Annotated in this window: 106 protein-coding genes and 1 pseudogene (1 of these 107 running past the window's edge); 50 read left to right on the top strand and 57 right to left on the bottom strand. The window is 68.9% G+C overall.

The window, feature by feature from the left end; translation table 11 throughout:
- On the bottom strand, window positions 1-770 hold the 5' portion of the coding sequence (locus ACVK00_RS14845) for a 2-dehydropantoate 2-reductase (RefSeq protein WP_284897402.1). The gene continues 286 nt to the left of window position 1, outside the view; the window shows 770 of its 1056 coding nt (coding positions 1-770); its start codon is at window positions 768-770; its stop codon lies off the left edge, out of view.
- Window positions 763-1287 (bottom strand): Mpo1 family 2-hydroxy fatty acid dioxygenase, encoded by a 525-nt coding sequence (locus ACVK00_RS14840; protein WP_228905375.1) that lies wholly within the window; start codon window positions 1285-1287, stop codon window positions 763-765. Before ACVK00_RS14840 ends, ACVK00_RS14845 begins: the two co-directional genes overlap by 8 nt.
- An 81-nt stretch (window positions 1288-1368) precedes the next feature.
- Between ACVK00_RS14840 and ACVK00_RS14835 the strand changes: the two genes are divergently transcribed.
- On the top strand, window positions 1369-2076 hold the full coding sequence (locus tag ACVK00_RS14835) for a Crp/Fnr family transcriptional regulator (protein WP_284897404.1): 708 nt from the start codon (window positions 1369-1371) through the stop codon (window positions 2074-2076).
- A 105-nt stretch (window positions 2077-2181) separates the two neighbouring features.
- Complete coding sequence (gene chrA / locus ACVK00_RS14830; protein WP_284897775.1) at window positions 2182-3393, top strand: chromate efflux transporter; 1212 nt, start codon at window positions 2182-2184, stop codon at window positions 3391-3393.
- Between the two features lie 109 nt (window positions 3394-3502).
- On the opposite strand, the gene sodB is transcribed toward chrA, so the two are convergent.
- Window positions 3503-4081: a superoxide dismutase [Fe] gene (gene sodB, locus ACVK00_RS14825; protein ID WP_014896247.1), complete on the bottom strand. Its 579-nt coding sequence runs from the start codon at window positions 4079-4081 to the stop codon at window positions 3503-3505.
- 242 nt (window positions 4082-4323) lie between these two features.
- A complete protein-coding gene (gene xseA / locus ACVK00_RS14820; protein WP_228905381.1) occupies window positions 4324-5706 on the bottom strand; it encodes an exodeoxyribonuclease VII large subunit in 1383 nt (460 codons plus the stop codon).
- A gap of 450 nt (window positions 5707-6156) precedes the next feature.
- On the opposite strand from xseA, the gene lpxK reads away from it, so the two are divergent.
- The 5 genes from lpxK to ACVK00_RS14795 all read left to right on the top strand — a co-directional run bounded on the left by lpxK (window position 6157) and on the right by ACVK00_RS14795 (window position 10072).
- Window positions 6157-7185 (top strand): tetraacyldisaccharide 4'-kinase, encoded by a 1029-nt coding sequence (lpxK, locus tag ACVK00_RS14815; protein WP_284897410.1) that lies wholly within the window; start codon window positions 6157-6159, stop codon window positions 7183-7185.
- A complete protein-coding gene (locus ACVK00_RS14810; protein ID WP_006750935.1) occupies window positions 7166-7369 on the top strand; it encodes a Trm112 family protein in 204 nt (67 codons plus the stop codon). The genes lpxK and ACVK00_RS14810 overlap by 20 nt, the downstream gene beginning before the upstream one ends.
- 102 nt (window positions 7370-7471) lie before the next feature.
- Window positions 7472-8263, top strand: a complete 792-nt coding sequence (gene kdsB, locus ACVK00_RS14805) for a 3-deoxy-manno-octulosonate cytidylyltransferase (protein WP_284897429.1) — start codon at window positions 7472-7474, stop codon at window positions 8261-8263.
- A gap of 208 nt (window positions 8264-8471) precedes the next feature.
- Window positions 8472-9134: an adenylate kinase gene (gene adk / locus ACVK00_RS14800; protein ID WP_228905388.1), complete on the top strand. Its 663-nt coding sequence runs from the start codon at window positions 8472-8474 to the stop codon at window positions 9132-9134.
- Window positions 9135-9313: 179 nt separating this feature from the next.
- On the top strand, window positions 9314-10072 hold the full coding sequence (locus tag ACVK00_RS14795) for an SDR family NAD(P)-dependent oxidoreductase (protein ID WP_284897431.1): 759 nt from the start codon (window positions 9314-9316) through the stop codon (window positions 10070-10072).
- Window positions 10073-10149: 77 nt separating this feature from the next.
- Here ACVK00_RS14795 and ACVK00_RS14790 read toward each other — a convergent pair whose 3' ends face one another.
- On the bottom strand, window positions 10150-10992 hold the full coding sequence (locus ACVK00_RS14790) for a SirB1 family protein (protein WP_006750939.1): 843 nt from the start codon (window positions 10990-10992) through the stop codon (window positions 10150-10152).
- 8 nt (window positions 10993-11000) lie between these two features.
- Window positions 11001-12551 carry a murein biosynthesis integral membrane protein MurJ gene (murJ, locus tag ACVK00_RS14785; RefSeq protein ID WP_228905391.1) on the bottom strand — a complete coding sequence of 517 codons (1551 nt, stop codon included), beginning with the start codon at window positions 12549-12551 and terminating at the stop codon, window positions 11001-11003.
- 304 nt (window positions 12552-12855) lie between these two features.
- Between murJ and rpsT the strand changes: the two genes are divergently transcribed.
- Window positions 12856-13128: a 30S ribosomal protein S20 gene (gene rpsT / locus ACVK00_RS14780; protein ID WP_006482211.1), complete on the top strand. Its 273-nt coding sequence runs from the start codon at window positions 12856-12858 to the stop codon at window positions 13126-13128.
- 144 nt (window positions 13129-13272) lie between these two features.
- Here the strand turns inward: rpsT and ACVK00_RS14775 are convergent, their stop codons facing one another.
- Window positions 13273-13593, bottom strand: coding sequence for a DUF3579 domain-containing protein (locus ACVK00_RS14775; protein WP_006762342.1), 321 nt, complete (start codon window positions 13591-13593; stop codon window positions 13273-13275).
- A 411-nt stretch (window positions 13594-14004) separates the two neighbouring features.
- Here ACVK00_RS14775 and argF point away from each other — a divergent pair, with 411 nt between their 5' ends.
- Entirely contained in the window at window positions 14005-14934 is a 930-nt protein-coding gene (gene argF / locus ACVK00_RS14770) for an ornithine carbamoyltransferase (RefSeq protein WP_166721457.1), read from the top strand.
- A 120-nt stretch (window positions 14935-15054) separates the two neighbouring features.
- Here argF and murB read toward each other — a convergent pair whose 3' ends face one another.
- Complete coding sequence (gene murB, locus ACVK00_RS14765; protein WP_354122854.1) at window positions 15055-16104, bottom strand: UDP-N-acetylmuramate dehydrogenase; 1050 nt, start codon at window positions 16102-16104, stop codon at window positions 15055-15057.
- Between the two features lie 136 nt (window positions 16105-16240).
- On the opposite strand from murB, the gene ACVK00_RS14760 reads away from it, so the two are divergent.
- Window positions 16241-16726: a YajQ family cyclic di-GMP-binding protein gene (locus ACVK00_RS14760; RefSeq protein ID WP_012364548.1), complete on the top strand. Its 486-nt coding sequence runs from the start codon at window positions 16241-16243 to the stop codon at window positions 16724-16726.
- 84 nt (window positions 16727-16810) lie between these two features.
- On the opposite strand, the gene plsY is transcribed toward ACVK00_RS14760, so the two are convergent.
- Together plsY and ybaK are read right to left on the bottom strand one after the other, a co-directional pair.
- Complete coding sequence (gene plsY / locus ACVK00_RS14755; protein ID WP_175723344.1) at window positions 16811-17449, bottom strand: glycerol-3-phosphate 1-O-acyltransferase PlsY; 639 nt, start codon at window positions 17447-17449, stop codon at window positions 16811-16813.
- Window positions 17450-17631: 182 nt separating this feature from the next.
- Window positions 17632-18123, bottom strand: coding sequence for a Cys-tRNA(Pro) deacylase (gene ybaK / locus ACVK00_RS14750; protein WP_284897515.1), 492 nt, complete (start codon window positions 18121-18123; stop codon window positions 17632-17634).
- Between the two features lie 267 nt (window positions 18124-18390).
- Between ybaK and ACVK00_RS14745 the strand changes: the two genes are divergently transcribed.
- The gene (locus tag ACVK00_RS14745) at window positions 18391-19953 is read left to right on the top strand and encodes a class I adenylate-forming enzyme family protein (protein ID WP_284897517.1); all 1563 of its coding nucleotides are present in this window, start codon (window positions 18391-18393) and stop codon (window positions 19951-19953) included.
- A gap of 48 nt (window positions 19954-20001) precedes the next feature.
- On the opposite strand, the gene xerD is transcribed toward ACVK00_RS14745, so the two are convergent.
- From xerD to queG, 3 genes are all read right to left on the bottom strand, one after another.
- A complete protein-coding gene (gene xerD, locus ACVK00_RS14740; protein ID WP_228905409.1) occupies window positions 20002-20970 on the bottom strand; it encodes a site-specific tyrosine recombinase XerD in 969 nt (322 codons plus the stop codon).
- Entirely contained in the window at window positions 20967-21437 is a 471-nt protein-coding gene (locus ACVK00_RS14735; RefSeq protein ID WP_126228390.1) for a methylated-DNA--[protein]-cysteine S-methyltransferase, read from the bottom strand. Before ACVK00_RS14735 ends, xerD begins: the two co-directional genes overlap by 4 nt.
- Window positions 21438-21500: 63 nt before the next feature.
- Window positions 21501-22736, bottom strand: a complete 1236-nt coding sequence (queG, locus tag ACVK00_RS14730) for a tRNA epoxyqueuosine(34) reductase QueG (RefSeq protein ID WP_284897524.1) — start codon at window positions 22734-22736, stop codon at window positions 21501-21503.
- Window positions 22737-22753: 17 nt separating this feature from the next.
- On the opposite strand from queG, the gene ACVK00_RS14725 reads away from it, so the two are divergent.
- Window positions 22754-23305: a bifunctional tRNA (adenosine(37)-N6)-threonylcarbamoyltransferase complex ATPase subunit type 1 TsaE/phosphotransferase gene (locus tag ACVK00_RS14725; protein ID WP_012364555.1), complete on the top strand. Its 552-nt coding sequence runs from the start codon at window positions 22754-22756 to the stop codon at window positions 23303-23305.
- Window positions 23287-24816, top strand: a complete 1530-nt coding sequence (locus ACVK00_RS14720) for an N-acetylmuramoyl-L-alanine amidase (RefSeq protein WP_284897527.1) — start codon at window positions 23287-23289, stop codon at window positions 24814-24816. The genes ACVK00_RS14725 and ACVK00_RS14720 overlap by 19 nt, the downstream gene beginning before the upstream one ends.
- A 52-nt stretch (window positions 24817-24868) precedes the next feature.
- Here the strand turns inward: ACVK00_RS14720 and ACVK00_RS14715 are convergent, their stop codons facing one another.
- Complete coding sequence (locus ACVK00_RS14715; RefSeq protein WP_228907638.1) at window positions 24869-25747, bottom strand: EamA family transporter; 879 nt, start codon at window positions 25745-25747, stop codon at window positions 24869-24871.
- Between the two features lie 255 nt (window positions 25748-26002).
- Here ACVK00_RS14715 and ACVK00_RS14710 point away from each other — a divergent pair, with 255 nt between their 5' ends.
- Together ACVK00_RS14710 and trxA are read left to right on the top strand one after the other, a co-directional pair.
- Window positions 26003-26884 (top strand): pirin family protein, encoded by an 882-nt coding sequence (locus tag ACVK00_RS14710; protein WP_284897529.1) that lies wholly within the window; start codon window positions 26003-26005, stop codon window positions 26882-26884.
- 52 nt (window positions 26885-26936) lie between these two features.
- Entirely contained in the window at window positions 26937-27785 is an 849-nt protein-coding gene (trxA, locus tag ACVK00_RS14705) for a thioredoxin (protein WP_138847251.1), read from the top strand.
- A gap of 92 nt (window positions 27786-27877) precedes the next feature.
- Here trxA and tcdA read toward each other — a convergent pair whose 3' ends face one another.
- On the bottom strand, window positions 27878-28735 hold the full coding sequence (gene tcdA / locus ACVK00_RS14700; RefSeq protein ID WP_284897535.1) for a tRNA cyclic N6-threonylcarbamoyladenosine(37) synthase TcdA: 858 nt from the start codon (window positions 28733-28735) through the stop codon (window positions 27878-27880).
- Between the two features lie 127 nt (window positions 28736-28862).
- Between tcdA and pdxH the strand changes: the two genes are divergently transcribed.
- The 3 genes from pdxH to ACVK00_RS14685 all read left to right on the top strand — a co-directional run bounded on the left by pdxH (window position 28863) and on the right by ACVK00_RS14685 (window position 32207).
- Window positions 28863-29507: a pyridoxamine 5'-phosphate oxidase gene (pdxH, locus tag ACVK00_RS14695; protein WP_228905428.1), complete on the top strand. Its 645-nt coding sequence runs from the start codon at window positions 28863-28865 to the stop codon at window positions 29505-29507.
- A gap of 133 nt (window positions 29508-29640) precedes the next feature.
- On the top strand, window positions 29641-30861 hold the full coding sequence (locus tag ACVK00_RS14690; RefSeq protein WP_228905430.1) for an SAM-dependent methyltransferase: 1221 nt from the start codon (window positions 29641-29643) through the stop codon (window positions 30859-30861).
- 23 nt (window positions 30862-30884) lie between these two features.
- On the top strand, window positions 30885-32207 hold the full coding sequence (locus ACVK00_RS14685) for a DUF72 domain-containing protein (RefSeq protein WP_284897541.1): 1323 nt from the start codon (window positions 30885-30887) through the stop codon (window positions 32205-32207).
- 45 nt (window positions 32208-32252) lie between these two features.
- Here ACVK00_RS14685 and msrA read toward each other — a convergent pair whose 3' ends face one another.
- The gene (gene msrA, locus ACVK00_RS14680) at window positions 32253-32813 is read right to left on the bottom strand and encodes a peptide-methionine (S)-S-oxide reductase MsrA (RefSeq protein WP_284897543.1); all 561 of its coding nucleotides are present in this window, start codon (window positions 32811-32813) and stop codon (window positions 32253-32255) included.
- A 562-nt stretch (window positions 32814-33375) separates the two neighbouring features.
- On the opposite strand from msrA, the gene ACVK00_RS14675 reads away from it, so the two are divergent.
- The 3 genes from ACVK00_RS14675 (at window position 33376) to ACVK00_RS14665 (ending at window position 36228) form a co-directional block, all read left to right on the top strand.
- Window positions 33376-34782 (top strand): selenium-binding protein SBP56-related protein, encoded by a 1407-nt coding sequence (locus tag ACVK00_RS14675; protein WP_284897545.1) that lies wholly within the window; start codon window positions 33376-33378, stop codon window positions 34780-34782.
- A complete protein-coding gene (locus ACVK00_RS14670) occupies window positions 34779-35444 on the top strand; it encodes a hypothetical protein (RefSeq protein ID WP_284897548.1) in 666 nt (221 codons plus the stop codon). Before ACVK00_RS14675 ends, ACVK00_RS14670 begins: the two co-directional genes overlap by 4 nt.
- Window positions 35445-35718: 274 nt before the next feature.
- The gene (locus tag ACVK00_RS14665; RefSeq protein WP_228905450.1) at window positions 35719-36228 is read left to right on the top strand and encodes a flavin reductase family protein; all 510 of its coding nucleotides are present in this window, start codon (window positions 35719-35721) and stop codon (window positions 36226-36228) included.
- Here the strand turns inward: ACVK00_RS14665 and ACVK00_RS14660 are convergent.
- Window positions 36215-36715, bottom strand: a complete 501-nt coding sequence (locus ACVK00_RS14660) for an Lrp/AsnC family transcriptional regulator (protein ID WP_006477992.1) — start codon at window positions 36713-36715, stop codon at window positions 36215-36217. The two genes, ACVK00_RS14665 and ACVK00_RS14660, sit on opposite strands and share 14 nt — an antisense overlap.
- A gap of 130 nt (window positions 36716-36845) precedes the next feature.
- Here ACVK00_RS14660 and kynB point away from each other — a divergent pair, with 130 nt between their 5' ends.
- From kynB to kynA, 3 genes are all read left to right on the top strand, one after another.
- Entirely contained in the window at window positions 36846-37487 is a 642-nt protein-coding gene (kynB, locus tag ACVK00_RS14655; RefSeq protein ID WP_284897603.1) for an arylformamidase, read from the top strand.
- 25 nt (window positions 37488-37512) lie between these two features.
- Complete coding sequence (kynU, locus tag ACVK00_RS14650; protein WP_435521209.1) at window positions 37513-38766, top strand: kynureninase; 1254 nt, start codon at window positions 37513-37515, stop codon at window positions 38764-38766.
- 80 nt (window positions 38767-38846) lie between these two features.
- Window positions 38847-39773, top strand: a complete 927-nt coding sequence (kynA, locus tag ACVK00_RS14645) for a tryptophan 2,3-dioxygenase (RefSeq protein ID WP_284897780.1) — start codon at window positions 38847-38849, stop codon at window positions 39771-39773.
- Window positions 39774-39794: 21 nt separating this feature from the next.
- Here the strand turns inward: kynA and ACVK00_RS14640 are convergent, their stop codons facing one another.
- From ACVK00_RS14640 to mdlC, 4 genes are all read right to left on the bottom strand, one after another.
- Window positions 39795-41192 (bottom strand): MFS transporter, encoded by a 1398-nt coding sequence (locus tag ACVK00_RS14640; RefSeq protein ID WP_284897605.1) that lies wholly within the window; start codon window positions 41190-41192, stop codon window positions 39795-39797.
- A 262-nt stretch (window positions 41193-41454) separates the two neighbouring features.
- On the bottom strand, window positions 41455-42399 hold the full coding sequence (locus ACVK00_RS14635; RefSeq protein ID WP_284897608.1) for a ketopantoate reductase family protein: 945 nt from the start codon (window positions 42397-42399) through the stop codon (window positions 41455-41457).
- A gap of 13 nt (window positions 42400-42412) precedes the next feature.
- Complete coding sequence (locus ACVK00_RS14630) at window positions 42413-43864, bottom strand: aldehyde dehydrogenase (RefSeq protein WP_354122855.1); 1452 nt, start codon at window positions 43862-43864, stop codon at window positions 42413-42415.
- Between the two features lie 29 nt (window positions 43865-43893).
- Window positions 43894-45501 carry a benzoylformate decarboxylase gene (gene mdlC / locus ACVK00_RS14625; RefSeq protein WP_284897613.1) on the bottom strand — a complete coding sequence of 536 codons (1608 nt, stop codon included), beginning with the start codon at window positions 45499-45501 and terminating at the stop codon, window positions 43894-43896.
- 99 nt (window positions 45502-45600) lie between these two features.
- On the opposite strand from mdlC, the gene ACVK00_RS14620 reads away from it, so the two are divergent.
- The 4 genes from ACVK00_RS14620 (at window position 45601) to ACVK00_RS14605 (ending at window position 50785) form a co-directional block, all read left to right on the top strand.
- Window positions 45601-46521, top strand: a complete 921-nt coding sequence (locus ACVK00_RS14620; protein ID WP_284897617.1) for a LysR family transcriptional regulator — start codon at window positions 45601-45603, stop codon at window positions 46519-46521.
- A gap of 175 nt (window positions 46522-46696) precedes the next feature.
- Window positions 46697-48091: a D-arabinitol 4-dehydrogenase gene (gene dalD / locus ACVK00_RS14615; protein ID WP_175794150.1), complete on the top strand. Its 1395-nt coding sequence runs from the start codon at window positions 46697-46699 to the stop codon at window positions 48089-48091.
- 129 nt (window positions 48092-48220) lie between these two features.
- A complete protein-coding gene (gene xylB / locus ACVK00_RS14610; protein ID WP_228905480.1) occupies window positions 48221-49702 on the top strand; it encodes a xylulokinase in 1482 nt (493 codons plus the stop codon).
- Window positions 49703-49828: 126 nt separating this feature from the next.
- Entirely contained in the window at window positions 49829-50785 is a 957-nt protein-coding gene (locus tag ACVK00_RS14605) for a sugar-binding transcriptional regulator (protein ID WP_228905482.1), read from the top strand.
- A 22-nt stretch (window positions 50786-50807) separates the two neighbouring features.
- On the opposite strand, the gene ACVK00_RS14600 is transcribed toward ACVK00_RS14605, so the two are convergent.
- Entirely contained in the window at window positions 50808-52019 is a 1212-nt protein-coding gene (locus ACVK00_RS14600; protein ID WP_284897626.1) for an MFS transporter, read from the bottom strand.
- A 163-nt stretch (window positions 52020-52182) separates the two neighbouring features.
- Between ACVK00_RS14600 and ACVK00_RS14595 the strand changes: the two genes are divergently transcribed.
- Window positions 52183-53067, top strand: a complete 885-nt coding sequence (locus ACVK00_RS14595) for a LysR family transcriptional regulator (protein ID WP_284897629.1) — start codon at window positions 52183-52185, stop codon at window positions 53065-53067.
- Between the two features lie 19 nt (window positions 53068-53086).
- On the opposite strand, the gene ACVK00_RS14590 is transcribed toward ACVK00_RS14595, so the two are convergent.
- The 8 genes from ACVK00_RS14590 to ACVK00_RS14555 form a co-directional block, all read right to left on the bottom strand.
- Window positions 53087-54196, bottom strand: a complete 1110-nt coding sequence (locus tag ACVK00_RS14590; RefSeq protein ID WP_284897632.1) for an ABC transporter ATP-binding protein — start codon at window positions 54194-54196, stop codon at window positions 53087-53089.
- An 85-nt stretch (window positions 54197-54281) separates the two neighbouring features.
- Window positions 54282-55010 (bottom strand): HAD family hydrolase, encoded by a 729-nt coding sequence (locus ACVK00_RS14585; protein WP_284897634.1) that lies wholly within the window; start codon window positions 55008-55010, stop codon window positions 54282-54284.
- Window positions 55007-55858, bottom strand: coding sequence for a carbohydrate ABC transporter permease (locus ACVK00_RS14580; RefSeq protein WP_175665440.1), 852 nt, complete (start codon window positions 55856-55858; stop codon window positions 55007-55009). Before ACVK00_RS14580 ends, ACVK00_RS14585 begins: the two co-directional genes overlap by 4 nt.
- Window positions 55855-56802, bottom strand: coding sequence for a carbohydrate ABC transporter permease (locus tag ACVK00_RS14575; RefSeq protein ID WP_006759345.1), 948 nt, complete (start codon window positions 56800-56802; stop codon window positions 55855-55857). Before ACVK00_RS14575 ends, ACVK00_RS14580 begins: the two co-directional genes overlap by 4 nt.
- Window positions 56803-56904: 102 nt before the next feature.
- Window positions 56905-58230 (bottom strand): ABC transporter substrate-binding protein, encoded by a 1326-nt coding sequence (locus ACVK00_RS14570; RefSeq protein ID WP_354122856.1) that lies wholly within the window; start codon window positions 58228-58230, stop codon window positions 56905-56907.
- Window positions 58231-58340: 110 nt separating this feature from the next.
- Window positions 58341-59690 carry a D-tagatose-bisphosphate aldolase, class II, non-catalytic subunit gene (locus ACVK00_RS14565; protein ID WP_354122857.1) on the bottom strand — a complete coding sequence of 450 codons (1350 nt, stop codon included), beginning with the start codon at window positions 59688-59690 and terminating at the stop codon, window positions 58341-58343.
- Complete coding sequence (locus ACVK00_RS14560; RefSeq protein ID WP_284897782.1) at window positions 59678-60634, bottom strand: sugar kinase; 957 nt, start codon at window positions 60632-60634, stop codon at window positions 59678-59680. Before ACVK00_RS14560 ends, ACVK00_RS14565 begins: the two co-directional genes overlap by 13 nt.
- Before the next feature lie 72 nt (window positions 60635-60706).
- A complete protein-coding gene (locus ACVK00_RS14555; RefSeq protein ID WP_284897641.1) occupies window positions 60707-61483 on the bottom strand; it encodes an L-iditol 2-dehydrogenase in 777 nt (258 codons plus the stop codon).
- 327 nt (window positions 61484-61810) lie between these two features.
- On the opposite strand from ACVK00_RS14555, the gene ACVK00_RS14550 reads away from it, so the two are divergent.
- From ACVK00_RS14550 to ACVK00_RS14530, 5 genes are all read left to right on the top strand, one after another.
- Window positions 61811-62272: a Fur family transcriptional regulator gene (locus ACVK00_RS14550; RefSeq protein WP_011657790.1), complete on the top strand. Its 462-nt coding sequence runs from the start codon at window positions 61811-61813 to the stop codon at window positions 62270-62272.
- Between the two features lie 46 nt (window positions 62273-62318).
- Entirely contained in the window at window positions 62319-63233 is a 915-nt protein-coding gene (locus ACVK00_RS14545) for a metal ABC transporter solute-binding protein, Zn/Mn family (protein WP_228905491.1), read from the top strand.
- A gap of 13 nt (window positions 63234-63246) precedes the next feature.
- Entirely contained in the window at window positions 63247-64137 is an 891-nt protein-coding gene (locus ACVK00_RS14540) for an ABC transporter ATP-binding protein (protein ID WP_284897644.1), read from the top strand.
- Complete coding sequence (locus tag ACVK00_RS14535; protein ID WP_284897647.1) at window positions 64130-64915, top strand: metal ABC transporter permease; 786 nt, start codon at window positions 64130-64132, stop codon at window positions 64913-64915. The genes ACVK00_RS14540 and ACVK00_RS14535 overlap by 8 nt, the downstream gene beginning before the upstream one ends.
- Before the next feature lie 135 nt (window positions 64916-65050).
- Entirely contained in the window at window positions 65051-65509 is a 459-nt protein-coding gene (locus ACVK00_RS14530; RefSeq protein WP_284897649.1) for a DUF2778 domain-containing protein, read from the top strand.
- Window positions 65510-65814: 305 nt separating this feature from the next.
- Here the strand turns inward: ACVK00_RS14530 and fghA are convergent, their stop codons facing one another.
- The 3 genes from fghA to ACVK00_RS14515 are packed head-to-tail and all read right to left on the bottom strand — an operon-like array spanning window position 65815 to window position 68356.
- The gene (fghA, locus tag ACVK00_RS14525) at window positions 65815-66663 is read right to left on the bottom strand and encodes an S-formylglutathione hydrolase (RefSeq protein ID WP_228905497.1); all 849 of its coding nucleotides are present in this window, start codon (window positions 66661-66663) and stop codon (window positions 65815-65817) included.
- Between the two features lie 15 nt (window positions 66664-66678).
- Entirely contained in the window at window positions 66679-66894 is a 216-nt protein-coding gene (locus ACVK00_RS14520) for a hypothetical protein (RefSeq protein ID WP_354122859.1), read from the bottom strand.
- A 10-nt stretch (window positions 66895-66904) separates the two neighbouring features.
- Window positions 66905-68356 carry a xylulokinase gene (locus tag ACVK00_RS14515; protein ID WP_354122860.1) on the bottom strand — a complete coding sequence of 484 codons (1452 nt, stop codon included), beginning with the start codon at window positions 68354-68356 and terminating at the stop codon, window positions 66905-66907.
- Between the two features lie 448 nt (window positions 68357-68804).
- Here ACVK00_RS14515 and ACVK00_RS14510 point away from each other — a divergent pair, with 448 nt between their 5' ends.
- The gene (locus tag ACVK00_RS14510) at window positions 68805-70181 is read left to right on the top strand and encodes a nucleobase:cation symporter-2 family protein (RefSeq protein WP_212082497.1); all 1377 of its coding nucleotides are present in this window, start codon (window positions 68805-68807) and stop codon (window positions 70179-70181) included.
- A gap of 319 nt (window positions 70182-70500) precedes the next feature.
- Here ACVK00_RS14510 and ACVK00_RS14505 read toward each other — a convergent pair whose 3' ends face one another.
- Genes ACVK00_RS14505 through ACVK00_RS14495 form a run of 3 tightly spaced genes read right to left on the bottom strand, consistent with a single transcriptional unit; the run spans window position 70501 to window position 76526 of the window.
- Complete coding sequence (locus ACVK00_RS14505) at window positions 70501-72024, bottom strand: efflux transporter outer membrane subunit (RefSeq protein ID WP_284897658.1); 1524 nt, start codon at window positions 72022-72024, stop codon at window positions 70501-70503.
- Window positions 72024-75224, bottom strand: coding sequence for an efflux RND transporter permease subunit (locus tag ACVK00_RS14500; protein ID WP_228905512.1), 3201 nt, complete (start codon window positions 75222-75224; stop codon window positions 72024-72026). The genes ACVK00_RS14505 and ACVK00_RS14500 overlap by 1 nt, the downstream gene beginning before the upstream one ends.
- Before the next feature lie 15 nt (window positions 75225-75239).
- The gene (locus tag ACVK00_RS14495) at window positions 75240-76526 is read right to left on the bottom strand and encodes an efflux RND transporter periplasmic adaptor subunit (RefSeq protein ID WP_228905514.1); all 1287 of its coding nucleotides are present in this window, start codon (window positions 76524-76526) and stop codon (window positions 75240-75242) included.
- Between the two features lie 398 nt (window positions 76527-76924).
- On the opposite strand from ACVK00_RS14495, the gene ACVK00_RS14490 reads away from it, so the two are divergent.
- Entirely contained in the window at window positions 76925-77566 is a 642-nt protein-coding gene (locus ACVK00_RS14490) for a TetR family transcriptional regulator (protein WP_166725180.1), read from the top strand.
- A 120-nt stretch (window positions 77567-77686) separates the two neighbouring features.
- Here the strand turns inward: ACVK00_RS14490 and ACVK00_RS14485 are convergent, their stop codons facing one another.
- Complete coding sequence (locus ACVK00_RS14485; RefSeq protein ID WP_284897662.1) at window positions 77687-78340, bottom strand: cysteine hydrolase family protein; 654 nt, start codon at window positions 78338-78340, stop codon at window positions 77687-77689.
- A gap of 152 nt (window positions 78341-78492) precedes the next feature.
- Here ACVK00_RS14485 and ACVK00_RS14480 point away from each other — a divergent pair, with 152 nt between their 5' ends.
- Window positions 78493-79494: a helix-turn-helix domain-containing protein gene (locus ACVK00_RS14480; RefSeq protein WP_284897663.1), complete on the top strand. Its 1002-nt coding sequence runs from the start codon at window positions 78493-78495 to the stop codon at window positions 79492-79494.
- A 54-nt stretch (window positions 79495-79548) separates the two neighbouring features.
- Here the strand turns inward: ACVK00_RS14480 and ACVK00_RS14475 are convergent, their stop codons facing one another.
- The 6 genes from ACVK00_RS14475 to ACVK00_RS14450 form a co-directional block, all read right to left on the bottom strand.
- Window positions 79549-80256, bottom strand: coding sequence for a CoxG family protein (locus tag ACVK00_RS14475; protein WP_284897666.1), 708 nt, complete (start codon window positions 80254-80256; stop codon window positions 79549-79551).
- 29 nt (window positions 80257-80285) lie between these two features.
- The gene (locus ACVK00_RS14470; protein WP_228905521.1) at window positions 80286-80645 is read right to left on the bottom strand and encodes a DUF427 domain-containing protein; all 360 of its coding nucleotides are present in this window, start codon (window positions 80643-80645) and stop codon (window positions 80286-80288) included.
- A 136-nt stretch (window positions 80646-80781) separates the two neighbouring features.
- Window positions 80782-81219, bottom strand: coding sequence for a carboxypeptidase-like regulatory domain-containing protein (locus ACVK00_RS14465; protein ID WP_228905523.1), 438 nt, complete (start codon window positions 81217-81219; stop codon window positions 80782-80784).
- Between the two features lie 94 nt (window positions 81220-81313).
- On the bottom strand, window positions 81314-82798 hold the full coding sequence (locus ACVK00_RS14460; protein WP_166725175.1) for a DegQ family serine endoprotease: 1485 nt from the start codon (window positions 82796-82798) through the stop codon (window positions 81314-81316).
- Window positions 82799-82931: 133 nt separating this feature from the next.
- Entirely contained in the window at window positions 82932-84269 is a 1338-nt protein-coding gene (locus ACVK00_RS14455; RefSeq protein WP_284897669.1) for an ATP-binding protein, read from the bottom strand.
- A 3-nt stretch (window positions 84270-84272) separates the two neighbouring features.
- Window positions 84273-84935: a response regulator gene (locus ACVK00_RS14450; protein ID WP_228905527.1), complete on the bottom strand. Its 663-nt coding sequence runs from the start codon at window positions 84933-84935 to the stop codon at window positions 84273-84275.
- Window positions 84936-85116: 181 nt separating this feature from the next.
- Between ACVK00_RS14450 and dacB the strand changes: the two genes are divergently transcribed.
- The 3 genes from dacB (at window position 85117) to ACVK00_RS14435 (ending at window position 89038) form a co-directional block, all read left to right on the top strand.
- Window positions 85117-86649, top strand: a complete 1533-nt coding sequence (gene dacB / locus ACVK00_RS14445; protein ID WP_284897672.1) for a D-alanyl-D-alanine carboxypeptidase/D-alanyl-D-alanine endopeptidase — start codon at window positions 85117-85119, stop codon at window positions 86647-86649.
- A gap of 242 nt (window positions 86650-86891) precedes the next feature.
- Window positions 86892-87806, top strand: coding sequence for a sterol desaturase family protein (locus ACVK00_RS14440; RefSeq protein ID WP_175669933.1), 915 nt, complete (start codon window positions 86892-86894; stop codon window positions 87804-87806).
- 95 nt (window positions 87807-87901) lie between these two features.
- The gene (locus ACVK00_RS14435; RefSeq protein WP_284897675.1) at window positions 87902-89038 is read left to right on the top strand and encodes an SGNH/GDSL hydrolase family protein; all 1137 of its coding nucleotides are present in this window, start codon (window positions 87902-87904) and stop codon (window positions 89036-89038) included.
- A gap of 87 nt (window positions 89039-89125) precedes the next feature.
- Here the strand turns inward: ACVK00_RS14435 and ACVK00_RS14430 are convergent, their stop codons facing one another.
- The 6 genes from ACVK00_RS14430 to pyk form a co-directional block, all read right to left on the bottom strand.
- Window positions 89126-90154 (bottom strand): L-threonylcarbamoyladenylate synthase, encoded by a 1029-nt coding sequence (locus ACVK00_RS14430; RefSeq protein WP_228905539.1) that lies wholly within the window; start codon window positions 90152-90154, stop codon window positions 89126-89128.
- Window positions 90155-90165: 11 nt separating this feature from the next.
- Complete coding sequence (locus tag ACVK00_RS14425) at window positions 90166-91362, bottom strand: 5-(carboxyamino)imidazole ribonucleotide synthase (RefSeq protein ID WP_284897678.1); 1197 nt, start codon at window positions 91360-91362, stop codon at window positions 90166-90168.
- A gap of 88 nt (window positions 91363-91450) precedes the next feature.
- Window positions 91451-91972, bottom strand: coding sequence for a 5-(carboxyamino)imidazole ribonucleotide mutase (purE, locus tag ACVK00_RS14420; protein ID WP_006749978.1), 522 nt, complete (start codon window positions 91970-91972; stop codon window positions 91451-91453).
- Window positions 91973-91988: 16 nt separating this feature from the next.
- The gene (locus ACVK00_RS14415) at window positions 91989-92879 is read right to left on the bottom strand and encodes a phosphoribosylaminoimidazolesuccinocarboxamide synthase (RefSeq protein ID WP_006749977.1); all 891 of its coding nucleotides are present in this window, start codon (window positions 92877-92879) and stop codon (window positions 91989-91991) included.
- Window positions 92880-93100: 221 nt separating this feature from the next.
- Window positions 93101-94165, bottom strand: a complete 1065-nt coding sequence (fba, locus tag ACVK00_RS14410; protein WP_011657813.1) for a class II fructose-bisphosphate aldolase — start codon at window positions 94163-94165, stop codon at window positions 93101-93103.
- A gap of 361 nt (window positions 94166-94526) precedes the next feature.
- Window positions 94527-95963: a pyruvate kinase gene (pyk, locus tag ACVK00_RS14405; RefSeq protein WP_011657814.1), complete on the bottom strand. Its 1437-nt coding sequence runs from the start codon at window positions 95961-95963 to the stop codon at window positions 94527-94529.
- On the opposite strand from pyk, the gene ACVK00_RS14400 reads away from it, so the two are divergent.
- The gene (locus ACVK00_RS14400) at window positions 95962-96090 is read left to right on the top strand and encodes a hypothetical protein (RefSeq protein WP_256097633.1); all 129 of its coding nucleotides are present in this window, start codon (window positions 95962-95964) and stop codon (window positions 96088-96090) included. The two genes, pyk and ACVK00_RS14400, sit on opposite strands and share 2 nt — an antisense overlap.
- A gap of 157 nt (window positions 96091-96247) precedes the next feature.
- Here the strand turns inward: ACVK00_RS14400 and ACVK00_RS14395 are convergent, their stop codons facing one another.
- From ACVK00_RS14395 to ACVK00_RS14385, 3 genes are all read right to left on the bottom strand, one after another.
- Entirely contained in the window at window positions 96248-97444 is a 1197-nt protein-coding gene (locus tag ACVK00_RS14395) for a phosphoglycerate kinase (RefSeq protein WP_229050396.1), read from the bottom strand.
- A gap of 280 nt (window positions 97445-97724) precedes the next feature.
- Window positions 97725-98048: an AzlD domain-containing protein gene (locus tag ACVK00_RS14390; RefSeq protein ID WP_284897684.1), complete on the bottom strand. Its 324-nt coding sequence runs from the start codon at window positions 98046-98048 to the stop codon at window positions 97725-97727.
- Complete coding sequence (locus tag ACVK00_RS14385) at window positions 98045-98800, bottom strand: AzlC family ABC transporter permease (protein WP_175656354.1); 756 nt, start codon at window positions 98798-98800, stop codon at window positions 98045-98047. Before ACVK00_RS14385 ends, ACVK00_RS14390 begins: the two co-directional genes overlap by 4 nt.
- Window positions 98801-99008: 208 nt before the next feature.
- Here ACVK00_RS14385 and ACVK00_RS14380 point away from each other — a divergent pair, with 208 nt between their 5' ends.
- From ACVK00_RS14380 to ACVK00_RS14355, 6 genes are all read left to right on the top strand, one after another.
- A complete protein-coding gene (locus ACVK00_RS14380) occupies window positions 99009-99932 on the top strand; it encodes a branched-chain amino acid transaminase (protein WP_284897686.1) in 924 nt (307 codons plus the stop codon).
- Window positions 99933-99982: 50 nt separating this feature from the next.
- Window positions 99983-100177: a zinc-finger domain-containing protein gene (locus tag ACVK00_RS14375; protein ID WP_006749970.1), complete on the top strand. Its 195-nt coding sequence runs from the start codon at window positions 99983-99985 to the stop codon at window positions 100175-100177.
- A gap of 136 nt (window positions 100178-100313) precedes the next feature.
- Window positions 100314-101351 (top strand): lipopolysaccharide heptosyltransferase II, encoded by a 1038-nt coding sequence (waaF, locus tag ACVK00_RS14370; protein WP_105832452.1) that lies wholly within the window; start codon window positions 100314-100316, stop codon window positions 101349-101351.
- Between the two features lie 115 nt (window positions 101352-101466).
- On the top strand, window positions 101467-101913 hold the full coding sequence (locus ACVK00_RS14365; RefSeq protein WP_228905548.1) for a nuclear transport factor 2 family protein: 447 nt from the start codon (window positions 101467-101469) through the stop codon (window positions 101911-101913).
- 33 nt (window positions 101914-101946) lie between these two features.
- Complete coding sequence (locus ACVK00_RS14360) at window positions 101947-102984, top strand: hydrolase (protein WP_228905549.1); 1038 nt, start codon at window positions 101947-101949, stop codon at window positions 102982-102984.
- Window positions 102977-103582, top strand: a complete 606-nt coding sequence (locus ACVK00_RS14355; protein ID WP_228905551.1) for a DUF2946 family protein — start codon at window positions 102977-102979, stop codon at window positions 103580-103582. Before ACVK00_RS14360 ends, ACVK00_RS14355 begins: the two co-directional genes overlap by 8 nt.
- Window positions 103583-103612: 30 nt before the next feature.
- Here ACVK00_RS14355 and ACVK00_RS14350 read toward each other — a convergent pair whose 3' ends face one another.
- Window positions 103613-105307: a M48 family metalloprotease gene (locus ACVK00_RS14350; RefSeq protein WP_284897762.1), complete on the bottom strand. Its 1695-nt coding sequence runs from the start codon at window positions 105305-105307 to the stop codon at window positions 103613-103615.
- 240 nt (window positions 105308-105547) lie between these two features.
- Between ACVK00_RS14350 and moaC the strand changes: the two genes are divergently transcribed.
- From moaC to ACVK00_RS14335, 3 genes and pseudogenes are all read left to right on the top strand, one after another.
- Complete coding sequence (gene moaC / locus ACVK00_RS14345) at window positions 105548-106036, top strand: cyclic pyranopterin monophosphate synthase MoaC (protein ID WP_044844513.1); 489 nt, start codon at window positions 105548-105550, stop codon at window positions 106034-106036.
- A gap of 43 nt (window positions 106037-106079) precedes the next feature.
- Window positions 106080-106490, top strand: a pseudogene (locus tag ACVK00_RS14340) (type VI secretion system Vgr family protein); the annotation flags it as partial.
- Window positions 106491-106526: 36 nt separating this feature from the next.
- Window positions 106527-107732 carry a hypothetical protein gene (locus ACVK00_RS14335; RefSeq protein WP_435521230.1) on the top strand — a complete coding sequence of 402 codons (1206 nt, stop codon included), beginning with the start codon at window positions 106527-106529 and terminating at the stop codon, window positions 107730-107732.
- Between the two features lie 75 nt (window positions 107733-107807).
- Here ACVK00_RS14335 and ACVK00_RS14330 read toward each other — a convergent pair whose 3' ends face one another.
- The 4 genes from ACVK00_RS14330 to ACVK00_RS14315 form a co-directional block, all read right to left on the bottom strand.
- The gene (locus tag ACVK00_RS14330; RefSeq protein ID WP_105787010.1) at window positions 107808-108158 is read right to left on the bottom strand and encodes a TonB family protein; all 351 of its coding nucleotides are present in this window, start codon (window positions 108156-108158) and stop codon (window positions 107808-107810) included.
- 439 nt (window positions 108159-108597) lie between these two features.
- Window positions 108598-110376, bottom strand: coding sequence for a PglL family O-oligosaccharyltransferase (locus ACVK00_RS14325; protein WP_284897767.1), 1779 nt, complete (start codon window positions 110374-110376; stop codon window positions 108598-108600).
- A gap of 162 nt (window positions 110377-110538) precedes the next feature.
- Window positions 110539-111135, bottom strand: a complete 597-nt coding sequence (locus ACVK00_RS14320) for a pilin (RefSeq protein WP_284897769.1) — start codon at window positions 111133-111135, stop codon at window positions 110539-110541.
- A gap of 97 nt (window positions 111136-111232) precedes the next feature.
- Entirely contained in the window at window positions 111233-111937 is a 705-nt protein-coding gene (locus ACVK00_RS14315) for a TerC family protein (RefSeq protein ID WP_166723955.1), read from the bottom strand.
- Window positions 111938-112145: the final 208 nt, after the last annotated feature.

Here is a 112145-nt window from a genome sequence, read left to right as displayed (position 1 = left end):
GGATCGGGGAGTTCCAGCACCGCGGGAATCCATGCGGCCGGCAACGGCGTGAGCCGCGCGGGCCGGATCGCGGCGCGGGACAACACGTGCAGCGCTTCGCGCTGCGCCAGCGCAACGCAGCGCCGGTATGCGCGTTGCGAGAGTTCGTCGCGCAGCGGCAGGTTCGCGAGCGCATTGACCGCGTTGTTCAGGTTCAGCAGCAGCTTCGCCCATTGCACGGCGCGCATGTCGCGGTGCAGCGCGAGCGGCAGCCCGGCACGCGCGAACGCGCCGGTGAACGGCCGCAGCGCGGGCGACGCATCGGCCGCGAGCGCGCCGGTCGAACCCTGGTGAAACGCGCCGGGCCCGCGCTCGATCACGTTGAACGGCACCATGCCGGCCAGCACGGTCGCCTGCGGCAGCGCATCGCGCAACACGTCGGCGTTGGAGAGGCCATTCTGGAAACTGACGACGACCGTGCCGGGCCGCAGCACGTCGGAGAGCTGCGCCGCGGCGTCATGCGTCGCGGCCGACTTCACCGTGACGAGTACCAGCCGCGCGGTGGCCGCGGCGGCCGGATCGGTCGAGAACGCGACCTCGGCCGGCTCGAGCGTCGCGCGATAGCCGCGCGAGTCGGTCAAGGTCAGCCCGTTCGCCCGAATCGCGTCGCCAATTCGGGCTCGGCCGACGAGCGCCACCGGCGTACCGGCCGCCGCGAGCCGGCCGCCGAGATAGCAGCCGACCACGCCCGCGCCGAACACGCAGACGGGCGCGGCCGACGGGTCAGACATGCGAATGCGCGCCGCCGTGGACAGGCCCCGAGCGCCGCTCGACTTCGCGGCGCACGTCGCCGCGCAGGCCCGCGAAGAACGCGACTTCGGCGACGACGAACAGCGGCCCGACGATCAGGCCGACCAGGTCGTCGACGAACGCGGGCTTGCGCCCCTCGAACCAGTGCCCGACGAACTGCACGATCCAGCCGACCACGAACGCGCCGATGCCGATCCCGAGCCACTGCGCGGTGGGCAGCAACGCGAGCGTCTGCGCGGCCCACAGGCCGAGCGCGAACAGCGCGGTCATCACCACGCCGAAGCGCAGGTCGAGGCGCAGGTAGAACACCACGGACGCCACGGCGAGCAACAGCGCGGGCGATAGCGCGACGCCGGCCAGCGTGCCGAGCGCCGGCCGCGACAGCAGCACCTCGACCGCGAACACGATCATCGGAATACCGACCAGGTGCGTCGCGATGTTGCGCGCGTCGCGATGGTAGGCCGCATACTGGGAAAGGTGGTCCTCGAGGGTCTTCATGGTGTCTCCTGAACGATCATTGAGCGCTATGATGCGCGTCACGCCCGAGAACCTCTGTCAGCTACCCGACATCGCGTGCCCATGCCCTCGTCGCTCGCCCCCTACCTGCCGCAGATCGAAGCGCACCCGTGGTTCGCCGCGCTGCCACCCGCGTTGCGCGAAGATCTGCTCGCCCGCGCCGCGGTGCGGCGCCTGCCGGCCGGCCACGCGCTGTTCCGCCGCGGCGACCCGCCATGCGGGCTGTATGCGGTGCTGGCCGGCTCCCTCACCATAGGCGCGGTGGATCCGCAGGGCAAGGAAGCGCTGCTGATGGTCGCCGAACCCGTCACGTGGTTCGGCGAAATCGCGTTGTTCGACGGCCAGCCGCGCACCCACGATGCGATCGCGCTCGACGACACGCTGCTGCTGCACGTCCCGCAGGCCGCGCTGCTCGCGATTCTCGACACGACGCCCCAGTACTGGCGGCAGTTCGCGCTGCTGATGGCGCAAAAGCTTCGGCTGAGCTTCCTGACCGTCGAATCGATGAGCGTGATGCCGGCCGCGCAGCGGCTCGCCGCGCGGCTGCTGATGATTGCCGACGGCTACGGCGGGATCAGCGCCGGGCGCACGCACATCCGGCTGTCGCAGGAAAAGCTTGCGGCGATGCTGTCGCTGACGCGGCAGACCACCAACCAGCTGCTGAAGGCGCTGCAGGCCGACGGCGTCGTGCGGCTGCACGTCGGCGAGATCGAACTCGTCGACGTCGACGCGCTGCGCCGCGCGAGCGGACTGCCCGGCAGCACGGACTGACACCGCCGCGCAAGCGCAGCAATACCGCAAGCGCCGCAACCTCGCATTCCCGCCGTCATGGCATTGCGCTATCGTGGCGGCTCGCTCACCCTCCCCGATCCGCGCTTGAACACGTCGACCGTCACCGCCCCCTCCCGCCATGCCTGGCCCGTGTTCGTCGCGTTCCTGCGGCTCGGCCTCACGTCGTTCGGCGGCCCCGTCGCGCATCTCGGCTACTTCCGCGATACGTTCGTCACGCGGCGCGGCTGGCTGACCGAGCGCGCCTATGCGGATCTCGTCGGGCTGTGCCAGTTCCTGCCGGGGCCGGCGAGCAGCCAGGTCGGGATGGCGATCGGACTGTCGCGCGCGGGCTATGCAGGGATGTTCGCCGCGTGGCTCGGCTTCACGCTGCCGTCGGCGCTGCTGATGATGCTGTTCGCGCTCGGCGTGCGCGCGACGGGCATGCCGGTCGCCGCCGGCGCGCTGCACGGGCTGCGCATCGTGTCGGTCGCGGTGATCGCGCAGGCGGTGTGGGGCATGGCGCGCACGCTGTGCCCGGATGCGCGCCGCGTCACGCTGATGGCGATCGCGGCCTCCATCGCGCTGCTCGTGCCGGCCGCGTGGCTGCAGGTTGCCGTGATCGTCGCGGCGGGTATCGCCGGTCTCGTGCTGTTGCCGCAGCCCGAGCGCGGCGCGCACGATCCGTTGCCGCTGCATGTGTCGCACCGCGCGGGCGTGCTGTGGCTCGCGCTGTTCGCCGCGCTGATCGTCGTGTTGCCGTTCGCGGCCCGCGCGTTCCATTCGAACACGCTCGCCGTCGTCGACGCGTTCTTTCGCACCGGCGCGCTGGTGTTCGGCGGCGGGCACGTGGTGCTGCCGCTGCTGCAGGCCGCCGTCGTCGCGCCGAGCTGGGTCGGCGATTCGGCGTTCCTGGCCGGCTACGGTGTCGCGCAGGCCGTGCCGGGGCCGCTCTTCACATTCTCGGCCTTCCTCGGTGCGTCGCTGCGCGATGCGCCGAACGGCTGGCTCGGCGGGACGATCGCGCTCGTGTCGATCTTCGCGCCGTCGTTCCTGCTCGTGGCCGGCACCGCGCCGTTCTGGGAACGCCTGCGCCGCAGCACGCGCATGCAGGCCGCGCTTGCGGGCGTGAACGCGGCCGTCGTCGGGCTGCTGCTCGCCGCGCTCTATCACCCGGTATGGAGCGAGACGATCGCGTCGCCACGCGATTTCGCGGCCGCACTCGTCGCGTTCGTCGCGCTCGTGTTCTGGCGCGTGCCGCCGTGGGCGGTCGTGATCGCAAGCGCGGCGCTCGGGTGGTTGGCGGGGATGATCGCCTGAGCCGGCGAATGTCGGGTGTCGATTCACGTCCGACAAAAACAAAAAAGCCCTCGTCACGAGGGCTTTTTTTGGGTGCCGCGCGCCGCATAGGCGCGCAGGACACGTGGACTTACGCGAAGTTCTTCGCTGCGAAGTCCCAGTTCACGATGTTCCAGAACGCTTCGACGAACTTCGGACGTGCGTTGCGGTAGTCGATGTAGTACGCGTGTTCCCACACGTCGATCGTCAGCAGCGCCTTGTCGGCCGTCGTCAGCGGCGTTGCGGCGTTGCTCGTCGACACGATGTCGAGCGAACCGTCGGCCTTCTTCACGAGCCATGCCCAGCCCGAACCGAACGTGCCGACCGCTGCCTTCGAGAACGCTTCCTTGAACGCGTCGTACGAACCCCACTTCGCGTTGATCGCGTCGCCCAGCGCGCCCGACGGTGCGCCGCCGCCGTTCGGCGACAGGCTGTTCCAGAAGAACGTGTGGTTCCAGATTTGCGCGGCGTTGTTGAAGATGCCGCCCGACGACTTCTTCACGATCTCTTCCAGCGACAGGTTTTCGAATTCCGTGCCGGGGATCAGATTGTTCAGGTTCGTCACATAAGCCTGGTGATGCTTGCCGTAGTGGTACTCGATCGTCTCTTTCGAGATGGTCGGCGCGAGTGCGTCTTCAGCGTACGGGAGCGGCGGGAGCGTATGAGCCATGGCGATTCCTTCGTTGAGTATGTAGGGAGGCTGTGTTGGATGCTGCCGAGCGTCCGATTGTAGGCGAGTCCGAATATCCCCGCAAACTCACGGGCATTTATCCGCGGTATGCAGAAAATCGGCGTTGGCGCTTCATCCGGCACGACGAGACGACGATGCGCAGCATCCGTTCCCGCGCGCGGCGCAACCGGTCGATCCGGGACGCCGGGCGCGCGACCTCCGTTTCGCGTACGCCGCCCTCGTCAGATCGAATCGGTCAGCCGCGGCTGCACGTCGGCAAGCGACACGTCGGCCGAGCCTTCGGCGAGATGCACGGTCAGGCGGCGCTGCGGCTTCAGCGCGCTCGGCGCACGCACCGCACGGCCGGTCTGCGCGTCGATCAGCGCCGCGTAGCCGCGCTCGAGCGTGCGCTGCGGGCTCAGCACCTCGAGCCGCGCCGCGCAGGCCGAGACCCGCGCGGTGTCGCGCTCGTGACGGCGCTGCAACGCCACGGTGAGACGCTGCGACAGTCCTGCGAGCGCATGGCGCGCCTGCGTCGGATCGGGCCGCGCGCGCTGCCAGCGCAGTTGCGCGAGCGCGAAACGCGCACGCGCGTCGCGCACCGGCCGCGACGCCGCCGACGCGAGCCGCACCGCCAGTTGCTCGACGTGGGTGCGCTGCCGCTGCAGCCGTTCGGCCGGGCTGACGAGCCGGCGTGCGAGCCAGTCGAGCTGCTGCGCGCGCTGCTCGAGCCCGCGCTCCAGGCTGCGCGCGAGCGCGCGCTGCCGGTCGGCGACCTCGCGCAACAACAACGCGCGCTGCGGACTTGCGAGCTCGGCCGCGCCGGTCGGCGTCGGCGCGCGCAGGTCGGCCGCGAAGTCCGCGATCGTGAAATCGGTTTCGTGGCCGACGCCGCTGACGACCGGCAGTTCGCTCGCGGCGATCGCGCGCGCGAGCGCTTCATCGTTAAACGACCACAGATCCTCGATCGACCCGCCGCCGCGACACACCAGCAGCACGTCGACCTCACGCCGCGCGTTGGCGGCCTGCACGGCCGCGACGAGCTTCTCGGCCGAGCCCGCGCCCTGCACGGGCGCCGGATAGACGATCACCGGGATGTGCGGCGCGCGGCGCGCGAGCGTGGTCAGCACGTCACGCAGCGCGGCGGCCTGCAGCGACGTGACGATGCCGATCGCGCGCGGGTGCGCCGGCAGCGGCCGCTTGCGCTCGGGTGCGAACAAGCCTTCGGCCTCGAGCTGCGCCTTCAGCCGCAGGAACGCCTCGTACAGGCGCCCTTGCCCGGTGCGCCGCACGGCCTCGACATTGAGCTGCACTTCGCCGCGCGGCTCATACATTGTGACGACCGCGCGCACCTCGATCCGGTCGCCTTCGCGCGGCGTGAACTCCGCATACTGCGCGCGACCGCGAAACATCACGCAGCGCATCTGCGCCTGCTGGTCCTTGATCGAGAAATACCAGTGGCCGCTCGCGGCGCGCGTGAAATTCGAAACTTCGCCCGAAATCCACAGCAGCGGAAACGAGCGCTCGAGCATCGTCGAAATCGCGCGATTGAGCGCCGAAACGGGAATCACTTCGTCGCCGCCGCGGGTGGCGCCGGGAACGGAAAAAGGAGAGTCGGAAAGCATGGGCGATCGAATGAATGCTGGCGGCGACACGATAGTCCGACACGCGCCCGACGTCCAGCGCCGACCGCGCGCGCCGCGATGCGCGAAATGTGTCCACACTCTGGCAATCGTCCGCCAAAAACGCTGGAAAACCGCGGAAAAATCCAGACAATTGCTTGCAACACCTTGATTTTTATATATTTTTAAACCTTACGAACTCATTCTGGACCGATTCGATGTCCGCCCGGCGGGCGTTTGGCGCGAACAGGCGGGGAGTTCTTCACAGACTTATCCACAGTCCGCCCCGATCCGGCCCCGTCGGGTGCGTCGCCCGGCCGCGCTTGCCGCGCCCGCGTGCGGCGCGCTAGAGTGCCGCCTTCCGAAGACCTTGCGGCATGCGCCGCGCAACGGAGAATCCGTCTTGACGAATCCGTCCCACGCCGCGGCGCACGACACGCCGCGCCCGGCCCGATGAGCGCGCCCGGCGGCCCGCTCGCGCGGCTCGAAGCGCGCCTCACGCGCGAATGGCAGCGACGCGGCGCACTCGCCTGGGTGCTCACGCCGTTCGCGTGCGTGTTCGGCCTGTGCGCGGCGCTGCGCCGTACCGCCTACGCACAGGGCTGGAAACAACCGGTCGACGTCGGCGTGCCCGTCGTCGTGGTCGGCAACGTGACCGTCGGCGGCACCGGCAAGACGCCGACCGTGATCGCGCTCGTCGATGCGCTGCGCGCGGCCGGGTTCACGCCGGGCGTCGTGTCGCGCGGTTACGGCGCGAACGTGAAGGCGCCCACCGCGGTCACGCCCGCGTCGCGCGCGAGCGCGGCCGGCGACGAACCGCTGCTGATCGCGCGCCGCACCGATGCGCCCGTGTGGGTGTGTCCCGACCGCGTCGCGGCCGCCCAGGCGCTGCGCGCCGCGCACCCGGACGTCGACGTGATCGTCAGCGACGACGGTCTGCAGCACTACCGCCTCGCGCGCACGGTCGAACTCGTCGTGTTCGACCACCGGCTCGGCGGCAACGGTTTCCTGCTGCCGGCCGGCCCGCTGCGCGAGCCGCTGTCGCGCCACCGCGACGCGACGCTCGTCAACGATCCGTACAGCGGCGCGCTGCCGCCGTGGCCCGACACTTATGCGCTCGCACTGACGCCGGGCGCCGCGTGGCACCTCGACCAGCCGGCGCTGCGCCGCCCGCTGTCGCAGTTCGCGCACGAGCGCGTGCTCGCCGCGGCCGGCATCGGCGCGCCGGAACGCTTCTTCGCGACGCTGCGCGCGGCCGGCCTCGCGCCGGCGACGCGCGCGCTGCCCGACCATTACGCGTTCGCCGACAATCCGTTCGTCGACGACGCAGTCGACGCCATCCTGATCACCGAGAAGGATGCAGTAAAATTGGGCGCTTCCTGGCGCGACGCTCGGCTGTGGGTCGTCCCCGTCGAAGCCGCGCTCGATCCTCGCCTCATTGCCCTCGTTGTGGAGAAACTCCGTGGACGCTCGCCTGCTTGAAATCCTTGTGTGCCCTATCTGCAAAGGCCCGCTCCACTATGACCGCGCCGCGCAGGAGCTGATCTGCAACGCGGACAAGCTCGCCTACCCGATCCGCGACGGCATCCCCGTGATGCTCGTCGACGAAGCACGCCAGACCGTCGAAGGCACGCCGGTCGACCCCGCAGGCCCGGCCGGCAGCTGAACGCCGCCCTGCGGCACCGGCACGCGGCCGCGTGCCGAACCCTGCCGGGCGGCCTGCTTTCGACGCGTCGCCCACCCCAGCCCTTCTCACCGCCCAGCCCCGATGACTCATCAGCAGCCCTTCATCGCCGTCATTCCTGCCCGGCTCGCGTCGACGCGCCTGCCGAACAAGCCGCTCGCCGATCTCGGCGGCAAGCCGATGGTCGTCCGCGTCGCCGAGCGCGCGCGCGAAGCGGGCGCGCAGCAGGTGCTCATCGCGTCCGACGCGCAGAGCGTGCTCGACGCGGCACGCGATCACGGTTTCGAAGCGGTGCTGACGCGCGCCGACCATCCGTCCGGCACCGACCGGCTCGCGGAAGTCGCCGCGACGTTCGGATGGAGCGACGACACCGTCGTCGTCAACGTGCAGGGCGACGAACCGCTGATCGACCCGGTGCTCGTGCGCGACGTAGCGTCGCACCTCGCCGCGCATCCGGACTGCGCGATCGCGACCGCCGCGCACCCGATCCACGACGCGGCCGACGTGTTCAACCCGAACATCGTCAAGGTCGCGCTCGACGCGCGCAACGTCGCGATGTACTTCTCGCGCGCACCGATTCCGTGGAGCCGCGACGCCTATCTGCCGCACTGGCCCGACGTCGCAGCCATGCCTGCGCCGGCCTTTCCGGTCCATCGCCACATCGGCCTCTACGCGTATCGCACGCGCTTCCTGCGCACCTATCCGTCGCTCGCGCAGGCGCCGGTCGAGCAGGCGGAGCAGCTCGAACAGCTGCGCGCGATGTGGCACGGTGAGCGCATTGCCGTGCTGATTACCGAGCACGCGCCCGAAGCCGGCATCGACACGCCGGCCGATCTCGCACGCGTGCAGGCCCTTTTTCGTCCGGGTTCAAAATAACCCGTGGCATAATCAGGCGATTGTGCGAGCCGTCCGCGACCCGCGCGTTCTTGCTTGACCCCGCCACGGCCCGTCCCGGCAGCCGCGCGTCGCTTTTCGCTGACGCGCAGCATCAGACCGGTTCGCCGCGCGCCAGGCAAGCCCCGCGCACGCTGTCGCCGACACTTTTGCGTCTCGCCAGACGAATCTACATACTGGAGATATCACCATGCGTTTGATCCTGTTGGGCGCGCCCGGCGCGGGAAAGGGCACCCAGGCAAACTTCATCAAGGAAAAGTTCGGCATCCCGCAAATCTCGACGGGCGACATGCTGCGCGCGGCCGTCAAGGCCGGCTCGCCGCTCGGCGTCGAGGCGAAGGGCTACATGGACGCCGGCAAGCTCGTGCCGGACGCGCTGATCATCGGCCTCGTGAAGGAGCGCCTGAAAGACGCCGACTGCGCGAACGGCTACCTGTTCGACGGCTTCCCGCGCACGATCGCGCAGGCTGACGCGATGAAGGACGCCGGCGTCGCGATCGACTACGTGCTCGAAATCGACGTCCCGTTCTCGGAAATCGTCGAGCGCATGAGCGGCCGCCGCACGCATCCGGCATCGGGCCGCACGTACCACGTGAAGTTCAACCCGCCGAAGGTCGAGGGCAAGGACGACGTGACGGGCGAACCGCTGATCCAGCGCGACGACGACAAGGAAGAAACCGTCAAGAAGCGTCTCGAGGTGTACGAAGCGCAGACCAAGCCGCTGATCACGTACTACGGCGACTGGGCGAAGCGCGGCGAGGAAAACGGCCTGAAGGCCCCGCAATATCGCAAGATCTCGGGCCTCGGCAGCGTCGACGAAATCCGCGAGCGTGCGTTTGACGCACTGAAGTAAGCACCGCGTCGTGCACCCGCAAGCCGCCCTTTCCGGGCGGTTTTTTTTCGTCTGCTTGATCCGCTTCGGCTGACGGGGATTCGCACGATCGTGCCGGTCTCTCCGCCGCCTGGCGGCGCCCCGTACAATCGATCGGACGCAGGTGCCGACCGGCATCGGACCCAACCAAGGAGACAGTGATGGAGATTCGCGGCAACGTCTTTCTGATCACGGGCGGCGCATCGGGCCTCGGCGCCGGAACGGCCCGCATGCTCGCGCAGGCCGGCGGCAAGGTCGTGCTCGCCGACCTGAACGAGGCGGCCGGCACGGCGCTCGCGAACGAACTGGGCGGCACATTCGTGCGCTGCGACGTGTCGAGCGAGGCCGATGCGCAGGCGGCCGTCGATGCCGCGACGCGCGCGGGCACGCTGCGCGGCCTCGTGAACTGCGCGGGCATCGCGCCCGCCGCGAAAACCGTCGGCAAGGACGGCGCGCATCCGCTCGACGTGTTCGCGAAGACGATCAACGTGAACCTGATCGGCACCTTCAACATGATCCGGCTCGCGGCCGCCGCGATGGCCGCGACCACGCCGAACGACGGCGGCGAGCGCGGCGTGATCGTCAGCACCGCATCGGTCGCCGCCTACGACGGCCAGATCGGCCAGGCCGCGTACGCGGCGTCGAAGGCCGGCGTCGCGGGCATGACGCTGCCGATCGCACGCGACCTGGCGCGCCAAGGCATCCGCGTGATGACGATCGCGCCGGGGCTGTTCGAGACGCCGATGCTGCTCGGCATGCCGAAGGACGTGCAGGACGCGCTCGGCGCGATGGTCCCGTTCCCGCCGCGGCTCGGCAAACCGGACGAATACGCGATGCTGGTGCGCCAGATCGTCGAGAACCCAATGCTCAACGGCGAAGTGATCCGTCTCGACGGCGCGATCCGGATGCAGCCGAAGTAAGTGCAAACGACTGCAAACAAAAAACGCCCGCTATGCGGGCGTTTTTCGTTCGAGGCGCCCGGCGCCGCGCCAGCGGCTCAGTCCTCGTCGTCGCGCTGCATCCGCTGCCGCAATTCCGTCACCTGCGATTCGACGACGGTTGCATCGTCCGCATCGGGCCGCTCGCCGAGATACTGCTCGAGATCCTCGAGCGCGGGGCGCAGGTAGTCGAGCCGTGCATACGCGAAGCCGCGGTCGCGCACCTCGTCGAGGTGCTCCGGCAGCAGGATCACGAGCCGCTGCTGCACCGCGAGCAGCCGCTGCCAGCGTTCCGTCTGCAGATAGATCGTCTTCAGGTTGCGCAGCATCCGCGCGATGATCTCGCGGCTCGTGGCCGGCTGCAGCAACGCGCGCAACGCGCTGTCGACCGCGCCCGCCGCACGCGCGACGTACGGCTCGAGCATCTCGACCATCTCGGCTTCGGACAGCGAATGGCCATTGGTCGGATCGATGATCAGGTCGCCGTCCGGCAGCGTCACGCGCAGCAGGAAATGGCCGGGAAACGACACGCCGCGCGCCGGCACGCCGATCTGTTCGGCGAGCTCGAGATACAGCACCGACAGCGAGATCGGAATCCCGCGCCGCCGCTTCAGCACCGCGTTCAGGTGGCTGTTATCGGGGTCGTAGTAATCGTTGTGATTGCAGGCGAAGCCGAGTTCGCGAAAGAAGAATTCGTTGAGCGCGGCGACGCGGTCCTTCAGGTTCGCATCGTCGGCGAGCCGGCGGCGCAGCCGCGCGGCCAGCATGTCGAGTTCGGCCAGCGTGCCCTGCAGGTCGAGGTCGGGATAGGCGTCCTGTGCGAGCGACAGCGCGGTCTCCGTGACGGGCAGGCTGTCGTCGTCCGCCACGAGCGTGCTGAAGTAGTCGAGGACGCGGGTCATTGCGGTCGTCACTTGGCGCGCCTTCTGAAGTAAGCGTATTTGAAGCCCATCACCCACAACATACCGAAATATAGTGCAGCGAACAGCACGAGGCACGCGGCCATCAGCGCAATGCGATCGAGCGGCTGCGCGCGCATGCCGGTCCAGTCGAAGCTGATCGCGCACCAATGCATCAGGCCCGCGAGTACGAGCGTCGCGCCAATGAGCTGCACGAAGAAGCGCGGCCAGCCCGGCGACGGCTGGTAGATGCCGCGCTTGCGCAGCCCGAGGAACAGCAGCAGCGAGTTCAGGCACGCGCCGACGCCGATGCTCAGTGTGAGGCCCGCATGACCGATCAGCGGCACGAACACGTAGTTCGACAGCTGTGTGACGATCAGCACGCCGATCGCGATCTTCACCGGCGTCTTGATGTCCTGCTTCGCATAGAAGCCCGGCGCGAGGATCTTGATCAGGATGATGCCGACGAGGCCGATCCCGTAGGTCGCGAGCGCGCGGGCGACCATCGTGACGGTATGCGCGTCGAACTTGCCGTAGTTGAACAGCGTCGCGGTGAGCGGCGTCGCGAAGAAGAACAGCGCGAGCGCGCTCGGCGCCGCGAGCAGGAACGTGACGCGCAGCCCCCAGTCGAGCAGCGACGAATACTCGTTCGCATCGGCGTCGACGTGCGCCTTCGACAGGCTCGGCAGCAGGATCGTGCCGAGCGCGACGCCGAGCAGCGCCGTCGGGAACTCCATCAGGCGATCGGCGTAGTTGATCCACGACACCGCGCCCTGCCCGAGCCGCGACGCGATGTTGGTGTTGATGATCAGCGACAGCTGCGCGACCGACACCGCGAATGTCGCGGGCACCATCTTCGCGAGCACGCGCTTCACGCCCGGGTGTCGCAGCGCGCGCAGCGGGTTGATGCCGATCAGCGGCACCATGTCGATCTTCTTCAGCCCCGGCAGTTGCACGAGGAACTGCAGCACGCCGCCCACGATGACGGCCCACGCGAGCGCATACACCGGCACCTTCAGATGGGGCGCGACGAACACGGCCGCGGCGATGAACGCGACGTTGAGCAGCACCGGCGCGAACGCGGGCAGCGAGAAGCTCTTGTAGGTGTTGAGCACGCCGGACGCGAGCGTGGTCAGTGAGATGAACACGATGTACGGGAACATGATCCGCGTCATCGTGACCGCGAGCGGGAATGCCTGCCCGTCGGTATGCAGGCCGGAGGCGACCGCGAACACGACCCATGACGCGCCGGCGATCCCGAGGACCGACAGCACGGCAAGCGCCCACGCGAGGACGGTCGACATCGCGTCGACGAGCGCCTTGGTCGCATCGTGCCCCTGCTGGTTCTTGAACTCGGCCAGGATCGGCACGAACGCCTGCGAGAACGCGCCTTCGGCAGACAGGCGGCGCAGCAGGTTCGGAATACGGAAGGCGACGTAGAACGCGTCGGTGTATTGACTGGCGCCGAACGCACGGGCGATCAGCGTCTCGCGGGCCAGTCCGGTCACGCGCGACAGCAGCGTGAAGCCGCTGACCGTCAGCAGGGCTCGGAATAGATTCATGGGGCGCTTATTATACGGACGTTGCGTGTCCCGGCACGGACGGATGCCGAAAAGGACATGCGTCGCCGGCGCCCTCGCCTGGCGGGCGTTACGTTGAACTTGCCACGCGCTTGATTTTGTTGCTATAATTGCCGGTTTCTGAGCCTGTTACATGCACGGCACCTGTCGTTTTCATGTCTCGGCCTCGGTTAAACTCACCGTTTTTTATGCGCCCCTGGGCAATCGTTCTCAGGGGACGGATCGAAAAGCAGCGCTTGGCCGTCAGGCTCCAAGCTCTGGAAACAGGACAGGATAAGGAACCGTCATGGCTAACTCCGCACAAGCACGCAAGCGCGCCCGCCAAGCCGCGAAGGCAAATTCGCACAACTCGGCGCTGCGCTCGAAATTCCGTACCGCGATCAAGTCGGTTCGCAAGGCTGTTGAAGCCGGCGACCAGGCAAAGGCTGCCGAGCTGTTCAAGGCTGCCGTGAAGACGATCGACACGATCGCCGACAAGAAGATCGTTCACAAGAACAAGGCCGCTCGCAGCAAGAGCCGCCTCGCCGCGGCCGTCAAGGGCCTGCAGGCAGCAGCGTAAATCTGGCGCGCCCGCTTCGGCGGGCGTTCCTGTTTCCTGCGATCGCAAAAAAGCCCGCCTAGGCGGGCTTTTTTGCGTGTCGTCCGCGCATCGCGCCGGACGACCACCAGACGCGGGCGCGGCATGCGCCCCCGCCCGTCGATCTCACTTCTTCTCGTTGTAGTCCGGCAGCTCGCACGCCTCGGTGACGACGAGGTTGTTGTCCTTCGCGAAATTCAGCACGAAATCGAACGCCATCGGCTCGATGTCGCGCAGCCGGGAATCGAGGATCACGCATTTCAGGTCGCCGAGCATCGTCGGGCGCACGTACAGCGAATATTTCAGGCGCGCATTCGGCCCGCTCGCGCCGGGCCCGAAGCAGGCCATCACGCCGGCCAGACGCTCCGACCAGTCGCTCGGGCGAAACTTTTTCCCGTCTTTCGTAATGCCCTGGATGAAGAATTCGGTCGGAGGGGTTTCAGCCATGTGGTTACCCAAGTGACGGCCCGGCGATGTCCAGGCGACGGCGCCTGGATACGCGAACACAAAGCTGGAGTGGACGACACACGCGCTTCGATATCCCGAAAACAGGCCGTCGATGCGTGCCGCCGGCGCGCCGCACCGGATGTGTGCAGCGCATGGCTTGTGTCCGGCAGAGCGCGAAAAGCCTTGCCTGCCGGGCTGGAGAAAACTTTTGGATTATACCGCAGCGCGCCATCGCGCGTCGTCTCGCCGCCCTTGTTCCGGCGTTCTCCAGAGTGCGCGACGATGCCGCCCCGGTTTGTGCCGCGGCTCGTCAAAGCACAGAAAATCCTTTATGCTGCTTTGAAGTTATCCACACCCGACGGCGGCGGCGTCCGGCTCCGCAGCCGGCTCCAACCCGCCGTATTTCGTTTCATGACCGCCAAAACCATTCGTCACTACCTGCAGTTCAAGGATTTCTCGCTGGAAGACTACGAGTACGTGCTCGAACGCACGGGTATCCTGAAGCGCAAGTTCAAGAACTACGAGACCTATCATCCGCTGCACGACCGCACGCTCGCGATGATCTTCGAGAAGAGCTCGACGCGCACGCGGCTGTCGTTCGAAGCCGGTATCTTCCAGCTGGGCGGCCACGCGGTGTTCATGAGCACGCGCGACACGCAGCTCGGCCGCGGCGAGCCCGTCGAGGATTCCGCGCAGGTCATCTCGCGAATGGTCGACATCATCATGATCCGCACGTTCGAGCAGGATGTGATCACGCGCTTCGCGCAGAACTCCCGCGTGCCCGTGATCAACGGCCTGACCAACGATTACCACCCGTGCCAGGTGCTCGCCGACATCTTCACGTACTACGAGCACCGCGGCCCGATCGCCGGCAAGACGGTCGCGTGGGTCGGTGATGCGAACAACATGCTGTACACGTGGATCGAAGCCGCGCAGATCCTCGGCTTCAAGCTGCGCCTGTCGACGCCGCCGGGCTATGCGCTCGACATGAAGCTCGTGTCGCCGGACAGCGCGCCGTTCTACGAAGTGTTCGAGGATCCGAACGAAGCGTGCAAGGGTGCCGATCTCGTGACGACCGACGTATGGACGAGCATGGGTTTCGAAGCCGAGAACGAAGCGCGCAAGCAGGCGTTTGCCGACTGGTGCGTCGACGAGGAAATGATGGGCCACGCGAACGCGGACGCGCTCTTCATGCACTGCCTGCCCGCGCACCGCGGCGAGGAAGTGACGGCCGGCGTGATCGACGGCCCGCAGAGCGTCGTGTGGGACGAGGCGGAAAACCGCCTGCACGTGCAGAAGGCGCTGATGGAGTTCCTGCTGCTCGGCCGCCTCAAGCACTGAACGCAGCCCTCGCGCGCCACCGGAATCCGGCGGCATGCGAAAAAAAGCGCCGATCGATGATCGGCGCTTTTTTGTTTGCGCGGGCGAAAGCGCATGAAAGGTGCGGGTCGAACGCCCGCGTTACACGCACACCGGCTCGGGTTCGAGCTCGACGCCGAACTGCTTGCGCACGTCGTCCTGGATCGCCCGCGCCAGTGCGAGCACGTCGGCGCCCGTCGCGCCGCCGCGATTGACCAGCACGAGCGCCTGACGGTCGTGCACGGCCGCCGCGCCGAGCGTGCGCCCTTTCCAGCCGCAGCGGTCGATCAGCCAGCCGGCCGCGAGTTTCACCTGCCCGCCCGGCTGCGGATACGACACGACGTCCGGCACGCGCGCGCGCAGCGCATCGAACCGCGCGGCGTCGATCACCGGATTCTTGAAGAAACTGCCCGCGTTGCCGAGCTCGAGCGGATCGGGCAGCTTTGCGCGGCGGATCGCGACGACCGCGTCGAACACGTCGCGCGGCGTCGCCGCGCCGGGCGCGATGCCGCGCGCGTCGAGCTCGCGCGTGACATCCGCGTAGCCGAGCCGCGGCGTCCAGCGCTTGGGCAGCCGGAACGTCACAGCGACGATCGCGAAGCGGCCGCGCCCTTCCCGCTTGAAGAAGCTGTCGCGATAGCCGAACGCGCAGCGCGCGGCATCGAAGCGCTCGCTGCGCCCCGTCGCAAGTTCGACGGCGACCAGCGAGTCGAAATACGTCTTCATCTCGAGGCCGTACGCGCCGATGTTCTGGATCGGCGCGGCGCCGACGGTGCCCGGAATCAGCGCCAGATTCTCGAGGCCCGGCATGCCGTGCTCGAGCGTCCACGCGACGAATGCGTGCCAGGTCTCGCCGCCGCCGGCCTCGACGTACCACGCGTCGTCGTCCTCGCGCACGACGCGGCGCCCGGCGATCTCGTCGAGCAGCACGACGCCGTCGAAATCGCGCGTGAACACGACGTTGCTGCCGCCGCCCAGCACGAGTTGCGGCAGGTGCGCGACGCGCGAATCGCGATGCAGCGCCGCGAACTGCGCCGCATGCGTGATGCGGGCGGCAAAGCGCGCGGTCGCGTCGATGCCGAACGTATTGTGCGCGGCGAGCGGATGGTCGGGGAGCAGCGACAGGGCGGAATCGTCAGGTGGCATCGGCATTCGCGGTCACGTCCGCCGGGGCGGCATAAGGCCGGCCTTGGGCAAACGGAGGGGCATCGGTAAAATGGCAAACAGTCCGCAATTATAGCGAGTGCCCGCGCGCAAGCCGGGCGCTTGCATCTCAAGGGAGAATGCCATGCCATCGTTCGACGTCGTTTCCGAAGCGAACATGATCGAAGTGAAGAACGCCATCGAGCAGTCGAACAAGGAAATTTCGACGCGCTTCGACTTCAAGGGCTCCGACGCGCGTGTCGAGCAGAAGGAGCGCGAGCTGACGCTGTTCGCCGACGACGATTTCAAGCTCGGTCAGGTCAAGGACGTGCTGATCAACAAGCTCGCGAAGCGCAACGTCGACGTGCGCTTCCTCGACTACGGCAAGGTCGAGAAGATCGGCGGCGACAAGGTCAAGCAGATCGTCACCGTGAAGAAAGGCGTGACGGGCGACCTCGCGAAGAAGATCGTCAGGCTCGTGAAAGACAGCAAGATCAAGGTGCAGGCGAGCATCCAGGGCGACGCGGTACGCGTGACCGGCACGAAGCGCGACGACCTGCAGAGCGTGATCGCGATGCTGCGCAAGGACGTGACCGACACCCCGCTCGACTTCAACAACTTCCGCGACTGATCGACGCCGTCGACCGGTCACTCCGCGCCGCCGGGCCCCGCATGCGGGATGCCCCGGCGGGCGGCGACAGCAGCAACCCCTTCCTCAGAGCTTCCCGCCGTCCTGCGCGCCGCCGTCGGCCGCGGCCTTCTTCTTGTCGCCGATCCGGCTTTCCTGCCCCGCCAGCAGCTTCGAGATGTTGCCGCGGTGACGCCACACGAGCAGCACGCTCATCGCGAGCACGGCCCACGCGACCGGGTTGTGGCTCGTGCCGAACAGGAACACGTCGAACAGCGGTGCGAACACGGCCGCCACCAGCGCCGCGAGCGACGAATAGCGGAAGAAGAACGCGACGATCAGCCAGGTCAGCGCGGTCGCGAGCCCGAGCACCGGGTGCACCGCGAGCAGCACGCCGGCCGCGGTCGCGACGCCCTTGCCGCCCTGGAAGCGGAAGAACACCGGATACAGGTGGCCAAGGAACACGGCGATCGCGACCCACGCGACGGCGACGTCGGGCAGCCCGAAGTGCCGCGCGAGCCAGACGGCGAGCCAGCCCTTGAACGCGTCGCCGACGAGCGTCAGGATCGCGGCCTTCTTGTTGCCGCTGCGCAGCACGTTGGTCGCGCCGGGATTCTTCGACCCGTACGAACGGGGATCGGCCAGGCCCATCGCGGCGCTGACGACGACGGCGAACGACACCGAACCGATCAGGTAGGCAACAAGTGCGGCGAGCAGGATCTGCATGCGGAGAACTCTTCTTTCAACGTATCGGTGAAGGGGCGGCCGGGCGCGGCATGCCGGCCGGTTGCGGCAGGTGCCGTCGCGGCGAACCGCCGGCAGGCCATGGCGGCCGGCCGTGCGGGCCGACCGGCCGAAACGGCGCCCATTCTACCGAACGCGCACGGCCTGCCACGAAGGTGAAACCCTCAGTCGACGCTCGCGCACTGCACGGACATCGCGCCGAGCAGCGTCGTGAGCACCGCCGGCGCGAGGCTGACGAGATAGCCGCGGCGGCCGCCGTTCAGGTAGATCGTCGGCAATTCGAGGATGGTCGACTCGACGTACACGGGCATCGGCTTGCGCGTGCCGAACGGCGACGTGCCGCCCACCAGATAGCCGGAATGGCGGTTCGCGACGTCGGGCTTGCACGGCTCGACGCGCTTCGCGCCGATCTGCCGCGCGAGGTTCTTGGTCGACACCGTGCGGTCGCCGTGCATCAGCACGATCAGCGGCTTCGCATGCTCGTCCTCCATCACGAGCGTCTTCACGACGCTGTGTTCGTCGACGCCGAGCTGGCGCGCCGACTCGCCGGTGCCGCCGTGCTCGACGTAATCGTACGGATGCTCGCCGAATGCGACGCCGTGGCGACGCAGCAGCTGGGTCGCGGGTGTCTCGGACACGTGTCTGGATTTGCTCATGGCGGCATTTTAATGGCGAACGACCAGCGGGCGCGCGCGCCATCGCCCCTGCGCGTGCTCGCGGTGGGTTGCGGCGCGCCGACGGTATACTCGCGGCCCTTTTGTTCCGGACGGGCGCGCCGGTCGCCGCAGCGCGCCCGTCCATCATCATTGCGGACTTCGCGAAGTGCCATTGACCGAATGGCCGATTGTGGCGCGCCCGCCGTCATGGCACGATCGTTCGTAAAACTCGCCGCGCCACCGCCCGGCCCATCTTCTGGAGACGCCATGTCCTCGCCTGCACGCTCATCCGCGCCGCTCGACGTCGCGGCACTGCTCGCCGCGTTGCCCGGCCGCATCGCCGACGTGCCCGCCCGCTGGGCCGCGCACGCGCCCGCGCATCCGGCGCTGATCGAGGACGCGCGCCGCCTGTCGTACGGCGAGCTGGCGCAAGCCGTCGATGCTGCCGCCGAGCGGCTCGCGCGCCTGGGCGTGCGCGGCGGCGATCGCGTGATGATCGTCGCGGAAAACAGCGTCGCGCAGATCGTGCTGCTGTTCGCGGTCGCGCGCGTCGACGCATGGGCGCTCGTGTCGAACGCGCGGCTGTCGGCCAGCGAACTCGATGCGATCGCCGCGCACGCGCGCCCGAAGCTGATCGCGTTCGCAACGGAAGCGTCGCCCGACGCGCGCACGCACGCGGCGCGCCACGACGCGACGCCCGCCGACGCGCTGCCAGTCGACATCGGCGCGTGGTCGTACCGCGTCGACCCGAGCGCGCCCAGCGAACCGGTGGCGGCCGACGGCGCCGCCCAATGCGCGGCGCTGATCTACACGACCGGCACGACGGGCACGCCGAAAGGCGTGATGCTGTCGCATCGCAACCTGTTGTTCATCGCCGCGATGTCGAGCACGCTGCGCCGCGTGTCGCCCGACGACGTCGTCTATACGGTGCTGCCCGTGTCGCACGTGTACGGGCTCGCGTCGGTCTGCCTCGGCAGCCTGTACGCGGGCGCGACGCTGCGGCTCGCGCCGCGCTTCTCGCCGGAGGCCGTGCGCGTCGCGCTCGCCGACGAAGGCGTGACGATCTTCCAGGGCGTGCCCGCGATGCACGCGAAGCTGCTCGAGCACCTGCACACGCACGCACACGCATGGCGCGCGCCGCGGCTGCGCTTCGCGTATTCGGGCGGCTCGCCGCTCGACGCCGACCTGAAGGCGCGCGTCGAGCGCGTGTACGGCGTGCCGCTGCACAACGGCTACGGGATGACCGAGAGCAGCCCGACGATCACGCAGACGCCGCTCGACGCACCGCGTACCGACTGCTCGGTCGGCGTGCCGATCCCGGGCGTGGAAATGCGGATCGTCGCACCGGACGGCACCGACGTGCCGCAGGGCGAAGTGGGCGAAATCCGCGTGCGCGGGCCGAACGTGATGCTCGGCTACTACCGCAACGCGGATGCGACACGCGCGGCCGTGTCGCCCGACGGCTGGCTCGGCACCGGCGATCTCGCGCGCCAGGAAGCGGACGGCTCGGTGACGATCGCGGGCCGCAGCAAGGAGTTGATCATCCGCTCGGGCTTCAACGTGTATCCGGTCGAGGTCGAACAGGTGCTGAACGCGCACCCGGACGTCGTGCAGGCGGCCGTGGTGGGCCGCGCGGTCGAGGGCAACGAGGAAGTGCTCGCGTTCGTCGAGCTGGTGCCCGGCACGAGCGCGACCGAGGCCGCGCTGCAGGCGTGGTGCGCGCAACGGCTCGCGCCTTACAAGCGCCCTGCGCGGATTCGCGTGCTCGATGCGCTGCCGGCCGCTTCGACGGGCAAGGTGCTGAAGCACAAGCTGCGCGAACTCGCGTAACGCGCGGCGCCGGTCGCATGCCGCGCAGGGGCCGGCGCACGCACCGTGCTAGCCGCGCGGATGGTGCTGCGCGTGCAGCGTCTTGAGCCGCTCGCGCGCGACGTGCGTGTAGATCTGCGTGGTCGAGATATCGCTGTGGCCAAGCAGCAGCTGCACGACGCGCAGGTCGGCGCCGTGGTTCAGCAGGTGCGTCGCGAACGCGTGTCGCAGCGTATGCGGCGACAGGTGCGCGCGCACGTCGGCCTGCTGCGCGTGGCGCTTGATGATGTTCCAGAACTGCTGGCGCGTCATTCCGTCGCCGCGCGCGGTCACGAACAGCGCGTCGGCCGCGCGTGCGCCGAGCAGCGCCGGCCGCGCGTTGCGCAGGTAGCGCTCGATCCAGCCGTGCGCGACTTCGCCGAACGGCACGAGCCGTTCCTTCGAGCCCTTGCCCATCACGCGCACGACGCCCTCGTTGAGCCCGACCTCGACGGTCTTCAGCGTGACGAGTTCGCTCACGCGCAGCCCGCTCGCGTACATCAGCTCCAGCATCGTGCGATCGCGCAGGCCGAGCGGCGTGCCGACGTCGGGCGCACCGAGCAGCGCCTCGACCTGCGCCTCGGACAGCGTCGACGGAAACCGCGCGGCCTGCTTCGCCGACGTGATCCGCAGCGTCGGGTCCGCGCTCGCGTGATGCTCGCGCACGGCCCAGCCGTAATAGCGACGGAACACCGACAAGCGCCGGTTCGACGACGTCGCCTTGCCGTCGCTGCGCGCGGCGATGTAGCCGGTCAACATCGCTTCGTCGGCCGAGTCGAGCGGCGCGTCGTGCGTCGCGGCCAGCCATTGCGAAAACAGCACCAGATCGCGCCGGTACGCATCGAGCGTATTGCGCGCGAGCCCGTGCTCGAGCCACAGCGCATCGCAGAACACGTCGATCGACGCGCGGCTCGCGAGCAGCGCGGGCGATGCGGCCGCCGCGTCGCCGTCGGTGTCGGTGTCGGACGCGGAGTCGGGGGAAAGCAGCGATTCACTCATCGGTACGGCACGCCCTCATGCGCCAGCAGCCAGCGCTTTACTTTCTGGTAATAGCCATTGTCGTCGTGATTCGCGAAGCCGCCGAGGCCACCTGCCGCGACGACGCGATGGCACGGAATCACGAGCGGGAAATAGTTCGCGCCGCACGCCTGGCCGACCGCGCGCGGCGCGCTGCCGATCCGCTTCGCGACCTGCCCGTAGGTCAGCACGGTGCCCGGCGCAATGTCGCTGATCACGTTCCATACGCGATGCTGGAATGCGCTGCCGACGTCGGCGAGCGGCAGGTCGAAGCGCGCCGATGCACGCTCGAAATAGCGTTCGATCTGCTCGACCGCGCGCCGCGCGAGCGGCGAATCCGGCTCGACCGACTTGACCGACTCGGGCAGATAGACGATCTCGCGCACCACCGCGGCGTCGGTGCGGATGCCGACCTTGCCGAACGGTGCGTCGATGACAGCGTTGAACATGAGCTTCTCCTCCCCGATGAAACGCGCGCCGCCGCCGCGCGCCGACGATACTTTACGCCGCGTTCATGCGGCACGCAGCGCCCATTCGACATGCTCGCGCACGATCGGCGACGGATCGTCGGCCCGGGCGCGCAACGCGGCGACGATCGCGGCGCGCGCATCGGGCGCGAGCCGGTCGGCCGGCGCGCGCAATGCATTGCCGAGCCCGACCGCGAGATTGCGCAGCCAGCTTTCATGGCCGATGCGCCGGATCGCACTGCCCTGCATCCGCGTATCGAACGTGTCGGCATCCCAGCCGAACAGCTCGACGAGCGTCGCGCGGTCGAGCCCGTGCCGCACGTCGAAATCGGCGACGGGCGCGGCCTGCGCGAACTTGTTCCACGGACATACGAGCTGGCAGTCGTCGCAGCCGTACACGCGGTTGCCGATCATCGGCCTCAGCGGCTCCGGAATGCTGCCTTTCAGTTCGATCGTCAGGTACGAGATGCAGCGGCGCGCGTCGACGCGATACGGCTCGACGATCGCGCCGGTCGGGCATGCATCGATGCAGCGCGTGCAGCTGCCGCAGTGCGCGCCGGGCGTCTCGGGCGCGATGTCGGGCGCCGTTTGCGCGTCGGTCGGCAGCGGAACGTCGACGTAGATTTCGCCGAGGAAGAACAGCGAACCCGCGTCGCGCTGCAGCAACAGCGTGTGCTTGCCGCGCCAGCCGACACCGGCCTTCTGCGCGAGCTCGACCTCGAGCACCGGCGCAGAATCGGTGAACACGCGGTAGCCGAATGCGCCGATCTCGTGCTCGATGCGCTCCGCGAGCGTCTGCAGCCGGTTGCGCAGCACCTTGTGATAGTCGCGGCCGCGTGCGTAGATCGACACGACCGCCGCCTGCGGATCGTCCAGGCGCGCGCGCTCACGGGCGCGCCAGTCGTGCGGAACGAGTGCGCCGGAGGCTGCATCGGGCGCGTCGGCCGCGAGCGTTTGGGCCGGCAGATAGGCGAGCCGCGCGGAGATCACACGTCGCGTACCGGCCACAAGTTCGGCCGGCCGCGCGCGTTTCGTCCCGTGTTTCGCCATATAATCCATTTCGCCGTGGTACCCGGCTTCCAGCCAGGCGGCGAGGCCTGCTTCGGCATCCGAGAGATCGGTATCGCTGATGCCGATCGCCCCGAAACCCAATTCGCGCCCCCACGCCTTGATGCGAGTGGCGAGCGCAGTCAACGTCGCATCATCGAGCGCGCACGGCGCCACGCCTTCGGTACGAGTCGAAGGCCTGTCGGATGCGGCGAGTTCCGGTAAGCGGTTCATCGCACTATTTTACGAGAATGCCAGCCACGTCCCATACGCCTCATGCCGACACGCTGCCCGCCCCGCTCGCGGAGCGCGTGATCGCACTCGCCGACGAAGCGGCGACCGAGGCCTTCGGCGCCCGCTTCGCGCACGCGCTCGACGCGGCGCGCGGCGAACTCGCCCGCGCGCACGCGTTCGACGGGCTGCAGATCCAGCTGATCGGCGACCTCGGCGCGGGCAAGACGACCCTCGTGCGCGCGATCCTGCGCGGCCTCGGCCACCCGGGACGCGTGCGCAGCCCGACCTATACGCTCGTCGAGCCGTATGCATTCGCACGCGACGATGGGGAACTTGAGGTCTATCACTTCGATCTGTATCGATTCAACGATCCGGCCGAATGGTCCGACGCGGGCTTTCGCGAATATTTCAATTCCAGCGCGATCTGCCTCGTCGAATGGCCGCAACAGGCGGGCACCCTGCTCGGCGTGCCCGATCTGGTTTTCTCGCTCGACGTGGATGGCGACGGTCGCGCCCTCACCGTCCGGGCGTTCAGCGCTTCAGGAAAGGCATGTCTCGAAAGATGTTGATCAAACCGTTCCGCTCGATCGAATCGGCGGCCACCGCGACGCACAATTGGCGGCGCCGCCAGATCCTGTGCGCGGGCGCGTCGACGCTGGTGCTCGGTCTCGCCGCGCCGCGGCTCGCGCACGCGTCGTCGGTGCTCGGCGTGCGCGTGTGGCCCGCGCGCGATTACACGCGCGTCACGATCGAATCCGACCAGCCGCTGCAGAATAGCCAACAGCTGTTGCAGGGCCCCGACCGGCTCGTCGTCGACCTGAGCGGGCTCGATCTCGATCAGGCCCTGCGCGACCTCGTGTCGAAGATCGCGCCGAACGATCCGCAGATCCAGTCGGTGCGCGTCGGCCAGTATCAGCCGCACGTCGTGCGGATGGTGTTCGACCTGAAAGGCTCGGTGAAGCCGCAGGTGTTCACGCTGCCGCCGGTGGGCACCTACAAGTACCGGCTCGTGTTCGACCTGTATCCGGCCGTCGCGCCCGATCCGCTGTCCGACCTGATCGCGCAGACGGAACGCAAGGAACAGGCCCTCAACGACACCGCGCGCGCGCAGCAGATGCAGCCGCCGACCTCGCTCGCGGGCCCGGCCGCGCCGTCGGCGCCCGCCGCGGGCGACAACACCGACGCGTTCTTCCAGCGCTTCGCGCAGAACACGCCGGCCACGCCGCGCACGCCCCCGGCCGCCGCGACGCCTTCCACGCCCGCGAAGCCGGCCGTCAAGCCGCCGCCCGTCATCGCGCGCCGCGACGACAGCGACGACGACGGCGACACCTACAAGTTCACCGCACCGAAATCCGGCAAGGGCGGCACCATGCGCCTGCTGACGGTCGCGATCGATCCGGGCCACGGCGGCGAGGATCCGGGCGCGATCGGCGGCGGCGGCACGTACGAGAAGCATATCGCGCTCGACATCGCGAAGAAGCTGCGCGCGAAGATCGACGGCGCGCCGAACATGCGCGCGATGATGACGCGCGACGCCGACTTCTTCGTGCCGCTGAACGTGCGCGTGCAGAAGGCGCGCCGCGTCGGCGCCGACCTGTTCGTGTCGATCCACGCGGATGCGTTCACGACGCCGTCCGCGCGCGGCTCGTCGGTGTTCGCGCTGTCCGACCACGGCGCGACGAGCGCCGCGGCACGCTGGATGGCGAACAAGGAGAATTCGTCGGACCTGATCGGCGGCATCAACATCAAGACGCAGGACGCGGCCGTGAGCCGCGCGCTGTTCGACATGTCGACGACCGCGCAGATCCGTGATTCGCTGCGCTACGGCGGCTACGTGCTGAAGGAAGTCGGCGGCATCAACAAGCTGCACAAGGGCTCGGTCGAGCAGGCCGGATTCGCGGTGCTGAAGGCGCCCGACATTCCGTCGATCCTCGTCGAGACCGCGTTCATCAGCAACCCGGAAGAGGAGAGCCGGCTGAACGACGAGAGCTATCGCGACCAGATGGCCGACGCGATCTTCCGCGGCATCAAGCGTTACTTCGCCGCGAACCCACCGCTCGCGAAGAACCGGATGGCCTGACGCACGGCCGCCCGCTCTTCCCCACCGCCGGCACGCGCTGCGTGCCGGCCCGTCACGACGCCGCGAAGCGGCGCACCAGCTTCCCGCCGAATACGTTCACCGCGAGCCCGCCCATCACGAGCGCGGCGCCCGCCAGCTGCGCCCGCGTCAGGTGTTCGTCGAGCAGCAGCGCCGACGACGCGAGCCCGACGATCGGCACCAGCAGCGAGAACTGCGCGACCTGCGCGGCCGGATAGCGCGACATCAGGCGGCTCCACAAGCCGTAGCCGAGCAGCGTCGCGACGAACGCGAGATAGACGACCGCGAAGATCGACGCGCCGTTCAGTCCGGCCAGCGCGGCGCCGATCCGCTGCGGCCCCTCGAACCACAGCGACAGCAGGAAGAACGGCACGGGCGGCACGAGGCTCGCCCACACGACCAGCGACACGAGGTTCGCACGGCCAACCTTCTTCGTGACGATATTGCCGATCGCCCACATCGCGGCCGAGCAGATGGTCAGCAGGAAGCCGGCGAGCGTCATCGCGCGGCCGCCCTGCGCCGCGATCACGACGAGCCCGGCCGCGGCGATCGCGAGCCCGATCAGGTTCTGCATGCGCAGCCGCTCGCCGAGGAACAGCATCGCGAACACGAGCGTGAAGAACGCCTGCGACTGCAGCACGAGCGACGCGAGACCAGCCGGCATGCCGACGTACATGCCGGTGAACAGGAACACGAACTGACCGAGCTGGATCGTCGCGCCGTACAGGATCAGCATGCGCCACGGAATCTGCGGCCGGCGGACGAAAAACACCGCGGGCACGGCCGCGAGCGTGAAGCGCAGCGCGCCGAGCAGCATCGGCGGCATGCCGTGCAGCCCGACCTTGATCACGACGAAGTTCACGCCCCACGCCAGGATCACGACCAGCGCGAGCAGCAAGTCCTTCGGGGCCATCATCGGCGTCTCCTCGTTTCGAATGATTGTTCCGAAGCGGCTCAGTCTACCGGGTTCCGCCGCCCGGCCCGATACCCGCGCGGCGCGCATGGAATCGGCCGCGGGCACAGCCGCGCGTCGACAGGAAAGCCGCATCGCGCGTGCCCGCTGCGGCCGGTACCGTGGGCCAGCGCGTTCGCCATGCCCGGTGCGCGCGTCGCCGCCGCGCCGCCAGTACAATGACCGGCATCCCCGCCGTTCGCCACGAGGCCAGCCATGACCGAACCGATCAAAGCCTTGCTGAAGCCGCACATTCGCGACATCGGCAACCTGCAGGTGCGCCGCACACTGCCCGCACTCGCCGCACGCCTCGTCGGCCCGTTCATCTTCTTCGATCACATGGGGCCCGCGGCGCTGCCGGCCGGCACCGGGCTCGACGTGCGCCCGCACCCGCATATCGGGCTCGCCACCGTCACCTACCTGTTCGACGGCGCGATCCTGCACCGCGACAGCCTCGGCTCGCGGCAGGAGATCGTGCCGGGCGACGTGAACTGGATGACGGCCGGCCGCGGCATCGTCCACTCGGAGCGCACGCCCGACGCGCAACGCGCGAGCGGCCATACGGTGCACGGGATCCAGACCTGGGTCGCGCTGCCCGTCGCCCACGAGACCACCGAGCCGTCGTTCGAGCACCATGCGGCCGACACGCTGCCCAAGCGCCACGAAAACGGCGTGACGCTGACGGTGATCGCCGGCGACGCGTTCGGCCTGCGCTCGCCCGTCACGACGTTCTCGCGCACGCTGTACGTCGCCGCCGAATTCGCGGCCGGCAGCCGCCTCGAACTCGACGCGTCGCACGAGGAGCGTGCGGTCTACGTGGTCGACGGCGACCTGACGATCGACGGCACGCCGGTGCCGGCCGAGCAGATGGCCGTGCTCACGCCGGGCGCGACCGTCACGCTCGCGAGCGGCAACGGCACGCGCGCGATGTTGCTGGGCGGCGACAAGATCGACGGCGAGCGCTTCATCGAATGGAATTTCGTCGCCAGCAGCCGCGACGCGATCGAGCGCGCGAAAGCGGCGTGGACGAACCAGGAAATGGGCAAGGTGCCCGGCGAAACCGAGTGGATTCCGCTGCCCGAATCGAAGCCGCGTTGAAAAAGGCGCGCGCCGCCCCCATCCTGACGACATTCGACTGGAAGAGAACGACATGGACACCACGCTTGCCACTTTCGAGAAAGACGTCATCGAGGCGTCGCTGGACGCCCCCGTGCTGGTCGACTTCTGGGCGCCGTGGTGCGGCCCCTGCAAGACGCTCGGTCCGCTGCTCGAAAAGCTCGAAGCCGACTATCAGGGCCGCTGGAAGCTCGTGAAGGTGAACGTCGACGAGAACCAGGAGCTCGCCGCGCACTTCCAGACGCGCAGCATCCCGCACGTGATCGCGTTCGCCGACGGGCGCCCGGTCGACCAGTTCATCGGCGTGCTGCCGGAAGGCCAGTTGCGCGCGTTCCTCGACCGGCTGCTGCCGGCGCCCGAGGAAGCCGAACGCCGCGCCGCGCAATACGCGATCGCCGAGTCACGCTACGACGATGCGCTCACCCACCTCGAGGCAGCGCTCGCGCTGAACCCCGGTTTCGACGATGCACGGCTCGACCTGATCGAACTGCTGCTCGCGAACAACCAGGTCGATGCCGCGCGCACCGAGGCCGAGCGCCTGTCGCCGCAGACCGTGCAGGGCGCCGACCCGCGCTACCAGGCGATCAAGACCCGTTTCGATGCGCTCGACGCGACGGCCGACCTGCCGCCGACCGACGCGCTCGAAGCGCGTATCGCGGCGAACCCCGCCGATCTCGATGCACGCTTCGATCTCGCGCAGAGCCTGATCGCGCGACGCGCCTACGAAGGCGCGCTCGAGCAGCTGCTGGAAATCGTGTTGCGCGACCGCGCGTATGGCGACGACCTCGGCCGCCGCACGATGCTGTCGGTGTTCGAGCTGGCGGGCGACAGCCCCGAGCTCGTCGCCGCGTGGCGGCGCAAGCTGAGCATGGCGCTCAACTGACGAACGGCCGGCCGGGCCGCAATGGCCCGCAATGGGCCGGCCGTCGCGCCGCGGCATCGCAGCATGCTGCTGCGCGTCGAGCGATTTCCGGATCAGCCCGCGGCCCGCGCCGCGAGCGCGCGCAGCGCATGCGCGGCGGCCGCGAAACCGAAGCTCGCGGTCACGCACACGCTGGAACCGAATCCCGCACAGTTGAGCCCCGCGACATGCGCGGCCGCGGACGGCTCCGCGCCATCCTCGATGTCGCAAGCGGCCGCTTCCGGATAGATCAGCGGCTCGTCCGAATACACGGCGCTGACCTTGAAGCGCGCCTTCGGCCCGCGCGGAAAGCCGTGCTGCTTGCGCAACTGCGCGCGCACCTTCGACAGCAGCGGATCCTGGATCGTCAGCGCGAGATCGTCGATCCGGATGCGCGTCGGGTCGAGCTGCCCGCCCGCGCCGCCGACCGTGACGAGCGGCTGCCCTTTCGTGACGCACCACGCGATCAGCGCGACCTTCGTACGCACGCTGTCGATCGCGTCGATCACGTAGTCGAAGCCGCCGCCGAGCAGCGCGTCGAAGTTGTCGGGTTCCGCGAAATCCTCGATCCGGTTCACGCGGCACGCGGGATCGATCAGCGCGATCCGCTCGGCCATCGCATCGACCTTCGGCTTGCCGTAATTGCCGTCGAGCGCGTGGATCTGCCGGTTCGTGTTGCTTTCCGCGACGTTGTCGAGATCGATCAGCGTCAGCGTGCCGATCGCGCTGCGCGCGAGCGCCTCGGCCGTCCACGAACCGACGCCGCCGATGCCGATCACGGCGACATGCGCGCGCTGGAACGCGGCAAGCACGGGGGCGCCGTACAACCGCGCGATGCCGCCGAAACGGCGTTCGCGATCCACGTCAAGCTGGATTGTCGGGCTCGGGGTAAGATCAGAAGAACTGGGCGGGGCAGCGTCGGGGGCGGACATGGCAGCAAGGAAAACGTAAGCGTACAGCCCTCTATTTTGCCTGAACTCGCCGCCTACACGCGCCACTGTGCACGCACGATTCTCGCGCGTTCGCTATACTGGCCCCGGATTGAAGCGTTTGCATAACATGACAACTCTCGCCGATCTTCGCATCAACTATTCGCGTGCTTCGCTCGACGAAGCCGATGCCGCCCCCGACCCTTTCGCCCAGTTCGATCGCTGGTTCAAGGAGGCGCTCGCCGCCAAGCTTCCGGAGCCGAACACGATGACGCTCGCCACCGTCGGCGACAACGGCCGGCCGTCGGCCCGCATCGTGCTCATCAAGGGTGTCGACGAACGCGGGTTTGTCTTCTTTACCAATTACGAAAGCCGCAAGGGCCGCGATCTCGCCGCCCATCCGTACGCGGCGCTGCTGTTCTACTGGATCGAACTCGAGCGCCAGGTGCGCATCGAAGGCCGGATCGAGAAAACCAGCACTGACGAAAGCGACCGTTATTTCGCGTCACGCCCGCTCGGCTCGCGCATCGGTGCGTGGGCATCCGAGCAGAGCGCCGTGATCGACAGCCGCGCGACGCTCGAAGCGCGCGAGAAGGCTGTGGCCGAACGCTACGGCGAGAATCCGCCGCGCCCGCCGCAGTGGGGCGGCTATCGCGTCGTACCCGACGCGATCGAATTCTGGCAGGGCCGCCCGTCGCGGCTGCACGATCGCCTGCTCTACACGCGCGACGCCGCGGCGGCGCCAGGCTGGACCCTCTCGCGCCTGTCGCCGTAAGCAAGGCTGCGGCAGCGGCGCCGGCGCACGCCGGTCGTGTCTCGTGTTGCATCCGGGCGCCCGCCTCGCGAGGAGCGGGCGCCGGTCAAGATACTTGGCTGTATTCGATTCAACGAACAAACGGAGAATCCAAATGTTCTGGGAAAAGAAGCTGGCACAGTGGGCGGACGAAGTACGGGCGAAGGCGAACATACCGGCGCGCCTCGTGCTGTGGAACGGCGATCAACTCGATTTCGGCACCTTCAGCGCGCCGCAGGTCACGCTGAAGGTCAACAGCGCGTCCGCGTTGCCGCTCCTGCTCGAACCGAGCCTCGACAATCTCGGCGAGGCGTACGTGAAGGGCAAGATCGACATCGAGGGCAGGCTGTCGGACATCATCAACATCAGCTACTCGCTCGCGCGCAGCACGGTCACCAGCGCCAGCAAGCTCGCGCGCGTGAAGCGCTACTTCAATCATACGAAGAACACGGACAGGAAGGCGATCCAGTATCACTACGACGTCTCGAACGAGTTCTACCAGCTGTGGCTCGACGAGAACATGGTGTACTCGTGCGCGTACTTCGAGAACGGCGACGAGGATCTTGCCACCGCGCAGATCAAGAAGATCGACCACATCCTGACCAAGATCCAGCTCGAGCCCGGCCAGCGCTTGCTCGACATCGGCTGCGGCTGGGGCGCGCTCGTGCTGCGCGCCGCGCAGAAGTTCGGCGCGACCTGTCTGGGCGTGACGCTGTCGCAGAACCAGTTCGATCTCGCGACCGCACGTGTGAAGGCTGCCGGGCTCGAGGACAAGATCGAGATCCGCCTGCAGGACTACCGCGAGATCGACGGGCAGTTCGACCGCATCACGAGCGTCGGGATGTTCGAGCACGTCGGCCGCAAGAATCTGCCGCTCTATTTCTCGCGCGTGCATGACCTGCTGACCGACGACGGCATCGCGATGAACCACGGCATCACGTCGACCGACGCCGAAAGCGGCGAGACGGCGCTCGGCGGCGGCGAATTCATCGACCGCTACGTGTTTCCGGACGGCGAGCTGCCGCACATCAGCCTCGCGCTCGAAGCGGCGCAGCGCGGCGGGCTCGAGGCGATTGACGTCGAAAGCCTGCGGCGGCACTATGCGCGCACGCTCGAGATCTGGACCGAGAACTTCGAGGCGAAGGCGGACGAGGCGCGCGCGCTCGTCGACGACGAAAAATTCCGCATCTGGCGCGTGTACCTCGCCGGTTGCGCGTATGCATTCGAGCACGACGACGTGTCGATCTTCCAGATCGTGTGCCGCAAGGCCGGACGCAGCGCGAAAACGCTGCCGTGGTCGCGGCGCTATATGTACGAACACACGCTGCCGCGCTAGGCGGCACTTCACGCTGGGCACGCATGGGTGACGGCAGGACGCGGCGCAACACGCCGCCGCAACGACAGCAGCGCGACGAACCGGACGGGTCGCACGCCGACGGGCAGTTCGACCTGTTCGGCGCGCCGCCCGACGACGCACGCGCAGCGGCTGCGCCCTCGGACGACGACCCCTCTGCCGGCGCCGGCGATCGCGTGACGCCGGACGCGCACAACGCTGCGCAACCGGCAAAGTCGCCTGCGCGCGCGGGCCGTGCGTCGCCCCGCCCTTCCTCCGACCAGGAGCCGGAACCCTCCCCCGCCTCAGGCCTGCTGTGGGACGAACCGTCCCCGCCTGCCACGCCGCCGAAGAAGAGCCGGCGCCAGCGCGGCGTGCCGCCCGCACCGGTTTCCGCGGAAGTCGCCGAGGTGGCGGCCGCCTTGCCGCCGAATGTGCGGCTCGGCACGTCGTCGTGGTATTTCCCCGGCTGGGACGGCATCGTCTACGACGGCGATTTCGCGCAGACGAAGCTGTCGCGCGAGGGGCTCGAAGCGTACGGCGCGCATCCGCTGCTGAAGAGCGTGAGCCTCGACCGGTCGTTCTACGGCCCGCTGTCGGTGGCCGACTACCTGCGCTACGCCCAGCAGGTGCCGGACGACTTCCGCTTCGTCGTGAAGGCGCCGGCGTCCGTCACCGACGCGGTCGTGCGCGGCCGGCGCGGCGAGCCGTCGGGCCCGAACCCGACCTTTCTCGACGCGCAGCTCGCCACCCGGGAATTCGTGCAGCCGTGCATCGAAGGGCTCGGCAAGAAGGCCGGCGTGCTGGTGTTCCAGTTTTCGCCGATGCCCGATCAACTGCTCGTCGAACCGGCCGCGCTGATCGACCGGCTGTCGGCGTTCTTCGCGGCGCTGCCGCCGCTGCCGCCAGACGCCGACGGCACGCGCTACGCGATCGAGATTCGTGACGCGTGCCTGCTCACGCCGCGCTTCATCCGCGCGCTCGCGGCGCTCGGTGTGCGCTACTGCGTCGGCCTGCATGCGCGGATGCCCGACCCGCTGCGCCAGGCGGCCGCGCTCGCGCTGCTCGACGGCGACGCGCCGGGCCCGCTGATCGTGCGCTGGAGCCTGCATGGCGGATTCAAGTACGAACAGGCCAAGGCGAAGTACGAGCCGTTCGACAAGCTCGTCGACGAGGATCCGGCCACGCGCTCGGCGCTCGCCGAATTGGCCGCGCGCTACGCGCTGGCCGGACAGCCGGTGATCATCACGATCAACAACAAGGCGGAAGGCTCCGCGCCGCTGTCGTGCCTCGCGCTCGCGCGCGAGATCGCCGCCGCGTGCGCGCAGTGGCGCAGCGAGGCGGCGTAGGGTCGGCGGCCGTGTAGCGGCACCGCCTGCGGGCTTGTCGCCCGATTACGCGCCGCGCAGCGACTTCAGCCGGTGCGAGAACTTCTGGCGGAATTTCGCGAGCTTCGGCCCGATCACGACCGAGCAGTAGCCCTGCCCCGGATTGCGCGCGTAATAGTTCTGGTGATAGTCCTCGGCCGGCCAGTAGTTGTCGTTGAGCGGCACGACCTGCGTGACGATCGGCTGCCCGAACACCTGCTCGCGCTCCAGTTCGCGGATCACGTCCAGCGCGACGTCGCGCTGCTCATCCGAATGCGTGAACACGACCGAACGGTACTGCGTGCCGACGTCGTTGCCCTGCCGGTTCAGCTGGGTCGGATCGTGCGTCGCGAAGAAGATCTCGAGGATCTCGCGATAACCGATGCGCGCCGGGTCGAACGTCACGTTCACGACCTCCGCGTGACCGGTGTCGCCGTCGCACACGTCGCGATAGCCGGGATTGCGCATATGGCCGCCCGCATAGCCCGACTGGACGGCCGTCACGCCGTCGACATCGAGAAACACGGCCTCCGTGCACCAGAAGCACCCGCCGCCCACGGTCGCGGTTTCAAGCATCTCGTTCACCATGAAATCATCACCTCGTTGATGACGGCGACCGGCACGCAAGCGCGCGCCGGCGCCGCCGGTCCGTATCGCCGCTGCCCGGTTGCCCGGCGCGAAGCGGCACGCGTTCAAGTATCTCACTCGCGCGCGAATCAGGCAGAAACGCGCGCGTGCCGCGCACCACCCGCGGTGCGTTTCTCGACTACACTTAGGCACGCTTGCCCGCGACGGCACACCGTCCGGCTGCACGCAGCGTCCGATGCATGCCCGCCCCGATGCCAACATCATCCGCCGGAACATCGCTATGCACGCCCCGACAGAAATCGTCCGGATTGCAGCTCCGCCCGCCGGTGCCCCGCGCGCCGGCACTTCCATCGCACCATTGCGCCGCCATGCATCCGTTGCGCCGCATGCGCGGCGATCCAGTGCACCGCGTTTCCCCGCTGTCCCGATCTGATGCACCGCACCGCGCGTCCTGCCACGCGTGCGGCCGCCGGTGCATGCGCATCACGCAACTGTTCGACCCGCACGTCCGCAACGAACGGCCGTGCGCCCGTGATCTGATACAACCGAGAGAGGCACTACGATGAGCATGCGGCCTGACCCGACATTTCACGCTTCGCCGGAACTCGCGATGCAGGCGCCGGCGGAAGAGTTCGCCTATACATTGCTGCTGAGCCCCGATTTTTCCAGACCCGACGCGCTCGCCGTGATCGACGTGAAGCCCGACTCCTCGACCTACGGCAAGATCGTGCACACGGTGACGATGCCGAACACCGGCGACGAGTTTCACCACTTCGGCTGGAATGCGTGTTCGTCGTCGCTGTCGCCGCTGACCGGCCACGCGTTTCTCGAGCGCCGCTTCCTGATCATCCCCGGCCTGCGCTCGTCGCGGATCTACGTGATCGACACGAAGCCGCACCCGACGCAGGCGCGCATCCACAAGATCATCGAACCCGACGAGATCTTCGCGAAGACCGGCTATTCGCGGCCGCATACGGTCCACTGCGGCCCCGAGGGCATCTACGTGAGCACGCTCGGCGGCGCGGGCAAGGACGGCACCGACGGCGCGCCCGGCATCTTCATCATGGACTGCGAGACCTTCGACGTGCTCGGCCGCTGGGAAATCGACCGCGGCCCGCAGGACAAGCATTACGACTTCTGGTGGAACCTGCCGCGCGACTACATGGTGTCGAGCGAATGGGCGCTGCCGCCGCAGTTCGAGAACGGCATCGTGCCGGAAGACCTGCTCGCGAACCGTTACGGCCACCGGCTGCATTTCTGGGACCTGCGCGCGCGGCGCAACGTGCAGACGATCGATCTCGGCGCGCAGCACCAGATGGCGCTCGAAGTGCGGCCCGCGCACGATCCGGTGCGCGAATACGGGTTCGTCGGCGTCGTGGTCGATACGACCAACCTGGAAGGGTCGATCTGGACCTGGTGGCGCGAGGACGGCCAGTTCCATGTGAAGAAGACCGCGACGATTCCGCCCGAGCCGGCCGCGGCCGACGAGTTGCCGCCGCTGCTGCAAGGGTTCGGCGCGGTGCCGCCGCTCGTGACCGACATCGACCTGTCGCTCGACGACCGCTTCCTGTACGTGTCGTGCTGGGGCACGGGCGAAATGCGCCAGTACGACGTGTCGGATCCGCATCACCCGGTGCTCGCGGGGTCGGTGCGCATCGGCGGCATCGTGCGCCGCGCGCCGCACACGAACGGCCGCGCGTTCGCGGGCGGCCCGCAGATGGTCGAGATCAGCCGTGACGGCCGGCGCGTGTACTGGACCAACTCGCTCTACTCGACGTGGGACGACCAGTTCTATCCGGACGGCGTGCCGGCCGCGCAGGTGCTCGCGCATGTGGGGCCGGAGGGCGGCCTGACGCTCGCCGACGACTACTGGGTCGAGTTCCCCGACGGCTATCGCGCGCACCAGATCCGGCTCGAGGGCGGCGACTGCTCGACCGACTCGTTCTGCTATCCGTCGGTCAAGCGTTGAGCACCGGCCTCTCCGCGCCGCTCGCGCTGTGGGCGGCCGTGCTCGCGAGCGGCGTCTATCACGGACTCAATCCGGCGATGGGCTGGCCGCTCGCGGTATCGAACGCGCTGATGACGCGCCGCGGCGGCGCGCTGGTCGCGGCGCTCGGCTATCTCGCGCTCGGCCATGCGCTCGCTGTCTTCATGGTGATGCTGCCGTTCGGGCTGCTCGCCGCGTTGCTCGCGTGGCAGTCGGCGATCCGGATCGGCGCGAGCGCGCTCGTGATCGGCTTCGGCGCGGTGCTGCTGATCCGGCGTCGCCACCCGCGCGCGCTTGCGCGGATTGCGCCCGCGCGGCTCGGGCTGTGGTCGTTCGCGGTCGCGCTCGCGCACGGCGCGGGACTGATGCTGGTGCCGATCTATCTCGGGCTCTGCGGGCTCGACCGGGATGCCGGCCATCGCGCGGCGGCCGCGCTCGTCGACTCGCATCTCGGGATGGCCCTCGTCGTCGCGGCCGTGCACGCAGCCGCGATGATCGGCGCGGGCGGCGTGCTCGCGTGGCTCGTGTACCGCTATCTCGGGCTGAAGTTCGTCGCGCGGAGCTGGTTCAACCTCGACGCGGTGTGGGCGTCGAGCCTGATCCTGACGGGCGCGCTGTCGCTCGGGCTGGCGGCGGCGCGCTAGCGCCTGACGCACGGCGCGGCCGCGTGTAGCGCGCGGCAAAACGCGACAGAACGGCCGTTCCGCCTCGATCGCGGCGCCGCGCGACAGTGTTCGCTACCTCACGCTCACCCCGCAATGCGCCGTCCGCACGGGCCCGGCGGTCGCGATTCCGCTAAAATCTGAGCATGCGCACCCCTTCCCAACCGATCGCCCCGGCCTTGTCGCCTTTCGTCCGCCGCGCCCGTTGCATCCGCCGCGCGCCGCGCCCGTCCGTTTCGTTCCGGATGGCCGCCCGATGAACCATGCCAACCCGCCGGATTTCGATTCGGCCGCATTCCGCCAGGCGCTCGGCCAGTTCGCGACGGGCGTCACCGTCATCACGACGCAGGCGCCGTCCGGGCAGTTGATCGGCATCACCGCGAGCTCGTTCAACTCGGTGTCGCTCAATCCGCCGCTCGTGCTGTGGAGCCTCGCGCACAAATCGGCGTCGACGCCGGTGTTCCGCAGCAACAGCCATTACGTGGTGAATGTGCTCGCGGCATCGCAGATCGACCTGTGCAAGCGCTTCTCGACCTACAAGGGCGACCGCTTCGAAGGCATCGCGCACGTGGCCGGCAACTCGGGCATGCCGGTGCTCGACGGTGCGCTCGCGTGGTTCGAATGCCACAACCGCAGCCGCTACGACGAAGGCGATCACGTGATCTTCGTCGGCGAAGTGGAACGCTGCGGCGTGCGCGCGGTATCGGATACCACGCCGCCGCTCGTGTTCCACGGCGGCGGCTTCCACGGCCTCACACCGCTTTGATCGCCCCGGTGCGCGCCAATCCGACCGGCGCGCCCGCTTCGTCCTTCAGCGTCTGCAGCACGATGTTCGAACGGATGTCCATCACGCCCGGCGCCTTGTAGAGCCGGTTCAGCACGAAATCCGAATAGTGCTTGAGGTTGTGCGCGAGCACGCGCAGCAGATAGTGGCTCTCGCCCGTCACGACGAACGCGCCGACCACCTCCGGCCATTCGCGCAGCGCTTCCGCGAAGCGCTCGTGCCATTGATTCTCTTCGTTGCGCATCGACACCTGCACGAACGCCTCGAGCTCGAAGCCGAGCTTCTCGCGGCTCAGGCACGCGCGATAGTGTTCGATGACGCCCTGCTCCTCGAGCAGGCGCATCCGGCGCAGACAGGCCGACGGCGAAAGCGAGATGCGTTCGGCCAGGTCGAGATTGCTGATTCTGCCTTCCTCCTGCAGTACCGCCAGAATCCTGCAGTCGGTGGCATCGAGCGTGATCGCATGCATTTTTGGTCCCCCTTTTCCCTCTCATTCGAATTATCTGCCAATTCGGCGGATTGTCCATGTTTATTTCGCAAGCACTTTCTGCGAGCGTCCACCTATCATTCGAAGGATCGATTCACCGATTCGTCATGCCATGGACACACTCTGGGACATCTCGCCGCCCGTCAGCCCCGCCACCCCCGTGTGGCCGGGCGATACGCCCGTTTCCGTCGAACGCGTGTGGCGGATGGAGGCCGGCTCGCCGGTCAACGTCGCGCGGCTGACGCTGTCGCCGCATACGGGCGCGCACTGCGACGCGCCGCTCCACTATGACGCCGACGGCGCGCCGATCGGCGCGGTGCCGCTCCATACCTATCTCGGCCCGTGCCGCGTGATCCACTGCATCGGCGCAGCGCCGGTCGTGCGCGCGGCCGACATCGAGGCCGCGCTCGACGGCGTGCCGCCGCGCGTGCTGCTGCGCACCTATGCGCGCGCCAGCGTCGAGCAATGGGACAGCGGCTTCTGCGCGGTCGCGCCCGAGACCGTCGACCTGCTCGCCGCGCGCGGCGTGAAACTGATCGGCATCGACACGCCGTCGCTCGACCCGCAGGAATCCAAGACCATGGATGCGCATCATCGCGTGCGCGCACACCGGATGGCGATCCTCGAAGGGATCGTGCTCGACGACGTGCCGCCCGGCGACTACGAGCTGATCGCGCTGCCGCTGAAGTTCGCGACGCTCGACGCAAGCCCCGTGCGTGCGGTGCTGCGCGCGCTGCCCGGCCACGCCTCCTGATTACCCGACCCACTGACCCGACATCATGATCAAGACCCGTGAAGACGCGCTCATCCTCGACCGCGACGACCCGCTCGCCGCGCTGCGCGACCAGTTCGCGCTGCCCGACGGCGTGATCTATCTCGACGGCAACTCGCTCGGCGCACAGCCGCGCGCGTCGGCCGCCCGCGCACAACAGGTGATCGGCGCCGAATGGGGCGAAGGCCTGATCCGCAGCTGGAACACCGCCGGCTGGTTCGCGCTGCCGCGCCGCCTCGGCGACAAGCTCGCGACGCTGATCGGCGGCGCAGCGGGCGAGACCGTCGTGACCGACACCATCTCGATCAACCTGTTCAAGCTGCTGTCGGCGATGCTGCGTCACCAGGCCGAGCGCGCGCCGGAGCGCCGCGTGATCGTGTCGGAGCGCTCGAACTTCCCGACCGACCTGTACATCGCGCAAGGGCTGATCGAGCAGCTCGGCGGCGGCTACGAGCTGCGCCTGATCGACGATCCGGCCGACCTGCCCGACGCGCTCGGCGCGGACACGGCCGTCGCGATGATCACGCACGTGAACTACCGCACCGGCTACATGCACGACATGCCGGCCGTCACGCAGCTCGTGCACGACGCGGGCGCGCTGATGCTGTGGGATCTCGCGCACTCGGCCGGCGCGGTGCCGGTCGACCTGAACGGCGCGCACGCGGACGGCGCGGTCGGTTGCACGTACAAGTACCTGAACGGCGGCCCCGGTTCGCCGGCGTTCGTGTGGGTGCCGCAGCGCCATCACGCGCATTTCTCGCAGCCGCTGTCGGGCTGGTGGGGCCATCGCGCACCGTTCGCGATGCAGCCGGGCTTCGCGCCCGATCCGGGCATCGCGCGCTTCCTGTGCGGCACGCAGCCGATCGTGTCGATGTCGATGGTCGAATGCGGGCTCGACGTGTTCCTGCAGACCGACATGCACGCGATCCGCCGCAAGTCGCTCGCGCTCACCGATGCGTTCATCGCACTCGTCGAAGCACGCTGCGCGGGCCTGTCGCTGAAACTCGTCACGCCGCGCGCGCATCACCAGCGCGGCTCGCAGGCGAGCTTCGAGCATCCGCACGGCTACGAGGTGATGCAGGCGCTGATCGCGCGCGGCGTGATCGGCGACTACCGCGAGCCGTACGTGCTGCGCTTCGGCTTCACGCCGCTCTATACGCGCTTCGTCGACGTGTGGGATGCCGTCGAGACGCTGCGCGACATCCTGGCCACCGATGCGTGGAAGGCACCCGAGTTCGCCGAGCGCGGCGCGGTGACCTGATCGGCGTCGATCGGCGCGCGCAGGCCGCGCGCCGCGCCCCCCGTCATTCAAATCTGGAGAGAGTCGTGAATTCTGGTCATATGCAGCCACCCGGCGACAATGCGCCGGCGGGCTGCCCGTTCTCGGGCGCACGCGCGGCCCAACCCGCTCATGAAGCGTCGCACGTGCCCGGCGATGCGGCAGGCGAAGCCGGCTGGCACGACGCGCAGCTCGATTTCTCGAAGTCGATGAGCTACGGCGACTATCTGTCGCTGAATTCGATCCTCGACGCGCAGCATCCGCTGTCGCCCGATCACAACGAGATGCTGTTCATCATCCAGCATCAGACGAGCGAGCTGTGGATGAAGCTCGCGCTGTTCGAGCTGCGCGGTGCGCTCGACGCGGTGCGCGGCGACGCGCTGCCGCCCGCGTTCAAGATGCTCGCGCGCGTGTCGCGGATCCTCGAGCAGCTCGTGCAGGCGTGGAACGTGCTGTCGACGATGACGCCGTCCGAGTATTCGGCGATGCGGCCGTATCTCGGCCAGTCGTCGGGCTTCCAGTCGTACCAGTACCGGCAGCTCGAATTCCTGCTCGGCAACAAGAACGTGCAGATGCTGCAGCCGCATGCGCACCGGCCCGACATCCTCGAGCAGGTGCGCGCGACGCTCGAGGCGCCGTCGTTCTACGACGAGGTCGTGCGCCTGCTCGCGCGGCGCGGTTTCCCGATCGCGCCCGAGCGGCTCGAGCGCGACTGGACGCAGCCGATGCGTCACGACGAAACGGTCGAGGCCGCGTGGCTCGAGGTCTACCGTCACCCGCAGCAGCACTGGGAGCTGTACGAGATGGCCGAGGAACTCGTCGATCTCGAGGATGCGTTCCGCCAATGGCGCTTCCGTCACGTGACGACCGTCGAGCGCATCATCGGCTTCAAGCAGGGCACCGGCGGCACGAGCGGCGCGCCGTATCTGCGCAAGATGCTCGACGTCGTGCTGTTCCCCGAGCTCTGGCACGTGCGCACCACGCTGTAACGCATGGCACGCGCCCGCGCGTCACGACGACGTGCGGGCCAGCTCCTCTCCTTCGCGCGGCAACGCCCGTTCACGCGCGAACCGCGGAATGTGGCGCCGCATCGCGAGCAGTGCGACGCACACCACGCCCATCGCGGCGGCCAGCATCGCCAGGTACGCCGTCGCGCCGCCCGCGGTGATCACGATCGCGCCCGCGAACGCGCTGAGGATCGCGCCGAGCCGGCCGAATGCGAGCGCGCTCGCGGTGCCGGTCGCACGCACCGCCGTCGGATAGATGTACGCGCAGAGCGCATACATCGTCGACTGCACCGCGTTGACGAACAAACCGTGCAGGCCGAGCCCGATGATCAGCCAGCCCGTGTGGCGTCCCGCATCGATACCCATCAGCCATATCGCGCTCGCCACGCCGCCGATGCTGCACAGCGCGAGCGGCCAGCGCGAACCGGCATGCGTGATCGCCCATGCGCACAGCAGCGCGCCGATCACGCCGCCGAGGTTGTAGGCGGTCAACCCCGAGCCCGCGACCGACACGCTCAGCCCGCTCGCGGCCAGCATCGTCGGCAGCCAGCTGAATGCCGCATACACGGCGAGCAGGCACATGAAAAATGCGCACCACAGCGCGATCGTGTCGCGCGCCTGGTGGCCGGCGAACAATGCGCCGAACCCGCCGCGTGCGCCGGGTGCGCGCGCATCGCGCAGATCGGTGAACACGGTGCCCGGCGCGACCGGCCGCTGCATGCGCGCGAGCAGCGCGCCGAGTTCCGGCCAGCGCGCGGGGCGGCGCGCCAGATAGCGCGGCGATTCGGGCAGCGCGCGCACCAGCACGAAACCGAGCACGAGCGGCAGCGCGCCGCCGGCGAAGAACAGCCCGCGCCAGCCATAGCGCGGCAGCACCTCGTGCGCGAACAGTCCGGCCAGCATGCCGCCGAGCGGTACGCAGACGATCGTCGCCGTCACCATCATCGTGCGGCGCCGCGCGGGCGTGTATTCGGCCGTCATCGTCGTGGCGGTCGGCAGCGCGCCGCCGATCCCGAGCCCCGCGCAGAAGCGCAGCATCGCGATCGCCGCGACATCCGGCGCGAAGCCGATCGCGCAGGTCGCGACGCCGAACAGGAACACGCTGCCGATCACGGCCTGGCGGCGGCCGAAACGATCCGCGACGATCCCCGCGCACGCGCTGCCGATGCCCATGCCGATCAGCCCGGCGGCCACCGCCGGCGCGAATGCGCCGCGCGTGATTCCCCATTCGCGGATCAGCACCGGAATCGCGAAGCCGATCAACTGGCCGTCGAAGCCGTCGAGCACGATCGCGAGCGCGGCGAGCAGCACCACGCAACGCTGCATCGTCGTGAACGGCCCGTCGTCGAGCGTCGCGCCGATGTCGACCGACAGCGGCTGCACTCCGTCGTGCGTGCTCATGCGACCTCCCGGCTGCCGCGCATCGGCGGCAAGGTGCGCGAACGGCGCGCGGCAAGACAACGGTATTCGATGAGTTTCATGGCGTCTCCTGTTGCCCGGGCTGACGCTGGCGCGTGCCCGGATCTCGTGCTGCGCGGCCGGTCGACGTCAATGCATCGGCGCCGGCCCCGGCATCCTGTCCAACCCGTCCCGATCCGGCGGCATCGCCTCACGCGGCGCGCCCGTATCGTCGTGCGGCGCAAGCCGGCCGCCGGCCTGATGCTCAGTCGAGCTGCGCGTCGATCAGCCGGACCAGCGCGAGCAGCGTCTCGACGTGCGGCACCGCGACGCCCGTCTCGCGCGCGGCCGCGACGACCTGACCGTTGATCGCGCCGATCTCGGTGCGGCGGCCCGCGAGCACGTCCTGCAGCATCGATGGCCGGTGGCCGCGATGCTCGCGGATCGCGTGCTCGACATTGCGCGCGATTCGCTCGCCGTCCACGGCGACGCCTTTGGCGCGCGCGACGGCAGCCGTCTCCGCCGCGATCGCGAGCGCGAGCCGCGGCCCTTCGGGATCGCGGCCGAGCTGGTCGACCGTGCAGCCCGTCGCCGCGCACAGCGTGTTGAGCGCCGCATTGAACGCGACCTTCTCCCAGATCGCGGCCCAGACGTCCGCATCGAGCGAACACGCGAGCCCGGCGCGCGACAGCGCGTCGGCCACGGCCGCCGCGAACGGGCGCGGCGCGCCGTCCGCCGTCATCATGCGGATCGTGCCGGCACCGTGCGAGCGCACGTGCCCGGCGCCCGCGAAGTCGGCCGGCCACGTCGTGACGCCGACCAGAATGCGCTCGAGCGGCACGAACGTATTCAGCGCCTCGACGTTGCCGAGACCGTTCTGCAGCGTCAGTACGTATGTCCGCGGCGTCAGCAATGCGTGCACGCCTTCGAGTGCCGCGCACGTGTGCAGCGATTTCGTGAACACGATCAGCAAGTCGAACGGGGCGTCGGGCGCGTCGCCTGCCGCCGCATTCGCGGCTTCCGGCCGGACGGCCTGCAGCGTGCGGATGCGGCGTTCGCCGCGATCGTCGTCGATGCGCAGCCCGTCGCGACGGATCGCATCGAGATGCGCGTCGTTCACGTCGATCAGCGTCACGGCTTCGCCGTGCTCGGCCAGCCGCGCGCCGAACAGCGAGCCCATCGCGCCGGCACCCAGAATCGCAATCCTCATCGTCGGTCGCCTCTCAGAACGGATAGTGGCGCGGTGTGGTCTGCACGGTGATCCAGCGCAGGTCCGTGAACGCGGCGATGCCGGCCTTGCCGCCGAAATGCCCGAAGCCGCTGTCCTTCACGCCGCCGAACGGCATCTGCGCCTCGTCGTGCACGGTCGGACCGTTCACGTGGCAGATGCCCGATTCGATGCGCGCCGCGACGCGCATCGCGCGCGCGACGTCGCGGCTGAACACCGCCGACGACAGCCCGAACGCGTTGTCGTTCGCGCAGTCGATCGCGGCCGCCTCGCCGTCGACCCGCACGATGCCCTTCACCGGCCCGAACGACTCCTCCGCGTAGATCCGCATCGCGGGCGTCACGTGATCGAGCAGCGTCGCCGGGAACAGCGTGGTGTCGGACTTGCCGCCGCACAGCAGCGTCGCGCCGTGCGCGAGCGCATCGTCGATCAGCGTGTTGCAGCGCTCGACGGCCTTCATGTCGATCAGCGAGCCGAGCACGACGGGCCCGTGGCGCGGGTCGCCCAGCGGCAGCGACGCGGCCCGGGCGGCGAGCTTCGCGACGAACGCGTCGGCGATCGATGCGTCAACGATGATCCGCTCGGTCGACATGCAGATCTGCCCGGAATTCGCGAACGCGCCGAACGCGGCCGCCGCGACCGCCGCGTCGAGATCCGCATCGTCGAGCACGACGAACGGCGCCTTGCCGCCGAGCTCGAGCACCGACGGTTTCAGATGACGCGCGCACGCTTCGGCGATGATCCGCCCGACGCGCGTCGATCCGGTGAAATTCACGCGGCGCACGGCCGGATGCGCGATCAGTGCGTCGACGACGGCGCCCGCGTCCTCGGGCGCGTTCGTCACGAAGTTGACGACGCCCGGCGGCAGCCCGGCCTCCTGCAGCGCCTCGACGACCAGCCCGTGCGTGACCGGGCACAGTTCGGAGCCCTTGAGCACGATCGTGTTGCCGCACGCGAGCGGCAGCGCGAGCGCGCGCGTCGCAAGGATCACCGGCGCGTTCCACGGCGCGATGCCGAGCACGACGCCGGCCGGCTGCCGCACGCCCATCGCGAGCGAACCGGGCACGTCGGACGGGATCAGCTCGCCGCCGACCTGCGTGGTCAGCGACGCGGCCTCGACGAGCCCGCTCGCGGCAAGGTGCACGTTGAAGCCGGCCCACAGCGCCGACGCGCCGGTTTCGGCCGCCATCGCGGCGACGAACTGCTCGTGCTTCGCTTCGAGCGCGGCGGCCGCCTTCAGCAACAGCGCGCGGCGCGCGCCGGGGCCGAGCGCCGCCCATTCGGGAAACGCGCGCGCGGCCGCGTCGGCCGCCGCGCGCGCATCGTCGACCGTGCACGCCGGCGCGGCCGACGCGACTTCGCCGTCGAGCGGATTGCGGCGCACGAAGGTCGCGCCGCTGGACGAATGGCGGCGTTGACCGCCGATCAGCATCGATACGGTTTGCATGAATTCTCCGGAACGACACGCGCTGCGCGTCAGGCCACCTCGACGTCGACGACGACGGGCGTATCGGCCCGCAGCGCATCCGTCAGCGTGTCGCACAGGCGTGCGGCATCGGTGACGCGGATGCCGCGGCATCCCATCCCTTGCGCGAGCGCGACGAAATCCAGATCGGGCAGATCGGTGCCCTGCACCGGATCGTCGGGACCGAAACCGAACACGGGCGCGAAGTCCTGCAGCGCCGCGTAGCGGCGATTGTTCAGGATCACGAACGTGATCGGCAACTTCTGCTGCGCGGCGCTCCACAACGCCTGGACCGAATAGAGGCTCGACCCGTCGCCGATCAGCCCGATCACGCGCCGCCCCGGCTGCGCGAGCGCGACGCCGACCGCGGCCGGCATCCCGTAGCCGAGGCCGCCGCTGTCCATCGTGTAGAACGTGCCGCTGCGCGTGAACGGCAGGTGCGTCTGCATCACCGGCCGCGCGCTCGGCGCTTCCTCGACGACGATGTCGTGCGCGTCGCGCAGGTCGGCGAGCGTCTGCAGCGCGAACGCCACCGACATCCGCTCGCCGGCGGCCGGTGCTTCGGCGCGCGGGCGCGGCGGCCGCGGCGCGGGCATCGGCCGCTCGGGCGGCGCCGGCCGGGCCAGCAGGTCGCGCGCCGCGAGTCGCAGGTTGCCGACGACCGCGTCGCCCGACGGCGTCCATGCGGCGATGCCCGGATCGTCGACGAGCTGCACGAGCGTGGCGCCCGGCGGCACATGCGGGCCGAAGCCTTCGACGTGATAGGTGAACGCGGGCGCCCCGAACGCGAACACGAGGTCGTGCCCGTCGAGCCGCGCGACGATCTTCTCGCGGATCGCGGGCAGGAAGCCGGCGAACAGCGGATGGTCCTCGGGAAAGCTGCAGCGCCCCGACATCGGCGCGGCGTACACGCTTGCGCGGTGCCGCTCGGCAAGCCGCACCACGTCGTCCCACGCACCGGCCCGATCGACGGCCGCGCCGACCACCAGCGCGGGACGCCGCGCGGCATCGAGCGCGTCGCCGAGCCGGGCGAGCGCGTCGGGATCGGGCCGCACGACGCCGCTCACGTCGCGGCGCGGCAGCAGCTCGGCCGGCTGGTCCCAGTCGTCCACCGGGATCGACACGAACACCGGCCCGCGCGGCTCCTGCATCGCGATCCGGTAGGCGCGCGCGATCGCGGCCGGCACGTCCTGCGCACGCGCGGGCTCGATGCTCCACTTCACGTACGGCTTCGGCATCTCGGCGGCCTGCGTCGCGCCGAGGAACGGATCGAACGGCAGGATCGCGCGTGCCTGCTGGCCGGCGGTGACGATCAGCGGCGTGCGGTTCCTGAACGCGGTGAACAGGTTGCCCATCGCGTTGCCGACGCCGGCCGCCGAATGCAGATTGACCACCGCGGCATTGCCCGTGGCCTGCGCGTGACCGTCCGCCATCCCGACCACGACGGCCTCCTGCAGGCCGAGCACGTAGCGGAAATCGGCGGGGAAATCGCGGAACATCGGCAGCTCGGTCGAGCCGGGGTTGCCGAACACGCGATCGATGCCGAACTGGCGAAACAGGTCGATGACCGCGTCGCGGACGGTGATCGGGGCGGCGGATTGGGACGGGGTGCCGGACATGCTCGGGCGTCTCCTCGGTGGCTTGGCGGTTTCCACAGTATCGAAGCGCGAGTCATTCTCGGATACTGTATTTTCTGCGAAAAGCCATTACGATTCGGCATGACTTTCGATCTCCGGCAATTGCGTGCATTCACGACCATCGTCACGTGCGGCAGCCTGGGCCGCGCGGCCGACGCGCTGCACGTGACCCAGCCGGCGCTGAGCCGGATCCTGAAGCGGCTCGAGGATCAGGTCGGCGCGCCGCTGTTCGAGCGCCACTCGAAAGGCGTGCAGCTGACCGCGTTCGGCGAGGCACTACTGCCGCACGCGACGCTGCTGCAGCACGAGGCCGAGCACGCGCGCGAGGAGCTCGATGCGATGCGCGGGTTCGCGAAGGGCACGATCAAGGTCGGCACGGTGGGCAGCATCGCGAGCCTCGTGCTGCCGGTCGCGGTCGGCCGCGTGCTCGACCGCTGGCCGAACCTGCGCGTCGAGATTCTCGAAGGCGTGTGGGACCGGCTCGCGGACGGGCTGAACAAGCACGAGATCGACCTCGCGCTGTCCGCGCACGGGCCCGACACCGACGAGATCGTCGCGATTCCGGAGTGCCGCTGGGAGGATCGCAGCCATATCGTTGCGGCGCCGCACCATCCGCTGCGTGCGCTCGGACGCGCGCCGACGCTCGCCGACACGCTGCACGCGCGCTGGGCGATTCCGCCGCGCGGCACCGCGCCGTTCGACCACATGCGCGCGACCTTCGACGCGCACGGGCTCGCGCTGCCCGACATCGCGGTCGAGACGCGCTCGGTCACGACGCTGAAGAGTCTCGTCGCGCACGCGGGCTTCCTGAGCTGGATGGCCGAACCGATGTACGGCGCCGAACAGCGCGCCGGCACGATCGACACGCTACCGGTGCGCGAAGTGGTCGCGGTGCGCACGCTCACCGCGTTCCGCCGCCGCCACGGGATCCTGCCGGGGCCGGCCGGCAAGCTGCTCGACGAACTCGTCGCGCTCACCCGCAATGCACGCGACACACGCTGACGCCCGCCCTCCCGCCCCGCAGCGCACCATCGAAATGCCGTGTCGTCGCCTTGACTTTCGTTCGCCCGAATACGATCATTCGCTCACATGATGAGCAAATGATCGTATTCGACGGCGCGGCTCGCGGGTGCTGCCGCCAGGCCGGCCGGGATCCGATCGCGACAGGAGACACCGGATGACCGAATCGCCCTCCGCCCGCACGCCCGTGCTGCTGCACATCGGCGCAGGCTCGTTCCACCGCGCGCACCAGGCGTGGTATCTGCATCGCGTGAATGCGGCCGTGCCGGCCGGCGAGCGCTGGTCGCTGACCGTCGGCAACATCCGCGACGACATGCGCGCGACGATGGATGCGCTCGCCGCGCAGCACGGCGCGTACACGCTCGAAACCGTCACGCCGCAAGGCGAGCGCGCATACGAGACGATCCGCGCGATCTCGCGCGTGCTGCCGTGGTCGATCGACCTCGCCGCGCTGATCGACGCCGGCGCCGACCCGGCGTGCCGCATCGTGTCGTTCACCGTCACCGAAGGCGGCTACTACCTCGACGAACACAACCGGCTCGATATCGCGAACGCCGATCTCGCGGCCGACCTGCAGGGCGCGCGCACGACGTTGTACGGCGCGCTCGCGGCGCTGCTCGCCGAACGCGTGGCGCGCGGCGCGGGCCCGCTCACGCTGCAGAGCTGCGACAACCTGCGCAACAACGGCGCGCGCTTTCGCGCGGGCATGCGCGAATTCCTCGAACGGCGCGGCGAGGCCGGCCTGCTCGCGTGGTTCGATGCGAACGTCGCGACGCCGAGCGCGATGGTCGACCGCATCACGCCGCGCCCGACCGACGACGTGCGCGAACGCGTGCGCGCGGCCACCGGCGTCGACGACGCGTGCCCGGTGATGGGCGAATCGTTCATCCAGTGGGTGATCGAGGACCGCTTCGCGGCCGGCCGGCCGCGCTGGGAGCTGGCCGGCGCGGAACTGGTCGACGACGTGCACCCGTACGAGGAAGCAAAGATCCGCATCCTCAATGCGACGCACAGCTGCATCGCCTGGGCCGGCACGCTCGCGGGCTGCACGTACATCCACGAAGGCACGCACGACGCGGCGATCCGCCGCTTCGCGCACGACTACGTGACGCAGGACGTGATCCCGTGCCTCAGCCCGAGCCCGCTCGACCTCGAACGCTATCGCGACGTCGTGCTCGAACGCTTCGGCAACCCGTACGTGCTCGACACGAACCAGCGCGTCGCGGCCGACGGCTTCTCGAAGATTCCCGGCTTCATCGCGCCGACCCTCGTCGAATCGTTCGCGCGCGGCGCGGCGCCGGTCGCCACCGCGGTGCTGCCGGCGCTGTTCCTGCGCTTTCTCGAACGCTGGGCGCGCGGGCTGCTGCCGTATGAATACCAGGACGGCGTGATGGATGACGGCACCGCGCGGGCGATCGTGGAAGCCGACGACCCGGTCGTCGCGCTGTGCGCGAGCCGCGCGCTGTGGGGCTCGCTCGCCGGCAACGCCGCGCTGTTCGACGCGCTGCGCGCCGGGCTCGCACGTGTCGACGCCTGGCTCGCGCAGCGCTGATTCACGGCCCCTTGGCCCTCGCCCGGCGGCCGGCGCGCCAAGCGGCCGCGCATCCGGGCGAACCTGCGTTGGCATGCGCGCGTGCGTGCGGCTAAAGTAGCGGCTCCTCACTGACGGAACGGATCGCTCATGTATCTCGGCATCGACCTCGGCACCTCGGAAGTGAAGGTGCTGCTGCTGGCCCCGGACGGCACCGTGGTCGGCACCGCGGGCACGCCGTTCGGCGTGTCGCGGCCGCATCCGCGCTGGGCTGAACAGCATCCGGACGACTGGTGGCAAGGCACGCTCGCCGCGCTCGCGGCGCTGCGCGAACGGCACCCCCAGGCGTTCGCGCAGGTGCGCGGGATCGGCCTGTCGGGCCAGATGCACGGCGCCGTGCTGCTCGGCCGCGACGATCGCGTGCTGCGCCCCGCGATCCTGTGGAACGACATGCGCAGCGCCGACGAATGCGCGCTGCTCACCGAACGCGCGCCCGATCTGCACGCGCTGGCCGGCAACCTCGCGATGCCCGGCTTCACCGCGCCGAAACTGCTGTGGGTCGCGAAGCACGAACCCGACGTGTTCGCCGCGACCGCGTGCGTGTTGATGCCGAAGGACTACCTGCGCTTCCGGCTCACCGGCGCGAAGGTGTCCGACCCGTCCGACGCGGCCGGCACGCTGTGGCTCGACGTCGCGCGCCGCGACTGGTCCGACGCGCTGCTCGCCGCGTGCGACATGACGCGCGAGCAGATGCCGCGCATCGTCGAAGGCAACGCGCCGTCCGGCACGCTGCGTGCGGACGTCGCGCGCGAGCTCGGGCTGTCGGAGGCCGTCGTGGTGGCGGGCGGCGGCGGCGACAACGCGACGAGCGCGCTCGGCATCGGCGCGATCCACGCGGGCGACGGCTTCGTGTCGCTCGGCACGTCGGGCGTGCTGAGCGTGGTCGGCGACCGCTTCATGCCGAATCCCGCCTCGGCCGTGCATGCGTTCTGTCACGCGATTCCCGATCGCTGGCAGCTGATGAGCGTCGTGCTGTCGGCCGCGAGCTGCCTGCGCTGGGTCTGCAAGCTGACGGGCACCGACGAGCCGGCGCTGCTCGCCGAAATCGAGGCGCTCGACGCGGACGCGCTCGCCACGGCGCCGCTGTTCCTGCCCTACCTGTCCGGCGAACGCACGCCGCACAACGATCCGTATGCGCAGGGCGTGTTCTTCGGGATGACGCACGCGACCGAACGCGCGCATCTCGGCTACGCGGTGCTCGAAGGCGTGACGCTCGGCCTCGCGGACGGCCTCGACGCGCTGCACACGGCCGGCGTCGAAACCGACCGGCTGTCGCTGATCGGGGGCGGCGCGCGCAGCGCGTACTGGGCGCAGCTGATCGCCGATGCGCTGAACGTGCACACGCGCCAGCACGGCGGCGGCGAAACCGGTGCGGCGCTCGGTGCGGCGCGCCTGGGCTGGCTCGCCGTCGGCGGCGATCCGCAGGTGGTGCTGACCAAGCCGCCGGTGCGCGCCGAATACACGCCCGACGCCGCGCGCCATGCGCTGCTGCGCGAGCGCCTCGACGCATTCCGCGCGCTGTATCGCCACGTGCGCCCGCTTTACGAACCGTCGCGCGCGCGGCTCGCATAAGCGCCGCCGCGGCGACGCGCAGCGGCCGTCGGCTGTGCGCCCGGCATGCGTTACAGTGGATGCCGTCGGCGCCGCCTGACGGCCGGCCCGCGGGGGCGGCCCCCAGATCCAAACCGAACCGCTATCGTGTCCAAGTCCTCAGAAAAACTCGATCTCGCCACACGCGCCGCGTGGCTCTACTACGTCGCGGGCGACACGCAGAATGAAATCGCCGAGAAGCTGCAGGTGTCGCGCCCGGTCGCGCAGCGCCTCGTCGCGTTCGCGGTCGAGAAGAACCTGATCCGCGTGCGCGTCGATCACCAGCTCGCCGACTGTCTCGATCTCGGCGCGCAACTGTCGAAACGCTACGGGCTCGCGATGTGCGAAGTCGTGCCGGTCGATGCCGACGCGCCCGAAGCAATCGACCGCAAGCTCGCCGTCGCCGGCGCGCAGGTGATGGAGCGCTATCTGAACGAAACGCGGCCGATGGTGATCGCGATCAGCAGCGGCCGCACGCTGAAGGCGGCGGTCGCGCAGATCGCGCAGATCGAGCGGCCGCAGCACCGGCTCGTGTCGATGGTCGGCGCGATCGCGGCCGACGGCTCGTCGAACCGCTACGACGTCGCGCAGTACATCTCCGAGAAGACCGGCAGCAAGCACTTCCTGCTGCCCGCGCCGCTGTTCGCCGACAGCGACGCCGAGCGCGCGCAATGGTGCAATCACCGTCTGTACCGGATCGTCGATGCGCTGTCGGCGCAGGCCGACGTCGCGTTCGTCGGGATTGGCAACATCGGCCCGCACTGCCCGCTCTACGAGGACGGCTTCATCACCGAACAGGAACGCGACGAGATGACCGCGCTCGGCGCGGTCGCCGAGCTGCTCGGCGTGCCGATCGATGCGCGGGGCAGGCTGGTCGACGTGTCGACGAGCGCGCGCGTGACGAGCGTCGCGCTCGACGCGCCGCCGAAACGTCCGACGATCGCGTTCGCGGGCGGCCCGAAAAAGCGCGACGCGGTGATCGCCGCGCTGCGCGGCGGCTGGCTGTCGGGGCTCGTCACCGACGAGACCTGCGCGCGTGCGGCACTCGAGGCGAAGGCGGCCTGACACCGCCGTCGACCACCCCGGCTCAGGCCGCGCGCGGCGCCGGGAACGCATGCCGGCGCGCACGCCACGCGACGGCCCACGCGGCCGCCAGCAGCGCGACGAGCACCCACGGAATCGCGCCGGCGCCCGTTGCGCCGAGCAGCATCCCGCCCGCGATGCCGCCGCCCGCGACCGCGAGATTCCACACCGTCACGAGCATCGACTGCGCGACATCGGCCGACTCCCCGGCCGCGTTCGCGGTGGCCGTCTGGAACAGCGTCGGCGCACCGCCGAACGCGAGCCCCCACAGCACTACGCCCGCATAGACGATCGTCATCCCGGAGCCGGCGCCGAGTATCGCCGCCGCGAGCGCGAACAACGCGATGCTCGCAAGCGTCAGGCGCCGCTGCGCCGCACCGATCCAGGCGCCCGTCAGCGCGATGCCGACCAGCGACGCGATGCCGAACACGAGCAACACCACATCGACCTGCGCGCCCATCCGCATGCCCGCGAGGAACGGCGCGACGTACGTGTACAGCATGTTGTGCGCGAGCACGTAGGCGAACATCACCGTCAGCACCGGCCGCACGCCAGGCAGCGTCATCACGCCGAACACCGGTTCGCGCGCGCCGGCAGGCTGCCCCGGATAATCGGGCACGCGCAGGCGGATCAAGCCGATCAGTGCCAGCGCCGCGAGCGTGATGCCCGCGAACGCGACGCGCCACCCGAACGCTGCGCCGAGCGAAGTGCCGGCCGGAATACCGATCGACATCGCGACCGGCGCGCCGAGCATCGCGACCGCGATCGCGCGGCCGCGCAGCGACACATCGACCATCCGGCTCGCGTAACCGGCTAGCAGCGCCCACAGCAGCCCGGCCGCCATCCCGGCGACGAAACGCGCGACGAGCGTGAGCGCGTAGTACGGCGACACGGCCGTCACCGCGTTCGACACGACGAAGCCGGCCAGCGCCACGAGCAGCAGGCCGCGCCGGCGCATCGCGCGTGTCGCGGCGACGAGCGGAATCGCCGCGACGATCGAGCCGAGCGCATAGACGGTCACGAGCTGGCCGATCAGCGCCTCGGTCACATGCAGGTCGACGCTCATCAGCGGCAGCAAGCCGGCCGGCAATGCTTCGGTGAGGATCGTGATGAAACCGGCGGTGGCGAGCGCCAGCAGGTTCGCGACCGGCAGGCGTTCGGCCGCCTGCGCCGGCCGGCCGGCAACACGGCCGTCCATCGACGGGCAATCGCTCATGATGCGCTCCCGGCTTCGACGCGACGAGCGATGACAGGCAGGAATGACATGGTGCGACCTCGAACAGTGAAGGAACGCCCATCGTAGGGAGCCGGCGCGAGAAGAAAAACCGGGGTAGAGTTCCGGACAATCCGGACGCTGGCGTCCGCAATCGGAAACTCGCATGGAAAACCTCGGCGGCTTCGTCGTGTTCGTTCAGGTCGCGGAAACGCGCAGTTTCGTCGCGGCGGGCCGCGCGCTCGGGCTGTCGGCGTCCGCGATCGGCAAGCGCATCGCGCGGCTCGAGGCGCGCCTGAACGTGCGGCTCTTTCACCGCAGCACGCGCAGCATCACGCTGACGGCCGAAGGCGCACGCTTTCTCGAACGGTGCCGGCGCGTGATCGCCGAGATCGACGCGGCCGAACAGGAACTGACGCACAGCGCCGAAGCGCCGCGCGGGCGCTTGCGCGTGAGCCTGCCGACGATCGGCACGCTGCTGCTGCCGGTGCTCGCCGATTTCATGACCGTGTATCCGGAGATCGAGCTCGACATCGACTTCAACGACCGGATCGTCGACGTGGTCGACGAAGGCTTCGACGTGGTGCTGCGCACCGGCCGGCCGGCCGATTCGCGGCTGTCATCGCGGCTGCTCGGCCACTTCCGGCAACACCTCGTCGCGTCGCCCGACTACCTCGAGCGGCACGGCACGCCGCGCACGCCGGCCGATCTCGCGCAGCACCGCTGCCTGCACTTCCGCTTCCCGAGCAGCGGCAAGCTCGAGATCTGGCCGTTGCGCGCACCGCGCGCCAGCACGCCACCGGAGGTGCCGGTCTCGATGGTCAGCAACAACGCGGAAACACGCGTGTGCTTCGCGCTGCGCGGGCTCGGCATCGCGTGCCTGCCCGAGTTCTTCGTGCGCGACGCGCTCGCCGACGGCACGCTGCACGCGGTGCTCGACGAACACGTCGCGAGCCGCACGCCGGTCTACGTGCTGTGGCCGTCGGGCCGCCATCCGACGCCGAAGCTGCGCGCGTTCGTCGACCACATGGCCGAACACCTGCGCATCTGAGCGGCGCAGGCGCCGCCCGTCACGCGGCCTTCGCGTGTACGCTGAGCCGCCGGAACGCCTGCCCGTTCTCGTCGAACAGGTGGCAATGCTCGGCCTGCGCGTACACGTGCAGCGCTGCGCCGGTGCGGTACGTGTCGAGCGGCGGAATCCGCGCGATCAACCCGTCCGGCGCGACCGCCGACTCCGCATACAGATACGCGGCATCGCCGAGCGATTCGACGGCCATCGTCCGCGCGGCGACACCGGTGCCCGTCGCGCACACCAGCAGATGCTCGGGCCGCACGCCGACGGTCACGGCCGCGCCGGGCTGCAGCCCCGCCGCATCGACCGCCACGCGCTGCGTCTCGCCGCTGTCGAAGCGCACCAGCACGCCGGTCGCATCGGCCGACTCGGCCGTGCCCTTCAGGAAGTTCATCTTCGGCGAGCCGATGAAGCCCGCGACGAACTGGTTCGCCGGCGCGTGATACAGCGTGTTCGGCGTGCCGACCTGCTGCACCGCGCCGCCCGACAGCACGACGATCTTGTCGGCGAGCGTCATCGCCTCGACCTGGTCGTGCGTCACGTAGATCATCGTCGTCTTCAGCTCGTCGTGCAGCCGCGCGAATTCCAGCCGCATCTTCACGCGCAGCGCCGCATCGAGGTTCGACAGCGGCTCGTCGAACAGGAATACCTTCGGCTTGCGCGTGATCGCGCGGCCGATCGCGACGCGCTGCCGCTGGCCGCCCGACAGCTGCTTCGGCTTGCGCTCGAGCAGGTGATCGATGTGCAGGATCTTCGCGGCCTGCTTCACCGCCTGATCGATCTCGGGCTTCTTCGCGCCAGCGAGCTTCAGGCCGAACGCCATGTTGTCGTACAGCGTCATGTGCGGATACAGCGCATACGACTGGAACACCATCGCGATGCCGCGCTTCGCGCTCGGCACGTCGTTGACCTTCGCGCCGTCGATCAGCAGCTCGCCGCTCGAGATGTCCTCGAGCCCGGCGATCATCCGCATCAGCGTGGATTTGCCGCAGCCGCTCGGGCCGACGAACACGACGAATTCGCCGTCGGCGATGTCGAGGTTCACGTTGCGCAGCACTTCGGTGTCGTCGTAGCGCTTCGCGATGTTGCGCAGGAGCACGCTTGCCATGGTCTGTCTCCGTTCGTTCGTGATGCGCCGCGTTCGACGCGGCGCGCAATCGTTCGTGGTGAGGGTCTGTTTCAGCTGACGTGCCCTAGCCCGGCAGCACCGCGCCCGTCGCCTGCCAGCGCGCGACGTAGCCGGGCAGCTCGTGCATGTCGTCGAATACGTGACGCGCGCCGATCCCGCGCAGCGCATCGACCTGCGCGGCCGACGCATGCCCGCCGCCGACGAAGCCGAGCACGGTCATGCCGGCCGCGGCGGCCGCGGTGATGCCCGTCACGCTGTCCTCGACGACGAGGCATTGCGCGGGCACCGCGCCGAGCGCGCGCGCGGCCGCGAGATACACGTCGGGCGCGGGCTTCGGCCGCGCGACGGCGTCCGCGCAGAACAGCCGGTCGCCGAAGAAGCGCGCGAGGCCGGTGCGCGCGAGCGCCGCCTCGACATACGCGCGGTAGCTGTTGCTCGCGCACGCCGTCGGCAGGCTGATCGCCGCGAGTGCCGTCTCGATGCCGTCGACCATCGGCGCGTTGACGGCCGCCGCCTCGACCGCGCGGCGGATCGCGTCGACGTCATCGGCCGACAGCGTGCGGCCGACGGCCTCGCTTGCGCCCGCCAGCACGCGCTCGATGCGCAGCCCCAGCAGCGGCATCACGGCTGGCCGCGCATCGACACCCGGCCAGCGCGCGTCGAGCTCGCGCACGATCACGTCGGCGGCGACGGCCTCGCTGTCGATCAGCACGCCGTCGCAATCGCAGATCAGCACGTTCAACCCATGGCCGACCATGCCTTCGCCGGCCGCACCTTTGCCGGCCGCGCTCATTTAACCGCCCCGAACGTGAGCCCGCGCACGAGCTGCTTCTGCGACAGCCAGCCGACGATCAGGATCGGCGCGACCGCGAGCAGGGAAGCGGCGGACAGCTTCGCCCAGAACAAACCCTCGGGGCTCGAGTACGACGCGATGAACACGGTGAGCGGCGCGGCGTTCGAGCTCGACAGGTTGATGCTCCAGAACGCCTCGTTCCACGACAGGATCACGAGCAGGAGCGCGGTGGACGCGAGGCCCGGCAGCGCCATCGGCATCAGCAGGTAGACGATCTCCTGCCACGTCGACGCGCCGTCGATGCGCCCCGCTTCGAGGATGTCCTTCGGAATCTCGTTGAAGTACGTGAAGGTCATCCATACCGCGATCGGCAGGTTGATCAGCGTGTACACGATCACGAGGCCCGACACGGTATCGAGCAGCCCCGCGTTCTTCCACAGCAGGTAGATCGGCACGAGCACGCCGACCGACGGCATCATCTTGGTCGACAGCATCCACAGCAGCACCTTCTGCGTGCGGCGGTTCGGGAAGAACGCCATCGCGTAGGCCGCCGGCACCGCGAGCAGCAGCGAGATCACCGTGACGCCCGCCGAGATCAGCACCGAGTTCCACGCGAAGCCGAAGTAGTTGCTGCGCGCGAACACCTCGCGGAAGCTGTCGAACGTCGGCACGAAGAACAGCGTCGACGCGTAGGCCTGCTGCTCGGTCTTGAACGCGGTGATCGCCATCCAGAAGATCGGGAAGAACAGCAGCAGCGCGATCAGCCACGCCAGCGCGCCGGGCAGCGCGCGCCGCACGAGGTCGAATGCGGCCGGCGCGCGCCGGCCTTCCAGAGTCAGGTCGCTCATTTTTCGTACTCCCCCTTCAGGTTGCGCGCGAGCATCCGCACCAGGAAGAACGACACGACGTTCGCGACCACGACGGCGATGATCCCGCCCGCGGACGCGAGGCCGACGTCGAACTGCTGCAGGCCGAGCGCGTAGATCAGGTACGACAGGTTGGTCGTCGCATTGCCCGGGCCGCCGCCCGTCGTCGTGTAGATCTCCGCGAAGATCGACAGCAGGAAGATCGTCTCCATCATCACGACCACGGCGATCGCGCGCTTCAGGTGCGGCAGCGTGATGTAGAAGAACATCGCGATCGGGCCCGCGCCGTCGATGCGGGCGGCTTCCTTTTGCTCCTGGTCGAGCGACTGGATCGCGGTGAACAGGATCAGGAACGCGAACGGCAGCCACTGCCACGCGACGATCATGATCACGGCGGTGAGCGGGTAATCGGCGAACCAGTCGACCGGCGTCATCCCGAGCGCGCGCATCGCGTTCGCGACGAGCCCGTACACCGGATGCAGGATCATGTTCTTCCAGATCAGCGCGGCGACCGTCGGCATCACGAAGAACGGCGCGATCGCGAGCAGCCGCGCGATACCCTGCCCGTAGAACTTGCGGTCGAACAGCACGGCCATCAGCACGCCGCCGACCACCGTGATCGCGAGCACCGCGCCGATCAGCACGAGCGTGTGCCAGATCGCGGGCAGGAACGACGGATCGGTCGCGAGGAAGCGGTAGTTGTCGAGCCCGGCGAAGCCCTTCACGTCCGGGTTCAGCAGGTTGTAGCGCGAGAACGAATACCAGATCGTCATCGCGAGCGGAATCGACATCCACAGCAGCAGCACGGCGACGGACGGCGACACGAGCCAGCTGGGGCCGCCGCGCGCGCGGCGCGGCGCGCCCGGCGGCGACGACGCGTCGCCGACCGACGGCGCGTGGCTCAGGGGAAGACGCAAGTGACGCATGATCGGAGTCCCTCCGGTTGAGGCGCGGGCGCGAACGGCCGTCCCGCGTTGTTGCTTCGGCCACGTGCACCGTGCGCGGTGGCGCGCACGGTGCGGGCCGCGTTACTTCTTGTAGCCGGCCTGCCGGACCGCGCGGTCGGCGGCGGCCTGCCCGGCGGCCAGCGCCTGGTCGACCGTCGTCTGGCCGGCGACCGCACCCGCGATCGCCTGGCCGACCACCGTGCCGAACGACTGGAATTCAGGAATCCCGACGTACTGCACGCCCGTGTACGGCACCTTCTTCAGCGACGGATCGTTCGGGTCGGCCGTCTCGATCGCCTTCAGCACGAAATCCGAGAACGGCGCGGCGGCCTTGTACTCGGGACGCTGGTAGGTCGACGTGCGGGTGCCCGGCGGCACCGACGCCCAGCCTTCGTCCTTGCCGGCCATCTCGATGTACTGCCTGGACGTCGCCCACGCGATGAACTTGCGCGCGGCGTCCTGCTGCTTCGACGTCTTCGGCACGGCCAGCGCCCACGCCCACAGCCAGTGCGAGCCCTTCGGCGTGGCGGCCACAGGCGCGGCCGCGAAACCGATCTTGTCGGCGACCTGCGACTGCTGTTTGTTATAGAGCATCCCGGCCGCGACCGTCGCGTCGATCCACATCGCGCACTTGCCCGAGGCGGTCAGCGTCAGGTTCTCGTTGAAGCCGTTCGAGCTGGCTCCCGGCGGCCCGTCCTTCTTCAGCAGGTTCACGTAGAAGCCGATCGCCTTCTTCCATTCCGGCGACGTCAGCTGCGCGTTCCAGTTCTCGTCGAACCAGCGCCCGCCGAACGTGTTCACGACCGTCGACACGTACGCCATGTTCTCGCCCCACCCGGCCTTGCCGCGCAGGCAGATCCCGTAGGTGCCCTTCGCCTTGTCGGTGAGCTTGTCCGCGAACTCGGCGATCTGGTCGTAGGTCGGCTGGTCGGGCATCTTGAGCCCCTTCGCCGAGAACAGGTCCTTGCGGTAGAACGTCATCGAACTCTCGACGTAGAACGGTAGCGCATACAGCTGGCCGTTGTACGACAGGCTGTCGCGCGCGGTCTTCACGATGTCGTTCAGGTCGTAGTCGGCGGGCAGCCCCGTCATCGGCGCGAGCCAGCCGCGCTTGCCCCACTGCGGCGTCTCGTAGGTGCCGATCGCCATCACGTCGAACTGGCCGCTGCCGGTCGTGATGTCGGTGGTCGCGCGCTGGCGCAGCACGTTCTCCTCGAGGATCACCCAGTTCAGCTTGATGTCGGGGTTCGCCTTCTCGAACGCCGGCGACAGCTTCTTCAACTCGATCATGTCCGGGTTGTTCAGCGTCGCGATCGTCAGCGTGCCGGCGGACGCCGCGCACGCGGCCGTCGCGAGCGCGGCTCCGGCGAAGCAGCGTGCGGCGGCATCGAGCATCTTTCGTTGCATGGCATGTCTCCTGTGATTGTTCGAACTGTCGTCGGTGTTGCGTATCGTGTGTTGCGTATTACCGATTACGTATTGCGTGTGTCGCGTTGCTGCGTTTCCTTCTCGGCCCGTCACGCCGGCTGCATGCCGCACGCGCGCGCATAGTGCGCGATCACCTCGCGGATCCGGTGGCGCACCCACGCGCGCGGCTCCTTCGCGAGGCCGCCCGCGCGGCACGCCGCGTACACGTCCGGCAGCCACTGCGCGACGAGCGTCTCGGGCACCGGCTGCCGCGCGAGGTTGTCGAACAGTTGCTCGACCGCCGCCGCGACGGCCGGCTGCAGCCAGTAGTAGCGGATCCGGTCGCTGTAGCTGAACTGGCGCGCGAGCCGCTGCTCGGTTTCGTCGCCGCGGTAGTACGGCGCCCAATGCTCGGGCTGCGCGCGCATCGCGGCGTCGACGACGTCGCGCAAGCGCGAGCGCTGCGCGACGTCGCCGATCAGCGCGTCCTCGATGAAGGTGAGCGCGAACAACGCCTCGCGCAGCGCGAAGGTCAGCGCGGGGCCGACCTTCAACACCGCGAAGTGGTCGCGCACGAGCGCGGCGAGCGCGCCTTCGGTCTGGTAGTCGGTCGAATGCGCTTCGAACACGAGGCGCGGCGTGCGCAGGATGCTCGCGCCGAGCGACGCGGCCTTCGCGCTGTCGTAGTCGAGCACGTGGCGATCGTCGAAGTCGACGCCCGGCTGCGCGACGATCGCGACCACGCGGGTCCACGCATCGTCGAGCCCGGCCGCCGCGAATGCGCCGCGGTGCGCATCGAGCGTCGCGGCGATGCTGTCGCCGCGCGTGACCGCGATCCGCGCGATCGCATCGCCATCGGCGTCGCCGGCCACTTCGCCGCCCGGCGTCGGCACCTCGGTGCCGATCACGTAGACGGGCGCGACGCCGGCGCGCGACGCCGCGTCTTCGGCCGCGCGACACAGCTCGGCCGCGCGCGCGGCGATCGTCCGGTCGTCGAGCCGCGGCGGATCGTCCGCGCACGCCATGCTCGCATCGAGGTGGATCTTCTCGAACCCGGCTTCGACATACGCGGCGACCATCGCGGCCGCTTCGCGCATCGCGTCGGCCGCACGGCGGTGCCGCCACGGGTTCGGGCCGAGGTGGTCGCCGCCGAGCACGAGCGCCGATGGCGCAAGCCCGCAGCGCTGCGCGATCGCATCGACGTCGCGCCGGAAATCGGCCGGCGTCATGCCCGTATAGCCGCCGAGATGGTTCACCTGGTTGCAGGTCGCCTCGATCAGGAGCGGCGAGCCGTCCGCGCGGGCGGCCTCGCAAGCGGCCTCCAGCACGAGCCGGTGCGCGCTGCAGATCGAATAGATGCCGCGCTGCGCATCCGCGCGATTCGCGTCGAAGATCATTCGCAGCACGGCGTCGGCGTGCGCGTTGCGCGGGCGTTCGGCGGTGAAGGTCAGGCCGGACATGCGACACCTCGTTCGGTCAGGAAGCCATCGATCTCGGCCGCGCTGCTGTTGCCCTCCATCGGGCCGCGCCGCGTGACGGCGATCGCACCGGCCGCATTCGCACGGCGCAGCGCGACGTCGATCGGCAGGCCCGCGACGAGGCTCGCGACCAGCGTGCCGCCGAAACAATCGCCGGCGCCGGTCGGATCGAGTTCGTCGACCGGCCAGGCCGGCACGTCGACGCGGCTCGCACGATCGAATGCGGCGCTGCCGGCCGCACCGCGCTTGAGCACGACGCGCTCGAGCAGCGGATGCGTCGCGAGCAGCCCCGCGATCGCACGCTCGGCCGGCTGCGGCCCGCAGAAGAACGGCAGGTCGGCCTCGCTCGGCAGGAACAGGTGACACGCGGCGAGCATCGCGTCGAGTGCCGCGCGCATCGGCCGGAAGCTCAGCATCTCCGGCCGAACGTTCGGGTCGAACGACACCTTCGCGCCGACGCGCGCCGCTTCGATCACGCCGCGCTGCACCGCCGCGATCGCCGATTCGCTCGTCAGCGACGAGCCCATCACGTGGAAGTAGCGGCAGCCGTCGAATATCGCGGTGTCGACGTCGGATGCGTCCACGCACGCGGCCGCGCTGGTGGACAGGCTGAAGACGAAGCTGCGCGAGCCGTCGTCGCGATACGCGACGAATGCGGTGCCGGTCGGGCGTGCAACGCGGCGGATGCGCGCGACGTCGACGCCGTCGCGCTCGAGCCGCGCGACGATCGCGTCGCCGAACGCATCGCGGCCGACGCAGCCCGCATACGCGACGCGCGCGCCGAGCCGCGCGGCCTGGTCGGCGAAGATCGCCGGCGCGCCGCTCGGAAACGGGCCCGCGAACAGGCCCGGCGTGTCGAAACCCTGGCCGCGCTCGGCGGCGACGAATTCGGCCAGCAGTTCGCCGGCGACCACGATCTCGGCCATCATGCGGGCCCTCGTGCGGCGGCGGCCGCGTTTAGCGACCCCGCCTGAGTTGCGCGTGCGAGCATCGTCAAGTCAGCTCATCCAGTTGCCGCCGTCGACGTTCAGCGTCTGGGCGGTGATGTAGTCGGCGTCGGCTGACGCGAGGAACAGCGCGGCGCCCGTCAGGTCGCCCGGCACGCCCATCCGGCCGAGCGGCACGGCCTCGCCGACGAGCCGCTTCTTCTCGCCGGGCGGACGCTGCTCGTAGCGCGCGAACAGCGCATCGACCTGCTCCCACATCGGCGTGTCGACCACGCCCGGCGCGATGCCGTTCACGTTGATCCGGTGAGGCGCAAGCGCGAGCGCGGCCGACTGCGTGTAGCTGATCACCGCGGCCTTGGTCGCGCAGTAGTGCGAAACGAGTGCCTCGCCGCGACGCCCTGCCTGCGACGACATGTTGACGATCTTGCCGCCGCGGCCCTGCTCGACCATCCGCTGCGCCACGGCCTGCATCAGGAAGAACAGCCCTTTCACGTTGACCGCGAACAGCCGGTCGAACACGTCCCAGGATTCGTCGAGGATCGGGCGCATGTCGAACAGCGCCGCGTTGTTGAACAGGATGTCGACGCCGCCGAAGCGCTCGACCGCGGTGGCGACGATCCGCTCGATGTCGTCGCGGCGCGTGACGTCCGCGGTGACGGCCACCGCGCGGCCGGGACTGGCCTCGATCAATCGTGCGAGCGAGCCGCCCGCCGGCTTCACGTCGACCAGCACGCAGCGCGCGCCTTCGTCCAGATAGCGTTGCGCGACCGCCTCGCCGATACCGCTTGCCGCGCCCGTCAGGATCGCGACCTTCTGTTCCAGTCTCACTGGTTGTCTCCGGTTCGTTCTGCTGCTCGAAGGTCGCGAGGTGAGCGAACGCTCGCCGACCGATCAATTGCTCTGTTGGTGATCGAATGATCGGATACGCGATTCGCGCTGTCAAGGCGACGCGGCGGCTTTCGATGATGCGCTGCGGCACGGCGCAGCGCAGCGCCGGCTCGTGACCCGCGTCCGGCAAGGCGCGGCGCACCGGGTGCGGCGCGGCTGAAACCGCGATGAAGGGGACGGAGCGGATGCGCGGGAAGGAATTCGGGCTGCACGGTGGGGAGATACGTTATATCATCGCCATACTTCGTTTCTTGCCTGCTTCACGCCATGGCCACCTCATCGCCCATCGACGCCCGGCTGTCCCGGGCCGACGCATTTGCCGCCGAGCACGGGCTCGCGTGGACGCCGCTGCGCCGCCAGGTCTACGAACGCGTGCTGGCCGCGCAGCGCCCGATCGGCGCGTACGACCTGCTCGCCGAGCTCGAGCCGCAGCGCGGCCGCGTGCCGCCCACGACCGTCTATCGCGCGCTGGATTTCCTCGTCGAGCACGGCTTCATCCACCGGATCGAATCGAAGAACGCGTTCTTCGCGTGCTGCGAGATCGGCGTGCCGCACGAAGGCCAGTTCCTGATCTGCGATTCGTGCGGCGAGACCGTCGAGATCCCGGGCAGCGACCTCGCGAAGCAGCTGTCCGCGAGCGCGCCCGCGCACGGGTTCGAAGTCCATCACCAGGTCGTCGAGCTGAACGGCCTGTGCGGGCACTGCAAGGGCAAGCCCGCGCACCGCTGACGCCCCGCGCGGCGCTCGGCGCCGCCCCCTTCCAACGAGGAGTTCCATGTCCATTGCCCTGAAGCGCGCGCCACGACGCGCCCTGCCGCTTGTTCGCCTGCTGGCCGCCTCGGCTGCCGCGCTGTCGATCGCGGCGCCCTCCTTCGCGCAGGCCGCGACCGTCAACGTCGTCGCCGCCGAGAATTTCTATGGCGACGTCGCATCGCAGATCGGCGGCCGCCATGTCGCGGTGACCAGCATCCTCAGCAATCCCGACCAGGATCCGCACCTGTTCGAAGCGAGCCCGAAGACCGCGCGCGCGCTGCAGCATGCGCAGGTCGTGATCTACAACGGCGCGAACTACGATCCGTGGATGGGCAAGCTGCTCGGCGCGTCGAAGCAGGCGAAGCGCGCGACGATCGTCGTCGCGGATCTCGTCGGCAAGAAGGCCGGCGACAATCCGCACGTCTGGTATGACCCGGCGACCATGCCGGCCGCCGCGCGCGCGATCGCGGCCGAGCTCGGCCGTGCCGATCCGGCGAACAAGGCCGACTACGACGCGAACCTGCAGACGTTCGTCGCGTCGCTGAAACCCGTCGACGACAAGGTCGCCGCGCTGCGCGCGCAGTACAAGGGCGTGCCGGTGACGGCCACGGAGCCTGTGTTCGGCTACATGTCCGACGCGATCGGCCTCGACATGCGCAACCAGCGCTTCCAGCTCGCGACGATGAACGACACCGAAGCCAGCGCGCAGGACGTCGCCGCGTTCGAGAACGACCTGCGCAACAAGCAGGTGCGCGTGCTGATCTACAACAGCCAGGCCGAAGCGCCGATGACCAAGCGCCTGCTGAAGATCGCGCGCGACGGCGGCGTGCCGAGCGTGAGCGTCACCGAGACGCAGCCGGCCGGCAAGACCTTCCAGCAATGGATGGCCGGCCAGCTCGACGCGCTCGCGGCCGCGCTTTCCGCCAGCAAGAAATGATCGACGCAACGAAATGACCGCTACTCCCCACGCACTCGCACTCGATCGCGTCACGCTCGAACTGGGCGGCCGCACGATTCTGCGCGACGTCAGCTTCTCGATCGAACCCGGCGAATTCGTCGGCGTGCTCGGGCCGAACGGCGCGGGCAAGACGACGCTGATGCGCGCGGTGCTCGGTCTCGTGCCCGTCTCGAGCGGCACGCTGTCGGTCGGCGGCGTGCCGGTCGTGCGCGGCAACGCGTCGATCGGCTATATGCCGCAGATCAGGAGCGGCCTCGCGAATCGCCGGATGCGCGGCTACGACTTCGTCGCGATGGCCGCCGACGGCCATCGCTGGGGGCTGCCGCACCCGAACGCCGCGACGCGGCGCGACGTCGAGCGCGTGCTCGAGCTCGTCGGCGGCGCGGCGCTCGCGCGCCGGCCGCTGTCGGAACTGTCGGGCGGCGAGCGGCAGCGGCTGCTGCTCGCGCAGTGCCTGCTCGGCAGCCCGAAGCTGCTGCTGCTCGACGAGCCGCTGATCAGCCTCGACCCGAACCACCAGCGCGGCGTCGTCGAGCTCGTGCGCAACGTGCAGCGCGAGCTCGGCATCACCGTGCTGTTTTCCGCGCACGAACTGAATCCGCTGTTGAACGCGCTCGACCGCGTGCTGTATCTCGGCAACGGCGTCGCGGCGCTCGGCACCGTCGACGAGGTGATCACCAAGCCGGTGCTGTCGCGACTCTACGGTTCGCCGATCGACGTGATGCGCGTGAACGGCAAGATCTTCGTGATGTCGGGCGACGTCGAAGTCGAGAAGCACGATCACGAACACGAGGACGACGACGGCCACTCGCACGGCGGTGGCGGCGGCCACGGCCATCACCACCACGGACACGCTCATCCCGGGCATTCGCACGATGTTTGAATACGACTTCATGATCAACGCGTTCGCCGCGTCGGGGATCGTCGCGGTGCTCGCGGGCATCGTCGGCTACTTCCTGGTGCTGCGCGGACAAACCTTCGCCGGCCACGCGCTGTCGCACGTCGGCTTCACCGGCGCGACCGGCGCGGTGCTGCTCGGCATCTCGCCGATCTGGGGGATGGTCGGCTTCACGCTCGCGGCCGGAATCGGGATGGGCGCGCTCGGCGAACGGCTCGCGGGCCGCGACGTCGCGATCGGCGTGGTGCTGTCGGGGGCGCTCGGCTTCGGGCTGCTGTTCCTGCACTTCTACACGTCGTTCGCGACGCAGGTCACCGCGCTGTTGTTCGGCAACGTGCTCGCGGTCAGCCGCGACACGCTCGCGGTGCTGGCCGGCATCGGCGCGGTGAGCCTCGTCGCGCTCGCCCTGATCGCGCGGCCGCTGCTGTTTGCGTCGCTGCAGCCCGAGCTGGCCGAAGCCAAGGGCGTGTCGCTGCGCACGGTGTCGATGCTGTTCCTCGCGGTATGCGCGCTCGCGGTGGCCGCGGCGACGCAGATCGTCGGCGTGCTGCTGGTGTTCACGCTGCTGGTCGGGCCGGCCGCGGCCGCCCAGAACGTGTCGACGCGGCTGTCGACCGGCGTGCTGCTCGCCGCGTTGTTCGCGCTGTTCGAAGCGTGGCTCGGGATCACGCTCGCGTATCACACCGACTGGCCGACGAGCTTCTGGATCACCGCGCTGTCCGCGCTCGTGTATGGCGCGAGCCTGTTGCGGCGTCACACATGACATTCAGCCGACTCTCGGCAAACGCGTCGCCGCGCTTGTCGACGCACCCGATATATTTCGTATCGGTCAGATTGTGCGCACTGCATTGACCATGGCAGCATTCTCGGCACTCAATCATGCTGAGCGATACCTGCCATGCTCGAATGCAAATTCGAACTGAACGATCAGAACATGAGCGTTCTGCAATGCGGTGCCATGTCCTTTCCAGCCTTTTCAGGCAGCGCGCGTCACCGTAATCGCCGGTCGTCGTCATGCCTCGCTGGCGAAGGTGCCATTCCGCCGGGCCGGTACTACATTGTCGATCGGCCAACCGGCGGCATGCTGGGCCCGCTGCGAGAGTTCTTCAGCGACAAACGGGACTGGTTTGCCCTGTATGCCGCCGACAGCAACATTGACGATTACGTACTTTGCGACGACGTCAGACGTGGCAATTTCCGGCTTCACCCCAAAGGCGTACAGGGAATCAGCAGGGGGTGCGTAACAATCGAATCGACGATCGAATACGCGCGACTGAGAGACTTGTTGATCTCGCAGAAGCCCTTTTCGATCCCCGGCTCCTCGCTGCGGGTATACGGCACGGTTACAGTCAGATGAGGCGAGTCGTGTACCGAGCCACAGTAACTGCATGGGTACTTGTAGCGTCAGTACTGCTTGCAAGGCTGTGCCTTACTCACGAGTCGTTCGCACTACCGATACCTGAGCATGCGTGGGCTTGGCTCGTCACGCACACTCCCGGGTTCTGGGACGGCGAGGCCGGCGACGATCTTGTGATCGTCGTGCATTTGCTGATAGCACTGGCGGTCGTGATGTCGGTGACATGGCTCGCCTTGCGCATGCTGCGAAAGGCGAAGCACCACGCCACCCGATGACGCGCGAAATGGCGCGGCCAGTTTGTCGCACTAACGTGCCAGCACGCGCGCATGATGCGCGACGTGATCGGCGATGAACGTCGAGATGAAGTAGTAGCCGTGGTCGTAGCCCGCGTGTCGGCGCAGCGTCAGCGGCTGGCCGGCCTTCGCGCACGCGGCTTCGAACACGTCGGGGTTCAGCTGGTTCGCGAGGAACGAGTCGGCGAGGCCCTGGTCGACGAGGATGCCGTCCGCGAACTTCGGCGCATCCGCACGTGCGACGAGCTCGCTCGCGTCGTGCTGCTTCCACGCGTCGCGGTCCGCGCCCAGGTAGCCCGAGAACGCCTTCTCGCCCCACGGGCAGCGCGTCGGCGCGGCGATCGGCGCGAACGCCGACACCGAGCGGTACAGGTCGGGATGGCGCAGCGCGAGCGTCAGCGCACCGTGCCCGCCCATCGAGTGGCCGAAGATCCCGAGCCGCGCGCCGTCGATCGGCAGCTCGGCCGCGACGAGTTCGCGCAGCTCGCCCGTCACGTACGACTCCATCCGGTAATGCGTCGACCACGGCGCTTGCGTCGCGTCGACATAGAAGCCCGCGCCGACGCCGAAATCCCACGCATCGGTCTCGCCCGGCACGTCCGCGCCGCGCGGGCTCGTATCGGGCATCACGAGCGCGAGGCCGTGCTGCGCCGCGTACTGCTGCGCGCCGCCCTTGATCGCGAACGTCTCCTCGGTGCACGTGAGCCCCGCGAGGTAGAACAGCGCCGGCACGCGGCCGTGCGCCGCCTGCGGCGGCAGGTACACCGAGAACTTCATCGGCAGGCCGATCGCCTTCGAATCGTGGCGATAGAAGCGTTGCTCGCCACCGTGGCAAGCATGCGAAGAAACGAGTTCGAGCATGGGGTTCCCTTCCGTTCAATACAGCACGATCGGGCGAATCGATTCGCCCGTCTTCGTCGAGTCGAAGCCGTCGCCGAGCTTCCCGAGCGCCAGCGCGTGCGTGTCAGGCCAGGCCGTGCCGCGCGACACGGCGAAACCGTGCCCGGCATGATCCCCGATCCCGCCGCCCGTCGCGTGCGCGAAACAGTCGTCGGCTTGCCGCGATGCGTCACCGCCGTCGCAACAGGACAAGTGCCCGAGTTTAAACGGCGGTCGTGAACCACGCATCCGTTCGCGCATACAGATCGACGAAACGCGCATGGCGTGCGGCCAGCGCGCGATCGTCGCGCGGCGCGGCGACCGGCGATGCAGCCGGCGCCAGCGTGCGCAGCGCGTCTTCATGCCAGTGCCCGATCGCGACGCCCGCGAGCAGCGCGGCGCCCCGGGTCGCGGCGTTCGGGCAATCGACCGCGTCGAGCGAGGCGCCGAGCGCATCCGCGAGCAACTGGCGCCAGCGCGGATCGACCGAGCCGCCGCCGGCGAGGCGCAGCGTCGTCACCGGATCGGCCGGGTTCGCGTCGCGGATCGCATCGAGCCCCGCGCGCAACGCGAACGCGACGCCTTCGAATGCGGCGCGCATCATCGCGCCGCGCGTGTCACCGAGCCCCAGACCGAGCCAGCCGCCGCGCGCATCGGGATTCATCCACGGCGAGCGCTCGCCCGTCAGGTACGGCAGGAAGCAGAGCCGCTCGGACGGCGGCTGCGCGAACGCGTCGTCGTACGCCGCCGGCCAGCCGGCATAGCCGAGCCAGCCGCGCACCGCTTCGAGCGCGATCCCGACGTTCTGCATCGCGGCCATCGTGTAATAGCCGCCGCCGGCCGCCGTGCGATAGCGATGCAGCCCGCGCCGCGCGGGCGGCAAGCGATCCGCGAGCACGACGATCTGGCCGCCGCTGCCGGTGGTCAGCAGCGCGTCGCCGGCCGCGACGAGCCCGCTGCCGAGCGCCGCGCACGCGGTATCGGCCGCCCCGGTCGCAAGCGGCACGCCGGCCGGCAGCCCGAGTGCCGCCGCAGCCGTCGCAGCGAGCACGCCGCAGCGCGCGCTCGACGCCTGCACCGGCGCGAAGCGGTCGGCCGACAGGCCCAGCGAGTCGATCAATGCCGTATCCCACGCGCCGTCCGGCGTCGCGAGCGCGGTCGCGCACGCATCGCTCGGATCGGCCGCGATCTCGCCGCCCAGTGCGATGCGCAGCCAGTCCTTCGGCTGCACGGCACGGCGCGCGGCCCGCAGCGCCTGCGGTTCGTGTGCGGCCAGCCAGCGCAACAGCGGGCCCGCCATGCCGGGCGCGACGGGATTCGGTGCGACGGGCAAACCGGCGCCGGGCCAGTCGGCCGCGTCCGCTTCACGCACCGCGCGCGTGTCGGGCCACAACAGTGCGGGCCGCACCGGCTGCCCGGCCGCGTCGATCAGCACGACGCCATGCATCTGGCCGGAGAAGCCGATCGCGGCGACCTGCTCGCGCTCGGCGGCCGGCAGCCGCGCAGCGGCGCGCACGAGTGCCTGCCACCACACGTCGGGCGCGATTTCGGCCCAGCCGGGCTGCGGCGAAGACAACGCATAGGGTTCGCTCGCAACCGCGCGCTCGACGCCGTCGGCATCGAGTGTGACGAGTTTGATGGAGCCGGTACCGAGGTCGATTCCGAGCAGGCGCATGGCTGAATGGTGTAGTCGAGTAAACGGATATCGATGATAGCGGGATCGCGACACGCGCCCCGATTTGCGCGGCGCTTTTGCCGCCGCGGCACCGCGAAAACGCGGCCGCGCGCGGCGGCCTTCACGAGGCTGCATCTTGCAGGTCAAAACGGCCGCTCACGGGTTAACCCGGCACGATTTTTCGCAGGTCGTTTTTGCCACTATGCCGCCGTCCCGATACACACCATAAAGCCGGCGATATTTGACATGGGGGTCCGCACTATTTTGAAGGGCTATAAAACCGGGGAACCTCACTCCAGCGGCGTTTCCCGATGATCTTCCCCCTGTTGCATGCCGAAACGGCATATCGAACCAGCAAAGAGCGGAATAGTACCCAGTGCTCTTGTTGCGATGGTGCATTCCGCATAACTTCGTACCACCCCGAAAACAAGATCATGGAGTGAGACAGATGCAATCGAACACGGTCCATCCGTGCGATGAGGTGCTGCCGACCGGCAAGCTTGTAACGCTTGGTCTCCAGCACGTCCTCGTCATGTACGCCGGCGCTGTCGCCGTGCCGCTTATCGTCGGCGGCGCGCTGAAGCTGCCGAAAGACCAGATCGCGTTCCTGATCAGCGCCGATCTGTTTTCGTGCGGCATCGCCACGCTGATCCAGACGCTCGGCCTGTGGATCTTCGGGATCCGCCTGCCGGTCATCATGGGCTGCACGTTCGCCGCGGTCGGCCCGATGATCGCGATCGGCACCAACCCCGGCCTCGGCATTCTCGACATCTTCGGCTCGACCATCGCGGCCGGCATCATCGGCATCGTGCTCGCGCCGATGATCGGCAAGCTGCTGCGGTTCTTCCCGCCGGTCGTGGTCGGCACCGTGATCGCGGTGATCGGGCTGTCGCTGATGGAAGTCGGGATCAACTGGGCCGCCGGCGGTGTCGGCAATCCCGAATACGGCAGCCCGGTCTATCTCGGCCTGTCGCTGCTCGTGCTCACGCTGATCCTGCTGATCAACAAGTTCGGCCGCGGCTTTCTCGCGAACATCTCGGTGCTGCTCGGCATCGTCGCCGGCTTCGTGATCGCGTTTGCGGTCGGCCGCGTGAATACGGACGGCGTGGCGCTCGCCCCGTGGGTCGGCTTTGTGATGCCGTTCCACTTCGGCCTGCCGCACTTCGACCCGCTGTCGATCGCGACGATGGTCACGGTGATGTTCGTCACGTTCATCGAATCGACCGGCATGTTCCTCGCGGTCGGCGACATGGTCGATCGTCCGGTCAACCAGGATCGCCTCGTGCGCGGCCTGCGCGTCGACGGCCTGGGCACGCTGATCGGCGGCATCTTCAACTCGTTCCCGCACACGTCGTTCTCGCAGAACGTCGGCCTGATCGGCGTGACGGGCGTGAAGAGCCGGTACGTCTGCGCGACGGGCGGCGTGATCCTGGTGCTGCTCGGCCTGTTCCCGAAGATGGCGCAGGTCGTCGCGTCGGTGCCGCCGTTCGTGCTCGGCGGCGCGGGCATCGTGATGTTCGGGATGGTGGCGGCAAACGGCATCAAGGTGCTGTCGAAGGTCGACTTCGTGAACAACACGCACAACCTGTTCATCGTCGCCGTGAGCGTCGGCATGGGCCTCGTGCCGGTCGTGTCGCCGCACTTCTTCTCGAAGCTGCCGCCCGCGCTCGCACCGATCCTGCACAGCGGCATCCTGCTCGCGTCGGCCTCCGCCGTGATCCTGAACATCGTGTTCAACGGCGTGAAGGGCGAGAAGGACGCGAAGTGCGAGATCCGTCGCGCGGGACATGACTTCGACGGGCGCCCGGCCGACGTGCATCACTGATCGGTCCGCGCCGGACGCACGGCGCGAGACGGCAAGCGAAAAACGCCACGGCAAGCCGTGGCGTTTTGCTTTGCGGTGGAGGACGGCAGCGGGGATGCCGGTGACGGCGGTGACGGCGGTGACGGCGGTGACGGCGGTGACGGCGGGGATACCGGTGACAGCGGGGATACCGGCGACGGCGGTGATGGCGATACGCAGTCGCGACAAACCGGCCGCCCAAAAGAAAACGCCACGGACTTTCGTCCGTGGCGTTGTCGCATCCCGGGGACCGCGACTTCAGCGAGCCGGTGCGGTCGCCCGCCCCTGCCCGCCGTCGTGCTTACCCGTTCGTCGCCGTGGCCGACGCAGGCGCCGGTGCGGCCGGCTTGTCGTAGTCGACCGTCTGGTCCGGCGCGCGCGGCGTCTCGCCGGCTTGCTGGATCCAGCCGCCGCCCAGTGCGCGGTACAGCGTGACCAGGTTCGTCCAGCGGGCCAGACGCGCGTTGATCAGCGACTGCTGCGCGGTGTACAGATCGGTTTGCGCGGTCAGCACCGACAGGTAGCTGTCGACCCCGTTCTTGTAGCGCAGGTCCGACAGATCGAAACGACGCTGCTGCGCGTGCTCGTTGCGCTCGAGCGCGGCGATCTGCTGGTCGTACGTGCCGCGTGCCGCCAGCCCGTCCGACACTTCGCGGAATGCCGACTGGATCGCCTTCTCGTAGTTGGCGATCTCGATGCGCTTCTGCACGTTCGCGAGGTTCAGGTTCGCGATGTTCTGCCCGCCTTCGAAGATCGGCATCGTGATCTGCGGCGCGAACGACCACGCCGCCGTGCCGGCCTTGAACAGCCCGCCGAGCGTGGGGCTCCCGGTGCCGAACGCGCCCGTCAGCGAGATGCGCGGGAAGAACGCCGCGCGTGCCGCGCCGATGTTCGCGTTCGCGGCCAGCAGCGTCTGCTCGGCCTGCATCACGTCGGGGCGACGCGTCAGCAGGTCCGACGGCAGGCCGGCCGGCACGTCCGTCAGCAGGTTCTGCGCGTCGAGCGGCATGCCTGCGGGCAGATCGTCCGGCAGCGGCTCGCCGACCAGCAGCACCAGTGCATTCAATGCCTGCGCGCGCGCGCGCGCCTGCGCCTGCTGGTTCGACAGCGCCTGCTCGACCACCGTCTGCGCCTGACGCAGCTCGAGCTCGGAGCCCGTGCCGTTGTCGAACTGCAGCTTGGTCAGGTCGTACGACGCCTGCGCGGTCTTCAGCGTGTCTTCCGTGACCTTCAGCAGGTCGTCGGTCGACAGCAGCGTCAGGTACTGATCCGCAACCTGCGACACCAGCGAGATCTCGGTGGCCTGCCGTGCATACGACGTCGACAGGTACTGCGCGAGCGCCTGGTCCTTCAGGCTCTGCACGCGGCCGAACAGGTCGAGCTCCCACGACGCGGACAGGCCGACGTTGTAGGCGCGCGAGATGTACGGCGCACCGGTCTGCGAAAGGCCCTGCGGCACGCGCTGGATATTGCCGGTGCCCGTGCCGTCGAGCGTCGGGAACAGGCCGGCGCGCGTGATCTGGTACTGCGCGCGCGCCGCCTCGATGTTCAGCACCGCGACGCGCAGGTCGCGGTTGTTCTTCAGCGCGATCTCGATCAGCCGCTGCAGGCGCGGATCGACGAAGAATTCGCGCCAGCCGATGGCGGTCGCCGCCTGGCCGTTCGCGCTGCGCGCGCCGGCAGCACCCGGCTGCGTCGCATAGACGCCGTCGGCCGGGTACGCCTGCGCGACGGGTGCGTCGGGCCGCTTGTAATGCGGCGCCATCGTGCAGCCCGTGGCAAGGAGCGCGACCGCGATTGCAGTCAAAGCGTGTTTTTGCATCATCACTGTCCCTTGTTGCCTTCGTCGCCGTTGCCCGGCTTCTCTTCGTGGTGCGAGTGCTCCTGAGCCAGGCGCAGCGCGTCGTCGACGTCTTCCTTCTCGCCGCTGAAGATCGCACGAATCTTCACGAAGAACATCGGGATCATGAAGATCGCGAGGAACGTCGCCGTGATCATCCCGCCGATCACGCCGGTACCGATCGCGTGCTGGCTTGCCGAACCCGCGCCGTTACTGATCGCGAGCGGCATCACACCGAGAATGAACGCGAGCGACGTCATCAGGATCGGACGCAGCCGCAGGCGCGCTGCTTCCAGCGCGGCCTCGATCGGCCCCATCTTCTCCGTCATCTGCAGTTCGCGCGCGAACTCGACGATCAGAATCGCGTTCTTCGCGGACAAGCCCACGGTGGTCAACAGGCCGACCTGGAAGAACACGTCGTTCTCGAGGCCGCGCATCGTCGCCGCGAGCAGTGCGCCCACGACGCCGAGCGGCACCACCATGATCACCGAGAACGGGATCGACCAGCTTTCATACAGCGCCGCGAGACACAGGAACACGACCAGGATCGAGATCGCGTACAGCACCGGCGCCTGCGAGCCGGACTGGATTTCCTGGAACGACAGGCCGGTCCACGAATAGCCGATACCGACCGGCAGCTTCTTCGCGAGCCCTTCCATCGCGGTCATCGCCTGACCGGTCGACTTGCCCGGTGCGGCCTGACCCTGGATTTCCATCGCCGACACGCCGTTGTAGCGCTCGAGCTTCGGCGAACCGTACGTCCAGTGACCGCTCGCGAACGCGCCGAACGGCACCATCCCGCCCGCCCCGTTGCGCACGTACCAGATGTTCAGGTCGTCCGGCGTCATCCGGAACGGCGCGTCCGACTGCACATACACCTTCTTGATCCGGCCGTCGGTGTCGAGGAAGTTGTTCACGTACTTCGACGCCCATGCGATCGAGAACGTCTGGTCGATCGCGTCCGCCGTCACGCCGAGCGCGTTCGCCTTCTCGCGATCGATGTCGACCTTGTACTGCGGCGTATCGTTCAGCCCGTTCGGACGCACGCCCTGCAGCGTCGGATCCTTCGCGGCCATCCCGAGCAGCTGGTTACGCGCGGCCATCAGCGCGTTGTGGCCGAGACCGGCGTTGTCCGTCAGCTCGAAGTCGAAGCCGGCGGCCGTGCCGAGTTCCGGAATCGACGGCGGGTTGAACGGGATCACCATCGCGTCCTTGTAGCCCGCGTAGCGGCCGAACATCCGGCCGATCAGCGCCTGGACCTTCTGGTTCGCGTGCTGACGCTGCGAGTAGTCCTTCAGGCGCACGAACACCAGACCGGAGTTCTGGCCGCGGCCGGCGAAGCTGAAGCCGTTGACCGTGAACGCCGATTCGACGATTTCCTTCTCGTCCTTCAGCAGGTAGTCGGAAATGTTCGCGAGCGTTCGCGCGGTCGTTTCCTGCGTCGAACCCGACGGCGTCTGCACGATCACGAACATCAGGCCCTGGTCTTCATCGGGCAGGAACGACTTCGGCAGGCGCACGAACAGCAGCCCGACCGCGACGATCACGACCAGATAGATGATGAGCCAGCGGCCCGAGCGCTTGATCACGTGGTGCACGCCGACGTGGTACTTCTCGCGGCTGTTGTTGAACGTGCGGTTGAACCAGCCGAAGAAGCCCTTCTTCTCTTCGTGATGGCCCTGCGGGATCGGCTTGAGGATCGTCGCGCACAGTGCGGGCGTCAGAATCAACGCGACCAGCACCGACAGCACCATCGCCGACACGATCGTCAGCGAGAACTGACGATAGATCGCGCCGACCGAACCGCCGGAGAACGCGACCGGCACGAACACCGCCGACAGCACGAGCGCCACGCCGACGAGGGCGCCGGTGATTTGGTCCATCGCCTTGCGGGTCGCCTCCTTCGGTGACAGCCCCTCTTCCGCCATCACGCGCTCGACGTTCTCCACCACCACGATCGCATCGTCCACCAGCAGGCCGATCGCGAGCACGAGGCCGAACATCGACAGCGTGTTGATCGAGAAGCCCACCATCGACATGATCGCGAACGTGCCGAGCAGCACCACCGGAACCGCGATCGTCGGGATGATCGTCGCCCGCAGGTTCTGCAGGAACAGATACATCACGAGGAACACGAGCACGATGCCTTCGAGCAGCGTCTTGACCACTTCCTCGATCGACAGCTTCACGAACGGCGTCGTGTCGTACGGATACTTCACGACGAGGCCGTGCGGGAAGAACGGTGCGAGCTCGTCGATCTTCGCGCGCACGGCCTTCGCGGTCGCCAGCGCGTTCGCGTTGGTCGCGAGCTGGATACCGAGTGCCGCGGTCGGCTGACCGTTGTACTTCGTGTCGAAGTTGTAGTTTTCGCCGCCGAGTTCGATCTTCGAGACGTCCTTCAGGCGAACCTGCGAGCCATCCTGGTTGACCTTCAGCAGGATGTTGCCGAACTGCTCGGGCGTCTGCAGCAGCGTCGATTCGGTGATCGTCGCCTGCAGCACGGTGCCCGGCTTGGCCGGCGTGCCGCCGATCTGGCCGCCCGCGATCTGCACGTTCTGCGCGGCGATCGCGCTCGACACGTCGACCGGCGTGAGGCCGTAGTTCGTCAGGCGGGTCGGGTCGAGCCAGATCCGCATCGCGTACTGCGAGCCGAACAGCGTGACGGTACCGACGCCGTTCAACCGGCTGATCGGATCCTTCACGTGCGACGCCACGAAGTTCGCGAGGTCGTACTTGTTCATGCTGCCGTCTTCGGAGTTGAAGGCGAGCACCAGCAGGAAGCTGCTGCTCGACTTCGTCACCGACAGACCGAGCTGCTGCACGACCTGCGGCAGAACCGGCGTCGCGAGCGACAGCTTGTTCTGCACCTGGACCTGCGCGATGTCGGCGTTGGTGCCCGGTGCGAAGGTCAGCGTGATCGTCGCGTTGCCCGAGTCGTCACTCGTCGACGACATGTACAGGAAGTTGTCGAGACCGCTCATCTGCTGCTCGATCACCTGCGTCACCGTGTCTTCCACGGTCTTCGCGGAAGCGCCCGGGTAGTTCGCGGTGATCTGGATCGATGGCGGCGCGATCGTCGGATACTGCGAGATCGGCAGCGTGAAGATCGCCGCAACCCCGGCCAGCATCAGGATGATGGCGATCACCCACGCAAAGATCGGGCGATCGATAAAAAACTTTGCCATGAAACAGGCTCCCTGTTATTTCGCGCTCGAAGCAGCGGCGGCGCTCGCCGGCGCTGCGCCCGATGCGGCGGCATCCGATGCGGAGGCACCCGAAGCGGCGGCACCCGAGGCAGCGGCGGCGGCCGGCGCGGCGGATGCGGCGGCACCCGATGCGGCATCGGCGGCCGGCAACTGCGCGGCGACCGACTTCACCGTCGCGCCCGGACGAACCTTCTCGACGCCCTGCACGATCACGCGGTCGCCCGCTTGCAGGCCGCTTTCGACGATCCAGTTCTGACCTTGCATGCCGGTCGTCTTGAGCGGACGCGGCTCGACCTTGTTGCTCGCGTTCACGACCAGCGCGACCGCCTGGCCCTTCGCGTCATGCGTGACGCCGATCTGCGGCACCAGGTACGCGTTCTCGTTCACGCCTTCCTCGATCCGTGCGCGCACGAACATCCCCGGCAGCAGCACGCGGCCCGGGTTCGGGAACACCGCGCGAATCGTCACCGAGCCCGTCGTCTGGTCGACCGTCACGTCCGAGAACTGCAGCTTGCCGGCGTCGGAATAGGTCTTGCCGTCCTCCAGGATCAGCGACACCTTCGCCGCGCCCGGGCCGCTCGTCTTCAGGCGGCCGCTCTGCACGTCCTGGCGCAGCTTCAGCCCCTCGAGGCTCGACTGCGTCAGGTCGACATAGACCGGATCGAGCTGCTGCACCGTCGACATCAGCGTCGCCTGGCTCGCCTGCACGTAAGCGCCCGGCGTGACTTGCGAAATGCCGACGCGGCCGGTGATCGGCGACACGACGTCCGTATAGCCGAGGTTGATCTGCGCGGTATCGACCGCTGCCTTGCCGGCCGCGACGTCCGCCGCGGCCTGGCCTTGCGTGGCCACCGCGTTGTCGTATTCCTGCTTGCTGACCGCGTTCGCGGCCACCAGCACCTTGTAGCGCGCGACCAGCGCGTTCTGCGTGACGAGGTTCGCCTGCGCCTTCGCGAGCGTCGCCTTCGCGCTGTTCAGCTGAGCGATGTACGGTGCCGGGTCGATCTTGTAGAGGCGCTGGCCGGCCTTGACGTCGCCGCCTTCGGTGAATTCACGGCGCAGCACGATGCCGTCGACCCGTGCGCGCACTTGCGCGACGAGGAAGGCGCTGGTGCGGCCCGGCAGTTCGGTGAAGACCGGGACGGCTTGCGGCTGGACGGTGACGACACCGACTTCCGGCGTTTGCGGCGGCGGTGCCGATTCTTTTTTTCCGCAGGCAGCCAGGAAAACCGCGGCTGCCGCGACAGTGATCAAGCGGTATGGAACCCGTTCGACGCGCATGGAGCGACCTCTGTTTGTAACCAATGGAATGAGTGCGGCGCCCCGCGGGAGCGCAACACGGATGCGCCTCGCGGCGCAGATCGAACACCTGAATTACTGGACTGCTGGATACAGCAAGTCGGCACGAGACCTCCATGCCGACGAGATGCCGCGAACTGCGGACTGGTACTTTGGCGGGAATCAGCAGAGTGGGATATTAACTGATTGCCACTTGGGCCATTCGATCGTAGGGTGGTATTGTATATACATTCACGAATGTATGTAAAAAGCCCGATCGCCCGTCGCGACCCGCCCAATCTTACGAATTATTTCCAATCGAGAGCATAGCGGCTCCCGGAGACGGCGACGAGGGTTGCAGACCCTATATTCACCTACGATCGATCCATTCAGGCCTGCACATGGTCAGACGTACCAAGGAGGAGGCGCTCGAGACGCGCAATCGCATTCTCGATGCCGCCGAACACGTATTCTTCGAGAAGGGCGTGTCGCACACTTCGCTCGCGGACATCGCCCAGCATGCCGGCGTGACGCGCGGCGCGATCTACTGGCATTTCGCGAACAAGAGCGAGCTGTTCGACGCGATGTTCGACCGCGTGTTCCTGCCGATCGACGAGCTCAAGCGGATGCCGCTCGACGCGCCCGGCGGCAATCCGCTCGACAAGATCCGCAAGATCCTGATCTGGTGCCTGCTCGGCGTGCAGCGCGACTCGCAGTTGCGACGCGTGTTCAGCATCCTGTTCATGAAGTGCGAATACGTCGCGGACATGGAGCCGCTGCTGCAGCGCAACCGCGCGGGGATGAGCGAGGCGCTGCACGCGATCGATGCCGATCTCGCGGGCGCCGTCCGGCTCAAGCTGCTGCCCGAGCGGCTCGACACGTGGCGCGCGACGCTGATGCTGCACACGCTCGTCAGCGGTTTCGTGCGCGACATGCTGATGCTGCCCGACGAAATCGACGCCGAGCAGCATGCGGAACAACTCGTCGACGGCTGCTTCGACATGATGCGCTACAGCCCGGCGATGCTGAAGACGGGCGACTGACGGGCGCCCCGCCGACGGCGCGACATGCGCCGTTTCATCGTCATTGGTCGGTCAATCCGGCCATGCGCGGGCGGGCAGCGCCGTGCCGCCCGATCGATTCCTCTACTTTCCCCGGTTCGCTCAGGCCGCCTTCGCGCGTTGCGCGCGGGCCCGCCGGTTCGACGCGGCCACCGAATCGCGCGTCGGCATCGCCGCGCCGCCGAGTCCCGCGATCCATGCATCGGTCGACATCACGGCCGCGAAATTCGACTGGAACACCACCGTGTACGCGCGGTGAATCTCCTCGGCGCTCGCCGCGCCCGCTTCGTTCTCGTACGGCAACGCACCGGTTGCGTCCGTCAGGTACTCGACGGCGAGCCCCGCATGCGCCGCGTGATAGACCGTCGCCGCATTGCAGTTGTGCGTCATGTAGCCGGCGACCGAGAGCGTGTCGATGCCGTGCGCGTCGAGCCACGCGGCGAGATCGGTGCCGGCGAACGCGCTGGCCTGCGCCTTCACGATCAGGTGCGCATACGGCCGGTCGGCGACGACCGGATGCAGCGCGACGCCGTCCGTGCCGGGCGCGAAGATCGGCGCACCCGCCGGCGCGACGTGCTGGACGACGATCACGGGCACGCCGGCCGCATGCGCGGCGTCGATCGCGCGGCCGATGTTCGCGAGCGATGTGTCGACGCTCGGATACTCGATCGGCAGGTTGCCCGTCACGTATTCGTTCTGGACATCGATCACGATCAGGGCACGGCGGGAAGCGGAAGGCGATACGGCGTTCGACATGGCAGGCTCCGGGTTCGGCCGCGCCGCCCCGCTCCGGAACGGGGCGGACAGCAGCGCGATGGGATGCATTGTCGGATCGCATCGCGCTTGACGACAGTGGCCCGATAGCCATTCTTCGATAGAATCGGGCCATCGCCATTCCGGAGCCCGTCATGCGCGCCGCTGCGTCGTCCGTTGCCCCCGCCCCGACCGTCGTCGCCGTGATCGCGTACGACGGCATCAGCCCGTTCCACCTGTCGGTGCCGTCCGTCGTGTTCGGCCAGGAGCGCGATGCGGCCGCGACGCCCGCGTTCGAGTTCCGCGTGTGCTCGGCCGAGCGCGGCCCGCTGTCGACGACGGGCGGCTTCACGATCATCGCGCCGCACGGGCTCGACGCGCTCGACGACGCGGACATCGTCATCGTGCCGGCATGGCGCGATCCGGCCGAAGCGCCGCCGGACGTGCTGGTCGACGCGGTACGCGCGGCGGCCGCGCACGGCGCGCAGGTCGTCGGCCTGTGCCTCGGCGCGTACGTGCTCGCCGCGGCCGGGCTGCTCGACGGGCGCCCGGCCACGACGCACTGGGCGTGGGCCGACGACTTCGCGCAGCGCTTTCCGCGCGTGAAGCTCGACCCCGACGTGCTGTACGTCGACGACGGCAACCTGATGACGTCGGCCGGCACGGCCGCGGGGCTCGACTGCTGCCTGCACGTGGTGCGGCGGCGCTTCGGCTCGGACGCCGCGAACCAGATCGCGCGCCGTCTCGTGATCCCGCCGCACCGCCAGGGCGGGCAGGCGCAGTACGTGCCGCAGCCGGTCGCCGCGCATCCGCGCGACGCGCGGCTCGCGGGCCTGCTCGACTGGGTGCGCGCGCATCTCGACGTCGCACACAGTGTGGATTCGCTCGCCGAACGCGTACTGATGAGCCGGCGCACGTTCACGCGCCACTTCCGCCAGGCGACGGGCACGACCGTCACCGCGTGGCTGCAGGCCGAGCGGCTCACGCGTGCGCAGCATCTGCTGGAAACCACCGGACAATCGATCGACGCGATCGCGCAGGCGGCCGGCTATGGCTCGAGCGTGTCGCTGCGCCAGCATTTCGCGGGCGCGCTCGGCACGTCGCCGTCGGCATATCGGAGGGAATTTCGCGGCGCCGGGCCCGACGCGCGGCGCTAGTGGGCGCCGCGCCGCCGAGGATCGGCCGGGCAACGCGCCAGCGGGCGCGGCCGCTCAGGCGCCGTTGATCCAGCGCGCCGCATACAGCAGCAACGCGACGAACACGATGATCGCCGCCCATGCCCAGACGGGCAGCGGGCCGGATTCGCGATGATGAACGGCGCTCGCGGCACGGCCGCTCAGCGCGCTGCCGAGGTGCGACGGCAGCGGACGCTTCGCCGCGGCCATCAGCGACGCGGGCCGCAGGAACACATGCTGGCGACGTTGCGTGCTCGAACGCGCGCGGTTCGGCACGAGACCGTGCTTCGCCTGCACGACCGCGCAGAATTCGCGGAAGAAATCGTCGGTCCACTCGTGCAGCGCATTCTCGATCTGCCGCGCCGGCAGCTCGGCGAGCGGCCCGCTCGCGGTCGCCCACACCACGTATTCGATGCGCGTCGTGGCCTCGTCGTCGTCCGGCAGCAGCACGAGCTCGACCTGCCCGCGCAGCGCGCCGAGGCCGTCGGCCCGCGCCTTGAAGTTGAGCACGCGGCGCGGCTGCCCTTCCGCGTCGCCCTGTTCGCTCGCCGAATGCGCCCGCACGTCGTAGCGCGCACGCAGCGGGCCGAGCGGGACCGTGATCGTCAGCGCGAACTCGCCGTGCGCGAGCTTCACGAACGATTCGCAATGGTCGAAGCTGGCCCGCAGCAACGCGAGATCCTCGAGTGCCTCACGCACGACAGCCGGCGCGAGCGGTACGCGTAACGTGTCGGTCAGTTCCATGATGCCTCCCCCGATGAACCGACGCCGTCTCAGGACGTCTCGATGAGATTGTCGACCCGTGCGACATCGAAGGCGACGTAGTGCGCGAGCACGGACGCGGTCTCCCCCGGTTCCTCGTAACTCCACGCGGCGTTCTCGATCACGCCGTCTTCGGTCTGCAGGTGAAAATACACGGCCAGGCCCCTCAGCGGACACGCCGTCGTGACGCTCGACTTCACGAGCCGCTGCATGTTGACGTCGCCGCGCGGCAGGTAATGGATGTCCGGCAGGCCCGTTTCGCGCACGGTCAGTGCGCCCTGCGAGTCGGCGTACGTGATGCCGCGATGAATCACGCGCACGCGATGGCGGTTCGGCACGATTTCTAGGCGAGGGTCGGCGGCATCGGACATCGTTTCTTCTCCGGGCGGCGGCCCCGGCGGGCAAGCCGGGTACAGGAAACGAAAAAGCCACGGCACAGGTGCCGTGGCTCTCATTATGGGCGAAACTGCACCCGATTGCGCGACCAGGCCGGGCCCGCGCGATCCGCTATTGCGTATTCCACCGGAACGCGGCCTTCGCGCCGCCCTTCGCACCGACCGTGACCGCGCGCGATTCGTCGCTGCCCTGGTACGACGCGTGAACGGTGTAGCGCCCCGGCGGCAGCTTCACGAGCATGTATGGCCCGCGCGCGTCCGTCTTCAGCAATTCGGTGCCCTTGGCATCGACGATCCGCACATGGACGTCGGCCAGGAATTCGCCGCCCGCGCCGGTGAAACGCAGCGCCAGCGGCCACGCCGCTTCGCTTTGCTCGAATGCCGTCGATTGATCCTTGCCGATGCCGCCTGATACATAGCTGACATCGCCCTGCTGGCTCGCCGCGGGCAAGCCGTCCGATTGCGCGTAGGCGCCGGGCGCGGCGCCGACAAGGCCGGCGGCCAGTGCCGCGGCGGCGGCAATTCGGGACACGTTGCGTAGATATTGCATGGCTCTCTCCTTTCGGGTCGGAACACAGCACCACGGGGCCGAACGCCGGCAGCGCCCGCGAGGGCCGGCGAGGCCGGCCCGCAACGGCCGCCGGTCAGCTCAGGTCGACCGGCACGAAGATCTGTGCATTATCGCGCTGAATCAGGAGAGCAAGACTGTTGCCCGCTCCCTTGACCGCATCGCGCAATTGCTCGGCGCTCGTGACCGGGCGGCCGTTGACCGCCAGGATCACGTCGCCGGGCTGGATGCCCGCGGTCGCGGCCGGCCCGCCGGCCTGCTGCACGATCAGCCCGTGCGACAGGTTGGCGGCGCTGCGCTCCTGCGGCGTGAGCGGCCGCACCGCGACGCCGAGGCGCCCCTGCTCGACCGGGCCGCCGTCGTTCGACGCGAGCTTCGCGTCGGTCATCGCGCCGAGCGTCACGCTGATCGACTTCTTCGACTTGTCGCGCCACACCTGCAGGTCGGCCTTCGAGCCCGGCTTCAGGTTCGCGATCTGCGCGGGCAGCGACGTCGAGTCGGCCACCGGCGAGCCGTTCACCCCCAGGATCACGTCGCCCGGCTGCAGGCCGGCCTTCGCGGCCGGGCCGTTCGGGTCGACCGAGCTGACGAGCGCGCCGTCCGGCTTCTGCAGCCCGAACGAGCTCGCGAGCGTCTGGTTCAGCCCCTGCACGGCGACGCCGAGGCGGCCGCGGCTCACGTGGCCCGTCTTCACGAGCTCGTCCTTGACCTTGATCGCCTCGTTGATCGGGATCGCGAACGACAGGCCCTGGAAGCCGCCCGTCTGCGAGTAGATCATCGAGTTGATGCCGATCACCTCGCCCTGCAGGTTGAACAGCGGGCCGCCCGAGTTGCCGGGGTTCACCGGCACGTCGGTCTGGATGAACGGCGTGTAGTTCTCGTCGGGCAGCGCGCGCGATTTCGCGCTGATGATGCCGGACGTGACCGTGTTGTCGAAGCCGTACGGCGAGCCGATCGCGACAACCCACTGGCCGACCTTGCTCTGGCCCGGGTCGCCGATCTTCACGGTCGGCAGGCCGCTCGCGTCGATCTTCAGCACCGCGACGTCGGACTGCTTGTCGGAGCCGACGACCTTCGCCTTGTACTCGCGCTTGTCGGTCAGCTTGACCGTGACGACGTTCGCGCCGTCGATCACGTGCGCATTGGTGAGGATGTACCCGTCGGCGCTGACGATGAATCCCGAACCGAGGCTCGCGCTCGGCTGGTCGTCCGGCTGCGCGTCGCCGCCCATGCCCGGCACCTGGCCGTAGAAGTGCTTGAAGAACTGGTAGAACGGATCGCTCGGATCCATCGGCAGCTGCGGCTGCTGCACCCGTCGCGACACCTGCTTCACGACGTGCTTCGCGCTGATGTTCACGACCGCCGGGCCGTAGGTTTCGACCAGCCCGGAGAAATCGGGAATGCCGGTCTTCGCCGCGGCCTCGGCCGGCATCAGCGCAGCGGCCTGCGCGGGCGTGATGATCTGCGGATCGGCGCGGCGGGTGCCCGCGACATAGCCGGCGGACAGGGCGGCCGCCACGGCGACCGCGACGGCGCCGCGCGCAAGGAATCGGGTGTTCATCGTAGGACCTCCTCTTTGTTAGGACGCAGCGTAACGACCCTGACTTAAAGGAGGCTTAATCGACCTCAAGCGAGGCCTGGACCCTGTTCACGCTGATGACGGGCTGGCGCCGGCGCCCGCGCGGCGCCGCGCATCATGCGGATTCGGAAGCCTGTGCCGGCATCTCGGCGTCGCGGAACACGACGCTCACGAGCAGGCCGCCCGCGGCCGCGTCGCCGAGCGACACCGTCGCGCCCTGCTGCGCCGCCACGCGCTTGACGATCGCGAGCCCGAGCCCGCTGCCCGACACGTCGGCGCGCGCCCGCGCGGAGCTGTCGCGGTAGAAGCGGTCGAACACGCGCTCGCGCTCGTCGGCCGGGATGCCGGGCCCGCTGTCGCCGATCTGCACGCACGCGCGGCCGGCCGCGTCGCGCGTCAGCGACACGTCGATGCGGCCGCCGTCGGGGGTGTACTTCACCGCGTTGTCGAGCAGGTTGCCGAACATCACGCGCAGCGCGCCGACGTCCGCGACGACGGTCGTCGCGCGGGTCTCCTCGAAGCCGAGATCAATGTGGTGCCGCTGCGCGAGCGGTGCATGCGCGGCCACGCATTCGACGAGCAGCGTCTGCAGATCGATCGGCTCGCGCATCGTCGCGCCGTCCGGTTCGGCGCGCGCGAGCGCGAGCAGTTGCTCGGTGAGACGCGTCGCGCGCGACACGCCGTCCTGGAGATCCGTAATCGCCTCGCGACGCGATGTATCGTCCTTCGCGCGGGCGACGAGCTGCGCCTGGATCTGCACGGCCGCGAGCGGCGTGCGCAGTTCATGCGCGGCATCGGCGACGAAGGCCTTCTGCGTGTCGAGCGCCGCCGACAGCCGCGCGAGCAGCCCGTTCAGCGCGCGTACGAGCGGCTGCACCTCGAGCGGCAGGCCCGCATCGTGCAAGGGATCGAGCGCTTCCGGGCGGCGCGCCTCGACCGCGCGCGTCACGCGGGCGAGCGGCGCGAGCCCGCGCCCGACGATCACCCAGACCGCCGCGCCGAGGAACGGCAGCAGCACGATCAGCGGCCACAGCGTACGCAGCGCGACGTTCGCCGCGAGCCGGTTGCGCACCGACAGCGGCTGCGCGAGCTGCACGACGTTGTCGCCGACGATCGCGCCGTACACGCGCCATTCGCCGCGATCGGTGCGCTCGGTCGAGAAGCCGAGTTCCGCGCGCGGCGCGATCGGCGCGCGTGGATGCGAGAAGTACATCAGCACGCCGTTGCGGTTCCAGATCTGGATCACGATGCCTTCGTCGCCGTTGGTGCGCGAACCGAACACCTGCGAGAACGGCTCGGACGGCAGCGCCGCGGCGATTTCCTGCAGCTGGTAGTCGAACAGCTCGTTCGCTTCGGCGAGCGCCTGCCGGTAGATCAGCCAGCCCGCGAGGCCCACGCCGGCGACGACGATCGCGAGCAGCCAGATCAGCAATTGATGACGAATCGACCTCACGCGTCAGCTTTCCTTGACGACCATGTAGCCGAGCCCGCGCACGTTGCGGATCAGGTCCGAACCGAGCTTCTTGCGCAGCGCGTGGATGTAGACCTCGACCGTGTTGCTGCCGATCTCCTCGCCCCAGCCGTACATCTTCTCCTCGAGCTGGCTCTTCGACAGCACCGCGCCGGGCCGCGCCAGCAGCGCCTGGAGCAGCGCGAACTCGCGCGCGGACAGCGCGACGGGCGCGCCGTCGAGCGTCACCTGGTGCGACGCGGGATCGAGCGTCAGCGCGCCGTGGCGGATCAGCGACTCGCTGCGCCCGGCCTGGCGGCGAATCAGCGCGCGCATCCGCGCGCCCAGTTCGTCGAGGTCGAACGGCTTGACGAGGTAGTCGTCGGCGCCCGCGTCGAGCCCCTTCACGCGATCGGCGACCGCATCGCGCGCGGTGACGATCAGCACCGGCAGCGACTGCCCGCGCGAGCGCAGCGTGCGCAGCACGTCGATGCCGTCGCGCTTCGGCAAGCCGAGATCGAGCAGCAGCAGGTCGTACGCCTCGCCGCCGAGCGCCGTGAGCGCGGCGTCGCCGTCCTGCACCCAGTCGACCGCGAAGCCGTCGGCGCGCAACGCCTTGCGTACGCCTTCGGCAATCATTCGATCGTCTTCAACAAGGAGAATCCGCATCGGAACCGGAACCCATGGGGCGAGTCAACATGGCGACCATTGTAGCGCCGCGAATCGCGTGCGCCCCCTGCAATGCAACAGAAAGGCGGATTGCAAGGGACGTGTGCGCACTTGTCTCTACAATGTGCGCTCCGGCGCCCCGCGCGCCCTGCCCGAACCCCTGCATTTCCCGTATTCGCCCATGCCGATTTCCGATCTCTCCGCCCGGTTCGCGCCCCGCGCCCGCCTCTGCCTGCGTGCGGCCGCCGTCGTCGCCACCTGCACGGCCCTTGCGTTCGCACCTTCCGCGCAGGCCCGCAAGAAGCCCCACAAGGAAGCGCGCAAGACCGTCGTCGTGTCGCCCGCCGCGCGCGCGGCCGGCCTGCCCGCGTCGGTGCTCGTCGCGCTGCAGCGCGCGAAGGTGCCGGCATCGGCGATGAGCGTCGTCGTCGAGCGCGTCGGCAATCCCGAGCCGCTGATCGAATGGAACGCGAACCGGCCGATGCTGCCGGCGTCGACGATGAAGCTCGTCACGACCTTCTCGGGCCTGTCGATCCTCGGCCCCGACTTCCGCTGGCGCACCACCGCGTATGCGGACGGCCAGGTCGATCCGGACGGCACGCTGGAGGGCAATCTGTACATCAAGGGCACCGGCGATCCGAAGCTCGTGCCCGAGGAGTTGATCGACCTCGTCGACAAGCTCCGCAAGGCGGGCATCAAGCGCGTGGCCGGCGGCCTCGTGCTCGACAAGAGCTATTTCGCCGCGTCGACGCGCGACCTGCCGTCGTTCGACGACGACGTGAGCGCACCGTACAACGTCGGCCCCGATCCGCTGCTGTACGCGTTCAAGGCCGTGTCGTTTACGGTGACGCCGGGCGACGACGGCAAGGTCGCCGTCGATGTGCTGCCGCCGCTCGCGAACCTGTCGATCGACAACCAGCTGTACGAAGGCAGCGGATCGTGCGGCGCGGCTGCCGCGGCCGCGCGTCCGACCCTGTCGGCCGGCAGCGGGATCATGACCGCGTCGTTCGCCGGCGACTATCCGCTGCACTGCGGCGCGCGCACGACCAATCTCGCGATCCTCGATCACACGACGTTCTTCGCGCGCGGCTTCCTCGCGCTGTGGCAGCAGGACGGCGGCACGATCGCAGGACCGGTCAGCGAAGGCAAGGTGCCGACCACCGCGCGCCCGCTCGCCGTCCATCACAGCCCGGTGCTCGGCAGCATCGTCTACGACATCAACAAGTTCAGCAACAACGTGATGGCGCGCAACCTGTTCCTGACGATCGGCGCGGTCGCCGGCAAGCCGCCCGCGACACCCGAGCAGTCGAGCCGCGCGATTCACGCGTTCCTGCAGAAGAGCGGGATCGCGATGCCCGACCTCGCGCTCGAGAACGGCTCGGGCCTGTCGCGCGACGAGCACGTGAGCGCGCTGTCGCTCGCCGCGCTGCTGCAGGCCGCGAACGCGAGCCCAGTCGCGCAGGCGTTCGTCGATTCGCTGCCCGTCGCCGGCATCGACGGCACCATGAAGAACCGCCTGACCAACGCCGGCGTGCTCGGCAATGCGCACATCAAGACGGGCACGCTGCGCGACGTGCGCGCGATCGCGGGCTACGTCGCGGGCGCGGACGGCCAGAGCTACGTCGTCGTCAGTTTCATCAACGACGATCACGCGGAAGCCGCGCGCGCCGCGCACGACACGCTGCTCGAATGGATCTACGCGGGCGCGCACTGACGGCGCGCGCGGCGCGACGCGGCGCACCCGCGCACCGCCCGCGCGCTGCGCCATAAAACGGGGCCGCACCGCGCGGCCCCGTTGCACATGGTTTCCGTAGAAACCCTGTCCTCAGAGGGAACCCTCTACGCTGCCCTCTCGCCTAGCGCGTGGCGATTGCGTAGGCTGTTGGCCTGACCGATATCTACAACGGGCCATGGGCCCGGCCTCACGGCTTGCAGGGGAAAGGAGGAGACACGTCCATGCGATTCGACGTCGAATTGCTTCTGCTCGCGCTGGCGCCCGTCTTCCTGCTCTGCATCGCGTGGGAGGCCTGGCACCTCGCCCGCACGCGCGCGCAGGACCCTGTCTATGCGTGGCGCGACACGCTGTGCAACGCGGCGCTCGCGCTGATGCACCAGGGCGCCGACAAGCTCGCGTGGCTGTTCGTGATCCCCGTTTATGCGTACTGCTACGCACATTTCCGGCTGTTCACGTGGCACGACGGCTGGCTGTCGTTCGCCGTGCTGTTCATCGGCCAGGACTTCCTCTACTACGTGTTCCATCGCGCGAGCCATCGCGTGCGCTGGCTGTGGGCCGCGCACGTCGTGCACCACTCGTCCGAGCGGATGAATTTCTCGACCGCGTTCCGGCAGAGCCTGATGTATCCCGTCGCGGGCATGTGGGCGTTCTGGCTGCCGCTCGCGTTCGTCGGCTTTCCGCCGCAGCAGATCGTCGGCGTCGTGCTGATCAACCTCGCGTTCCAGTTCTTCGTGCACACGCAGGCGATCGGCAAGCTCGGCTGGCTCGAATACGTGCTCAACACGCCGTCGATCCATCGCGCGCACCATGCCCGCAACCCGCGCTACATCGACCGCAATTACGCAGGTGTGCTCGTGATCTGGGATCGCCTGTTCGGCAGCTACGTCGAGGAGTCGCCCGACGATCCGCCGCGCTATGGGATCGTCGAGCCGCTCGGCTCGAACAACCCGCTCGTCGCGACGTTCCACGAGTGGGTGTCGATGGCGGCCGACGCGTTGCGCATCGACGGATGGCGCAACAAGCTGCGCGCGATTTTCGGCCCGCCCGAATGGGCGAGCGCTTATCATGCGCAGATTGCAGAGGCCGCGAACCAGGATCCGCGCGCCGTGCCGCTTGCGGCTGCGCGTGACCAATAAACCGTTTCAGCCAACGGCCGCCGCGCAGCCCGGAACCGGGCAGGCACGCGGCAGATGAGAAACACATCAGGCCATATCTACGAGGAGATCGAACGATGCAATCACAACAACACGCACCTTCCCGCACCCGGCAGCGCATGCTGCGCACCGCGCAGGTCGCGATCGCCGGCGCCGCGCTCGCGCTGCTCGCCGCCTGCGGCGGCGGCGACGACAACAACAGCAGCGCGTCGAACACGCCGCCGTCGGGCGTGAAGATGCAGATCGTATCGTTCGGCGACAGCCTGTCCGACGCCGGCACCTACTCGCAGATCAAGCTCGGCTTCGGCGGCGGCCGCTTCACGACCAACCCGGGGCAGGTGTGGACGCAGGACGTCGCGCAGTACTACGGCGACACGCTGCAGCCCGCGAACCAGGGCGGCTTCGGCATTCCGCTGCAGGCCACGGGCGCCCTCGGCTACGCACAGGGCGGCTCGCGCGTGACGCTGCAGCCGGGCATCGGCCACGCGGCCTCGAGCGTGCCGAACGCCGACTACGCCCAGGCCACGACGACGCCGATCGCCGATCAGGTCAAGCAGTACCTGACGCAGCACGGCAGCTTCAACGCCGGCCAGATCGTGCTGATCAACGGCGGCGCGAACGACATCTTCTATCAGGCGCAGGTCGCGCAGGCGCAAGGCAACACACCGGCCGCGCAACTCGCGGCCGCGCAGGCGATCGGGCTGGCCGCGCAGCAGCTCGGCGGCATCGTCCAGCAGATCGTCGCGGCCGGTGCGTCACACGTGTTCGTCGCGAACGTGCCGGACATGGGCGGCACGCCGCTCGCGCTGCAGGGCGGCACGCAGGCCGCGTTCACGCAACTGTCGGGGCTCTTCAACCAGACGCTGGTCGGCACGCTCGCCGCACTGAAGGTCGACACGACGAAGTATATGGTGGTCGATTCGTTCAAGTGGCAGGACGGCATCGCGGCCAACTACCAGGCGAACGGCTTCAGCGTGTCGAACACCGACACCGGCTGCAACCTGAAGGCGATGGTAGCGGCGGCGACCCAGTACGGCGTCGCGGATGCGACCGCCTTCGGCTCGTCGCTGTTCTGCTCGCCGCAGACCTACACGACCGCCAACGCGGACCAGACCTACATGTTCGCCGACCTGGTCCACCCGACGACGCACCTGCACGCGCTGTTTGCGCAGTACGTCGAGAAGCAGATCGCGGCGTCGGGCGTCGGCAAGTAAGCCGCCCGCCACGCGCTCAAACGAAAACGCCCGACCGGTTCGCCGGTCGGGCGTTTTTTTATTCCGGATCGGATGCGCGACGCTGCGTCAGTCGTGCGCTTCGAATGCCGCGGCCGCGCGGCCGAGCCGGTCGTTGACCGCAATCCATTCGACGGTGTCCGGCAGCTTCTCGACGAGAATCCGCGCGACGTCCGCACGATCGAGCGCGCGCAGCATGCCGTACAGGTCGCGCGCATACGCCTGCGGATCTTCCGGCGCCGCGACGAAATGCACGCCGTCGGCCTGCGCCCAGCGTCCCGCGCGCGACGCGCGAGCGACGAGCGCGACGCGTTCGCCATCGGTCTGCGCGGCCGCGAGCAGCGGCTCGAGCGCATCGAACGGCAGCAGCGAGAGCGGCGTGCGCGGCGCGTAATGGGCCTTCAGCGTGCCGGACGCGCGCGGCGCGGTCGCGTCGCCGCCGTCGGGCAGGCGCGGCGCGCGGCCGAGCACGTCGGCGATCTGCCGCGGCGTCACGTGGCCCGGGCGCAGCAGCGCCGGGAAGCCGCGCGACAGGTCGAGGATCGTCGATTCGATGCCGACTTCGGACGCGCCGCCGTCGAGCACATGCACCGTGTCGCCGAATTCGTCGCGCACGTGCTGAGCGGTAGTCGGGCTCACATGGCCGAAGCGGTTCGCGGACGGCGCGGCAACGCCGCCATGGCCGCCGCGCCGCGCGCTGAACGCGGCCAGCAGCGCCTGCGCGACCGGATGCGACGGGCAGCGCAGGCCGACCGAATCCTGCCCGCCGCTCACGGCGTCCGGAATGCGCGCATGGCGCTTCAGGATCAGCGTCAGCGGGCCCGGCCAGAATGCATCGATCAGCGCCTGTGCATCGGCCGGCAGGTCGTCGGCCCAGTAGCCCGGATCACCGCCCGGCGGCAGATGCACGATCACCGGATGGTTCGCCGGGCGCCCTTTCGCCGCGTAGATGCGCGCGACGGCTTCGGGATTCGCCGCGTCGCCGCCGAGTCCGTACACGGTTTCGGTCGGGAATGCGACGAGCTGCCCCGCGTCGAGCAGCGCGGCGGCCGCGTCGATCTGCGCGCGCGTCACGGAGTTCGGGAGATCGATGGACATCGGCTGGCGCCTCAGTCGAGCGGCACGCGCAGCAGCTGCGCACACGCGGTGGCAGCGGCGACGGCGGCGTCGCACGTCTCGGCCGTGAAGTTGACGTGGCCCATCTTGCGGCCGACGCGCGCTTCTTCCTTGCCGTACAGGTGCAGGTGCGCGGCCGGCATCGCGGCGACCGTGTCCCACGGCGGCGTGACGGCCTCGGCCGCCCCACCATCCGGGAACCACACGTCGCCGAGGATGTTCAGCATCGCGGCCGGCGAATGCTGGCGCGGGTTGCCGAGCGGCATGCGCGTCATCGCGCGCACCTGCTGCTCGAACTGGCTCGTTGCGCACGCATCGACCGTGTAGTGGCCGGAGTTGTGCGGGCGCGGCGCCATTTCGTTCGCGACGAACGAGCCGTCTTCCAGCACGAAGAATTCGACGCACAGCACGCCGACGTAGCCGAGCGTATCGGCGATCCGGACGGCCGCCTGCTGCGCCTCTTCGACACGCGCGGCATCGGCGGCCGGCGCCGGCACGATGGTCAGCGCGAGGATGCCGTTGTGATGCACGTTCTGCGCGAGCGGGAATGCAGCCGAGCGGCCGTCCGCGCCGCGCGCGATCAGCGCGGACACTTCGTACTTCAACGGCAGGCGCTTTTCGAGCACGCACGGCACGCCGCCGAGCGCCGCATGCGCATCGCGCGCTTCCTGCGCGGTGCTCACGCGCACCTGGCCCTTGCCGTCATAGCCAAGACGCGCCGTCTTCAGGATGCCCGGCAGCACCGCGTCGAGCGCGGCATCGTCGAGCGCGGCCAGTGCCGCCGCCGATTCGATCACGACGTGCGGCGCGACCGGCACGCCGGAGGCCTCGATGAAACGCTTCTCTGCGATCCGGTCCTGCGCGACCGCGACGCAGCGGCCGGCCGGCGCGACAAACGTCGTGCGCGCGAGGAAGTCGAGGCTCGCGGCCGGCACGTTCTCGAATTCCGTCGACACGGCGTCGCACAGTCCGGCCAGCTCGGCGAGCGCGGCTTCGTCGTCGTAGGCCGCGCGCAGGTGGCGGTCGGCGACCGCGCCGGCGGGGCTCGCCGGATCGGGATCGAGCACGGCGACGCGATAGCCCATCGACTGGGCGGCAAAGCAGAACATGCGGCCGAGCTGGCCACCGCCGACCATGCCCAGCCACGCGCCGGGCAGGATCGGGGAAACGGAATCAGGAGTTGCGGTCATGTCAGTGGTCGGTCGCGGCGGGCGCTGCCCGCCGCAGTGGAGAAGGTCAGGCGGCCGCCGGAATGACAGGGCGGCCGCCGGTGCGCCGTCACGCCAGCGGCGGCAGCACCATGGCGTGCGCGGCTTCGTTCTGGCGCACGCGGAACGCGGCAAGCCGGTTCGCGTAGTCGACCGACGTGCCGGACAGGATCGACACCGCGAACAGCGCGGCGTTCGCGGCGCCGGCCTCGCCGATCGCGAACGTCGCGACCGGCACGCCTTTCGGCATCTGCACGATCGAGTGCAGTGAATCGACGCCCTTCAGGTACTTGCTCGCGACCGGCACGCCGAGCACGGGTACCGTGGTTTTCGCGGCCAGCATGCCTGGCAGGTGCGCGGCGCCGCCGGCGCCCGCGATGATCGCGCGCAGCCCGCGCTCGCGCGCCTTCTCCGCATAGTCGAACATCTCGTCGGGCATCCGGTGCGCGGACACGACCTTCGCTTCGTACGGCACGCCGAATTCCTGCAGGATCGCGACCGCGTTCTTCATCACGTCCCAGTCGGAACTCGAACCCATCAGCACGCCGATCAGCGGCGCGCTGTGCGTGTGGGCGGTCTGGACTTCACTCATTTTCGTCTGTCCTTGCTCAGGCGAGCGGCTGGCCGGTGATGCGCTCGAGCGCTTCCTGGTACTTCGCGGCCGTCTTCTCGACGACGTCGGCCGGCAGCGCGGGCGCCGGTGCGGTCTTGCCCCACGGCTGCGTCTCGAGCCAGTCGCGCACGAACTGCTTGTCGAACGACGGCGGGTTGGTGCCGACCTGGTACTGGTCGGCCGGCCAGAAGCGCGACGAATCGGCCGTTAGCACTTCGTCCATCAGGTACAGCTTGCCGTGATTGTCGAGGCCGAATTCGAACTTCGTGTCGGCGATGATGATGCCGCGCGTCGCCGCGTAGTCGGCCGCTTCCTTGTACAGGCGGATCGAGATGTCGCGAATCGTCGCGGCCAGCTCGGTGCCGATGCGGCGCTCGGTTTCCTCGAACGTGATGTTCTCGTCGTGCTCGCCCAGCTCGGCCTTCGCGGCTGGCGTGAAGATCGGCTCGGGCAGCTTCTGCGCGTTCTGCAGGCCTTCCGGCAACTGCACGCCGCACACGGCGCCCGACGCCTGGTATTCCTTCCAGCCGCTGCCGGCCAGATAGCCGCGCACGACCGCTTCGATCATGATCGGCTCGAGGCGCTTGACGACCACGCCGCGGCCCTTGACCTGCTCGACCTCGTCGGCCGCGACGACCGCTTCCGGCGCGTCGCCCGTCAGGTGGTTCGGCACGATGTGCGCGAGCTTGTCGAACCAGAAGTTCGCCATCTGGTTCAGCACGCGGCCCTTGTTCGGAATCGGCTCGCCCATGATCACGTCGAATGCCGACAGGCGATCGGTCGTGACGATCAGAAGCTTGTCGTTGCCGACCGCGTAGTTATCGCGGACCTTGCCGCGACCGAGGAGCGGCAGCGAGCGGAGCGTGGATTCGTAAAGGGTAGACATCGTCTTTTCGCAGATAAGGAGCCAAACAAAAAGGGAAACGCCGTTCCCCGCGGCAGGCGGGAACGGCGGTCTTGCAATGCGTCGGCGAACCGGCGGGCGATCGTGCCCACCGGTTGCCGGCCGGCCCTCGTTCGGCCGGACGGAACGGCTGCCGGGGCCGGATCAGATCCGGCAGCGGGCAGCCGGCCCCAGCCTTTCGGCGGGGCAATCGTACTACAGTCTCAGCGCACGACCTGCGCGAGCGCGCCGGACTTGTACTGTTCGGCGATCTTGTCGAGCGACACCGGCTTGATCTTCGCGGCCTGGCCTTCGCAGCCGAACGCGAGGTAGCGGTCGACGCACACCTTCTTCGCCGCTTCACGCGCGGGCTTCAGGTAGTCGCGCGGATCGAACTTGCCCGGGTTCTCGAACAGGTAGCGGCGGATCGCGCCGGTGATCGCGAGACGCAGGTCGGTGTCGATGTTGATCTTGCGCACGCCGTGCTTGATGCCTTCCTGGATTTCCTCGACCGGCACGCCGTAGGTTTCCTTCATGTCGCCGCCGAACTGGCGGATTTCTTCCAGCAGCTCCTGCGGCACCGACGACGAACCGTGCATCACCAGGTGCGTGTTCGGGATGCGTGCGTGGATTTCCTTGATGCGCTGGATCGACAGGATGTCGCCCGTCGGCTTCTTCGAGAACTTGTACGCGCCGTGCGACGTGCCGATCGCGATCGCGAGCGCGTCGCACTGCGTGAGCTTCACGAAGTCGGCCGCCTGCTCCGGATCGGTCAGCAGCTGCTCGCGGGTCATCGTGCCTTCCGCGCCGTGGCCGTCTTCCTTGTCGCCCTTCATCGTCTCGAGCGAGCCGAGCACGCCGAGTTCGGCTTCGACCGTCACGCCGATCGAGTGCGCCATCTCGACGACCTTGCGCGACACGTCGACGTTGTACTCGTACGAGGCGACCGTCTTGCCGTCGGCTTCGAGCGAACCGTCCATCATCACGCTGGTGAAGCCGCTGCGGATCGCGCCCATGCAGACTGCCGGCGACTGGCCGTGGTCCTGGTGCATCACGACCGGGATATGCGGATACGACTCGACCGCCGCTTCGATCAGGTGGCGCAGGAACGGCTCGCCCGCGTACTTACGCGCGCCGGCCGATGCCTGCATGATCACGGGCGCGCCGACCTGATCCGCCGCCGCCATGATCGCCTGGACCTGCTCCAGGTTGTTCACGTTGAAGGCCGGCAGGCCGTAACCGTGCTCTGCCGCGTGGTCCAGCAATTGACGCATTGATACGAGAGGCATTGTGGAACTCCTTGGAATGAAAACCGGTGCGCCCTGACGCCGGCGCGGCGCTCGCTCCCCGTTCGAACCGGGGCGGCACGGCGCGGCTGAGCGTCGAATAGCGGCATTTTATCGCGAAGCGCCGCCGATTCCGACCGCCCGGTGGCGCGTACTCGCAATTTGTTACCTTCGCACGGCACAATGCGGGCAAAAAACAGAAAAAAAGCCGCGCGGGGTATCAGACCCCGCGCGGCTTTCGTCAATAAACGGTGCCCGATCAGCTCGGGCGGGCCGGCGCTCTCAAGAAAACGCCGGGCCGCCCCCAGGTTTTCCTGCCCCCTCGGGGGCTTGGCGCGAAGCGACAGGTTTGGGGGCGCTCAGCTCAGTAATGCTCGCCGACCCGCACGATCTTCAGCGTGTTGGTGCCGCCCGCCTGCCCCATCGGCTCGCCGACGGTCAGCACGACCATGTCGCCGTGCTGCACATAGCCCTGCTTGACGACGATCTCGAGCGCCGCCTGCAGCGCCGAGTCGCGGTCGCTGTTGAAGTCGACGTGCAGCGGCGTCACGTTGCGGTACAGCGCCATCGTGCGCTCGCTGCCGACGCGCGGCGTCAGCGCGAAGATCGGTACGTGCGTGTAGTGACGCGACATCCACAGCGCGGTCGCGCCCGATTCGGTCAGCGCGATGATCGCCTTGGCACCCAGGTGATAGGCGGTGAACAGCGCGCCCATCGCGATCGACTGGTCGATCCGCGTGAACGTGCGGTCGAGGAAATCCTTGTCCAGTTCGACGTGCTCGGACTTTTCCGCCTCGACGCACACGGCCGCCATCGTCTCGATCGTGACGACCGGGTACTTGCCGGCGGCCGTCTCGGCCGACAGCATCACCGCGTCGGTGCCGTCGAGCACCGCGTTCGCGACGTCCGACACTTCCGCGCGGGTCGGCACGGGCGCGAGGATCATCGACTCCATCATCTGCGTCGCGGTGATCACGAGCTTGTTCGACTCGCGCGCCATCCGGATCATCCGCTTCTGCAGCGCCGGCACGGCCGCGTTGCCGACTTCCACCGCGAGGTCGCCGCGCGCGACCATGATGCCGTCGGACGCGTCGAGGATGCTCTGCAGCGCCGGAATCGCCTCCGCGCGCTCGATCTTCGCGATCATCTTCGGCTTGATGCCGTAAGGCGCGCCCGCGATGTTCGCGAGCTGGCGCGCCATTTCCATGTCGGTCGCGTTCTTCGGGAACGACACCGCGACGAGATCCGCGCCGAGCGACATCGCCGTGCGGATGTCCTCCATGTCCTTCGCGGTCAGCGCGGGCGCCGACAGGCCGCCGCCCTGGCGGTTGATCCCCTTGTTGTTCGACAGCTCGCCGCCCACCTTGACGACCGTGTGGATCTCGTCGCCGAGCACGCGCTCGACGGTCAGCACGATCAGGCCATCGTTCAGCAGCAGCAGGTCGCCCGGCTTCAGGTCACGCGGCAGTTCCTTGTAGTCGAGGCCGACGCGCTCGTCGTTGCCGAGCTCGCAGCCCGCGTCGAGGATGAAGGCCTGGCCCGGCTCGAGCGTCGTCTTGCCGTTCTCGAACTTGCCGACGCGGATCTTCGGGCCCTGGAGGTCGGCCATGATCGCGATCTCGCGGCCCACCTTGCGGGCGGCCTCGCGCACCATCTCGGCGCGCTGGCGGTGATCGTCGGCCGTGCCGTGCGAAAAATTGAGCCGCACGACGTCGAGGCCCGCCTGCATCATCTGCAGCAGAATCTCCGGCGAACTGGAAGCCGGGCCGATCGTGGCGACTATCTTGGTGGCGCGCTGCATGAAACTCCTCATCTGGATCAAGGTGGATGCGCTGGGTGAAACGCTGCGAGAGCCGGAATCGGCAGGCCCAGCGGCCGCCGTTCCGGGGGGCGTGCCGGTGCTTGCGCCCGGCATCGCTTTGTTCTGAATCTCGTGGTGCTGCACGGCCGCGTCGCCGGCGGCCGCCGGTGCGCGCGGGGCTGAGTTCGCCCGCGCGGGCGCGCGTTTGCGCTTGCCCGCGCCGGCCGGCTGCTCCGCTGTCGCGGAGCGCGCGGCCCTGGTCACCCCTGCGCGCGCCGCCACGCTCAGGCCGCCCGCGTTTCGAGCACTTCCACCGCCGGCAGCTTCTTCCCCTCGAGGAACTCGAGGAAGGCGCCGCCGCCGGTCGAGATATAGCTGACCTGGTCGTGGATGCCGTACTTCGCGATGGCCGCGAGCGTGTCGCCGCCGCCCGCGATCGAGAACGCGGACGATTTGGCGATCGCTTCGGCGAGCGTCTTGGTGCCGTTGCCGAACTGGTCGAACTCGAACACGCCGACCGGACCGTTCCACACGATCGTGCCGGCCTTCTCGAGCTGGCTCGCGAGCGCCTTGGCCGTATCCGGGCCGATGTCGAGGATCATGTCGTCCGCTTCGATGTCGGCGACCTGCTTCACCGTGGCCACGGCCGTCGGCGAGAATTCCTTGGCCGTCACGACGTCGGACGGGATCGGCACCGACGCGCCGCGCTCGCGCGCTTCGTCGATGATCGCCTTCGCTTCGGCGACGAGATCGGCTTCCGCGAGCGACTTGCCGATCGACAGGCCGGCCGCGAGCATGAACGTGTTCGCGATGCCGCCGCCGACGATCAGCTGGTCGACCTTCCCGGCGAGCGACTTGAGAATGGTCAGCTTGGTCGACACCTTCGAACCGGCGACGATCGCCACCAGCGGGCGGGCCGGGTTGCCGAGCGCCTTGCCGAGCGCGTCGAGTTCGGCGGCCAGCAGCGGGCCCGCGCACGCGACCGGCGCGTACTTCGCGATCCCGTGGGTGGTCGCTTCTGCGCGATGCGCGGTGCCGAACGCGTCGTTCACGTACACGTCGCAGAGCTTCGCCATCTTCTGCGCGAGCTCGTCCGAATTCTTCTTCTCGCCCTTGTTCACGCGGCAGTTCTCGAGCAGCACGACCTGGCCCGGCGCGACGTTCACGCCGTTCTCGACCCAGTTCGGGACCAGCGGCACGTCGCGGCCGAGCAGTTCGGCGAGGCGCTTCGCGACCGGCGCGAGCGAGTCTTCGGGCTTGAATTCGCCTTCGGTCGGACGACCGAGGTGCGACGTGACCATCACGGCCGCGCCGGCGTCGAGCGCGGCCTGGATGGCCGGCACGGACGCGCGCACGCGCGTGTCTTCGGTGATGTTGCCGTGATCGTCCTGCGGGACGTTCAGGTCGGCGCGGATGAACACCCGCTTGCCGGCGAGCTGGCCGGCGGCGATCAGGTCGGTAAGACGCTTGACTTGGCTCATGTTGAACAGATTGAAGTAGTGGATGGGGAAAGGGGGTTCACGCTGGACGTGCGCGGGCAGCCGCGAAAGGGCGCCGGATGCGGCCGTGGCTGGCGGTTCGCATGACGCGCACGGGTAAAAAATCTCGAACGGGCATTCTAGCCGATCCATCCGGCAGACTGACCCGTGCGGCGGCGAATTCCGCCTATTTGGGATCGCACGCGGCCGCCGACACTTTGCCGCAATGCAGCAATGCGCAGGCGCAAGCGGCCGGGGCCCGGCTGGCCGGCGCGGCGATTCGTCAGAAGATCAGGCGCAGCGCGGTGAAGACCAGCATTCCGATGACGATCGTGCCGAGCATGCTGCGCCGCCACAAAAACCAGCCGAGGCCGGCGAGCGCCGCGTAGAACGGATGGTTGGACAGCGCGAACGACAGCCCGGCCGGCGTTTCGAGCACGTCGGGCAGCACGACCGCGACGAGCGCGGCGGCCGGCGCGTAGCGCAGCGCGCGCTGCGCACGCTCGGGCAGCACGGTGCGTTCGCCGCCGAGCAGGAACAGCGCGCGCGTGACGGCCGTGACGATCGTCATCCCGACGATCACGATCCAGATTTCCGTCGCGCTCATTCGATTTCCTTCTCGTGCACGGTTTCGGTGCGGATGCGGCGCCAGTCGGCGCGTTCGACGAAGAAATCGGCCGTGCAGCCGGCCGCGAGCGCGGCCAGCACCGCGATCGGCAGCGCGAGCCGGTACGGCAGGTCGAACGCGATCAGCGACACGATGCCCGCGACCGCGACGGCGGCGAGCGTCGAGCGGTTCGCGACCGCCGACACCATGATCGGGATCAGCGCGAGCGTGCCGGCCAGCTCCAGCCCCCAGCTCGCGGGAAAGACGCTCGCGAGCAGGATGCCGGCGAGCGACGACACCTGCCACGACAGCCAGCTCGCGAGCGCCATCCCCCAGAAGTAGGCTTCCTTGCCCGGCACCTGGCCGTACGCGAAGCCCTGTTTCTGGAACAGCAGGTAGATCACGTCGCCGTTGAAATAGCCGATCGCGAGGCGCCGCCACAGCGGCAGGTAGGAAAAATGGGGAGCAAGCCCGGCGCTGAAGATCACGAAGCGCAGGTTGACCATCGCGGCCGTGAGCAGGATCGTCCAGATCGGCAGCTTCGCGACGAGGAGCGGCAGCACCGCGAGCTGCGACGAGCCCGCGTAGACCAGGATCGACATCGCGCTCGCCTGCCCGAGCGTCATCACCGACTTGCTCATCGCGACGCCCGTGACGAGCCCCCACGAGAGGATTGCCATCAGTGTCGGGGAATAGTCGCGCGCGCCCTGGATCAGCGCGAAGCGGTCGGTGGCGGACAATCGAGCGAGCATCGGAAAGCGGGCCGCGGCGGGCGGTTCGTGCGGGCTCCGGCGTCTCCTGCCGGCACGGCCCGTCGTTATTGGAATCGGTACCGGACGATTATAGCCTCGGCCCTGCGCCGACCGACCGGCTCGACACCAAATGACGCTAAAATAAGCGTCTTTCCGGCTCAATGCTGCACACAAGCCGCTGTACCCAATTGCTTCACAGGAGAACCCCATGTCAATGGCCGACCGCGACGGCAAGATCTGGATGGACGGCAAGCTGATCGACTGGCGCGACGCCAAGATCCACGTCCTGACGCATACGCTGCACTACGGCATGGGCGTCTTCGAGGGCGTGCGCGCGTACCGGACGGCCGACGGCAGCACCGCGATCTTCCGCCTGCACGAGCACACCAAACGTCTGCTGAATTCGGCGAAGATCTTCCAGATGGACGTGCCGTTCGACCGGGAAACCCTCGAAGCCGCGCAGCTCGAAGTCGTGCGCGAGAACAAGCTCGAGTCGGGCTACCTGCGCCCGATCATCTGGGTCGGCTCGGAAAAGCTCGGCGTGTCCGCGAAGGGCAACACGATCCACGTCGCGATCGCCGCGTGGCCGTGGGGCGCGTACCTCGGCGAGGAAGGTCTCGCGAAGGGCATCCGCGTGAAGACGTCGTCGTTCACGCGCCACCACGTGAACGTGTCGATGGTGCGCGCGAAGGCGTCGGGCTGGTACGTGAACTCGATCCTCGCGAACCAGGAAGCGACCGCCGACGGCTACGACGAAGCGCTGCTGCTCGACGTCGACGGCTACGTGTCGGAAGGCTCCGGCGAGAACTTCTTCCTGGTGAACAACGGCAAGCTGTACACGCCCGACCTGTCGTCGTGCCTCGACGGCATCACGCGCGACACGATCATCACGCTCGCGCGGGACGCAGGCATCCAGGTGATCGAGAAGCGCATCACGCGCGACGAGGTCTACACGGCCGACGAAGCGTTCTTCACGGGCACGGCCGCCGAAGTCACGCCGATCCGCGAACTCGACAACCGCACGATCGGCAGCGGCGCGCGCGGCCCCGTGACGGAAAAGCTCCAGTCGGCGTTTTTCGATATCGTGTCGGGCAAGAACGCGAAGTACGCGCACTGGCTGACGAAGGTCTGAGCGCGCCGCGCCACCGACCGCCCCATCAAAGAGTGATAAGAGAAAGTCTCATGAGTGAAATCAAGGAAATGCCGCTGGTCGAACTGACGGCCAAGGATCTCCCCGCCTACTGCCCGAACCCGGCCATGGCGCGCTGGAGCGCGCACCCGCGCGTGTTCATCGACGTCTCGCACGGCGAGGCGCGCTGCCCGTACTGCGGCACGCGCTACAAGCTGCGCGACGGCGAGGTGGTCAAGGGCCATTGAGCCCGGCCGGGCCCGCGGGCCTGCCGCACACAAGGCGGCGCAGCCGGAACGCCGGCGCGCCGCCCTTTTCCTGTTCTGACAACCCGAACGCGGTGCATGCGCGCCGTGCTTCATTACGACATCGGAAGTCGACCTGATGCGTCGAGCGCTGGTTATCGCACCGAATTGGATCGGTGACGCATTGATGGCGCAGCCGCTTTTTGCGCTGCTGAAAAAAATCCATCCCCGCATCGCGATCGATGCCGTCGCGCCCACCTGGGTCGCGCCCGTGCTCGAGCGGATGCCCGAGATCCACGATGTCTACGCGACCGACCTCGCGCACGGCAAGCTGCAGCTGCTGCGCCGCTGGCAGCTCGCGAGCGACCTGCGCGACGTCGGCTACGACGCGGCGTACGTGCTGCCGAATTCGCTGAAGTCCGCGGTGATCCCGTGGCTCGCGAACATTCCGCTGCGGATTGGCTACACGGGCGAGCACCGCTACGGCCTGCTCAACGTGCGGCACGCGAACCCCGACAAATCGGCCGAGCGTCCGCCGATGACGACCCACTACGCGGCGCTCGCGTATGCGCCGGGCGCGAAGCTGCCCGAGTCGATGAAGACGCTGCCCCCGCCGCGCCTCGACGCCGACCTGAACGAGACGGCGCGCGTCTCCGCGCGTTTCAATCTCGATACGCGCAAGCCGCTCGTCGTGTTCTGCCCCGGCGCGGAATACGGCCCGGCCAAGCGCTGGCCGCCCGAGCACTTCGCGACGCTCGCGACGATCGTCCACCAGTCGTTCCCGTACACGCAGATCATCGCGCTCGGCTCGCAGAAGGACGCCGCCGCCGCGCAGGCGATCGCCGACCACGCGCCGAACGTGCGCAACCTGTGCGGGCAGACGTCGCTGTCCGAGGCGTGCGCGCTGATCGCGCGCGCGAACGCGGTCGTGACCAACGATTCCGGGCTGATGCACGTCGCCGCCGCGCTGCGACGGCCGCTCGTCGCGTTGTACGGATCGACTGATCCGCGCCACACCCCTCCGCTGTCCGACCTGGCGAAGGTACAATGGCTTCATCTCGAATGCAGTCCCTGCTTCGAACGCGAGTGCCCGCTCGGCCATCTGAAATGCCTGCGCGAACTCGGTCCCGAGCAGGTATTCGGCGATTTGCGCGGCATGCTCGTCGGGCAGCGCTGACCCTGACCGGCAGCGTCGCACGACGTGCCGGGCAATCCGATTCACCGGTGTACGGCGGCCCCACCCGGGCCGCCGTGCTGAATACGGCGCGCGACGCGCGCGAGAGATAACCCCGATGCCACGTTTTGCCCGCCTCTTCGAAGCCGCTGCCGATACGCTGAACGCCTACTACCAGGCCGTCGCCGATGCCAATCTCGACGCGCTGCTGGGGTTGTGGATCGACGAGGACTTCGCCAGCTGCGTCTGGGCCGACGGCGAGCATCTGCACGGCCTCGACCAGATCCGCAGCGGGCTGGCCAACCGGCTCGTGACGCGCCCGGTGACGATCGAACCGCTCGACATCCGCGTATACGACAGTCTCGGCACCGTCGTCTATACGATCGCCGAAGCCCATCAGCAGGCCGACCTGACGGCCGAACCCGACATGGTTTTCGCGACGTACGTGATGATCCACGAACGCGGCGAGTGGCGCATCGCGCATATTCACGCGAGCCCGATTCCTGAACAAGCGGCCGGACAATTCGCCGCGAAGATCCGTCACGGGCAGGGTCCGCTGCACTGACGAACAACGAAGCAACGCATTAGCGGGGCGATCATGAGTACGGCTTCTCCGCCCACCTCGCCGCTGACCGGGGCCCCGGCCCCCGACGACGATTCACTGCGCTATCGCGCACCGCGCTGGCTGCCGAACAGCCATGTGCAAACCATCGTGCCCGCGCTGTTCGCACGGCGTCCGGCTGTCGCCTACCGACGAGAGCGATGGGAAACCCCCGACCACGACTTCATCGATCTCGACTGGGTCGCGCACCTCGACAGTGCCGCGCCGCCACCCGACGCGCCGCTGTTCGTGCTGTTCCACGGCCTCGAAGGCAGTTCCGGCTCGCACTACGCGCTGGCGATGATGGCCGCCGCGCGCGCGAAGGGCTGGCATGCGGTCGTCCCGCACTTTCGCAGTTGCAGCGGCGAGTTGAACCGCCAGCCGCGCTTCTACCATCTCGCCGACAGCGCCGAAGTCGACTGGATCCTGCAGCGGCTCGCCACGCAGCATCGCGGGCCGATCGTCGCGGCCGGCGTGTCGCTCGGCGGCAACGTGCTGCTGCGCTGGCTCGGCGAGCACCGCAGCGACACGTCGATCGTGCACGCGGCCGCCGCGATCTCGACGCCGATCGACGTGCATGCGGGCGGCCGCGCGCTGTCGCAGGGCTTCGCGATGGTCTATACGCGCAGCTTCCTGAAGACGCTGAAGCGCAAGGCGCTCGCGAAGCTCGACCAGTATCCGGGCCTGTTCGACCGCGACGCGATGCTGCGAGCCGTGACGATGCGCGACTTCGACGAGGTCGTGACCGCGCCGCTGCACGGCTTCGCCGACGCCGACGACTACTGGACCCAGGCCACCACGCGCCCGCTGTTGCCCGCAATCGACGTGCCCACGCTGATCCTCAACGCCCGCAACGATCCGTTCCTGCCCGAATCCGCGCTGCCGAGCGCCGCCGACGTGTCGCCGGCCGTCGAGCTCGACCAGCCCGCGGACGGCGGCCATGCGGGATTCATGACCGGACCGTTCCCCGGCCGCCTCGACTGGCTGTCGGCGCGGGTGTTCGGCTATTGCTCGAAATTCGTCGACCATGGATGACATCGTCAGGCAGGCCCTCGCCAAGTGGCCGAACGTGCCGCATTGCACCGGCTGGCTGCTGCTCGACCGGCGCGGCGAGTGGCGGCTGCGCGACGACGCCGCGCAGGCCGCCGGCGAGCTCGGCTCGCCGATCCGGCATGCGGCGCTCAACGCGTTCATCGGACGCAACTACGAATGCGACGCGCACGGCCAGTGGTTCTTCCAGAACGGGCCGCAGCGCGTGTACGTCGAGCTCGCCTACACGCCGTGGGTCGTGCGCCTGGCCGAACGCGACGGGCAGCTCACGCTGGCCGACCAGACCGGTGCGCCGTTCGAACCCGACGCCGCATGGCTTGACGATGCGGGCGGTGTGCTGTTCCGCGCGGCGGGCACGCCGCCGCGCATCGCGGCGCTGCACGACCACGACCTCGGCCTGTTCGCCGATCATGCCGACTTCGACGCGACGCCGCCCGTGCTGCGCTGGCGTGACGGGCGCACGCTGGCGCTCGGCAACCTGGCGGGTGCCGATGTGCCGGCAACGTTCGGCTTCGTCGCGAGTCCCGCGCAGCGCGCGCGGCGCGACACGCCGGACGGTGGCAACGGCAGCGCCGCAAGCTGAAGCGCCCCCGCCCTGCCCGCCTGGCGGCCGCTATCCGCGGCCGTTCTTCTCGTCCTCGCGCTCTTCCTTGTAGCGCGCCTCGAATTCCAGCAGCCGCGCGCCGATGATCGACTGGTCGTAGAACGACACGTCCTTCGCGTCGCGCGCCTCCTTCAGCTGGCGAATCGCCGACGGCCACGCGCCGTCGAGCGCCAGCTTCTCCGCGAGTGCACGGCGCCGCGCGAGCACGTCGCCCTTGCCGTCGCTCGCCTTCGCGAGGTAGTCCCACCAGTCCGGCTGCTCGGGGTCCGCTTTCGCCTGCTTGCGGGCGAGCAACTGCGCTTCGTCGAAGCGGCGCGCGGCGATCAGCGCCTGCAGGTGCGCGACGATCGCCGCGTGCGACGCCGGCCAGCGCCGCTGCGCGAGCGCCGCGAGCCGCACCGCGTCGTCGGTCCGGCCCGCGCGGCGGGCGAGGTCGGCGGAGAGCACGTCGAGGCTCGGCGAACTCGTCTCCGGATCGTCCGCGCGCCGCTCGCGCGCGTCGAATGCGGCGCGGGCCGACGCGAGCGCCTTGTCGGCCGCGTCGTACTGGCCGAGCAGCGTGTTCGCGAGCGCGATCCCGTACTCGTTCGCCGCGACGTTCGGCGCCGTGCGATCGTCGATCTCGAGCTGCATCCGGCGCGCCTCGGCCGCGATGTCATTCGGCACACGGTTCTGCAGAATGCGCAGCCGCGCGCGCACGAAGCCGTATTCGGCCGACTGGCGCGGCTGCCGGTACGGCGCGCGGCGCGCGCGATCCTCCATGTCGGCGATCCGTTCACCCGTCAGCGGGTGCGTGCGCGCATAGGCCGGCACGCCCGCGTCGCCCATCGACGCGCGTTCGAGCCGTTCGAAGAAGCCCGGCATCCCGTACGGGTCGTAGCCGGCGCCCGCGAGCAGCTGGAAACCGACGCGATCGGCCTCGCGCTCGGCCGAGCGCGAGAAGCGCAGCTGGTTGTCGACCGCATACGCCTGCCCGCCCATCGCGATCGCGCTGCCGAGATCGCCGCTGCGCGCGAGCACGCCCGCCAGCACGCCGAGCAGCATCGTCGCGAGCGCGGTGTAGCCGGTCTTCTCGTTCGCGCCGATCATCCGCGCGATGTGCCGCTGCAGCACGTGGCCCATCTCGTGGCCGACCACCGATGCGAGTTCGGATTCCGTTTGCGTCGTGACGACCAGGCCGCTGTTGATCCCGATGAAACCGCCCGGCATCGAGAATGCGTTGATCTGCGGATCGCGCACCGGGAACAGCTCGAAGTCCGGCGTGTAGCCGCCGATGTAGCGCGCCGCGGCCGCGGCCGCGAGCCGCTTTGCGATCGCATTCAGGTAGTCGCGCGCGAGCCAGTCGTCGAGGTAGTCCGGGTCGCGCCGCACCTCGCGCATCACGCGCTCGCCGAGACGGCGCTCGGCCTGCGGCGTGAGCGAACCGCCGGAGCCGTCGCCGAGGTCGGGTAGTTCCAGCGCGCGCAGCGGTGCGCGCAGGCTCGCGACGGGCGCGGACGCGCCGTCGGCGCCGGAGAACCGGCTTTCCGCGCCGCCGTAGGTGCCGAATACACCGGTCGCGATGCCGGACGGCACCGTGGAAATCGACGGCGAAGCGCCGGCCGCCGGCTCGAGCGGCAGCGCGGACGGACGCTGTGCGTAGCCGCTCGGCGGCAGCACGAGCGCCGCCGACAGCAACACGGCAAGCAACTGTTTGACACGCATGGCAGGATGAAGACGACGCGTCCCGCGCGCCGGGCGCGCATCGCGGCGTTTGGTCTGAAGATCCCGGTCATTGTACCGGCGGGATCGCGACTGTTCGCTGCGGCGGATGCGCCGTCTGCACGCCCGGCGTCGCGCAGGCCGCTGCTATGATAGGCGCCCGTTGAAACGTTGCAGGTGTTCGCGGCACGGTGCCCGATGCGGTGGATCGAGCGGCCGCAACACAAGAGATCGGAGCAGGACATGTCAGGACTTACCCATTTCGACGCCGCCGGCCACGCGCACATGGTCGACGTCGGCGGCAAGCAGGAAACGCAACGCATCGCGATCGCGCGCGGCACGATCCGGATGCTGCCGGCGACGTTCGCGCTGATCCGCGACGGCAAGGCGAAGAAAGGCGACGTGCTCGGCGTCGCGCGCATCGCCGCGATCCAGGGTGCCAAGCGCACCGCCGACCTCATTCCGCTGTGTCACCCGCTCGCGCTGACGCGCGTGGCCGTCGACTTCGAACTCGACGACGCGCTGCCCGGCGTGCACTGCGTCGCGCAAGTCGAGACGTTCGGGCGCACCGGTGTCGAGATGGAAGCGCTGACCGCCGTGCAGGTCGGGCTGCTGACCGTGTACGACATGTGCAAGGCGGTCGATCGCGGGATGGTGATCACCGAGGTGAGCGTCAGGGAGAAGCGGGGTGGGAAGTCGGGGGACTGGAAGGCGGAGGATGTCGCCGGCTGACCGGTCGGAAACCCTGTCGGCGGGCAAATCCAGGATACCGGCCCGTGCCACCGTGTCGGATTCGGGCAATGGTTACGGCGCCGTTCACCTGCACCGCAGCAGCGAGGAGGTGCTGGTCGATTTCCTCGGCGGCGACTGCGATCGCCCGATCATCGTCGGCAAGGTCTACAACGGCGCGACAAGTCCGCAATGGCACAGCAACGGCATCCTGTCCGGATACCGGTCGAAAGAGTATGCGGGCGCCGGCTACAACCAGCTCATGCTCGACGACGCGACATCGCAGAACCGGGTGCACCTGTACAGCAGCCCGACCAATGCGCACCTGCATCTCGGTTACCTGATCGACCACACGGGCAACAACCGCGGCAGCTATCTCGGCAGCGGCTTCGACCTACGCTCGGACGCATACGACGCCGGGCGTCGATTCCGCTTCGGTCTCCGACCGACTGCTCCCCGTGATGAACGAAGAAAAGAACGAAAAAAGGTTTCGATGAAAAACTTGCTGAACCGCGTAACACTCGCACTCGCCATCGCCTGCACTTCACCGGCCACCGCCTCCGCCGCCAGCCCCTGCCCCGCCGCCGACACCGCCGCACGCGCGACGCTCGACGCGCAGCACCGCGTACAGCAAGTCCGGAATCCGCAAGGCGACGGCGGCGGCACCGTCGACGTCTCGCCGCCTTTGCGCGACGCGCTTCGCGCATACAAGCAGGCGCTCGTCGGCGCGATCGACGCGCGGCTTGCGTGCAGCGACGAACACGTCGAACCGGCTGCGCTGAAACGCACGCTTGCGGCCGCGCTCGGCGTACCCGCCCAATCCGCCCAGCCGAAAAACGGCGAATCGGCATTCGGCCGCAACCCGGACGTCGACGTCGAGCGCGACGGCACGTCCCGCTCGCTGCTCTTCGTGCGCGCCGGCTTCGACATCGCATGCGGCGACGACAACCTGCTCACGGCCTACGCATGGGAAAACGGTGGCTGGCGGCGCGTGCTGCGCTGGCAGGCCGACGACTACAAGGACATCGGCGGCGCCTACGGCGGCGGCTTCTGGTTCGGCGCATTGCCCGGCGGCCAGGTGGCGGTCGTCCACGGCACGCCGTGGTGCTCGTCGCGCTGGAGCCGGTTCGGCGCGGACGTGGTCGCGCCGGCAAACGGCGCGGCCGCGCAACGCACGCTGTTCCATACGGATCACGGCTACGTGCTCGACGACGACGCGATCCGCTTCAAGGTGCGCCCCGACGGCTTCGAGCTGCGCACGACGGTCGGCTCGCGCGACAGCGATGTGATGACACGGCCGGGCATCTTCCGCTATCGCGTCGACAGCGACACCGTGCAACGCGTGCAGCCGGTCGCGGTTAACGGCCGCGATTTCGTCGATGAATGGCTGGGCGTGGACGATGCGCTCGCACGCGCATGGAGCGAACCTGCGGCCGCTGCGGCGGCGCTGCAAGCCCGGCAGGCGTTCATTGCAGAAAGCAAGGCGCCCGATACCGGGTTCGCCTATGGACCGGTACGCGGCTGCTCGGACAGCAAGGATCGCTTCCAGGTCGAACTGGATCTGACGGGCAAGGACGGAAACACGGTTGCGCGACGCTACGCGCTGATCCGCCAGGAGCGCAACGGGTTCACGATGCTCGGGCTGCGCAAGGCAGCCGAGCCGGCGTGCCACGGCGCGAACCTGATGCCGCAGCACTGAACATCGGCGCCTCGGCGGCGCCGGACAGGAAACGACAGCAAGCGGCAGGCGAGACGCGGCGTAACCGACCGCCCATCATTGCGCGCGTCGCGGCTCGAACACGAACGGTTGCGTGAGCAGGAACGGATTCGCGGTGGCGCCGGTCTGCGCACAGGTCGCGTGCGTCATCGCGTCGACGGCCGCGCGGTCCGCCGCCGCATTGCGGCTGCTCGTCGTCACGGTGACGTTCTGCGCTTCGCCCGAGGTCGTCATCAGCGCGCGCACGAGCACGGTGACCGGACGCGTGAGCGGCTTCGCGCTATCCGGATAGACGGCGCGCGGAATGTGGCAGGTCAGCTTGCTTTCCTGCGACGACGACAGCATCGCGCAGCCGGAAAACAGCACGGCGACGGCAGGCAGGATCAGGAGGGTCGAGCGAAGGGCCATGGTCGAATATCGTTCTTCAGTACTGTTCCGGACGAACGCCGCGCCGGCGGACATCGCCCGGCCGCATCGCGCGCATCGCCCTGCGCCGCGGCCATCGGACCGGCGCGCCGTTACGGCCGCACGACCGATGGCTGCCCGGTCGCGATCCTGCTTGGCGGGTTCCCGGAGATCCGGGGGCGGCGTTCGCGGCAGCGGCCCGCATCGGGCGGCCGCGCACGCGAACGCTTTCGCGCATTGTGCACGCGCCGCCTTGCGCGTGGCCGCGATTTGACAATGGTTGACGCGAATCGCACCGGATTCGGCAGGCATCCATTCCCTGCGGGAAGCAATCGCCGCACCGTCCCGGCCCGCCACCGCCCACCCGCCTCATCGCAATGCGGCCAGCGCCGGGAGTCCCCGCCCGGCGCCGCGCGGTGTCAGCGCGGTGTTCAGCGTGGTGTCACTCGGAATCGTCGTCGGAGTCGTCATCGTCCGCATCAGCCGGCACTTCGCCGTACTTCGCGACGACGGCCGCCTTGAACGCCTTCAGCGCCGGTTGCTGGTCGCACAGCTTGTACAGCAACGCCAACTGCTGCGGCCAGTCCTTCAACTCCTTCGCAAACACATGCAGGCGCTCGACCGTATCGAGCGCATCGGCTTCCCGACCGGCCAGCGCCTGCAGCGCCGCATAGCGACGCAGCACCGTCTCGCCCGGCAGCAGCGCGATCGCGCGCTCGTGCGCGACGAGCTTGAGCGGCAGGCTCTCCGGCGAAATCGTCAGCAGCGTGGCCACCCCGTAATCGCCCCACGCGCCGAACAGCAGCGACGGCGCATCGCGATACTGCGCGGCCGGATCGTTGCCGTAATACAGCACTTCCGCGCGCTGGTAGTCGCGCAGCACGGGCACCGCCGCCAGCACGCCGCCGACCGACAGCACCGCGAACAGCCCGAACGCCGCGCGGCCCGGCAGGAGGCGCAGCGGCTTCACGTCGAGCAGGCCGATCACGAACATCGCCGGCAGCAGGAAGAACATGTACTGCTGCGGATATTCGACGAGCGCATGCATCAGCAGGATGCCGATCAGCGCGAGGCCGAACACGCGCGTGCTCGACTGCGGCGCGCGCACCGCGCGCACGAACCACGTCACGAGCGCAACGACGAGCACGCCGAGACCCAGCAGACCGGACTTCGCGAGCAGGTCGATGAAAATGTCGTGCGAGTTGTTCGCGATCTCGACACCGCCGAGCGTGCGCACGAGGGCGAACTGGTGCGACGGGAATTCGCCCCAGCCGACGCCGAGCAACGGATGCTCGCGGAACATCGCAAGCCCGTACTTCCACAGCGCGAGCCGCGGCGCGATCTGCCCTGCGTCGCGCATCCGTTCGGCGGCCGACTCGGCAAGCCCCAGGTGGAAGTGCAGGTTGGCCCAGCGCACCGCGACGTTCACCGCGACGAAGGCCACCGCGAGCGCGGCCGGTATCAGCCATGCGCGGCGGGTGCCCGGCGTGCGGCGCGACTCGAGCCATGCCATCCAGAAGCCCGCGACGACCATCACCGCGACCTGCAGCCACGGGCCGCGCGACACCGTCAGCGCGAGACCGATCGACAGCACGATCGACAGCGCGAACCATGCCCATACCGCGAGCCGGCGCGTCTGCACCAGATACAGCGCGCCCGCCAGCGCAAAAGCGATGTAGGTCGCCAGGTGGTTCGCCTGCGCCATGTTGCCGTACGGACGGCGATCGACCGCGATGTTGTATATGACGACGAACGGCGACACCGCGGATTCGAGATGGAACAACTGCACGACCTGGCTCGCGACCGCAAACACGCCGCCAACGAGCAGCGCGCCGGCCATCATTCGCGCGGTGGCTTCGGCGAGCCCCTCGCGCGCGAGCGTGTAGCCGGCCTGCATCGCGACCAGCGCGGCGGCCAGATAGCCGAGCGCCAGCCAGTTCATCGACGGCACTTTCAGCGGCATCAGCGCGACCTGCGCGAGCAGCACCGCCGCGAACCCGAGCGGCGCGACGAACGCGGCCGGCGCGGCGAACGGCTCGGCCGGGCGGCCCGTGCGCGCGAGCAGGACGACGGAGAGCCCCACCAGCAGATACAGCACCAGCGCGGCAAACTCGGAATAGAAGGTTGGGATCGGATACGTGTGATTCGTGATCGAGTACGGCACGATCAGGGCGACAGCCAGCGCAACGAGCGGCAACGAACGGGAAAAAGTAGAAGGCATGAGCGAACCGGATGTCAGCAACCGGCGCACTATACAAAACTTTCCCCCCTCTGTGCGGCCCCGGCACGCCGTCACCCGATACGGGCGGACCGGCTCGGCCGGCCGGCACGGCATGCGCCGCGCCGTGCGCGCGGCCGCGCACCGGCCCGCGGGCCGCCTGCACTATGCGCGGCATTCCGCCGGCGCGTATTTCGCGGGCAACGTCGCCGCCTCCGCCGGCAACGGGCCCGCGCCCGGCGCCGGCAGCGATGACGCGGCCTTGCCCCCGGCAAAGCACTCCCAGGCGATTGCGCCGGCCTGCATCGCGCCCTTTTTCAGCGGCACCCGTGCGGTGGGGGTGTCGGCCTTGTCCGGCGCGGACGGCACCAGGACGAGTGTATTCGCGCCGGCCGCGGCGACGCGGGTGGTGAACGCCACCGTGATCTGGCCCGTATCGGCGTCGATCCGAACGGATTCGACGTTCCGGGTGGCGACCGGCGGGCTGTAGCCGCCATCGAGGCCCGCGCCACTCGCGGCATTGTCGGCGACCGCGAGCCGCGCGGACGACGCGAGCGCGAGCCCCTCGCCGACGCGCGACCGCGCGAGGTAATCCTGGTACGCGGGAATCGCATAGGCGGCGATCACGCCGACGATCGCGAGCACGATCATCAGCTCGATCAGCGTGAAGCCGGCCGGCCGCCAACGCGGCACCGGCCGGCGCGCGCGCCGCAGATCGGCGGCGATGCGACGGAACAGGGAAACGGAAAAGGCTTCGAACATGACTGGCTCCGGAAACGAAAAACGCCTGCCGAATCAGGCAGGCGTTTCGATCGTAGCCAGCGGGCCGCGGCCCCGGCAGTCGGCCGGACGGCCAACGTTATTGCGGGTGCGGAACGCCGCGGCGGCGCCGGAGCGCGTATCCGGCGCCAACGACGAACAGTGCGCCGGCGATGCTCGCGCCGTAGATCGCGGCCTGCGTATCGAGCACCGGCCAACGATCGCCGACCGGGTCGTGCACCATCAGCCCGCCGGCGATCCAGCCGAGCAGCCCCGCGCCCAACGCGACGACGATCGGGAACCGGTCGAGCAGCTTCAGCACCAGCGTGCTGCCCCACACGATGATCGGCACGCTGACGACGAGCCCGAAGATCACGAGCGCCAGCCGGTGCGACGGATCGGCCTGCTCGGCCGCGCCGGCGATCGCGATCACGTTGTCGAGGCTCATCACGGCGTCGGCGATCACGATCGTCTTCACCGCGTCCCACAGCCGGTCGGCCGGCTTCACGTTGTCGTGCGCGTCGGCGTCCGGCGCCATCAGCTTGATGCCGATCCACAGCAGCAGCAGGCCACCGCCGAACTTCAGGAACGGCACGTCGAGCAGCGCGACCGCGAATGCGATCAGCACGACCCGCAGCAGGATCGCGCCGGCCGTGCCCCACACGACGCCGCGCAGCCGCTGGTTGGCCGGCAGGTTGCGGCATGCGAGCGCGATCACGACCGCGTTGTCACCGCCGAGCAGGATGTCGATGATGACGATCTGGAACACGGCGCCCCAGTGCAGCGACGTCAGGAATTCAAGCATGAGTGGATATAGGTGCGGGGCGACGACCCTTTGACAGGCGGCCCGGTTCATTGCCGGTACATGCGTCGCGCATGCCCGGGGCTTACAAATTCATTGCGCGAGCATAACAAAAAACGCCGGCGGAGCCGGCGTTTTTTGCAGGACGAACCCAGGTGGAAATATTACAGCGCCTTCTTCAGCAGACGGCCCATTTCCGACGGGTTGCGCG

Source organism: Burkholderia sp. PvR073, assembly GCF_054055695.1.
Note: the sequence above shows the minus strand (reverse complement) of the source record. Positions and strands in the feature narration are given on the sequence as shown.

Coding starts and splice junctions, on each gene's coding strand:
- tcdA (WP_284897535.1), bottom strand. CDS start 28,735: ATGTCCGCCCCCGACGCTGCCCCGCCCAGTTCTTCTGATCTTACCCCG.
- ACVK00_RS14545 (WP_228905491.1), top strand. CDS start 62,319: ATGTCCATTGCCCTGAAGCGCGCGCCACGACGCGCCCTGCCGCTTGTT.
- ACVK00_RS14460 (WP_166725175.1), bottom strand. CDS start 82,798: ATGAACACCCGATTCCTTGCGCGCGGCGCCGTCGCGGTCGCCGTGGCG.
- ACVK00_RS14775 (WP_006762342.1), bottom strand. CDS start 13,593: ATGGCTGAAACCCCTCCGACCGAATTCTTCATCCAGGGCATTACGAAA.
- ACVK00_RS14635 (WP_284897608.1), bottom strand. CDS start 42,399: ATGAGGATTGCGATTCTGGGTGCCGGCGCGATGGGCTCGCTGTTCGGC.
- ACVK00_RS14550 (WP_011657790.1), top strand. CDS start 61,811: ATGGCCACCTCATCGCCCATCGACGCCCGGCTGTCCCGGGCCGACGCA.
- ACVK00_RS14840 (WP_228905375.1), bottom strand. CDS start 1,287: ATGAAGACCCTCGAGGACCACCTTTCCCAGTATGCGGCCTACCATCGC.
- ACVK00_RS14375 (WP_006749970.1), top strand. CDS start 99,983: ATGAGTGAAATCAAGGAAATGCCGCTGGTCGAACTGACGGCCAAGGAT.
- ACVK00_RS14330 (WP_105787010.1), bottom strand. CDS start 108,158: ATGGCCCTTCGCTCGACCCTCCTGATCCTGCCTGCCGTCGCCGTGCTG.
- ACVK00_RS14355 (WP_228905551.1), top strand. CDS start 102,977: ATGGATGACATCGTCAGGCAGGCCCTCGCCAAGTGGCCGAACGTGCCG.
- ACVK00_RS14465 (WP_228905523.1), bottom strand. CDS start 81,219: ATGCAATATCTACGCAACGTGTCCCGAATTGCCGCCGCCGCGGCACTG.
- sodB (WP_014896247.1), bottom strand. CDS start 4,081: ATGGCTCATACGCTCCCGCCGCTCCCGTACGCTGAAGACGCACTCGCG.
- ACVK00_RS14395 (WP_229050396.1), bottom strand. CDS start 97,444: ATGAGCCAAGTCAAGCGTCTTACCGACCTGATCGCCGCCGGCCAGCTC.
- ACVK00_RS14595 (WP_284897629.1), top strand. CDS start 52,183: ATGGAAAACCTCGGCGGCTTCGTCGTGTTCGTTCAGGTCGCGGAAACG.
- ACVK00_RS14640 (WP_284897605.1), bottom strand. CDS start 41,192: ATGAGCACGCACGACGGAGTGCAGCCGCTGTCGGTCGACATCGGCGCG.
- ACVK00_RS14320 (WP_284897769.1), bottom strand. CDS start 111,135: ATGTTCGAAGCCTTTTCCGTTTCCCTGTTCCGTCGCATCGCCGCCGAT.
- ACVK00_RS14515 (WP_354122860.1), bottom strand. CDS start 68,356: ATGCGCCTGCTCGGAATCGACCTCGGTACCGGCTCCATCAAACTCGTC.
- ACVK00_RS14690 (WP_228905430.1), top strand. CDS start 29,641: ATGTTCTGGGAAAAGAAGCTGGCACAGTGGGCGGACGAAGTACGGGCG.
- ACVK00_RS14475 (WP_284897666.1), bottom strand. CDS start 80,256: ATGGAACTGACCGACACGTTACGCGTACCGCTCGCGCCGGCTGTCGTG.
- ACVK00_RS14575 (WP_006759345.1), bottom strand. CDS start 56,802: ATGCGTCACTTGCGTCTTCCCCTGAGCCACGCGCCGTCGGTCGGCGAC.
- kdsB (WP_284897429.1), top strand. CDS start 7,472: ATGACTCATCAGCAGCCCTTCATCGCCGTCATTCCTGCCCGGCTCGCG.
- argF (WP_166721457.1), top strand. CDS start 14,005: ATGACCGCCAAAACCATTCGTCACTACCTGCAGTTCAAGGATTTCTCG.
- ACVK00_RS14325 (WP_284897767.1), bottom strand. CDS start 110,376: ATGCCTTCTACTTTTTCCCGTTCGTTGCCGCTCGTTGCGCTGGCTGTC.
- pyk (WP_011657814.1), bottom strand. CDS start 95,963: ATGCAGCGCGCCACCAAGATAGTCGCCACGATCGGCCCGGCTTCCAGT.
- ACVK00_RS14485 (WP_284897662.1), bottom strand. CDS start 78,340: ATGTCGAACGCCGTATCGCCTTCCGCTTCCCGCCGTGCCCTGATCGTG.
- ACVK00_RS14720 (WP_284897527.1), top strand. CDS start 23,287: ATGTCTCGAAAGATGTTGATCAAACCGTTCCGCTCGATCGAATCGGCG.
- adk (WP_228905388.1), top strand. CDS start 8,472: ATGCGTTTGATCCTGTTGGGCGCGCCCGGCGCGGGAAAGGGCACCCAG.
- fba (WP_011657813.1), bottom strand. CDS start 94,165: ATGCCTCTCGTATCAATGCGTCAATTGCTGGACCACGCGGCAGAGCAC.
- ACVK00_RS14795 (WP_284897431.1), top strand. CDS start 9,314: ATGGAGATTCGCGGCAACGTCTTTCTGATCACGGGCGGCGCATCGGGC.
- murB (WP_354122854.1), bottom strand. CDS start 16,104: ATGCCGATGCCACCTGACGATTCCGCCCTGTCGCTGCTCCCCGACCAT.
- msrA (WP_284897543.1), bottom strand. CDS start 32,813: ATGGTGAACGAGATGCTTGAAACCGCGACCGTGGGCGGCGGGTGCTTC.
- queG (WP_284897524.1), bottom strand. CDS start 22,736: ATGAACCGCTTACCGGAACTCGCCGCATCCGACAGGCCTTCGACTCGT.
- ACVK00_RS14715 (WP_228907638.1), bottom strand. CDS start 25,747: ATGGCCCCGAAGGACTTGCTGCTCGCGCTGGTCGTGATCCTGGCGTGG.
- ACVK00_RS14390 (WP_284897684.1), bottom strand. CDS start 98,048: ATGAGCGCGACGGAAATCTGGATCGTGATCGTCGGGATGACGATCGTC.
- ACVK00_RS14630 (WP_354122855.1), bottom strand. CDS start 43,864: ATGCAAACCGTATCGATGCTGATCGGCGGTCAACGCCGCCATTCGTCC.
- plsY (WP_175723344.1), bottom strand. CDS start 17,449: ATGCAGATCCTGCTCGCCGCACTTGTTGCCTACCTGATCGGTTCGGTG.
- ACVK00_RS14385 (WP_175656354.1), bottom strand. CDS start 98,800: ATGCTCGCTCGATTGTCCGCCACCGACCGCTTCGCGCTGATCCAGGGC.
- kynB (WP_284897603.1), top strand. CDS start 36,846: ATGGACACACTCTGGGACATCTCGCCGCCCGTCAGCCCCGCCACCCCC.
- lpxK (WP_284897410.1), top strand. CDS start 6,157: ATGAGCGCGCCCGGCGGCCCGCTCGCGCGGCTCGAAGCGCGCCTCACG.
- ACVK00_RS14505 (WP_284897658.1), bottom strand. CDS start 72,024: ATGATGCAAAAACACGCTTTGACTGCAATCGCGGTCGCGCTCCTTGCC.
- ACVK00_RS14585 (WP_284897634.1), bottom strand. CDS start 55,010: ATGAGCGCGGCCGGCAAAGGTGCGGCCGGCGAAGGCATGGTCGGCCAT.
- ACVK00_RS14790 (WP_006750939.1), bottom strand. CDS start 10,992: ATGACCCGCGTCCTCGACTACTTCAGCACGCTCGTGGCGGACGACGAC.
- ACVK00_RS14590 (WP_284897632.1), bottom strand. CDS start 54,196: ATGGCAAGCGTGCTCCTGCGCAACATCGCGAAGCGCTACGACGACACC.
- ACVK00_RS14570 (WP_354122856.1), bottom strand. CDS start 58,230: ATGCAACGAAAGATGCTCGATGCCGCCGCACGCTGCTTCGCCGGAGCC.
- kynA (WP_284897780.1), top strand. CDS start 38,847: ATGCAGCCACCCGGCGACAATGCGCCGGCGGGCTGCCCGTTCTCGGGC.
- ACVK00_RS14360 (WP_228905549.1), top strand. CDS start 101,947: ATGAGTACGGCTTCTCCGCCCACCTCGCCGCTGACCGGGGCCCCGGCC.
- ACVK00_RS14365 (WP_228905548.1), top strand. CDS start 101,467: ATGCCACGTTTTGCCCGCCTCTTCGAAGCCGCTGCCGATACGCTGAAC.
- ACVK00_RS14500 (WP_228905512.1), bottom strand. CDS start 75,224: ATGGCAAAGTTTTTTATCGATCGCCCGATCTTTGCGTGGGTGATCGCC.
- trxA (WP_138847251.1), top strand. CDS start 26,937: ATGGACACCACGCTTGCCACTTTCGAGAAAGACGTCATCGAGGCGTCG.
- ACVK00_RS14425 (WP_284897678.1), bottom strand. CDS start 91,362: ATGACCGCAACTCCTGATTCCGTTTCCCCGATCCTGCCCGGCGCGTGG.
- xylB (WP_228905480.1), top strand. CDS start 48,221: ATGTATCTCGGCATCGACCTCGGCACCTCGGAAGTGAAGGTGCTGCTG.
- ACVK00_RS14315 (WP_166723955.1), bottom strand. CDS start 111,937: ATGCTTGAATTCCTGACGTCGCTGCACTGGGGCGCCGTGTTCCAGATC.
- ACVK00_RS14470 (WP_228905521.1), bottom strand. CDS start 80,645: ATGTCCGATGCCGCCGACCCTCGCCTAGAAATCGTGCCGAACCGCCAT.
- kynU (WP_435521209.1), top strand. CDS start 37,513: ATGATCAAGACCCGTGAAGACGCGCTCATCCTCGACCGCGACGACCCG.
- ACVK00_RS14540 (WP_284897644.1), top strand. CDS start 63,247: ATGACCGCTACTCCCCACGCACTCGCACTCGATCGCGTCACGCTCGAA.
- ACVK00_RS14735 (WP_126228390.1), bottom strand. CDS start 21,437: ATGTTCAACGCTGTCATCGACGCACCGTTCGGCAAGGTCGGCATCCGC.
- mdlC (WP_284897613.1), bottom strand. CDS start 45,501: ATGTCCGGCACCCCGTCCCAATCCGCCGCCCCGATCACCGTCCGCGAC.
- ACVK00_RS14490 (WP_166725180.1), top strand. CDS start 76,925: ATGGTCAGACGTACCAAGGAGGAGGCGCTCGAGACGCGCAATCGCATT.
- rpsT (WP_006482211.1), top strand. CDS start 12,856: ATGGCTAACTCCGCACAAGCACGCAAGCGCGCCCGCCAAGCCGCGAAG.
- pdxH (WP_228905428.1), top strand. CDS start 28,863: ATGACAACTCTCGCCGATCTTCGCATCAACTATTCGCGTGCTTCGCTC.
- ACVK00_RS14660 (WP_006477992.1), bottom strand. CDS start 36,715: ATGCATGCGATCACGCTCGATGCCACCGACTGCAGGATTCTGGCGGTA.
- ACVK00_RS14535 (WP_284897647.1), top strand. CDS start 64,130: ATGTTTGAATACGACTTCATGATCAACGCGTTCGCCGCGTCGGGGATC.
- ACVK00_RS14745 (WP_284897517.1), top strand. CDS start 18,391: ATGTCCTCGCCTGCACGCTCATCCGCGCCGCTCGACGTCGCGGCACTG.
- ACVK00_RS14350 (WP_284897762.1), bottom strand. CDS start 105,307: ATGCGTGTCAAACAGTTGCTTGCCGTGTTGCTGTCGGCGGCGCTCGTG.
- xerD (WP_228905409.1), bottom strand. CDS start 20,970: ATGAGTGAATCGCTGCTTTCCCCCGACTCCGCGTCCGACACCGACACC.
- ACVK00_RS14580 (WP_175665440.1), bottom strand. CDS start 55,858: ATGAGCGACCTGACTCTGGAAGGCCGGCGCGCGCCGGCCGCATTCGAC.
- ybaK (WP_284897515.1), bottom strand. CDS start 18,123: ATGAGCAAATCCAGACACGTGTCCGAGACACCCGCGACCCAGCTGCTG.
- ACVK00_RS14620 (WP_284897617.1), top strand. CDS start 45,601: ATGACTTTCGATCTCCGGCAATTGCGTGCATTCACGACCATCGTCACG.
- ACVK00_RS14510 (WP_212082497.1), top strand. CDS start 68,805: ATGCAATCGAACACGGTCCATCCGTGCGATGAGGTGCTGCCGACCGGC.
- ACVK00_RS14600 (WP_284897626.1), bottom strand. CDS start 52,019: ATGAGCGATTGCCCGTCGATGGACGGCCGTGTTGCCGGCCGGCCGGCG.
- ACVK00_RS14760 (WP_012364548.1), top strand. CDS start 16,241: ATGCCATCGTTCGACGTCGTTTCCGAAGCGAACATGATCGAAGTGAAG.
- ACVK00_RS14430 (WP_228905539.1), bottom strand. CDS start 90,154: ATGTCCATCGATCTCCCGAACTCCGTGACGCGCGCGCAGATCGACGCG.
- ACVK00_RS14400 (WP_256097633.1), top strand. CDS start 95,962: ATGAAACTCCTCATCTGGATCAAGGTGGATGCGCTGGGTGAAACGCTG.
- xseA (WP_228905381.1), bottom strand. CDS start 5,706: ATGCTTTCCGACTCTCCTTTTTCCGTTCCCGGCGCCACCCGCGGCGGC.
- ACVK00_RS14675 (WP_284897545.1), top strand. CDS start 33,376: ATGAGCATGCGGCCTGACCCGACATTTCACGCTTCGCCGGAACTCGCG.
- ACVK00_RS14495 (WP_228905514.1), bottom strand. CDS start 76,526: ATGCGCGTCGAACGGGTTCCATACCGCTTGATCACTGTCGCGGCAGCC.
- ACVK00_RS14450 (WP_228905527.1), bottom strand. CDS start 84,935: ATGCGGATTCTCCTTGTTGAAGACGATCGAATGATTGCCGAAGGCGTA.
- ACVK00_RS14335 (WP_435521230.1), top strand. CDS start 106,527: ATGAAAAACTTGCTGAACCGCGTAACACTCGCACTCGCCATCGCCTGC.
- ACVK00_RS14560 (WP_284897782.1), bottom strand. CDS start 60,634: ATGGCCGAGATCGTGGTCGCCGGCGAACTGCTGGCCGAATTCGTCGCC.
- waaF (WP_105832452.1), top strand. CDS start 100,314: ATGCGTCGAGCGCTGGTTATCGCACCGAATTGGATCGGTGACGCATTG.
- ACVK00_RS14380 (WP_284897686.1), top strand. CDS start 99,009: ATGTCAATGGCCGACCGCGACGGCAAGATCTGGATGGACGGCAAGCTG.
- ACVK00_RS14480 (WP_284897663.1), top strand. CDS start 78,493: ATGCGCGCCGCTGCGTCGTCCGTTGCCCCCGCCCCGACCGTCGTCGCC.
- ACVK00_RS14835 (WP_284897404.1), top strand. CDS start 1,369: ATGCCCTCGTCGCTCGCCCCCTACCTGCCGCAGATCGAAGCGCACCCG.
- murJ (WP_228905391.1), bottom strand. CDS start 12,551: ATGAATCTATTCCGAGCCCTGCTGACGGTCAGCGGCTTCACGCTGCTG.
- ACVK00_RS14565 (WP_354122857.1), bottom strand. CDS start 59,690: ATGTCCGGCCTGACCTTCACCGCCGAACGCCCGCGCAACGCGCACGCC.
- ACVK00_RS14685 (WP_284897541.1), top strand. CDS start 30,885: ATGGGTGACGGCAGGACGCGGCGCAACACGCCGCCGCAACGACAGCAG.
- purE (WP_006749978.1), bottom strand. CDS start 91,972: ATGAGTGAAGTCCAGACCGCCCACACGCACAGCGCGCCGCTGATCGGC.
- ACVK00_RS14665 (WP_228905450.1), top strand. CDS start 35,719: ATGAACCATGCCAACCCGCCGGATTTCGATTCGGCCGCATTCCGCCAG.
- dalD (WP_175794150.1), top strand. CDS start 46,697: ATGACCGAATCGCCCTCCGCCCGCACGCCCGTGCTGCTGCACATCGGC.
- ACVK00_RS14710 (WP_284897529.1), top strand. CDS start 26,003: ATGACCGAACCGATCAAAGCCTTGCTGAAGCCGCACATTCGCGACATC.
- fghA (WP_228905497.1), bottom strand. CDS start 66,663: ATGCTCGAACTCGTTTCTTCGCATGCTTGCCACGGTGGCGAGCAACGC.
- ACVK00_RS14440 (WP_175669933.1), top strand. CDS start 86,892: ATGCGATTCGACGTCGAATTGCTTCTGCTCGCGCTGGCGCCCGTCTTC.
- moaC (WP_044844513.1), top strand. CDS start 105,548: ATGTCAGGACTTACCCATTTCGACGCCGCCGGCCACGCGCACATGGTC.
- dacB (WP_284897672.1), top strand. CDS start 85,117: ATGCCGATTTCCGATCTCTCCGCCCGGTTCGCGCCCCGCGCCCGCCTC.
- ACVK00_RS14725 (WP_012364555.1), top strand. CDS start 22,754: ATGCCAGCCACGTCCCATACGCCTCATGCCGACACGCTGCCCGCCCCG.
- ACVK00_RS14530 (WP_284897649.1), top strand. CDS start 65,051: ATGCTCGAATGCAAATTCGAACTGAACGATCAGAACATGAGCGTTCTG.
- ACVK00_RS14415 (WP_006749977.1), bottom strand. CDS start 92,879: ATGTCTACCCTTTACGAATCCACGCTCCGCTCGCTGCCGCTCCTCGGT.
- ACVK00_RS14435 (WP_284897675.1), top strand. CDS start 87,902: ATGCAATCACAACAACACGCACCTTCCCGCACCCGGCAGCGCATGCTG.